The 114,594-nt window shown below is 70.8% G+C and carries 98 protein-coding genes, 2 tRNA genes, 1 pseudogene and 1 riboswitch (1 of these 102 only partly in view); of the genes and pseudogenes, 58 read left to right on the forward strand and 43 right to left on the reverse strand.

What is annotated here, in order from left to right:
* Positions 1-239 (reverse strand): helix-turn-helix domain-containing protein (locus tag ABD793_RS24035; protein WP_344863728.1); only part of this gene is annotated, 239 nt, incomplete at its 3' end.
* A gap of 277 nt (positions 240-516) precedes the next feature.
* On the reverse strand, positions 517-870 hold the full coding sequence (locus tag ABD793_RS24040) for a DUF2510 domain-containing protein (protein ID WP_344863729.1): 354 nt from the start codon (positions 868-870) through the stop codon (positions 517-519).
* A gap of 861 nt (positions 871-1,731) precedes the next feature.
* Between ABD793_RS24040 and ABD793_RS42760 the strand changes: the two genes are divergently transcribed.
* From ABD793_RS42760 to ABD793_RS24055, 3 genes are all read left to right on the forward strand, one after another.
* Complete coding sequence (locus ABD793_RS42760; RefSeq protein ID WP_425548749.1) at positions 1,732-1,848, forward strand: GH-E family nuclease; 117 nt, start codon at positions 1,732-1,734, stop codon at positions 1,846-1,848.
* Between the two features lie 51 nt (positions 1,849-1,899).
* The gene (locus ABD793_RS24050; RefSeq protein ID WP_344863733.1) at positions 1,900-2,307 is read left to right on the forward strand and encodes an ankyrin repeat domain-containing protein; all 408 of its coding nucleotides are present in this window, start codon (positions 1,900-1,902) and stop codon (positions 2,305-2,307) included.
* A 148-nt stretch (positions 2,308-2,455) separates the two neighbouring features.
* Positions 2,456-2,830, forward strand: coding sequence for a suppressor of fused domain protein (locus ABD793_RS24055; protein WP_344863735.1), 375 nt, complete (start codon positions 2,456-2,458; stop codon positions 2,828-2,830).
* Between the two features lie 102 nt (positions 2,831-2,932).
* Here the strand turns inward: ABD793_RS24055 and ABD793_RS24060 are convergent.
* Both ABD793_RS24060 and ABD793_RS24065 read right to left on the reverse strand, forming a co-directional pair.
* Positions 2,933-3,307 (reverse strand): annotated as a pseudogene (locus ABD793_RS24060) (transposase); the annotation flags it as partial.
* A gap of 977 nt (positions 3,308-4,284) precedes the next feature.
* Positions 4,285-4,358: transfer RNA gene (locus ABD793_RS24065), tRNA-Pro, on the reverse strand.
* Between the two features lie 89 nt (positions 4,359-4,447).
* On the opposite strand from ABD793_RS24065, the gene ABD793_RS24070 reads away from it, so the two are divergent.
* Positions 4,448-4,521: transfer RNA gene (locus tag ABD793_RS24070), tRNA-Gly, on the forward strand.
* Here ABD793_RS24070 and ABD793_RS24075 read toward each other — a convergent pair.
* Positions 4,473-9,134: a HAMP domain-containing protein gene (locus ABD793_RS24075; protein ID WP_425548768.1), complete on the reverse strand. Its 4,662-nt coding sequence runs from the start codon at positions 9,132-9,134 to the stop codon at positions 4,473-4,475. The two genes, ABD793_RS24070 and ABD793_RS24075, sit on opposite strands and share 49 nt — an antisense overlap.
* A 236-nt stretch (positions 9,135-9,370) precedes the next feature.
* On the opposite strand from ABD793_RS24075, the gene ABD793_RS24080 reads away from it, so the two are divergent.
* The 4 genes from ABD793_RS24080 to ABD793_RS24095 all read left to right on the forward strand — a co-directional run bounded on the left by ABD793_RS24080 (position 9,371) and on the right by ABD793_RS24095 (position 15,049).
* Positions 9,371-10,903, forward strand: a complete 1,533-nt coding sequence (locus tag ABD793_RS24080) for a PP2C family protein-serine/threonine phosphatase (protein ID WP_344863739.1) — start codon at positions 9,371-9,373, stop codon at positions 10,901-10,903.
* Between the two features lie 58 nt (positions 10,904-10,961).
* Positions 10,962-11,522, forward strand: coding sequence for a type 1 glutamine amidotransferase domain-containing protein (locus ABD793_RS24085; protein WP_344863741.1), 561 nt, complete (start codon positions 10,962-10,964; stop codon positions 11,520-11,522).
* 1,525 nt (positions 11,523-13,047) lie between these two features.
* Complete coding sequence (locus ABD793_RS24090) at positions 13,048-14,112, forward strand: WD40/YVTN/BNR-like repeat-containing protein (RefSeq protein ID WP_344863743.1); 1,065 nt, start codon at positions 13,048-13,050, stop codon at positions 14,110-14,112.
* Positions 14,113-14,218: 106 nt separating this feature from the next.
* On the forward strand, positions 14,219-15,049 hold the full coding sequence (locus ABD793_RS24095) for an SAM-dependent methyltransferase (protein WP_344863745.1): 831 nt from the start codon (positions 14,219-14,221) through the stop codon (positions 15,047-15,049).
* 22 nt (positions 15,050-15,071) lie between these two features.
* Here the strand turns inward: ABD793_RS24095 and ABD793_RS24100 are convergent, their stop codons facing one another.
* Both ABD793_RS24100 and ABD793_RS24105 read right to left on the reverse strand, forming a co-directional pair.
* The gene (locus ABD793_RS24100) at positions 15,072-15,905 is read right to left on the reverse strand and encodes an aldo/keto reductase (RefSeq protein ID WP_344863747.1); all 834 of its coding nucleotides are present in this window, start codon (positions 15,903-15,905) and stop codon (positions 15,072-15,074) included.
* Positions 15,906-15,930: 25 nt separating this feature from the next.
* The gene (locus tag ABD793_RS24105; protein WP_344863749.1) at positions 15,931-16,701 is read right to left on the reverse strand and encodes an SDR family NAD(P)-dependent oxidoreductase; all 771 of its coding nucleotides are present in this window, start codon (positions 16,699-16,701) and stop codon (positions 15,931-15,933) included.
* A 155-nt stretch (positions 16,702-16,856) separates the two neighbouring features.
* On the opposite strand from ABD793_RS24105, the gene ABD793_RS24110 reads away from it, so the two are divergent.
* Entirely contained in the window at positions 16,857-17,309 is a 453-nt protein-coding gene (locus ABD793_RS24110) for a MarR family winged helix-turn-helix transcriptional regulator (RefSeq protein ID WP_344863751.1), read from the forward strand.
* Positions 17,310-17,313: 4 nt separating this feature from the next.
* Here the strand turns inward: ABD793_RS24110 and aspS are convergent, their stop codons facing one another.
* Together aspS and xylA are read right to left on the reverse strand one after the other, a co-directional pair.
* Positions 17,314-18,558 (reverse strand): aspartate--tRNA(Asn) ligase, encoded by a 1,245-nt coding sequence (aspS, locus tag ABD793_RS24115; protein ID WP_344863753.1) that lies wholly within the window; start codon positions 18,556-18,558, stop codon positions 17,314-17,316.
* A gap of 350 nt (positions 18,559-18,908) precedes the next feature.
* Positions 18,909-20,057: a xylose isomerase gene (gene xylA, locus ABD793_RS24120; protein WP_344863755.1), complete on the reverse strand. Its 1,149-nt coding sequence runs from the start codon at positions 20,055-20,057 to the stop codon at positions 18,909-18,911.
* Positions 20,058-20,132: 75 nt separating this feature from the next.
* Here xylA and ABD793_RS24125 point away from each other — a divergent pair, with 75 nt between their 5' ends.
* Together ABD793_RS24125 and ABD793_RS24130 are read left to right on the forward strand one after the other, a co-directional pair.
* Entirely contained in the window at positions 20,133-21,284 is a 1,152-nt protein-coding gene (locus ABD793_RS24125; RefSeq protein ID WP_344863757.1) for an ROK family transcriptional regulator, read from the forward strand.
* 190 nt (positions 21,285-21,474) lie between these two features.
* The gene (locus ABD793_RS24130; protein WP_344863759.1) at positions 21,475-22,935 is read left to right on the forward strand and encodes an amidohydrolase; all 1,461 of its coding nucleotides are present in this window, start codon (positions 21,475-21,477) and stop codon (positions 22,933-22,935) included.
* A gap of 1 nt (position 22,936) precedes the next feature.
* Here the strand turns inward: ABD793_RS24130 and ABD793_RS24135 are convergent, their stop codons facing one another.
* Entirely contained in the window at positions 22,937-23,701 is a 765-nt protein-coding gene (locus tag ABD793_RS24135) for an SDR family oxidoreductase (RefSeq protein ID WP_344863761.1), read from the reverse strand.
* A 101-nt stretch (positions 23,702-23,802) separates the two neighbouring features.
* Here ABD793_RS24135 and ABD793_RS24140 point away from each other — a divergent pair, with 101 nt between their 5' ends.
* The 4 genes from ABD793_RS24140 (at position 23,803) to ABD793_RS24155 (ending at position 26,591) form a co-directional block, all read left to right on the forward strand.
* Complete coding sequence (locus ABD793_RS24140; RefSeq protein ID WP_344863763.1) at positions 23,803-24,648, forward strand: MmyB family transcriptional regulator; 846 nt, start codon at positions 23,803-23,805, stop codon at positions 24,646-24,648.
* A 515-nt stretch (positions 24,649-25,163) separates the two neighbouring features.
* The gene (locus ABD793_RS24145) at positions 25,164-25,787 is read left to right on the forward strand and encodes a maleylpyruvate isomerase family mycothiol-dependent enzyme (RefSeq protein ID WP_344863765.1); all 624 of its coding nucleotides are present in this window, start codon (positions 25,164-25,166) and stop codon (positions 25,785-25,787) included.
* Positions 25,788-25,977: 190 nt separating this feature from the next.
* The gene (locus tag ABD793_RS24150) at positions 25,978-26,172 is read left to right on the forward strand and encodes an HC3 family zinc finger protein (RefSeq protein ID WP_344863767.1); all 195 of its coding nucleotides are present in this window, start codon (positions 25,978-25,980) and stop codon (positions 26,170-26,172) included.
* Positions 26,169-26,591, forward strand: a complete 423-nt coding sequence (locus ABD793_RS24155) for a hypothetical protein (RefSeq protein ID WP_344863768.1) — start codon at positions 26,169-26,171, stop codon at positions 26,589-26,591. Before ABD793_RS24150 ends, ABD793_RS24155 begins: the two co-directional genes overlap by 4 nt.
* A gap of 182 nt (positions 26,592-26,773) precedes the next feature.
* Here ABD793_RS24155 and ABD793_RS24160 read toward each other — a convergent pair whose 3' ends face one another.
* From ABD793_RS24160 to ABD793_RS24180, 5 genes are all read right to left on the reverse strand, one after another.
* Positions 26,774-27,481: a PP2C family protein-serine/threonine phosphatase gene (locus ABD793_RS24160; RefSeq protein ID WP_344863770.1), complete on the reverse strand. Its 708-nt coding sequence runs from the start codon at positions 27,479-27,481 to the stop codon at positions 26,774-26,776.
* Between the two features lie 162 nt (positions 27,482-27,643).
* Entirely contained in the window at positions 27,644-29,506 is a 1,863-nt protein-coding gene (locus tag ABD793_RS24165; RefSeq protein ID WP_425548769.1) for an ArnT family glycosyltransferase, read from the reverse strand.
* Positions 29,503-30,786, reverse strand: coding sequence for a bifunctional glycosyltransferase family 2/GtrA family protein (locus ABD793_RS24170; protein WP_344863774.1), 1,284 nt, complete (start codon positions 30,784-30,786; stop codon positions 29,503-29,505). The genes ABD793_RS24165 and ABD793_RS24170 overlap by 4 nt, the downstream gene beginning before the upstream one ends.
* Positions 30,787-30,944: 158 nt before the next feature.
* Positions 30,945-32,873 (reverse strand): ArnT family glycosyltransferase, encoded by a 1,929-nt coding sequence (locus ABD793_RS24175; RefSeq protein ID WP_344863776.1) that lies wholly within the window; start codon positions 32,871-32,873, stop codon positions 30,945-30,947.
* Between the two features lie 71 nt (positions 32,874-32,944).
* Positions 32,945-34,453 (reverse strand): sensor histidine kinase, encoded by a 1,509-nt coding sequence (locus ABD793_RS24180; protein ID WP_344863778.1) that lies wholly within the window; start codon positions 34,451-34,453, stop codon positions 32,945-32,947.
* 178 nt (positions 34,454-34,631) lie between these two features.
* On the opposite strand from ABD793_RS24180, the gene ABD793_RS24185 reads away from it, so the two are divergent.
* Positions 34,632-35,171, forward strand: coding sequence for a hypothetical protein (locus ABD793_RS24185; RefSeq protein ID WP_344863780.1), 540 nt, complete (start codon positions 34,632-34,634; stop codon positions 35,169-35,171).
* A gap of 4 nt (positions 35,172-35,175) precedes the next feature.
* Here the strand turns inward: ABD793_RS24185 and ABD793_RS24190 are convergent, their stop codons facing one another.
* Complete coding sequence (locus tag ABD793_RS24190; RefSeq protein ID WP_344863782.1) at positions 35,176-36,039, reverse strand: fructosamine kinase family protein; 864 nt, start codon at positions 36,037-36,039, stop codon at positions 35,176-35,178.
* Between the two features lie 189 nt (positions 36,040-36,228).
* Between ABD793_RS24190 and tig the strand changes: the two genes are divergently transcribed.
* From tig to ABD793_RS24215, 5 genes are all read left to right on the forward strand, one after another.
* Positions 36,229-37,617 (forward strand): trigger factor, encoded by a 1,389-nt coding sequence (gene tig, locus ABD793_RS24195; protein WP_344863784.1) that lies wholly within the window; start codon positions 36,229-36,231, stop codon positions 37,615-37,617.
* A gap of 140 nt (positions 37,618-37,757) precedes the next feature.
* Complete coding sequence (locus ABD793_RS24200; RefSeq protein ID WP_344863786.1) at positions 37,758-38,357, forward strand: ClpP family protease; 600 nt, start codon at positions 37,758-37,760, stop codon at positions 38,355-38,357.
* A gap of 26 nt (positions 38,358-38,383) precedes the next feature.
* Positions 38,384-39,037, forward strand: coding sequence for an ATP-dependent Clp protease proteolytic subunit (locus ABD793_RS24205; RefSeq protein WP_344863788.1), 654 nt, complete (start codon positions 38,384-38,386; stop codon positions 39,035-39,037).
* Between the two features lie 223 nt (positions 39,038-39,260).
* Positions 39,261-40,556: an ATP-dependent Clp protease ATP-binding subunit ClpX gene (clpX, locus tag ABD793_RS24210; protein WP_344863790.1), complete on the forward strand. Its 1,296-nt coding sequence runs from the start codon at positions 39,261-39,263 to the stop codon at positions 40,554-40,556.
* Between the two features lie 80 nt (positions 40,557-40,636).
* Positions 40,637-41,038 carry a hypothetical protein gene (locus tag ABD793_RS24215; RefSeq protein ID WP_344863792.1) on the forward strand — a complete coding sequence of 134 codons (402 nt, stop codon included), beginning with the start codon at positions 40,637-40,639 and terminating at the stop codon, positions 41,036-41,038.
* A 106-nt stretch (positions 41,039-41,144) separates the two neighbouring features.
* Here ABD793_RS24215 and ABD793_RS24220 read toward each other — a convergent pair whose 3' ends face one another.
* Together ABD793_RS24220 and fdhD are read right to left on the reverse strand one after the other, a co-directional pair.
* Positions 41,145-42,068, reverse strand: a complete 924-nt coding sequence (locus ABD793_RS24220) for an alpha/beta hydrolase (protein WP_344863793.1) — start codon at positions 42,066-42,068, stop codon at positions 41,145-41,147.
* A 167-nt stretch (positions 42,069-42,235) separates the two neighbouring features.
* Positions 42,236-43,060 carry a formate dehydrogenase accessory sulfurtransferase FdhD gene (gene fdhD, locus ABD793_RS24225; RefSeq protein WP_344863795.1) on the reverse strand — a complete coding sequence of 275 codons (825 nt, stop codon included), beginning with the start codon at positions 43,058-43,060 and terminating at the stop codon, positions 42,236-42,238.
* Positions 43,061-43,188: 128 nt separating this feature from the next.
* Here fdhD and ABD793_RS24230 point away from each other — a divergent pair, with 128 nt between their 5' ends.
* The 3 genes from ABD793_RS24230 (at position 43,189) to ABD793_RS24240 (ending at position 45,327) form a co-directional block, all read left to right on the forward strand.
* Entirely contained in the window at positions 43,189-44,544 is a 1,356-nt protein-coding gene (locus tag ABD793_RS24230) for an L-lactate MFS transporter (RefSeq protein WP_344863797.1), read from the forward strand.
* Positions 44,544-44,684, forward strand: a complete 141-nt coding sequence (locus tag ABD793_RS24235) for an MFS transporter small subunit (RefSeq protein ID WP_344863799.1) — start codon at positions 44,544-44,546, stop codon at positions 44,682-44,684. Before ABD793_RS24230 ends, ABD793_RS24235 begins: the two co-directional genes overlap by 1 nt.
* 262 nt (positions 44,685-44,946) lie before the next feature.
* Positions 44,947-45,327, forward strand: coding sequence for a hypothetical protein (locus ABD793_RS24240; protein ID WP_344863801.1), 381 nt, complete (start codon positions 44,947-44,949; stop codon positions 45,325-45,327).
* A gap of 376 nt (positions 45,328-45,703) precedes the next feature.
* Here the strand turns inward: ABD793_RS24240 and ABD793_RS24245 are convergent, their stop codons facing one another.
* The 3 genes from ABD793_RS24245 to ABD793_RS24255 all read right to left on the reverse strand — a co-directional run bounded on the left by ABD793_RS24245 (position 45,704) and on the right by ABD793_RS24255 (position 48,417).
* Positions 45,704-46,546: a TetR/AcrR family transcriptional regulator gene (locus ABD793_RS24245; RefSeq protein ID WP_344863803.1), complete on the reverse strand. Its 843-nt coding sequence runs from the start codon at positions 46,544-46,546 to the stop codon at positions 45,704-45,706.
* A 43-nt stretch (positions 46,547-46,589) separates the two neighbouring features.
* On the reverse strand, positions 46,590-47,624 hold the full coding sequence (locus ABD793_RS24250; protein ID WP_344863805.1) for an LLM class flavin-dependent oxidoreductase: 1,035 nt from the start codon (positions 47,622-47,624) through the stop codon (positions 46,590-46,592).
* A 109-nt stretch (positions 47,625-47,733) separates the two neighbouring features.
* The gene (locus ABD793_RS24255) at positions 47,734-48,417 is read right to left on the reverse strand and encodes a GntR family transcriptional regulator (protein ID WP_344863807.1); all 684 of its coding nucleotides are present in this window, start codon (positions 48,415-48,417) and stop codon (positions 47,734-47,736) included.
* Positions 48,418-48,488: 71 nt separating this feature from the next.
* Here ABD793_RS24255 and ABD793_RS24260 point away from each other — a divergent pair, with 71 nt between their 5' ends.
* Genes ABD793_RS24260 through ABD793_RS24270 form a run of 3 tightly spaced genes read left to right on the forward strand, consistent with a single transcriptional unit; the run spans position 48,489 to position 51,149 of the window.
* Complete coding sequence (locus ABD793_RS24260; RefSeq protein ID WP_344863809.1) at positions 48,489-48,911, forward strand: VOC family protein; 423 nt, start codon at positions 48,489-48,491, stop codon at positions 48,909-48,911.
* Positions 48,908-49,651: an SDR family NAD(P)-dependent oxidoreductase gene (locus ABD793_RS24265; RefSeq protein WP_344863811.1), complete on the forward strand. Its 744-nt coding sequence runs from the start codon at positions 48,908-48,910 to the stop codon at positions 49,649-49,651. The genes ABD793_RS24260 and ABD793_RS24265 overlap by 4 nt, the downstream gene beginning before the upstream one ends.
* A gap of 19 nt (positions 49,652-49,670) precedes the next feature.
* Complete coding sequence (locus ABD793_RS24270) at positions 49,671-51,149, forward strand: LCP family protein (RefSeq protein WP_425548750.1); 1,479 nt, start codon at positions 49,671-49,673, stop codon at positions 51,147-51,149.
* Between the two features lie 4 nt (positions 51,150-51,153).
* On the opposite strand, the gene ABD793_RS24275 is transcribed toward ABD793_RS24270, so the two are convergent.
* The 4 genes from ABD793_RS24275 to ABD793_RS24290 form a co-directional block, all read right to left on the reverse strand.
* Complete coding sequence (locus ABD793_RS24275) at positions 51,154-53,466, reverse strand: FdhF/YdeP family oxidoreductase (protein ID WP_344863813.1); 2,313 nt, start codon at positions 53,464-53,466, stop codon at positions 51,154-51,156.
* A gap of 27 nt (positions 53,467-53,493) precedes the next feature.
* Positions 53,494-54,837 carry an MFS transporter gene (locus ABD793_RS24280; protein WP_344864241.1) on the reverse strand — a complete coding sequence of 448 codons (1,344 nt, stop codon included), beginning with the start codon at positions 54,835-54,837 and terminating at the stop codon, positions 53,494-53,496.
* A gap of 71 nt (positions 54,838-54,908) precedes the next feature.
* Positions 54,909-55,346 (reverse strand): MarR family winged helix-turn-helix transcriptional regulator, encoded by a 438-nt coding sequence (locus ABD793_RS24285; protein ID WP_344863815.1) that lies wholly within the window; start codon positions 55,344-55,346, stop codon positions 54,909-54,911.
* Positions 55,347-55,463: 117 nt separating this feature from the next.
* Entirely contained in the window at positions 55,464-55,814 is a 351-nt protein-coding gene (locus ABD793_RS24290) for a hypothetical protein (RefSeq protein ID WP_344863817.1), read from the reverse strand.
* Positions 55,815-55,875: 61 nt separating this feature from the next.
* Here ABD793_RS24290 and ABD793_RS24295 point away from each other — a divergent pair, with 61 nt between their 5' ends.
* Positions 55,876-58,506, forward strand: coding sequence for a valine--tRNA ligase (locus ABD793_RS24295; protein ID WP_344863819.1), 2,631 nt, complete (start codon positions 55,876-55,878; stop codon positions 58,504-58,506).
* Positions 58,507-58,624: 118 nt separating this feature from the next.
* Here ABD793_RS24295 and ABD793_RS24300 read toward each other — a convergent pair whose 3' ends face one another.
* Together ABD793_RS24300 and ABD793_RS24305 are read right to left on the reverse strand one after the other, a co-directional pair.
* Positions 58,625-59,512 (reverse strand): SGNH/GDSL hydrolase family protein, encoded by an 888-nt coding sequence (locus ABD793_RS24300; protein ID WP_344863821.1) that lies wholly within the window; start codon positions 59,510-59,512, stop codon positions 58,625-58,627.
* A gap of 130 nt (positions 59,513-59,642) precedes the next feature.
* Complete coding sequence (locus ABD793_RS24305; RefSeq protein ID WP_344863823.1) at positions 59,643-60,260, reverse strand: class I SAM-dependent methyltransferase; 618 nt, start codon at positions 60,258-60,260, stop codon at positions 59,643-59,645.
* Between the two features lie 142 nt (positions 60,261-60,402).
* On the opposite strand from ABD793_RS24305, the gene folC reads away from it, so the two are divergent.
* Positions 60,403-62,115: a bifunctional tetrahydrofolate synthase/dihydrofolate synthase gene (gene folC, locus ABD793_RS24310; RefSeq protein WP_425548751.1), complete on the forward strand. Its 1,713-nt coding sequence runs from the start codon at positions 60,403-60,405 to the stop codon at positions 62,113-62,115.
* Entirely contained in the window at positions 62,112-62,525 is a 414-nt protein-coding gene (locus tag ABD793_RS24315) for a DUF4233 domain-containing protein (protein ID WP_344863825.1), read from the forward strand. Before folC ends, ABD793_RS24315 begins: the two co-directional genes overlap by 4 nt.
* Positions 62,526-62,544: 19 nt before the next feature.
* On the opposite strand, the gene ABD793_RS24320 is transcribed toward ABD793_RS24315, so the two are convergent.
* Positions 62,545-63,222 (reverse strand): GNAT family N-acetyltransferase, encoded by a 678-nt coding sequence (locus ABD793_RS24320; RefSeq protein ID WP_425548752.1) that lies wholly within the window; start codon positions 63,220-63,222, stop codon positions 62,545-62,547.
* Positions 63,223-63,352: 130 nt separating this feature from the next.
* Here ABD793_RS24320 and ABD793_RS24325 point away from each other — a divergent pair, with 130 nt between their 5' ends.
* The 9 genes from ABD793_RS24325 to ABD793_RS24365 all read left to right on the forward strand — a co-directional run bounded on the left by ABD793_RS24325 (position 63,353) and on the right by ABD793_RS24365 (position 73,872).
* Positions 63,353-64,210: a helix-turn-helix domain-containing protein gene (locus tag ABD793_RS24325; RefSeq protein WP_344863827.1), complete on the forward strand. Its 858-nt coding sequence runs from the start codon at positions 63,353-63,355 to the stop codon at positions 64,208-64,210.
* Positions 64,211-64,267: 57 nt separating this feature from the next.
* Complete coding sequence (locus ABD793_RS24330; protein ID WP_344863829.1) at positions 64,268-64,510, forward strand: hypothetical protein; 243 nt, start codon at positions 64,268-64,270, stop codon at positions 64,508-64,510.
* A gap of 290 nt (positions 64,511-64,800) precedes the next feature.
* Positions 64,801-66,360 (forward strand): alkaline phosphatase D family protein, encoded by a 1,560-nt coding sequence (locus ABD793_RS24335; RefSeq protein WP_344863831.1) that lies wholly within the window; start codon positions 64,801-64,803, stop codon positions 66,358-66,360.
* A gap of 80 nt (positions 66,361-66,440) precedes the next feature.
* On the forward strand, positions 66,441-66,851 hold the full coding sequence (gene ndk / locus ABD793_RS24340; RefSeq protein ID WP_344863833.1) for a nucleoside-diphosphate kinase: 411 nt from the start codon (positions 66,441-66,443) through the stop codon (positions 66,849-66,851).
* Between the two features lie 134 nt (positions 66,852-66,985).
* Complete coding sequence (locus ABD793_RS24345; RefSeq protein ID WP_344863835.1) at positions 66,986-67,717, forward strand: maleylpyruvate isomerase family mycothiol-dependent enzyme; 732 nt, start codon at positions 66,986-66,988, stop codon at positions 67,715-67,717.
* A gap of 102 nt (positions 67,718-67,819) precedes the next feature.
* Complete coding sequence (locus ABD793_RS24350) at positions 67,820-71,173, forward strand: phosphodiester glycosidase family protein (protein WP_425548753.1); 3,354 nt, start codon at positions 67,820-67,822, stop codon at positions 71,171-71,173.
* A 157-nt stretch (positions 71,174-71,330) separates the two neighbouring features.
* The gene (locus ABD793_RS24355) at positions 71,331-72,260 is read left to right on the forward strand and encodes an ABC transporter ATP-binding protein (protein WP_344864249.1); all 930 of its coding nucleotides are present in this window, start codon (positions 71,331-71,333) and stop codon (positions 72,258-72,260) included.
* A complete protein-coding gene (locus tag ABD793_RS24360; protein WP_344863837.1) occupies positions 72,260-73,063 on the forward strand; it encodes an ABC transporter permease in 804 nt (267 codons plus the stop codon). Before ABD793_RS24355 ends, ABD793_RS24360 begins: the two co-directional genes overlap by 1 nt.
* A complete protein-coding gene (locus ABD793_RS24365) occupies positions 73,060-73,872 on the forward strand; it encodes an ABC transporter permease (RefSeq protein ID WP_344863839.1) in 813 nt (270 codons plus the stop codon). The genes ABD793_RS24360 and ABD793_RS24365 overlap by 4 nt, the downstream gene beginning before the upstream one ends.
* An 84-nt stretch (positions 73,873-73,956) precedes the next feature.
* Here the strand turns inward: ABD793_RS24365 and ABD793_RS24370 are convergent, their stop codons facing one another.
* Positions 73,957-75,393, reverse strand: coding sequence for a S8 family peptidase (locus ABD793_RS24370; RefSeq protein ID WP_344863841.1), 1,437 nt, complete (start codon positions 75,391-75,393; stop codon positions 73,957-73,959).
* Between the two features lie 496 nt (positions 75,394-75,889).
* Between ABD793_RS24370 and ABD793_RS24375 the strand changes: the two genes are divergently transcribed.
* The 5 genes from ABD793_RS24375 to proB all read left to right on the forward strand — a co-directional run bounded on the left by ABD793_RS24375 (position 75,890) and on the right by proB (position 82,930).
* Positions 75,890-79,390: a translation initiation factor IF-2 N-terminal domain-containing protein gene (locus ABD793_RS24375; RefSeq protein WP_344863843.1), complete on the forward strand. Its 3,501-nt coding sequence runs from the start codon at positions 75,890-75,892 to the stop codon at positions 79,388-79,390.
* 163 nt (positions 79,391-79,553) lie between these two features.
* Complete coding sequence (gene rplU, locus ABD793_RS24380; protein ID WP_344864251.1) at positions 79,554-79,868, forward strand: 50S ribosomal protein L21; 315 nt, start codon at positions 79,554-79,556, stop codon at positions 79,866-79,868.
* 43 nt (positions 79,869-79,911) lie between these two features.
* Positions 79,912-80,169: a 50S ribosomal protein L27 gene (rpmA, locus tag ABD793_RS24385; RefSeq protein ID WP_344863845.1), complete on the forward strand. Its 258-nt coding sequence runs from the start codon at positions 79,912-79,914 to the stop codon at positions 80,167-80,169.
* Positions 80,170-80,285: 116 nt separating this feature from the next.
* A complete protein-coding gene (gene obgE / locus ABD793_RS24390) occupies positions 80,286-81,827 on the forward strand; it encodes a GTPase ObgE (RefSeq protein WP_344863848.1) in 1,542 nt (513 codons plus the stop codon).
* A complete protein-coding gene (proB, locus tag ABD793_RS24395) occupies positions 81,824-82,930 on the forward strand; it encodes a glutamate 5-kinase (RefSeq protein ID WP_344863850.1) in 1,107 nt (368 codons plus the stop codon). Before obgE ends, proB begins: the two co-directional genes overlap by 4 nt.
* 345 nt (positions 82,931-83,275) lie before the next feature.
* On the opposite strand, the gene ABD793_RS24400 is transcribed toward proB, so the two are convergent.
* Positions 83,276-83,899 (reverse strand): TetR/AcrR family transcriptional regulator, encoded by a 624-nt coding sequence (locus ABD793_RS24400; RefSeq protein WP_344863852.1) that lies wholly within the window; start codon positions 83,897-83,899, stop codon positions 83,276-83,278.
* Positions 83,900-83,993: 94 nt separating this feature from the next.
* Between ABD793_RS24400 and ABD793_RS24405 the strand changes: the two genes are divergently transcribed.
* Entirely contained in the window at positions 83,994-85,250 is a 1,257-nt protein-coding gene (locus ABD793_RS24405; RefSeq protein ID WP_344863854.1) for an FAD-dependent oxidoreductase, read from the forward strand.
* Here the strand turns inward: ABD793_RS24405 and ABD793_RS24410 are convergent.
* The 5 genes from ABD793_RS24410 to ABD793_RS24430 all read right to left on the reverse strand — a co-directional run bounded on the left by ABD793_RS24410 (position 85,231) and on the right by ABD793_RS24430 (position 90,222).
* A complete protein-coding gene (locus ABD793_RS24410; RefSeq protein WP_344863856.1) occupies positions 85,231-85,740 on the reverse strand; it encodes a VanZ family protein in 510 nt (169 codons plus the stop codon). The two genes, ABD793_RS24405 and ABD793_RS24410, sit on opposite strands and share 20 nt — an antisense overlap.
* Positions 85,741-85,813: 73 nt before the next feature.
* Positions 85,814-87,460, reverse strand: coding sequence for an AMP-binding protein (locus ABD793_RS24415; RefSeq protein WP_344863858.1), 1,647 nt, complete (start codon positions 87,458-87,460; stop codon positions 85,814-85,816).
* Between the two features lie 10 nt (positions 87,461-87,470).
* Positions 87,471-88,217, reverse strand: a complete 747-nt coding sequence (locus ABD793_RS24420; RefSeq protein WP_344863859.1) for an SDR family NAD(P)-dependent oxidoreductase — start codon at positions 88,215-88,217, stop codon at positions 87,471-87,473.
* Positions 88,218-88,270: 53 nt separating this feature from the next.
* The gene (locus tag ABD793_RS24425) at positions 88,271-89,416 is read right to left on the reverse strand and encodes an acyl-CoA dehydrogenase family protein (RefSeq protein WP_344863861.1); all 1,146 of its coding nucleotides are present in this window, start codon (positions 89,414-89,416) and stop codon (positions 88,271-88,273) included.
* Between the two features lie 2 nt (positions 89,417-89,418).
* Positions 89,419-90,222: an enoyl-CoA hydratase-related protein gene (locus tag ABD793_RS24430; RefSeq protein WP_344863863.1), complete on the reverse strand. Its 804-nt coding sequence runs from the start codon at positions 90,220-90,222 to the stop codon at positions 89,419-89,421.
* Between the two features lie 110 nt (positions 90,223-90,332).
* Between ABD793_RS24430 and ABD793_RS24435 the strand changes: the two genes are divergently transcribed.
* Positions 90,333-90,968 (forward strand): TetR/AcrR family transcriptional regulator, encoded by a 636-nt coding sequence (locus ABD793_RS24435; protein ID WP_344863865.1) that lies wholly within the window; start codon positions 90,333-90,335, stop codon positions 90,966-90,968.
* A gap of 100 nt (positions 90,969-91,068) precedes the next feature.
* Here the strand turns inward: ABD793_RS24435 and argS are convergent, their stop codons facing one another.
* The 3 genes from argS to ABD793_RS24450 all read right to left on the reverse strand — a co-directional run bounded on the left by argS (position 91,069) and on the right by ABD793_RS24450 (position 97,234).
* Positions 91,069-92,796 carry an arginine--tRNA ligase gene (gene argS / locus ABD793_RS24440; RefSeq protein WP_344863867.1) on the reverse strand — a complete coding sequence of 576 codons (1,728 nt, stop codon included), beginning with the start codon at positions 92,794-92,796 and terminating at the stop codon, positions 91,069-91,071.
* Between the two features lie 67 nt (positions 92,797-92,863).
* The gene (locus tag ABD793_RS24445; protein ID WP_344863869.1) at positions 92,864-94,156 is read right to left on the reverse strand and encodes an MFS transporter; all 1,293 of its coding nucleotides are present in this window, start codon (positions 94,154-94,156) and stop codon (positions 92,864-92,866) included.
* A gap of 903 nt (positions 94,157-95,059) precedes the next feature.
* Entirely contained in the window at positions 95,060-97,234 is a 2,175-nt protein-coding gene (locus ABD793_RS24450) for a RecQ family ATP-dependent DNA helicase (RefSeq protein WP_425548754.1), read from the reverse strand.
* 111 nt (positions 97,235-97,345) lie between these two features.
* Here ABD793_RS24450 and nadD point away from each other — a divergent pair, with 111 nt between their 5' ends.
* The 7 genes from nadD to ABD793_RS24485 all read left to right on the forward strand — a co-directional run bounded on the left by nadD (position 97,346) and on the right by ABD793_RS24485 (position 104,075).
* Positions 97,346-97,945, forward strand: a complete 600-nt coding sequence (gene nadD / locus ABD793_RS24455) for a nicotinate-nucleotide adenylyltransferase (protein WP_344863873.1) — start codon at positions 97,346-97,348, stop codon at positions 97,943-97,945.
* Between the two features lie 44 nt (positions 97,946-97,989).
* Positions 97,990-98,400 carry a ribosome silencing factor gene (gene rsfS, locus ABD793_RS24460; RefSeq protein WP_344863875.1) on the forward strand — a complete coding sequence of 137 codons (411 nt, stop codon included), beginning with the start codon at positions 97,990-97,992 and terminating at the stop codon, positions 98,398-98,400.
* Positions 98,397-99,011, forward strand: coding sequence for a histidine phosphatase family protein (locus tag ABD793_RS24465; RefSeq protein ID WP_344863877.1), 615 nt, complete (start codon positions 98,397-98,399; stop codon positions 99,009-99,011). Before rsfS ends, ABD793_RS24465 begins: the two co-directional genes overlap by 4 nt.
* 4 nt (positions 99,012-99,015) lie before the next feature.
* Positions 99,016-99,744: a diglucosylglycerate octanoyltransferase gene (gene octT, locus ABD793_RS24470; RefSeq protein WP_344863879.1), complete on the forward strand. Its 729-nt coding sequence runs from the start codon at positions 99,016-99,018 to the stop codon at positions 99,742-99,744.
* A 4-nt stretch (positions 99,745-99,748) separates the two neighbouring features.
* Positions 99,749-100,600 (forward strand): DegV family protein, encoded by an 852-nt coding sequence (locus ABD793_RS24475; RefSeq protein WP_344863881.1) that lies wholly within the window; start codon positions 99,749-99,751, stop codon positions 100,598-100,600.
* Between the two features lie 344 nt (positions 100,601-100,944).
* On the forward strand, positions 100,945-101,688 hold the full coding sequence (locus tag ABD793_RS24480; protein WP_344863883.1) for a ComEA family DNA-binding protein: 744 nt from the start codon (positions 100,945-100,947) through the stop codon (positions 101,686-101,688).
* Positions 101,685-104,075 carry a ComEC/Rec2 family competence protein gene (locus ABD793_RS24485; protein ID WP_344863885.1) on the forward strand — a complete coding sequence of 797 codons (2,391 nt, stop codon included), beginning with the start codon at positions 101,685-101,687 and terminating at the stop codon, positions 104,073-104,075. Before ABD793_RS24480 ends, ABD793_RS24485 begins: the two co-directional genes overlap by 4 nt.
* 845 nt (positions 104,076-104,920) lie before the next feature.
* On the opposite strand, the gene thrC is transcribed toward ABD793_RS24485, so the two are convergent.
* Positions 104,921-106,186 carry a threonine synthase gene (gene thrC, locus ABD793_RS24490; protein WP_344863887.1) on the reverse strand — a complete coding sequence of 422 codons (1,266 nt, stop codon included), beginning with the start codon at positions 106,184-106,186 and terminating at the stop codon, positions 104,921-104,923.
* Between the two features lie 13 nt (positions 106,187-106,199).
* A riboswitch (SAM riboswitch) is annotated at positions 106,200-106,333 on the reverse strand.
* 133 nt (positions 106,334-106,466) lie between these two features.
* Between thrC and holA the strand changes: the two genes are divergently transcribed.
* On the forward strand, positions 106,467-107,438 hold the full coding sequence (gene holA / locus ABD793_RS24495) for a DNA polymerase III subunit delta (RefSeq protein ID WP_344863889.1): 972 nt from the start codon (positions 106,467-106,469) through the stop codon (positions 107,436-107,438).
* A gap of 999 nt (positions 107,439-108,437) precedes the next feature.
* Here holA and rpsT read toward each other — a convergent pair.
* On the reverse strand, positions 108,438-108,698 hold the full coding sequence (gene rpsT / locus ABD793_RS24500) for a 30S ribosomal protein S20 (RefSeq protein WP_344863891.1): 261 nt from the start codon (positions 108,696-108,698) through the stop codon (positions 108,438-108,440).
* A 968-nt stretch (positions 108,699-109,666) separates the two neighbouring features.
* On the opposite strand from rpsT, the gene ABD793_RS24505 reads away from it, so the two are divergent.
* Positions 109,667-110,530, forward strand: a complete 864-nt coding sequence (locus tag ABD793_RS24505; protein ID WP_344863893.1) for an EamA family transporter — start codon at positions 109,667-109,669, stop codon at positions 110,528-110,530.
* 23 nt (positions 110,531-110,553) lie between these two features.
* Entirely contained in the window at positions 110,554-110,928 is a 375-nt protein-coding gene (locus tag ABD793_RS24510) for a VOC family protein (protein ID WP_344863895.1), read from the forward strand.
* Here the strand turns inward: ABD793_RS24510 and ABD793_RS24515 are convergent.
* A complete protein-coding gene (locus ABD793_RS24515; RefSeq protein WP_344863897.1) occupies positions 110,925-111,536 on the reverse strand; it encodes a class I SAM-dependent methyltransferase in 612 nt (203 codons plus the stop codon). The two genes, ABD793_RS24510 and ABD793_RS24515, sit on opposite strands and share 4 nt — an antisense overlap.
* Positions 111,537-111,611: 75 nt before the next feature.
* Here ABD793_RS24515 and lepA point away from each other — a divergent pair, with 75 nt between their 5' ends.
* Positions 111,612-113,504 carry a translation elongation factor 4 gene (gene lepA, locus ABD793_RS24520; protein WP_425548755.1) on the forward strand — a complete coding sequence of 631 codons (1,893 nt, stop codon included), beginning with the start codon at positions 111,612-111,614 and terminating at the stop codon, positions 113,502-113,504.
* A 100-nt stretch (positions 113,505-113,604) separates the two neighbouring features.
* Here lepA and ABD793_RS24525 read toward each other — a convergent pair whose 3' ends face one another.
* Together ABD793_RS24525 and ABD793_RS24530 are read right to left on the reverse strand one after the other, a co-directional pair.
* On the reverse strand, positions 113,605-113,808 hold the full coding sequence (locus tag ABD793_RS24525; RefSeq protein ID WP_344863901.1) for a hypothetical protein: 204 nt from the start codon (positions 113,806-113,808) through the stop codon (positions 113,605-113,607).
* 179 nt (positions 113,809-113,987) lie between these two features.
* Entirely contained in the window at positions 113,988-114,434 is a 447-nt protein-coding gene (locus tag ABD793_RS24530) for a pyridoxamine 5'-phosphate oxidase family protein (protein ID WP_344863903.1), read from the reverse strand.
* A gap of 52 nt (positions 114,435-114,486) precedes the next feature.
* On the opposite strand from ABD793_RS24530, the gene ABD793_RS24535 reads away from it, so the two are divergent.
* Positions 114,487-114,594: the start of an NAD(P)H-dependent flavin oxidoreductase gene (locus tag ABD793_RS24535; RefSeq protein ID WP_344863905.1), read on the forward strand. It continues 942 nt past the right edge of the window; the window shows 108 of its 1,050 coding nt (coding positions 1-108); it begins with the start codon at positions 114,487-114,489; the stop codon falls past the right edge of the window.

Consider the following 114,594-nt stretch of genomic DNA (forward strand, 5'->3'; position numbering starts at 1 on the left):
CGGGCGAGTTGCAGGATGCGTCGTTTGTCGTCGCCGGTGACGCCGAGGGCGCCGAGGATGCCGGCGACGTCGACCACGTAGGGGGTGCGTTGGCCGAGTTCCCAGTTGGAGATCAGGGCGGGGTTGGCCCGGACCCGGCGGGCCAGTTCCCGGAGTCCGAAGTGGGCGCGTCCCCGTGCTGCGCGGAGCGCGACGCCCAGCAGCACGTTGCGGGATGGTCCTGGTTTCTGATCGCTCACGTATCGCGCCAGCTCGGGTGAGCTACCCGCGTCCGCTTACTGGTACGTGCCGTCGTTCTTCCACGGGCAACGCGCGTTCGTGTTGCACCCACTCGGTGACGACAAGGAAGCTGCACGGGTCGCCCGGGAGGCTCTGGCCGAGATGCCCTCGGCGTGGCGCGAGGCTGCGTGGGCAGGTCGACGGGCAAAACTGACCTTGCTTGACGCGTAAAGAACCCCGGTCACCTTTCGTGGTGACCGGGGTTCTACGGCAAGCGGCTAGTTGGGGGAAGCCTCCCTACGTCGCGGGCGCGAACGACGGCGTCCACTGTGCGCCGTCCCACCACTGCATCTGTCCGGTCTGTTGAGGTGATGGGTACCAGCCCGGCGCGGGCGCCTCGGGCGGTGCGGCAGGGAGCTGTGCGGGCTGCTCGACTGATTTGGTGCCCAAGCCTGCGCGCAGTCCTTCACGGAAGGTGCTTGGCCTTGGTGCGGCCGGAGTCTGAGAGACCTGGGCTTGAGCCTGTGCTTGGACGATCGCTGTCTGCTTGCGCAGCTCCTTCAGCTGCGCTTTGGCAACGCGCTGCTTCTTCGAAGAGCCTCTGACCAGGCCGAGGCTTCCGAACATGAGGGACTTGCGGATGACGCCCATGAGCTTGGGCCCTTCTCTTCAGTGCGGTTGTTTCAGAGGTCGTGCGGGATGCGCTGGTTGTTACGAGGATCCGGTGGTGGTCACCGCGACAACAGCCGTACCGCCGTCCCACTCGAACTCCAACGTATAAGTGGCTACCTCCGCACCTCCACCACAACCACGCCGTTCTCAACGCGACCGTGCCGCAGGCACACCGAGTTTGGGTTGACAGTGGCCACCCACGCGTACGCCAGGTATCCGGCACCGATAGCCCAGAGCACGGCCCACCCGAAGGCCCGACCGACGGCAGTCACCGGAGCACTCGCCAGGCTGCGAGATAGCCCGCGAACACCGCGAGGATGAGGAGGCCGCGAGCGGCAAGCCGGGCCATCACTTGGAGGCCTCGTGAGCGCCGACGCGAGCCACTATGCGCGTGATCGAGGCGGCGTTCATCCCGAAGTGGGCGCCGACCACAGCCGCCGCGCCATGGGGGTCAAGCCAGGTCAAATAGTCGGTGTAGAGGTTGCGGATGTCGCGCTGGATCGGGGTGAGGTGTGCGGGGATGTCGATGGGTTCTGCCTCTGCGTCCAGGCTCCCTGTTTTGGAAGCTCGGCGAACTCACCCGCAACGGCGTCAAACTCCGCGAGTCCGCGAAGCGCGTGATCTACCGGGACGCAGAAGGAGAGCTGGATGGGTCTGGGCGATTTCGTATGTCAGGCGAATCGAGAGCGTATCCCCGCTGCGCGCAACCCGGACGGAAGTCTCGTCAAGGCCAATCCCGACACTGGAAAACCAGGCCAAAATGGCATTTCAGTGCGGACCCCGGGGAAAGCCCAGTTCGGTCGCCAGCTGGGTGAAGAATGGTGGCGGTACAAGCAATAAGTGGAAGCAGGCGGTGACGATCGGCAGCGGCTCATTGAGGATCAGAATGACCCGAGTCGTTACCGGTTGGAAACGCCCGAAGCCAATCAAAGTCATCGATACGAATTGCCTCCGTGATGACGGTGGTGTGTGCGCTAGGGTGGATGACGAATAGGAACGAGGTGAAGAATGTCTGAGCTGGACCGTGACGGCCGCGACCCGCTGCACTACGCCGCCAAGAACGACGACGTCGCCGGCGTGCGAGTACGGCTGGACGCAGGTGTCGATGTGAACCTTGCTGACCGGCGTATCCGTTACACGCCGTTGCACTTCGCGGTGCAGGACGGCGCGGTCGAGGCAGCTTGCGTACTCCTGGACGCCGGAGCCGACGTGCAGGCCGTGTACGACCCGGGCGCCACGCCGCTTCACCTCGCGGTGATCCGCTGGCGCAAGTCACCTGACGGCGCCATGATCAAACTTCTGCTCGACCACGGGGCAGACAAGACCGCGACGGAAAAAAACGGCCATACGCCGGCTGAGATCACCAAAGGACAGTTCGGCTTCCCGGATGAGCTCGCGGAGCTGTTGCAGCCATGACCGACCCCCGCGTTGACGAACACCTCACCGGGCACCTCGGCGCAGGTGTGCTGGATATTCGCGTGGGGAGGTGTAGATCTGGCGGCACGAACGGCCCGAGTTCGTCAGCTTCGCCACCCACGGCCTCGCGAGTTTGCCCATCGCGGCCGTGTACCCCCAGGAGCTCGTGGCCTCCGTCCGCGCCGGACAAGATGGGGCTGCTCAGCATCTCGTCCGTCTGACCCTCGAACTCGTACTGAGCCAGCGACGCGGCGTGGTGAACAACCAAGTCATCCCCAACGGACAGCCGCTGCTTGCGCGCACCGCGATCAGTGGCATCCTCGTGGGCGCTCATCCTTACCTCGAAGACTCGTTCACCGCGGTCTTTGACGACCACCACCGCGTCATTGCCGAGATGATGGCCCTCATCCCGCTCGCCGACTCCGAGATCGCGCAAGCCGACAGCCGCGGCATCGAGGCACTCATCGACCTGCTCGAAGAGACCAACCCGCCCTTGCTCGACGTCACCCGCAGGCCAAACTAGCGTGCCCGACGCTCTGCGGGTGATCGTGGAACGCGAGCAACGCTTCACGACGTCCTCTGATCTTGCCGACCGGTGGCATCGAAGCTCTCTGCCTCGGCCAGGTCATTGCGTTCGACGCGGGTGCGCCGGCGGCGGTAACCGGCAATCGCTGTCGCTTGGGTGGTGTGGCTGGGGTAGTTGCTGCCGTCGAGGGTGAAGTAGCGGACCGTGGTGAACTCGTACTCGATCCAGTTCAGCCAGAAGGTGTGGGTGTGTGTAGACCAGCTCGATGTCGTTGGCCGCGCACCACGTGGTGACCTCGGCCTTGCCGTGGGAGCGCCAGTTGTCGCAGATCAGGTAGAGCTTCCCGGTGGGGAAGCGGCGGCGGAGTTGCTTGCAGAAGTCGAGGAATAGCAGCCATCGTTTGCGGTCACGGACCCGGTAGAAACATCTGCCCGTTGCCAGATCGAGCGCAGCGAACATGTGCAGGACTCCGTCGGTTCGCGTGTAGGTGGCGGGCCGGGCGGCCGTGGTGCAACCAGCACGGCCGGGTCAGGGCTGCAGGTTCAGTGGCCCGAACTCGTCGACGTAGATCACTCGTTCGTCGGTGTGGCGGGTAGCCGGGCTGCTATCCGCCACACCGTGATCATGTGCTGCCTTGCGGTTGACCAACTGTTGAGCAGCATGAGGTCGCGCTTGCTGGCGCCGGCCTTCATGAAGTGGTGTGGTGAGAAGTGTCGGCCGGGGTGGGCGTGTAGATTTCTGCCTAATTCTTCGGCCGAGTCGGAGAGTTAAAGACGGTTGGTGAGTTCGGCGGCTGGGTGTCGGCTGCGTACGCGGAGATGGCGGCAGGTCGCTTTGCCGGTGGCGGGGCTGGACGGGAGGCTTCGCCATTTGTTGCCCGTGGCGAGGACGTCGATGGTGTGGCGGGTGGGGTCGAGGTGCTTGAAGTCGAGATTGGCGATTTCCGAAAGGTGGCCGGCTGGGTTGGAATGTGCGGGGGCTTCATTCGCGTCATCGGATTGGCGGCGATCTCGTCTTCCTGGAGGAGTCAGGTGTGCAGGGCTCGGTAGTTGTGGTTGGCGTTACCCGGGCTGGTCGTAGCCGGCTGGTGGGCGATCCAGCATTTGACGTGCCGTGGCTGGTGGTGGGACGGCTCGTTCGGCGCGGGTGGAACGTCCGTCAGCCACTCGGCCGCGTCGGCGTCCGGCGGGGCCACGGGCCCCGCGCGCCAGAGGTGGAAGAAGCGCACGGCGTCGGTGTAGCCGCGGATCGTCCGGGGGGCTCTTGTTCTCGGATTCGAGGGGATGGTCCGCTCGGTGATGAGTGCCTGCCGCTCCGGCGGAGCGAGGGGCACGGCTCGGTTGCGTACGGGCAAACCTTCACAGCGGAGTGGCACTGCGCGTTGTGTCCGCCGGCCTGCCGCGTCCGGCGGCACGAAAAGGGGCTGAACCCGCAGGTCCAGCCCCAGTACGTCGGGATGACAGGATTTGAACCTGCGACCCTCCGCTCCCAAAGCGGATGCGCTACCAAGCTGCGCCACATCCCGGTGCCCCCGTCGGTGTACCCGGGGGGTGTGTGGCTCAGCTTAGCGTGCACGCTAAGCTGAGCGTGTTCCCGGGTCGAGTCGGGGGCGCTGCGGGTGTAGCTCAATGGTAGAGCCCTAGTCTTCCAAACTAGCTACGCGGGTTCGATTCCCGTCACCCGCTCCATTTTCGCCCGGGTTGCCGGGTTGCGGGGACGAGGTGGCGTCCGCTTCGAGGCGGGTGGCGATCACGTCCAGGAGCCGGTCGGTGTCCACCGGTTTCGTCAGGTAGTCGTCGGCGCCCGAGGCCAGGGTGCGTTCCCGGTCCTCTTCGGTGGCCTTGGCGGTCACCGCGATCACCGGCAGGTCCTCGTGTGCCGCCTCGGCGCGGATGGCGGCGATCGTGGCGTTGCCGTCGAGTTCCGGCATCATCACGTCCATCAGCACCAGCGCGGTGTCCTCGTGCCGTTCCAGCGCACGGATCCCGGCCACGCCGGTGTCCGCGTAGATCACTTCCAGCCCGGCCTGCTCCAGCACCGCGGCAAGGGCGAAGACGTTGCGCAGATCGTCGTCCACGATCAGCACCTTCTCGCCGTCGAAGCGCTTCGGGGCGCTGTTCGGCTCGGAGACGGTGATCGTGCTCGGCAGCACCGGCAGCTTCGGCGTCGGGCGCACCGGTGTGGTGGGCGCGATCAGGTTCGCCGCACCGACCGGCAGGTACAGCGTGAACGTGCTGCCCCGGCCGGGAACGCTGGCCACCCGCAGTTCGCCGCCGAGCAGTTCGGTCAGCTCCTGGCTGATGGAAAGGCCGAGGCCGGTGCCGCCGTACTTGCGGCTGGTGGTGCCGTCCGCCTGGCGGAAGGCGTCGAAGATGATCGCCAGCTTCTCCTCCGGGATGCCGATCCCGGTGTCCTCCACGGCGAACGCGATGATGCCTGCCGCCGACTGCAGCGTCTGCTGCTCGACCTCGTCCGGTGCGGCCATCCGGATGTGCAGCCGCACGCCGCCCTCGTCGGTGAACTTCGCCGCGTTGGACAGCAGGTTCCGCAGCACCTGCTGCAGCCGGTGCTCGTCGGTGTGCACGCTGCCCGGCACCGGCGGGTCGATCATGACCGCGAACTCCAGGCCCTTGTCCGCGGTGAGCGGACGGCACAGCGATTCCACGTAGTTCACCAGTTCCGGCAGCGTCACATCGGACATCTGCAGGTCCAGCCTGCCTGCCTCGACCTTGGCCAGGTCGAGGATGTCGTTGATCAGCTGCTGCAGGTCGCTGCCCGCGGCGTAGATCGTCCTGGCGAACTGGATCTGTTTCTCGGTGAGGTTGCCCTCCGGGTTCTCCGACAGCAGTTTCGCCAGGATCAGCGCACTGTTGAGCGGAGTGCGCAGTTCGTGCGACATGTTCGCCATGAACTCGGTCTTGTACTGCGAGGCCACGGTGAGCTGCCCGGCGCGTTCCTCCAGCTCCTGGCGCGCCTGTTCGATCTCGATGTTCTTGACCTCGATGTCGCGGTTCTGCTGGGCCAGCAGTGCCGCCTTCTCCGCCAGTTCGGTGTTCGACCGGCGCAGTTCGCCCTGCTGGGCCTGCAGCTGCTCGGAGCGCGCCCGCAGCTCCTGCGCCAGCCGCTGGGATTCGGTGAGCAGCGCCTCGGTGCGGGAGTTGGACAGGATCGTGTTCACGTTCACGCCGATCGTGTGCCGCAGCTGCTCCAGCAGGTCCAGATGCACCGGGGAGAATCCGGTCACCGACGCCAGTTCCAGCACGCCGAGCACCTCGCCCTGGAACAGCACCGGCAGCACGATCACGTTCACCGGCGGCGCCGAGCCGAGCCCGGAGGACACCAGGGTGTACTCCGGCGGCGCCGCGTTCACCAGTATCGTCCGGTGGTCCACCGCGGCCTGGCCGATCAGCGATTCGCCGAGCCGGAACCGCAGGCTCGTGCGGGACTGCGCGAGCCCGTAGGTCGCGATGCAGTCCAGCGACCGGCCCGCCGGGTCCGAACCGTCCTCGTGCGCGATGAAGAACGCACCCTGTTGCGCGCTCACCAGCGGCGCCAGCTCGGACAGGATGAGCGTGGCCACCGAAGCGAGATCGCGGTGCCCCTGCATCCGCCCGGACAGCTGGGCCAGGTTCGTCTTCAGCCAGTCCTGCTCGCGGTTGGCGGAGGTGGTCTCCTTCAGGTTCGCGATCATCTGGTTGATGTTGTCCTTGAGCTCGGCCAGCTCACCGGAGGCATCCACCGCGATGTGCCGGGTGAGATCGCCCGCGGTCACCGCCGTGGCGACCTGGCCGATCGCGCGCACCTGCGTGGTCAGGTTGCCGGCCAGCTGGTTCACGCTCTCGGTGAGCCGCTTCCAGGTGCCGGACACGCCCTCGACCTCGGCCTGCCCGCCCAGCTTCCCCTCGGTGCCGACCTCGCGCGCCACCCGGGTGACCTCCGCGGCGAACGCGGAGAGCTGGTCGACCATGGTGTTCATGGTGGTCTTGAGCTCGAGGATCTCGCCACGGGCGTCCACGTCGATCTTGCGGGACAGGTCGCCGCGCGCGACCGCCGTGGTGACCTGGGAAATGTTGCGCACCTGGCTGGTCAGGTTGTGCGCCATGAAGTTGACGTTCTCGGTCAGGTCCTTCCAGGTGCCCGCGACGCCGGGGACCCGGGCCTGCCCGCCGAGGATGCCCTCGGTGCCGACCTCGCGCGAGACCCGGGTGACCTCGTCGGCGAACGCGCGCAGCGTCTCGACCATGCCGTTGAGCGTTTCGGCCAGCGCCGCGACCTCACCCTGTGCGTCGATCGCGATCTTCTTCGACAGATCCCCGTTGGCCACCGCGCTCGCCATGGTGGCGATGCTGCGCACCTGCACGGTGAGGTTGTCGGCCATGACGTTGACGTTGTCGGTGAGGTCCTTCCAGGTGCCCGCGACGCCCGGGACCCGCGCCTGTCCGCCGAGCCGCCCTTCGGTGCCCACCTGACGCGCGACGCGGGTGACTTCGTCGGCGAACGCGGAGAGCTGGTCGACCATCGTGTTCAGGGTGTTCTTGAGTTCGAGGATCTCGCCGCGCGCGTCGACGGTGATCTTCTGCGTCAGATCGCCCTGCGCCACCGCGGCGGTCACCTGGGAGATGTTGCGCACCTGGTCGGTCAGGTTGTTCGCCATGAAGTTGACGTTGTCGGTGAGGTCCTTCCAGGTCCCCGCCACGCCGGGCACGGTGGCCTGCCCGCCCAGCTTCCCCTCGGTGCCCACTTCGCGCGCGACGCGGGTGACTTCGTCGGCGAACGCGGAGAGCTGGTCGACCATCGTGTTCAGCGTCGTCTTCAGCTCGAGGATCTCGCCACGGGCGTCGACCGCGATCTTCTTCGTCAGGTCGCCGCGGGCCACCGCGGTGGCGACCTGGGCGATGTTGCGGACCTGCGCGGTGAGGTTGTTGGCCATGAAGTTCACCGAACCGGTCAGATCCCGCCAGATCCCCGCCACGCCGGGCACGGTGGCCTGCCCGCCCAGCTGACCCTCGGTACCGACTTCGCGGGCGACGCGGGTGACTTCGTCGGCGAACGAGGACAGCTGGTCCACCATGGTGTTCATCGTGGTCTTGAGTTCGAGGATCTCGCCGCGCGCGTCGACGGTGATCTTCTGCGTGAGATCGCCCTTCGCCACCGCCGTGGTCACGTGCGAGATGTTGCGGACCTGGTCGGTGAGGTTGTCGGCCATCTGGTTCACCGAGTCGGTCAGGCCGCGCCAGGTGCCTGCCGCGCCGGGCACCTCGGCCTGGCCGCCCAGCCTGCCGTCGCTGCCGACTTCGCGGGCGACGCGGGTGACTTCGTCGGCGAACGAGGACAGCTGGTCCACCATGGTGTTCAGGGTGGTTTTCAGCTGCAGGATCTCGCCGCGCGCATCGACGTCGATCTTCTTCGTCAGGTCGCCCGCGGCGACCGCGGTGGCCACCTGGGAGATGTTGCGGACCTGGTCGGTGAGGTTGTCCGCCATCAGGTTCACCGAGTCGGTCAGGTCCCGCCAGGTGCCCGCGACGCCGGGGACGCGGGCCTGCCCGCCCAGCCGTCCCTCGCTGCCGACCTCGCGCGAGACCCGGGTGACCTCGTCGGCGAATGCGGAGAGCTGGTCGACCATCGTGTTGATGGTGTTCTTGAGCTCGAGGATCTCGCCGCGCGCGTCCACGTTGATCTTCTGCGTGAGGTCGCCACGGGCCACCGCGGTGGTGACCTGCGCGATGTTGCGCACCTGTTCGGTGAGGTTGTCGGCGAGGAAGTTGACCGAGTCGGTCAGATCGCGCCAGGTACCGGTGACGCCGGGCACCTCGGCCTGTCCGCCCAGGCGGCCCTCGCCGGCGATCTCGCGGGAGAGCCGGATGACCTCCGCGGCGAACCGGGACAGCTGCGCGAGCAGGCCGTTCACCGTCTTCGCCAGCTCCGCGTACTGCCCGCGCAGCGGACGGCCCTCCAGCTGCAGCGCCATCGGCTGGGACAGATCGCCCTCGGCCACCGCGCCGAGCACCCGGTCCAGCTCCACCACCGGACGGCTGACGTCCTCGATCAGCCCGTTGACCGTGTCGACCGCGGTGGACCAGCCGCCGGGGCCGACCTCCGCCCGGACCCGCTCGGTGAGCCTGCCCTCCTGGCCGACCGCGCCGCGTACCCGCATCAGCTCGGTGACCAGCCGCTGGTTGCGCTCGGCGATGTCGTTGAACGCCGCCGCGAGCTGCGCGGTGACCCCGTCGCCGTGCGCCACGAAACGCCGCCGGAAATTGCCGTCGGCGAGGTCGTGTGCCGCGGCCAGTAGCCGCTCCAGCGCGGCTTCCTCGCCCGCCGGTACGCCGTCCGGTCCCGCGGCGCCGGCTCGTCCGGAAGCCTGCTCGGAACTGGTTGTCATGTCTGCCGACCTTCCCACCACGCGTGTGCCAGCCATGGTCGTCGACCCAGCGTGCCATGGTTCGCCCTACACTTCGAGCCAGTCCGCCCGCGCACGCTGTGCCAACCTTGAAGGACCAGGACCGGTTGGTCGACCCGGAGGCAGGAGGTTCGTGCATGGTGTCACGGCCCGCTCCGGCGTCGGCCCTGCCACCCGGCGCCGAGCTGCCCGAGCACGCCGGATTCTGGCGTGCGGTGCTCGACGACGTCCGCGACCCGGTGTTCGTGCGCGATCCCGACGGCGCGTTGCGCTGGGCCAACGCCGCGGCCGAACGGCTGGCCGCCGACGACGCTCCCGAGTTCGTCGACGTGACCGAGACCACCGGCAAGGTCGGCGCCTCGGGCGTGCTCCGCCCGGCCCGGATCCGGGCACTGCCCGGTGGCTGGCGGGCCTGGACGGTGCCGGACGAGGGCCGTCGCCGTCCCGAAGAGTTCCTCGCGGAGGCCGGTCCGAAACTGGCCGCGGCCCGCGGCAGGCACGGCACCGCGCGGGTGATCGCCGAACTCGCCGCTTCCGCACTCGGCGACTGCGCGTTCGTGCTGCTGCCCACGACCCGTGGCCGGTGGGAGTGGTGGAGCAGCGGCGGCACCGGCGCGCCCGCGCACGGCCGGATCCGGCGAGTGCCCCCGCAGCTGGCACCGGTGGTGGCCGACGCGTTCACCGCGGTCGGCCGTCCGGAGGCGCGTTCGGTGCCCGGCGGTGAGGTCGCCGCGCTGCCCTCGGTGGTCGCGGAGCAGTTCCAGGCGCACAGCGACGTGTCGGTCACCTCGCTCGGCGAGGGCGTGCCGGGGGCGGTACTCGTCGGCAGGCGGGGCGAGCCTGCGTTCGGCTCCGCGCAGCCGCGCGCGATCGGGGCGTTCGCCGCCGCGGCGGGCACGGCACTGGCCAACGCGCACCGGTTCGCGCTGCAGGAGGAGGCCACCCGCGGACTGGAATCCACTCTGCGGCCGCAGCCGCCCGCGCGGGTCGAGGGCGCGAATTTCGAGCTCTGGTACGAACCGGCGGTCGGTGTGCTCGGCGTCGGCGGCGACTTCTACGACGTGCTCGGCCGCGACGACGGAAGTGCCTTCGTGGTCGTCGGCGACATCTGCGGCAAGGGCGCGGAGGCGGCCGCGCTGACCGGCCGGGTCCGGCATTCGCTGGCCGCGCTGCACCTCGTCGAACGCGACGGGCGCACCTTGCTGCGGCTGCTGAACGAACTGCTCATCGCCGGGGGCAGCAACCGGTTCGCGACGTTGGTGCTCGGATCCGTCGCTCCGGCCGACGGCGGGCTCGAGCTCACGCTCGCCTCCGGTGGGCACCCGGCTCCGCTGGTGCTGCGCCGCGGTGGCGGCGTGGAGGAGATCAGCGTGCCCGGCACCCTCGTGGGCATCTCCCCGCAGGCGCGCTTCGCCGAGGCGACCACGCACCTCGCCGAGGGCGACGTCTGCCTGCTCTACACCGACGGCGTGACCGAAGCCCGCAACCGCACCGAATCCGCAGAACTCTTCGGCGACGAGCGGCTGTACACCGTGCTCGAGGACTGCGTGGGGCTGCCCGCGCAGGAGGTCGTGGGACGGTTGCGTGAGGCGGTCCGGGAATGGCTCGGCAATTCCGGGCACGACGACATCGCCGTGCTGGCGATCGAGGCCGCTTCGCCTGTGGAGTAAGCCGCCGCGTGGGCGGGTAATCCTCCGGCCGGAAGTGATCCATCCGGACGGAGGACCGATGACCGACACCTTGCAGGGCAGGCGCGTGGCCGTGCTGGCCGCGGACGGCGTGGAACAGGTCGAACTGGAGCAACCCCGCGACGCCGTGCGGCGGGCCGGCGGCGAGGTCGAGCTGGTTTCGCCGAGCGGGGGCGAAATCCAGGCCATGAACGGCGACATCGACAAGGGCGACCGGTTCCCGGTGGACCGTCTGGTGGCCGACGTCAGCGCGAGCGACTACGACGCGCTGCTGCTGCCCGGCGGCACGATGAACCCGGACAACCTGCGCCGTGATCCCGCGGCGGTGAAGTTCGCGGGCGATTTCGTGCGCGCGGGCAAACCGGTCGGCGTCATCTGCCACGGCCCGTGGACGCTGGTGGAGGCGGACGTCGTGCGCGGCCGCACGCTCACGTCGTTCCCGAGTGTGCGCACCGACATCCGCAATGCCGGCGGCACCGTCGTGGACGAGGAAGTGGTGCTGGACAACGGAATCGTGTCCAGCCGCAATCCGGACGACCTGCCCGCGTTCTGCGCGAAGATCGTCGAGGTGTTCGCCGGCAGTCACCACCCGGTCGGCTGAGGCCGGGCAATCCGCTGGCGTCCCTTGCCGATGCGCGAGACCCTGGCAGGGTCAGGAGCAACGGGGAGGGGAGGACGCGATGACCGTGCACGCGCGCCGATACGGCCGCTCGTGCCGGGAACGGTTCGACGGCTCCGCCCGAGCCGAGCCGGTGCCGGAGGAACCCGCGGAGCCCGGCCGGGCAGCCGAACCGCCACCGGCGGCTGCGAAGCCCACCCCGCCCCGGGAGCCTGCGCCGGTTACGGAAACCGTGCCGGCAGGGGAAACCGGGGCGGGCGGGGAGGCCGGGTTGGCTGGGTCGGTTGAGCCGGTGGGGGAGGCTGGGTCGGCTGGGGAAGTTGGGCCGGGCGGGGAAGCTGGGCTAGTTGAGCCGGTCGGGTTGGCCGAGGAGGCTGGGTTGGCTGGGCCGGTTGGGTTTGCGGGGGAAGGTGGGTCCCGTGGGATAGCTGGGCCGGTCGGGTCAGCCGGAGCAGCAGGGCCGGCTGATCCGGCCGGGGAACTGCGGACACCGGGAGCGCCGGCGGCGGAGGTTTCTGCGGCGGAGGTCTCGGACACGCAGCTGCGCCGGGACCAGTGAGGTGACTTCCTGTCGAAAGGCGGGAAGCCGGTCCCCGGCGGTCCTGTGTGGACAGTGAGGTCGGCTCCGGTAAGCTGCGACCGAACGGCCCGGCGAGTCCGCGACGAGCACCGGCCCCGCAAGCAACCATGCCCCGGTAACCTGCGGCCCATAACCTGCGGCCCACACGTGCAACTCGTGCCCGGCGAGTTCCCGACCGGACAAGCGCCCACCACCCGGCACCCCGCGGGTTCCGGTGCTTACAGGGCCTGCCATCGCCCGATCCTGCGAGCAACCACAGCCCGGCGGGCAACCATCGGAGCGGACGCGACCGCTCCCGGGCAAGTTCCGGAGCGCACGAACGGCCGCCGCCCCGGCAACCACGACCCAGACCACCTGCCCGCGTGCAACCACGACCCGGGCCATCGGGCCCGCGGGCGATGATCGGACCCCGCGAGGAACGGCGGGCCGGCGACTGTCGGTCCCTCAAGTGACTGCGGGTGGCGGCTGCGGGATCCGGCGTGCGAACCCGGACCCGGCGACTGCAGGACCCGGCGAGTGCAGGACCCGGCGACTGCAGGACCCGGCGGGTAACCATCAGCCCGGCGTGACCGGTGGGCCGCAAGCAACCGCGGTCGAGTGAATGCGGAGGGTCCGAACGATGACCGTCCGCGAGTTCCGGGCTACGCAGGCGCGGCGAGTTCCGGGTGTGAACATCGTTCTCTGCCACGGGTACTCGGGCGCCCGCCCGGTGGCGGGCGTCTTTCGGTGATTGCAGTTTCCGAACCCCGCTCGCTGGCCGGCTCCGGTGGTTGCCGGGCCGGTGCGGGTCGGGAAGTGCCGGTGGTTTGCCGGGAGACGGTGGCGGCCGTTCGGGTGGTTGGGGGCCGGGGCCGTGGCTGCGGGGCAACCTCGGTGCCGGTCGGGCGTCCATGCGGCATGAGGCTCATCCGGTGTGCCGTCGTGGTCGTGGCTGTCGTTGCCCTGTTCTCGTCCGTTGCCCAGGTCGCCTCCGGATCGTCGGTGCCGGGGTTCGCGCCGGCTTCGACCAGCTGGACCAGTCCGCAGCGGGGGTTCGTGCTCGGTTACAGCCGCTGCGCCGGCTCCGGCTGGTGTCCGCGGCTGCTCGGGACCGACGACGCCGGCGTGCACTGGCGAGCACTCGGGGCGCCGCCGATGTCGTTGCCCGACAACCACAATCACGTCCGGCTCGTTGCGGCAGGCGGCACCGATCTGTACGTCACCGACGGCACCGACATCGTGGCGACCCGCGACGGTGGCCGGCGCTGGTTCCCGGTGCAGCTGCCCGGTGCGGCCGCACAACGCTACGTCGCCAAGATCGTCGAGCACGGCGGGCGGAGTTTCGTGCTGGTCACCGGGCACTCCGGCGACACCGAGACCACCACCGTCCACTCCGGTCCGGCCGGTTCGCCGGTCCTGCAGCCGTTGCCGGGGTTCAGCGTGCAGGGCGGGATCACCTACGGCGATCTGGCCGTGCGCGGCGGGCTGCAGATCGTCCTCGACGCGGATTACCGCACCGAGTTCTACTGGACTTCCCACGACGGAGTCCGGTTCACCACCGCGCCCGCGCCCTGTCCGGAAGGCAGCACCGCGTCGCTCGGCGGGGTACGGGACGGGCAGGTGCTCGCGTTGTGCAGCAGCAGTCCCGGCTCACCACAGCCGGGCAGCTCGCAGCGCAAGCTGTACCGCGCGCCCCGGCTCGGTGAGACGTTCCGTGCCACCGCGGAGGCGCCGACCGTCGGCATCACCCAGGCGTTCGACGCCGCCACGGCGGACTCCGCGACGGTGGCCGCCGAGGGCGGTGGCGACGGATTCCTGCACCGCACCACGGACGGCGGCCGCACCTGGCGGACCACCGTGCTGAGCGAACGCGGGGTCGGGCTGTGGGACCTCGACTTCCCGGACGGTGCGACCGGGGTGGTCGTCGACGGCCTGCCGGACGCCGAGTCCGGATCCGCGGTCTACCGGACCACCGACGGCGGCCGCACCTGGGCACCGCTGGCCCTCGCCTGACCCACGCGGGGGACTCGCTTCTCCTGGATCACCGCGTGTCGTAATCTGGGCACTGTCCGTCGCCGGGTGCGGTGCCGGAAGCCGCCGAGAGAGGGGCGCAACCGGCATGATCCGGGGGAATCTGATGTCCGGTCCGGCGTTGTCCTGGGAACAGGACCGGCCGAGTTCCGCCCGGCTGACCGATGCGTTGCTCGGCGGGCAGGACCACTACGAATGCGATCGCGCGCTGCGGCGCCGGCTGCTCGCGGTCGCCCCGGACGCCGGTGCGGTGGCAGGCGAGCGGCGGCAGTGGCTGCTGCGCGCTCTGCGGCACCTGGCCGTGGGCCGGGGCATCGGCCAGTTCCTCGACCTCGGCTGTGGTCTGCCCACTGTGGACAACACCCACCAGATCGTGCAGCGGCTCCGGCCCGGCGCACAGGTGGTCTACGTGGACCACGATCCGCTCGTGCAGGTGCACGGCCGGGTCATGCTGGAGGAGAACGACCACGTGCACATCAGCGGTGCCGACCTGACCGATCCCGGTGCCGTACTGGGCGATCCGGTCGTCTACCGGCACCTCGACTTCGAACGTCCGGTCGCGGTACTGCTGTGCGACGTGCTGCACCACGTGGAAAGCCTCGACCGCGCGCAGGCCATCGTGCTCGGTTACGCCGAGCAGCTGGCCCCCGGTTCGTACCTGCTGCTGACCCACGATCACCTGCCGGCAGGCGATCCGCCGCGCGCGGAGCTGGTGCGCCGTATCGACGCGGTACTCGCGGACGCCGGGCTGGCCTCCGTGCACCGGGGCCTGGCCGAGATCGTCTCCCTCTTCGCCGGGCTCGATCTGGTCGAACCCGGTGTGGTCCCGTTGCACGAGTGGTGGCCCTCCGGCCCGCGTCTGCTCCCGCTCGGCGACCAGCACTTCCTGAGCCTCGGCGGGGTGGCGCGCAAGCGCTGAACGAGCGCGCCACCCGGCCGGATCAGGCCGCGTCGAAGGTGTCCGGGTCCGGGCCGGTGCGCAGCCCGCGATCCAGCGCGGACAGTTCGGCCACCTCGGCGTCGGTCAGCGTGAAACCGAAGACGTCCAGGTTCTCCGCGATCCGCGAGGGCGTCACGGACTTCGGGATCACCACGTTGCCGAGCTGCAGGTGCCAGCGGAGCACGATCTGCGCCGGGGTCCGGCCGTGCGTGCCGGCCAGCCGTGTCACGACCTCGTCCGCGAGCAGTTCGCCGCCCTTGGCCAGCGGGCTCCACGCCTCGGTGACGATGGCGTGCTCGGCGTGGAAGGCCCGCAGCTCTTGCTGGTTCAGATACGGGTGCAGCTCGATCTGGTTCACCGCCGGCGCCACGGTGCCCTCGTCGAGCACCCGGCGCAGGTGCGCGGGCTGGAAGTTGGACACGCCGATGGCGCGCACCCGGCCGTCGGCGTACAGCTTCTCCAGTGCCTTCCAGGTGGCCACGTAGTTGTCACGCCGGGCCAGCGGCCAGTGGATCAGGTACAGGTCGAGCTGCTCCAGGCCGAGCCTCGTCAGGCTGGCGTCGAACGCACGCAACGCTTCGTCGTAGCCCTGGTCGGTGTTCCACAGTTTGGTGGTGACGAACAGATCGTCGCGGGCGATGCCGGATTCGGCGATCGCCTGGCCGACACCTTCCTCGTTGCCGTACACCTTGGCGGTGTCGATGCTGCGATAGCCGGCCTCGAGCGCGGCCTTCACCGCGGCCTTGGTCTCGTCGTTCGGCACCTGGAACACGCCGTAGCCGAGCTGCGGCATCTCGACGCCGTTGGCGAGCTTCGTGAGCGGAATGCTGGTCACGGAAAACCTTTCTGGGTAACGGGAATCAGGGCAGGATGGTAGGCACGACCCCGCCGTCGGCGCGCAGTGCGCCGCCGGTGGTGGCCGCGGCCTGCTCGGAGGCGACGTAGGTGATCAGGTTCGCCACCTCCTCGGGGCGGATCAGCCGGCGCAGCAGCGACGTCGGCCGGTCGTTGCCCAGGAAGCGCCGTTCCGCCTCGGCGAACTCGACGTCCGGGTAGCGCCCGGTGACGAACTCGCGGACGCCTTCGGTGAGCGTCGGGCCGGGGAGCACACTGTTCACCGTGACCCCGGTGCCCGCCAGTTCCTGGGCCAGGCCACGGGAAAGTGCGAGCTGTGCGGTCTTGGTGAGTCCGTAGTGGACCATCTCGGTCGGGATCAGCACCGCCGAATCGCTGGCGACGAAGACCACCCTGCCCCAGCCGCGGCTCGCCATCCGCGGTGCGTAGTGCCTGCTCAGCCGGATCCCGGAGAGCACATTGACCTCGTAGAACCGCTGCCATTCGGAGTCCGGGATCTCGAACACCGGCTGCGGGGCGAAGATCCCCGCGTTGTTCACCAGCACGTCGACCTCGGGCAGCCGGTCCACCAGCTCGGCGACGCCCTCGGCGGTGCCGACGTCCGCCGCGATCCCGCGCACGCCGAGCCGCTGTGCCACCTCCTCGACCCGTTCCGGGGTGCGTCCGTTGACCACCACGTCCGCGCCCGCGGCGGCCAGCGCCGTCGCGGTGGCCTCGCCGATTCCCGCAGTGGAACCGGTGACCAGTGCGGTCCGGCCGGTCAGATCGATGTTCATCGGATGGAGACTCCTCCGGGCCTTCGCGGGTATAGTGCCTAACGACAACTAGAGGCGTTGGCAATACTTGCACGCGCGTTTATTTGCAGACGCGTCAATGGTGCCTCGCGGCGGCGGGCCACGCAACCGCGGGTGGCCCGGAGGAGGAGTGAACCGTGTCACTGGCCGATGACGCCGTCGAGGCCCGCGCGCAGGGCTGGCGCACGCTGGCCGCGCTGCACGCGCGGATCGAGGACCGGTTGCAGCGCACGCTGGAACGCGACCACGAGCTGTCGGTGAGCGAGTACACGGTGCTCGACGTGCTCGCCCGCCAGGACGGCTTCCACCTGCGGATGAACCAGCTGGCCAACGCGGTGGTGCTGAGCCAGTCGGCGACCACGCGGCTGGTCACCCGGCTGGAGGACCGCGGCCTGCTCGCCCGCTATCTGTGCCCGACCGACCGGCGCGGTATCTACACCGAGGTCACCGAGGCCGGACAGCAGCTGCTCGCCGCCGCCCGGCCGACCCACGACGAGGTGCTTGCCGATGCGCTCGCGGAGTCGGGGCAGCTGCCGGAGCTTGCCCCCTTGGTCTCCGCGCTGAACTCGCTGACCTTCGCGGCGAAGTGAAGCGTCAGGGCCGCAGCCGGTGCAGGTCGCGCGGGAAGAGCGTGGTCCCGCGGATGTTCGTCACCCCGAGCACCTGGGCGACCCAGCGTTCGAGGCCGATGGCGAAACCACCGTGCGGTGGCATGCCGTGCGCGAACGCGGTGAGGTAGTCGGCGTACTGCCCGGCCGAGTCACCGAGCACGGCAAGGTAGTCGGAGTACCGGTGCCTGCGCTGGCCGCCGGTCACCAGCTCCAGACCGCGGAAGAGCAGGTCGAAACTGTTCGAGCGGGCCGGATCCGCCGGGTCCGGCTCGGTGTAGAACGGCCGCTTCGCCATCGGGTATCCGGTCACGAACAGGTAAGCCGAGCCGTGTTCGCGTTCGGCCCATGCGCCGAGCCACCGTTCGTGCGCCGGGGAGAGATCCGGTTCGCCGCGCGGGTCCTCGCCGGTGTGCCGGGCGAGAAGTTCTTGCGCCGCACCGAAGTCCACTGCGGGAATCGGGCTGGGCACGGCCGGTGCGGCCGGTCCGGCCGCCTCCGCCATCGCGGCCACGACGTCGCGCAGCACGGCCATCACATCGCGGTGGTCGGTGATGAAACCGAATTCGGCGTCCAGGCTGGTGTACTGCGCGAGATGCCTGGCGGTGTCGTGTGGTTCGGCGCGGAAGACCGGCCCCACCTCGTACACCCGCTCGAACACGCCGACCATGGCCTGCTTGAACAACTGCGGTGACTGTGCGAGGTAGGCGGGCCTGCCGAAGTAGTCCAGCCGGAACAGGTTCGCGCCGGACTCGGTGGCGGTCGCAACGATCTTCGGGGTGTGGATCTCGGTGAACGCGCGGTCGTCCAGTGCCGCCCGGAACGCCGCGACGCTCGCCGCGGCGAGCTCGAAACGCTTGCGCAGCAACGGATGCCGCAAGGCGAACGCGGCGTGGTCCAGTACCGTCGGCAGTGTCGCAGGCACTTCGGGGCGGTAGAGGTCGAACGGCGGCCGTCGCGCGGGCGTGCACAGGATCTCCAGCTCCGGGTCGGTCAGCTCCACCCCGTGCGGGGCCCGCGGGTTGTCCGTGACCCGGCCGGTCAGCCGGACCACGGTCTCTTCGGTGACCTCCGGCGGCTCGCCGAACACCGCCTGCGCGGTGCCGGACCGGTCCCGGACGACCAGGAACGTCACGGATTTCAGTACTCGACGGCGGTGTACCCAGCCGGCGATCGTCACGGTGGCGCCCACGTGTGCACGCAGGCGGGCCACCGGGGTGCGGGTACTCATGGTTCTCCTGAGCGCACTCGGCGACCCCTTGGGAGTGCGGGCGAGAAGGGAACTCGCGGTACCACCGCACCTTCGCCGCCGGGCGTGCCGGCAGCCTCGTTCGGGCCCGATCACGGTGGCCGGCCGGCGGGGCATTTCCTCCCCGCACTCGGGAGTGTCTTCACGCGGGGCCGCGGTGCTGCCTTCTCAGCGGCGGCAGCTCTCTGTCCTCCGCACCCGCCTCGCGCTACTCGTCTCCGTCGACGTGTTGCGGGTGAAGCTAACCCACCGGACGTGCCGGTGTCGCGGGGTTTTCCCGGCGGCCCCGGTTTCCGCGGTGGCGCACGGAAACCGGGGCCGGGCAGCGCGGATCAGCGGACGCCGAGCAGATGCTCCAGCGCCAGCTGGTTGAGCCGGGTGAAGTGGTAGCCGCGTTTGCCCGCGGCCTCCACGTCGAAGTCCTCCGCCGCCAGATCGTCGAGCGTCTCGCCCTCGGCCAGCGTCGGCGTCGCCAGCTCCGGTACCCGCGAGGCGGCCAGCGCTTCGGACACCTCCGGATCGGCGCGGAACGCCGTTGCCTTCTCCTTGAGGATCAGGTAGGTCCGCATGTTCGCCGCCGCGGACACCCAGACGTCCGCGGGATCCTCGGTGCGCAGCGGCTTGTAGTCGAAGTGCCGCGGTCCTTCGTAGCCACCGTGCTCCAGCAGGTCCACGAGGAAGAACGCACTGGTGAGGTCGCCGTGGCCGAAGATGAGGTCCTGGTCGTACTTCGGGCCGTGCTGGCCGTTGAGGTCGAGGTGGAAGAGCTTGCCCTGCCACAGTGCCTGTGCGATGCCGTGCACGAAGTTCAGCCCGGCCATCTGCTCGTGGCCGACCTCCGGGTTGAGCCCGAACAGTTCGGGGCGCGCCAGCTGCGAGATGAACCCGAGCGCGTGGCCGATCGTGGGCAGCAGGATGTCGCCGCGTGGTTCGTTGGGCTTGGGCTCCAGTGCGAACCGGATGTCGTAGCCCTGCGCGACCACGTACTCGGCGAGGAGGTCGAGGCCCTCCTTGTAGCGGGCGAGCGCGGCGCGCACGTCCTTCGCCGCATCCGATTCGGCGCCCTCGCGCCCGCCCCATACGACGTAGGTCTGCGCGCCCAGTTCCGCGGCGAGGTCGAGGTTGCGCCGCACCTTGGTCAGCGCGTACCGGCGGATGTCCCGGTCGTTGCTGGTCAGTCCGCCGTCCTTGAAGACCGGGTGGCTGAACAGGTTCGTGGTCGCCATCGGCACCCGCATACCGGTTTCGTCGAGTGCGCGGCGGAATCTGGCCACCGCGGTGTCGCGGTCCGGCTCGGTGGCGAGCAGGTCGTCGTCGTGGAACGTGACCCCGTACGCGCCCAGCTCGGCCAGCCGGTGCACGCTCTCCACCGGGTCCAGTGCCGGGCGGGTGGCCACGCCGAACGGATCGGCGGCAGGCCAGCCCACGGTCCACAGGCCGAACGAGAAACGGTCGGCCGGGGTGGGGGCGTAGTCGTCCATGACTGTCCCTTCATTTAGTTCACGTTGTAGACTAAATATCCGGTGAGCGGGCCGGTCCGTCAAGAGGAGGGTGCGATGACGCAGCCGGTGCGGCACGACGCGATGCGGGCGCGCAACCTCGGGCTGGTGCTGGGCGAGGTGCACCGGGCAGCTCCGCTGACCAGGGCCGCGCTCGCGGAGCTGACCGGGCTCACCAAGTCCACGGTGTCCAAACTGGTCGGTGATCTGGTGGACGCCGGGTTCCTGGCGGAGACCGGACCGGCGCGCGTGGGGGAGCGTGGCAGACCGGGGGTTTCGGTGGTGCTCAGCGGGGCGCGGGTGGCCTCGCTCGGACTCGAGGTCAATGTGGACTACCTCGCCGGGTGCGTACTCGATCTGTCCGGCACGGTCCGGTTTTCCCGCCGGATCGAGCGGGACAACCGCGGTCGCCGCCCCGCGCGGGTGCTGCGGTCGCTGCAGAAACTGGCCGACGGCCTGCTCGCCGAGGCGGAGGCGGCCGGGCTGAGTCTCGCCGGGGCGGTGCTCGCGGTGTCCGGGCCGGTGGCCGACGGGGTGCTGGCCAGCGCCCCCAACCTCGGCTGGCGCGACGTGCGCGCGGCCGACCTGCTCCGGCTGCCGGTACCGGTGTCGCTGGAGAACGAGGCGAACCTCGGCGCGCTCGGCGAACTGTGGTTCGGCGCCGGATCACCGGAATTCCTCTACGTGTCCGGGGAAATCGGCATCGGCGCCGGCCTGGTGGTCGGCTCGGAGCTGTTCCGCGGCGCCCGCGGCCTTGCCGGCGAACTGGGGCACGTGGTGGTCTCGTCGAGCGGTCCCGGATGCCGCTGCGGCGCCAGGGGCTGCCTGGAAACCTATGCCGGACAGGAGGCAGTGCTCACCGCGGCGGGAGTGCGCACGGTCGAGGCCCTCGTACGGCAGCTGGCGGCCGACGACCCGAGGGCGGTGCGTGCGGTCGCCGCGGCGGCGGAAGCCCTCGGTCTGGCGCTGACGTCCGCGGTCAACCTGCTCGATCTGGACCGGATCGTGCTCGGCGGGATCTTCGGGCCATTGTTCCGCTGGCTGGCCCCGGCCGCGGAATCCGTGCTCGCGGACCGGCTCGGCCCGCTGCGCGGTTCGGTGCCGGTGCTGGCCCCGTCCACCCTGGGTGCCACCGCCGCCACTCTCGGCGCGGCGGGCACCACGATCCACCGTGTGCTCGCCGATCCGGCCTCGTTCCCGGTCCGGTGACCGGTTTTCCGGTGGCAACCGAGGGAGTCGAACCCTGCGCGGCTGATGAAGGCGGCGCTCGTAACCGGCCCTGACCCTTCGGCGGGCGACGGCTGCCAGATGCGTTCATGCCAACATCGGCCGGATACCCGGGAATTCCGCCGGATCCACCTGATTCACCCGAACGGGCCCGAGCTGGCAGGCTGGGCGGATGGATGATCTTCTCCTCCGCCGGGTGCGGGTCGGATTGCGCGGGCAGCTCGCCGACGTACGGGTGAGCGACGGGCTGGTGGCGGCGATCGAGGAGCCCGGCACCGGATCCGGGTTCGCCGCGCGAGTCCTCGACGGGCACGGCGGCACGCTGCTGCCGGGGCTCGTCGACGCGCATGCTCATCTGGTGCAGTGGGCCGGTTTCCGGCGCCGGATCGCGCTGGACGCGGCTCGCTCGGCGGCAGGGGCGGTGGAGCTGCTGATGGAAAGGCTGCTCGCCACGCCGGGGCGGCCGGGGGAGCTGGTGGTGGGCGCCGGTTTCCGCGACGGGCTGTGGCCGGACCGTCCGCACAAGGACCTGCTCGAGCGTGCGTTGCCGGGCAGGGCGGTCGCGCTGTTCAGCGCCGATCTGCACACGCTGTGGCTGAGTCCTGCGGCGTTGCGGCTGATCGGCCGCGACCACCCGAGCGGGGTGCTGCTGGAGAACGACTGCATGAGCGCCACCGCGGCGCTGCCGTCCGCACCGGTGGAGGTCGAGGACCGCTGGGTCGCCGAGGCGCTGGCCGCGGCCGCCGCACGGGGCGTGACCCGCGTCGTCGACTACGAATACGCGGACACGGTCGCGGACTGGACCCGCCGCGCCGGCGAGCAGCCACCGCCGATCCGGGTTTCCTGCGTGATCGCCCGGTACCTGCTGGACCGGACGATCGAACGCGGGCACCGCACCGGCGACGTCCTCGAAACCGGGAACGGATTGCTGACGGTGGGCCCGTTCAAGCTGTTCGTCGACGGTTCGCTCAACACCCGCACCGCCTACTGTCACGATCCCTACCCGGGCTCCGGCGACGCCGGTCTGCTGGAGCTGCCGCCGGAGGAGCTCGTGCCGCTGCTGCGCCGGGCCGCTGCACACGGGCTCAGCCCGGCGGTGCACGCGATCGGCGACCGGGCGAACACCATCGCGCTCGACGCGTTCGCGGAAGTCGGCTGTGGCGGCCGGATCGAGCACGCCCAGCTGCTCCGGCCCGAGGACGTGCCGCGGTTCGCCGCGCTGGGCCTGGTGGCGAGTGTGCAACCGGCACACCAGCCCGACGACCGGGACGTGGCCGACCGGCACTGGCCGGGCCGCACCGCGCGGGCCTATCCCTACCGCGCGTTGCTGGAGTCCGGTGCCCGGCTGGAAATCGGGTCGGACGCGCCGGTCGCGCCGCTGGACCCGTGGGACGGTATCGCCGCGGCCGTCGGGCGCACCGACGACGACCGGCCGCCGTGGCATCCGGAACAGGCCATCCCGCTCGCCGAAGCGCTGGCCGCGGCCTCGGGCGGCCGCCGTGCGGTCGCGGTCGGCGAGGTGGCCGACCTGGTGCTCGCGGCGGCCGATCCGAGCGGGCTCTCCCCTGCGGAACTGCGCGGCCTGCCGGTGTCCGCGACGATCGTCGGCGGGAAACCGGTGTACCTCGCGTGAGTCAGTTCCCGTGCGGGTCGGCCGAGTTCAGCGTCGCCACGACCTGGTCGTAGTCGCCACGGGCCTCGCCGTAACGCAGGAACTTCACGCGCTCGACCTGGATCTCGCGGGCGTCCGGCTGGGTCTCCAGCAGCGTGACGACCTCGGAGACGAACTCGTCCAGCGGCATCGCGAAGTCGCTCTCCTGCTGGCCGGGCAGCAGTGAGGTGCGCACCGACGGCGGCTCCAGCTCGACGATCTTCACCGAGGTGTCGGCCAGCTGCAGCCGCACCGATTCGCTGAGCATGTGGATGGCCGCCTTGGAGGCGTTGTAGCTCGGGGTCACCTTCAGCGGGGTGAACGCGAGCCCGGAGGACACCGTGACGATGGTGGCGTCCGGCCGGGTCTGCAGGTGCTGCACGAACGCGGCGATCAGCCGGATCGGGCCGAGCACGTTGGTGGTGACGACTGCTTCGGCGTTCTCCAGGAACGACTCCGGCCGGTGCCAGTCCTCGATCCGCATGATGCCCGCCATCGCGACGAGCACGTTCAGATCGGGGTAGGTCGCCAGCACCTCCTTGGCCGCCGACTGGATACTGGCCGGATCGGTGCTGTCGATCTCGACGGTGCCGAGGCCGGGGTGCTCGGCGGCGAGCTGCGCGAGCCGGTCGGTACGCCGTCCGCCGATGATCACGGTGTTGCCCTTGGCCTGCAGTTCGAGTGCGAGCGCGAGGCCGATCCCGCTGGTCGAACCGGGGATGAAGACGGTGTTTCCGGTGATGTTCATGTCCGTGAGTTTCGGCGGCGCGCGGCGAGCTCGCCAGAGAGCGCTCATCGGGGGACGCGCGATCCCTGGCTCGGACCGCGGCCGGGCCGGATACTGGTGGGATGGATCGAGCGGAGCTGGCGGCGTTCCTGCGCCGTCGCAGGGAGCAGCTGCGGCCGGCCGACGTCGGGCTGCCCGCCGGGGCGCGCCGTCGGGCCCGCGGCCTGCGGCGCGAGGAAGTCGCGGCGCTCACCGCGATGTCGACCGACTACTACACGCGGCTGGAACAGCAGCGCGGACCGCAGCCGAGTGAGCAGATGCTGGCCGCACTGGCCCGTGCGCTGCGGCTGAGTGACGACGAACGGGACTACCTGTTCCGCGTCGCGGGCCGCAACGCGCCGACGCCGATGGTCGCGGCCACGCACGTCGCGCCTGCTTTGCTGCGGGTGCTCGACCGGCTGTCGGACACGCCCGCGCTGATCCTGTCCAACCTCGGCGAGACGCTTGTGCAGAACCGGCTGGCGGAAGCGCTCTACGGGGATCGGCTGCGCTACACCGGCCTTGCCCGCAGCGAGATCTACCGCTGGTTCACCGACCCGGAAGAACGGCGCGTCTACCCGGAACACGACCGGGCCCGGCAGAGCCGTGCGCTCGTGGCGAACCTGCGGGTCGCGCACGGTTCGATGGGACCGCAGTCGCGGGCGGGGGAGCTGGTGCGCGCGTTGTGCCGGGAGAGCACGGAGTTCGCGGAACTGTGGGAACGGCACGAGGTCGCGAAGCGGTTCCAGGACCACAAGGTGCTCGTCCACCCGCAGCTGGGCGACATCGAGGTCGACTGCCAGGTGCTGTTCACCGAGGACCAGTCCCAGGCCCTGCTGGTGCTCACCGCGCCGCCGCGCACCGAGGCGTTCGAGAAAATCCAGCTGCTGGGTGTGCTGGGGCAGCAGCAGTTCGAGGACGTGCGCTAGCGATCTCGCGCGCAGTGCGGCGTGCCGGCGATCCGGCACCTGCGGTGCGGTGGCGATCCCGGACGTGCGGCCGCGGCTCGAGCCCCGGTCCCGGCCGTGGATCGACCCCGGTCATCGGCCGGGCAACCTCGATCGACAGGGCTCGCTCAACCGGGTCGTCGAGCAACGGAGGTCATTCGACCGGCGAAGTGGCACGCGCCGTGGATGTACGCGTGGACCGCACGCCGTGGAAGACGTTCGCGGTGCTGCGCCTGGGTCGGGGCGGTACCTGATCAGCGCGCCGATGTTCGAGAAGTCGAGATCCGGCCGTCCGGTGACCATCGAGGCATTCGGCGCGAGCGCGGCGAAGTTCCAATAACTGTCCGAAGTGGACGCCGGTCGCGGGTCACTGCGGACGAGCTGGCTCTCGCATCGTGACCTGCCGCGTGCCGCGCCGGCTGCGCCCACGAGTTCCCGACGGTTGCCGCCGGCGGGTCGTACCATCGATCCGCCACCGACAACGAGGGAGCGGCGGAATGGACCTGCGCCGGTTCGCCCGCGAGGAACGCGCCGAGCTCGCGGAATTCCTGGGTACCTTGACACCGCAGCAGTGGGCGGCGCCGACGTTGTGCACCGGGTGGACGGTGCACGAGGTCGTGGCGCACCTGGTGAGCTACGACGAGATCGGCGCCCGCGGACTGGCCCGGCGGCTGGTGCGGGCGAGGTTCTCGCCGGATCGCGCGAACGCACTCGGTCTCGAGGAGTACCGTGCACTTGCCCCGGGCGACCTGATCGCCGTACTGCGGCGCAACCCCCGGCCTCGCGGCCTGCCTGCCGCGTTCGGCGGCATGATCGGATTCCTCGACGGGCTGATCCACCAGCAGGACATCCGGCGTCCGCTGGGCCTGCCGCGCACCATCCCGCCGGAACGCCTCGCCGGTGCGCTGCGGGTCCTGCTGTTCGCCTTGCCGGTCGGGGCCGCCCGCCGGCTCCCCGGCCTGCACGCGGTCGCCACCGACCTGGACTGGTCCGCCGGGAAGGGGGCCGAGGTCCGCGGTCCCGCGGAGGCTCTGCTGCTGGCACTGGCCGGTCGCCGCGCGGCGACCGCGGACCTTCGCGGGCCGGGGGTGGACCTGCTGGTCTCCCGGACCGAACCGTAGCGCCCGCCTTCGCGCGTCGACATCCGGTGACGCCCGGTTCGCCGGGAAAGGTGACGCGCCGGGTGTTGCCCGGCCGGAACCGCAGTGGCGTGGCCGGAATCCCACCGCGCCGGAATTCATCCGGACCGGGGCTTGCGTCGGCATTCGATGACACCCGGAATAGCCCTCACACCACAGGGGAGGGAATCCGGTGTACAGATGGCAGCAGGCGGAGGGAAAACGGCACGCCCTGGAGGGCCCGTTCCCGCCGCGACCCGAGGAGACCTTCGTCGCCTTGTGCGGGGCGGAGGTCACCGTGGCGCCGAGCGATGTGCCGCAGCTCGGCGGGCACTGGTTCGATCCGACGTGTGCCGAGTGCAATTCGGTGTGGTTGAGCCGGTTATGACCACCCTCCGGTTGCTGGCGCGGATCCGGGATCTGCAGGCGGCACTCGCCACGGACCTGGAGTTCCTGGCCCGCGCACTCGATGTGCAGGCACCCCGCCCGGACGTGGTGCGCGACCTCGGCGAGCGGCTGCTCGACCTGGGTGGCGCACTGGTCGAACGGGCCGACGAACTGAACGCCGAGGTACTCGCCACGCTGCCCGCGCACGGGTGGCTCCCGGAGGCGGGGGCCCGGCGGCGGGCACTCGGTGTCGCGCACCAGGTCGGTCCGCAGCCGTTGCGGTGCGGTCCGGTGTTCCTCGCATTGTGCGGTGCCGCGTGCTTCCCGTTCTACGGGCGAGATCCGCTGGACCGCACGGTGCGGCACGAACGCTGCGAATCCTGCCGCGAACGGCAGGACTCCACCGGGCGGCGAGAATGACCGGCGGGCTCCGGATGTGCGGTGGTGCTACGCGAGAGACCTGCCCGGCGTTCTCGCGGCCGGGCGTTCCGCCGGGAGCGGGTCCTCTACGCGCTGATCATCGTGCTGGTGGGCCGCGTCGCTCCCGGGCTCCGGGACCCGGGCGGCCGTCGGCCGGGCCTGCGCCGGCCCGCGCACCGGGATCAGGCGGCAGTCGGAAACGGTTCGGTGACCACGGCCGCCACGTCCACCTCCGGGGGTTCCACGAACAGCGCCGTTGCGTTGTCGCGGCCGCCGACGGCGATCGCGGTGGCCACGAGGCCGGACGCACCACGGGCCGGGTCGGCCAGTATCTCGTCGATCGTGGCCGGGGTGAGGACCTTGTGCACCCCGTCGCTGGTCAGCAGGAGACCGCCGCCCACCACCTCGGTGGTGCCGATCTCGTGCGGACGGGTGGTGCGCACGCTCGTGGTCACCACGTGCTCCATCCGCGGCGGGTACGGCTGACGGCGTGCCCGGAAGTACTCGGCCATGGTGTGGTCCTCGGTGAGCTTGCGGACCATGCTGCCGTTCCACGAGTACGCGCGTGCGTCGCCGACCCAGGCAATCCGGTAGCCGCCGGGGAACGGCATCGCGACCACCAGCACGGCGTCGCCGGTGCCACCCAGCTCCCGCAGCGCCTGCTGGGCGGTGCGGACCGCGGCGGCCGGGCCTTCGGACACCGGGGTGCGCGCCGCCGCGGACGCGGCCACCCGAGCGGCGCGGCCCGCGGACGGATCGCTTCCGACCCCGTCGGCGAGCGCGAACGTGATCCCGGGCGCGCCCGCCGCGGCGTAGGCGCTCACCGCGTCGGCATTGCGCTCGCGCGGACCCTGCTCGCTCGCGGTGTGCCAGCGTGGATATCCGGTCATGGCGACCTCCCCGGACTCGGACGGGTAACTCTCCGTGTTTCCAGAATGCGCGTCGTTCCTGGGAGCAGGCTGAGGATTTCCGATGGCCGCCCTGTCGATCCGGTCGGGCCGGACACACCGGAAGGCCGGTCCCCTCGGGGGACCGGCCTTCCGCAGCAGTGCTCAGGGGACGAGCCGGTAGACGGTCTGGCTGCCCACGGCCGTCGCGGTGAAGTTCGCCGCGACCCATTCGGCGATCTCGTCCGACCCGCCGCCGGGACCGCCGCCGCGGCCACCGTCCACGTAGTAGGAGACCTCTCCGGCAGCCACGTACTGCCGGAACTCCTGCAGGGTCGGCGCCGGATCGGTGCCCGACCAGCCGCCGATGCCGATCACGCCCTTGCCACTGGCCAGTTCGAGACTCGCCGCCGACTGGGAGCTGCCGGTCGCGGCGGCCCATGTGGTCGTGGTCCGCGCGAGCAGCTGCCCGACGGCGCTGTCGCTCTGCTCCATCCCGGGACCGCCCATCATCCCGCCGGAAGCACTGCTCGCCGGACCGGAGGTGGGGATCGAACCGCTGTGCGGCACGGCGACCGTCTCCACGCCGTAGGCGGCGGTGCCGAGGCCGAGGGTGAGTGCCGTGGCCACGGCCAAGCCCGTGATCAGCGTGCGGATCCGCGGCAGTCCCACCACCACGAACGTCGCGACGACGAGCCCGAGTGCCACGATCACCCAGCGCAGCGCCGGGAACCAGTCCGGTGTGCGGTCGAGCAGGATGAAGTCCCACACCGCGGTCACCGCGATCATCGCGCCCAGCATCACGCGCGGAGCGAGGTGGGCACGGCCGCGCCACAGTGCATGTCCGGCGATCGCGACCACCGCGGCGATCGCCGGGGCGAGCTGCACCGAGTAGTACGGGTGGATGGTGCCGCCCATGAAGCTGAACACCAGCCCGGTCACCAGCAGCCAGCCGCCCCAGACCAGCAGCGCCGCGCGGGTGCGGTCGGTGCGCGCGGCCCGGCGGGTGAACCACAGCCCGGCGGCAAGGCCGATCAGCGCGGCAGGCAGCAGCCAGGAGACCTCGGTGCCGAAGCTCGCGCCGAACATCCGGTCCAGCCCGGAGGCGCCGCCGAACATCGTGTTCCCGCTGCCGCCGGGGCCGCCCCCGCCGAAACCGCCGCCTCCGCCGCCGTTGCCCTCCCCGCCGAAGATCCGGCCGAGACCGTTGTAGCCCAGCGCCAGTTCGAGCAGGCTGTCCCCGGTCGAACCGCCGATGTAGGGCCGCGAAGCGGTGGGCCACAGCTCCACCAGCGCCACGAACCAGCCCGCCGACACGACGACCGCGACGCCTGCGGAAAGCAGGTGCAGCAGGCGTTTGCCCAGCGAGGTCGGCGCGGCCACGAGGTAAGCCACCGCGAACGCGGGCAGTACCAGGAACGCCTGCATCATCTTGGTCAGGAAGCCGAAACCGATCGCGACCCCGGCGAACACCAGCCATTTCGGGCTCGCCTTTTCGATCGCGCGGACCGTGCCGTAGGCGGCAGCGATCAGCAGCAGCACGAGCAGCGCGTCCGGGTTGTTGAACCGGAACATCAGCGCGGCCACCGGGGTCAGCGCGAGCACCGCGCCGGCCAGCAACCCCGGTACCGGACCGGAAACCCGGCGCACGGTCAGGTACAGCAGGCCCACCGAGGCGACGCCCATGAGTGCCTGCGGGGCCAGCACGGTGAAGCTGGAGAACCCGAAGATCCGCGCGAAGGCGGTGCCGACCCAGAGCGCAGCAGGCGGTTTGTCGACAGTGAGCACGTTGCCCGGGTCCAGCGAGCCGAACAGCCACGCCTCCAGGTTCTGCGTGCCACTCTGCACGGCGGCCGCGTAGAACGAGTTGCCGTAATCCGAAGCGGCGAGGTCCCAGAAGTACAGCACCGCGGTGAGCACCAGCAGCCCGAGTGCCGCCGGGCGTACCCACGGCGGGGCTTTGTCCTTGTGGTGCCGGGGATCCCGCGTCTGCGGGGCCGGGGGACGAGCGGACAGGACGGTCATCAGGACTCCTCAGTGGCGGTACGCCGGCGGCGGGGGTTGAAGACCCAGCCGCGCAGCAGCAGGAAGCGGAGCACCGTGGCGGCGAGGTTGGCCAGCACGAGCACGGTGGTCTCCAGTACGACTCCGGGATGCGTGGTGTGGTTGAGCAGCGCGAGCGAGCCACTGGTCAGCACGAGTCCGAGGCCGAACACGAGCAGGCCTTCGAACTGGTGCCGCCCGGCGTTCGCGCGTCCGCGGACCCCGAACGTCACACGCCGGTTGACCGCGGTGTTCGCGATCGCGGTGACCAGCAGCGCGAGGAAGTTCGCCGGCTGAGCGCCGATCCCGGTCCGCAACAGCAGGAACAGCAGCAGGTACGCGGCGGTGCTGGCGACGCCGACCGCGGCGAACCGGACCAGCTGCTTGACCAGGCTGGGGGACACGCCGGGGGCCTGCACGCCGATCGGTTCCCTGCCCAGCTGTTCGCGCAGCCGGTGGATCGGGATCTCGCCGGTGAAGGTGGCCCGGGTGATGCGTGCGATGCCCTTGAGGTCCGCGGTGGCGGTGGCGATCAGGTTGACCGACGAGTTCGGGTCGTCGACCCAGTCCACCGGAACCTCGTGGATCCGCAGCCCGGCGCGCTGGGCGAGCACGAGCAGTTCGGTGTCGAAGAACCACCCGGTGTCCTGTACGTGCGGGAGCAGCCGTTTCGCGACATCCGCGCGGATGGCCTTGAAACCGCACTGCGCGTCGGAAAACCGCGCAGCGAGCGTGCTGCGCAGGATCAGGTTGTAGCAGCGGGAGATGAACTCGCGCTTGGGTCCGCGCACGACGCGGGCGCCGCGCGCGAGGCGGCTGCCGATCGCGACGTCCGAATGCCCGGACAGCAGCGGCGCGACGAGCGGGCCGAAGGCGGCGAGATCGGTGGACAGGTCCACGTCCATGTAAGCCAGCACCGCGGCGTCCGACGCGGACCAAACCGTGCGAAGCGCCCGGCCGCGGCCCTTCTCGTCGAGGTGCTGCACTTCGACCTCGGGGAACTCGCGGGCGAGCCGTTCGGCGACCGGCAGCGTCGCGTCGGTGCTCGCGTTGTCCGCGATGGTGATCCGGTACGGGTAGCCGACGCGTTCGCCGAGGTAGCCGTGCAGGCGGCGGATGCACGGTTCGAGGTCGGCCTGTTCGTTGTAGACCGGGATGACGATGTCGAGGACGGGTTGCGGTCCGCGGAGGCCGACCGGGGTGGTCCCGGGCCGCGGTGCGGGCACGGCGCCGTCGCTGCTGCGGGAGGGGGCGGTGGCGTTCATGCTGTTCACCGTCGTCGGCGGTGCTTTGGTGACCTTGTGGTGTTCCTGTGCGGGGGCTGTGGGTCTTGCAACCGCTCAGGTGATCTTGACCGCGGTGGCCCGGCACGCCGAAAACCCCCGGACGCAGCGGCCGTCCAGGGGTCTTCGCGGTGCCGGGGTCAGCCGGTCAGGTCGTACACCACCACACTGTCCACTGTGGTCGGTTGGTACTGCTCTGCCACCCACGCGGCGATCTGCTCGGCCTCGTCGCTGCCGCTGCTGTCGCCACCGCGCATGGACATGCCCTCGCCGAGGAAGTAGTGGATTTTCCCGTCGTGGACCCATTGCCGGAACTGCTCGAGTGTCGGATACGGGTCGGTGCCGTTGAACCCGCCCACCGCGAGCACCGGTTGCCCGCTGCCGAGCTGGTAGCCGGCCGCGTTGTTGGAGCCGACGGTGGCTGCGACCCAGGTGTAGCGGCTCGGGTCCGCGGTCAGCAGCGCGGTCAGTTCCGGTCCAGGCAGCGACGTGCCGAGCAGTCCGCCTGCCGGTCCTCCGCCGCCTCGTCCACCACCCGGGCCGCCGTTCGATCCGCTTGGTCCACCGCCGAAGTTCCCCGTGCCGCCACCGGGAGGACCGCCGAATCCACGGCCGGTACTCGGGCCCGCAGAAGGAATCGCGCCGCTCTGCGGGGTCGCCGCGGTGGCCACGCTGTAGGCGCCGGATCCGGCGAGCAACGTCACCAGCGCCAGCACGGCCAGCGACCGGACCGCGGTGCGGCCGAGGTGATTGACGAAGAACAGCGCCACGGCCGCGGCCAGCCCCACCACGAGCACCGTCGGCGCGAGCCAGGACTGCCACGACGGTTCGCGCATCAGCAGGAGGTAGGTGGTGGCCGTGGTGAGTGCCAGCCCGCCGCTGAGCAGCCCGGCGGCGGCCGGGTCGGCGCGCAGCCGCCACAGCTGCACCACGGCAGTGCCGACGAGTCCCGCGATCGCGGGCGCGAGGGCGATGGTGTAGTAGGGATGGATGATCCCGCCCATGAAGCTGAAGACCCCGGCGGTGAGGACCAGCCAGCCACCCCAGACCAGCACCGCCGCGCGGCTTCGGTCGGTCCGCGGTGCGCGGCGGGTGAACCACAGGCCCGCGCCGAGTGCGAGCACCGCGGCGGGCAGCAGCCAGGCGATGCCGCCCGCCATTTCGCTGCCGAACAACCGGAACAGCCCGGTACTGCCCCAGCCGCCGCCGGGGCTGCCGCCGACGCTGCCCGTCTCGTCGCCGGTGATCCGGCCGAAACCGTTGTAGCCCAAGGTGAGTTCGAGCAGGCTGTTGTTCTGCGAGCCGCCGATGTACGGCCGGTCCGCGGCGGGCCACAGTCCGGCCACCGCCAGGTACCAGCCTGCCGAAACCAGTACCGCGGCGAGCCCGGCGAGCAGGTGCAGCAGGCGTTTGCCCAGCGAGGCCGGCGCGGCCACGAGATAAGCCAGCGCGAACGCGGGCAGTACCAGAAAGGCTTGCAGCATCTTGGCGAGGAAGCCGAAGCCGACCGCGACGCCGGCGAAAACCAGCCACTTCGGGCCTGCCTTTTCGAGTGCGCGCACCGTGCCGTAGGCGGCGGCGACCAGCAGCAGGACGAGCAGCGCGTCCGGGTTGTTGAAGCGGAAGATCAGTGCGGCTGCCGGGGTAAGGGTGAGGACCGCGCCCGCGATGAGCCCGGCCGCGGCGCCGGACGTACGGCGCACCGTGGCGTACATCAGCCAGGTGGAGCCGACGCCCATCAGCGCCTGCGGAACCAGCATGCTCCAGCTGTTCACTCCGAACAGCCGCGCCGAAAGGCTCATCACCCACAGGCCGGCCGGAGTCTTGTCCACGGTGATGCCGTTGGCCGCGTCGCTCGAGCCGAAGAACAACGCCTTCCAGCTTTGCGAGCCGGCCTGCGCCGCGGCCGAATAGAAGGCGTTGGCCCATCCCGAGGCACCCAGGTCCCACAGGTAGAGCGCGGCGGTGGCGACGAGGAGGAGGACGAGCGACGGGCGAACCCACCGCGGTTCTCTCCGGGCCGGGGCGGATGCGCTCGGCGCTGCTTCGGGGGTCACGACTGCGGTCATGCGCCCAGATTCGCCTGTCGACCTTGGGCCGGGTTGTGCCCACCCTGTGTGCCTGCTGTGCGACTCGCGGGTCAGGCTTCCAGCCGCCGGATCGCGGGTTCGGCGGCCACCCGGCGCTGTGCGGGCACCGCGATCGGCAGCCGGACCGCGAACTCGGTGCGGCCGGGGCGGCTGTGCACCTCGATCGTGCCGTGGTGCGCGATCAGCACCGCGGCCGCGATCGCCATGCCGAGGCCGGTCGATCCGGCCGCGCGCGAGCGGGACGAGTCACCTCGCGCGAACCGTTCGAACACCTCCGGCAGGAGGTCGGCCGGGATACCGGGGCCGTTGTCGGTCACGGTCACCACCGCGCTGCCGTCGGCGGACTGTGCGAGCGCGGTGACCACCGTCGTGCCGGGCGGGGTGTGCACGCGGGCGTTCGCCAGCAGGTTGGCCAGTACCTGGTGCAGCCGCTGGACATCACCGAGCACGAGCACCGGCGCGCCCGGCAGGGACAGCTGCCAGTGGTGGCCGGGGCCCGCCACCTGCGCGTCGCTCACCGCGTCCGCCACCAGCCGGGACAGATCGACTTCGGCGACGTCGAGCGGGCGTCCCGCGTCGAGCCGCGCGAGCAGCAGCAGGTCTTCGACCAGTGCGGTCATCCGGTCCGCCTCGGACTCGATGCGGCTCATGGACCGCGCGACGTCCGGCGGCACCAGCGCCCGGCCGCGTCCGGCCAGTTCGGCGTACCCGCGGATCGCGGCGAGTGGGGTGCGCAGCTCGTGGCTGGCATCCGCGACGAACTGGCGGGCGCGCAGTTCGCTCGCGTGCCGTGATTCCAGTGCCGCGGAGATGTGCCCGAGCATCAGGTTGAGCGCCGCACCGACCTGGCCCACCTCGGTCCGCGGATCGGTGTCCGGATCGGGTACCCGCACGGAAAGGTCCACGTACCCGCGGTCCAGCGGCAGTTCCGACACCCGCGAGGCGGTCTCGGCCACCCGGTCCAGCGGGCGCAGTGTCCGGCGCACTGCGAACGCCCCGACGAACGCGGCACCGGTCACCCCGGCAGCTGCCACGCCGAAGAGGATCAGCCCCACGGTCAGGAGGGTCTGCTGCATCTGGTCCAGTGGCACCCCGGTCACCACCACCCCGTCCGGGATCCGCATCGCGGTGAGCCGGTAGTCGCCGAGGTCGTCGAGGTCGCGGGTGTAGGCGTGGCTGTCCGGCGGGAGGTCCTGCAGCATCGCCAGCTCGTCCGGGGTGAGCGTGACGCGTTCGCCGTCCGGGGACAGCGCGCCGCCGTTGACCAGCCTGCCGCCGGAGAAGTGCGCGTTGACCGTGCCCGCGCCCTGGCCCGGTGCGTCCAGCGGGTTGTGCCCGCCCTGCGGGCCGTCGTGGGTGGCGAAATCCGCCGCGCGGCCCGCCGCGGCGTACAGCTGGTTGTCTGCCTGCGAGATCAGGAACGCGCGCAGCGCGAACTCGCTCACGACGCCGATGATCAGGCACACGAACGAGAGCAGCAGCACGATCGACACAGTCAGTTTCGCGCGCAACGAAAGCCGCCCGAACCGGGCGGCGCCGGGTCTTGCGCGAGATCTCATACCCCGAGCGTGCGAGGAGTGGGTGTGGGCGCGATGTGTGCTGCCTGTGAGTCCGCTGTGCGGTGGCCGGACTTGCCCGGAAAGCCGGTCACAGCCCCGGCTGACCGGTTCCACAGCGCGGGCACAGGCTGCGTCACCACCGTGGAACCCGAACCGTCCACCGACCGCAGGAGCCTTCATGACCACCCCGCATCCCAGCACTGCCACTCCGGACCACCCGCCGGCCTGGGGTGACCTGCAACCGCCTGCGGAACGTCCGGCCCGTGCGAAGTGGATCGCAGGCGGGATCGCCGCGGTGATCGTGTTCGGTGGCGGCGGTGCGGTGTGGGCCGCGACGTCCTCTTCCTCCTCCACTGCCGACAGCGCTCAGTCCGGGCCGGGCGGGCAGGCCGGCGGCCCTGGGGGAGGAGGCGGGGCCGAGCTCGGATCCGCCCTGCACGGCGAGTTCGTCTCCGCCGGCGACAGCGGTACGTACGTGACGAAGTTCCTGCAGACCGGGCAGGTGACCGCATTGAGCAGCACTTCGTTGACCGCGAAGAGCACCGACGGGTTCACCAAGACCTACACGATCGACGCCTCGACGGCCACCGGCATCAAACAAGGCGAAGACGTGACTGTCGTGGCGACGGAGAACGGCAGCAAAGCGACCGTGACCTCAGCGACGGAGGCGCGCACGGCCGGGGGCATGAACGGTGCCCCGCCGGCGAACGGCGGCTGACGCCTCAGCCAAGGGCGCGTGCCGCGGCCACCGCCTGCCCGGCGTATGACCGTCCGAACAGGACGGTGTGCACCAGCAGCGGGAACAGTTGGTGCATCGGGATCCGTTCGCGGTATCCGTCGGCCAGCGGCGCGGCCTCGTGGTACGCCGCGACGATCCGGTCCAGGTGCGGGCAGCCGAACAGGTGCAGCATCGCCAAATCCGATTCACGGTGGCCGCCATGTGCTGCCGGATCGATGAGGACCACCCCGGCGTCGCTCCACAGCACGTTGCCGTTCCACAGGTCACCGTGCAGGCGCGCCGGGGCTTCGGTCGTCTCGGGGAACCGCGCGCAGGCCCGTTCGATCACGCGGGCCTCCGCGGTGCTCACCGTGCCGTCGTCGACCGCCATACCCACGTATGGCAGCACGCGGTGTTCGGCGTACCACTGCGGCCAGCTGTCCCCTGGCACGTTGCGCATCGGCGCGAGCCCGATCCAGGCGTCCGCCGGACCGTCCGGGGGAGCGGCGCCGAACGACGGCGCGCCGGCGGCGTGCAGAGCGGCGAGCTCGCGGCCGAACGCCTCCGCCGCGGCGGAGGTGGGCGAGGCCTGCTCCACCAGGTCCAGCACGAGCCAGCCGGTGTCCGCCCCGTGCACCCGCGGCAGGGCCACGGTCCCGGCGGCGGCCAGCCAGCGCAGCCCGGCGGCCTCCGCGATGGCGGCTCCTGGCGGATGCCCCCGCTTGACCACCACGGCCTCGTCGCCGTCGAGGCCACCGTCGAGCGTGACCTCGCTGAGCGCGCCGGTCCGCCCGGAGCCGGTCACCGTCCGTCCGGTGAGCCGAGCGGCCGCTTCTGCCGCCGTGTCCGCGTGCTGCCGGGGTGCCACGTCCGGCAGATTACCCGCGCCGAAGCCCCGCGGACTCGTCCGGCCGCAGATCGGAAGGGGTGCGCCAATGGCCCCCGGGCCCGTCTCGTCCCGCCTCTGGCCTAGACTCGGACGTCCCGGTCAGCAGGTGACCGGGGCCGTCCTGAAGGACGTTGGAACCCGCATCGTTTACCGCTCGAGGAGAAGATCTTGAAGAGCACCGTCGAGCAGCTCAGCCCGACGCGAGTGAAGATCAATGTCGAGGTGCCGTTCGACGAGCTCAAGCCGAACTTCGACGCCGCGTACCGCAAGATCGCGCAGCAGGTGCGCATCCCCGGTTTCCGGCCCGGCAAGGCACCCGCTCGCGTCCTGGAAAGCAGGATCGGCCGCGCGCCGGTGCTCGACGAGGTCGTGAACGAGGTGATTCCGGCCAAGTACGTCGAGGCGGTCCGCGTCGGCGAGGTCCGCACGCTGGGTCAGCCCGAGTTCGAGGTGACCAAGCTCGAGGACCGCGAGGTGCTCGAGTTCAGCGCCGAGGTCGACGTCCGGCCGGAGATCGAGCTGCCCGCGCTGGACGGCCTCGAGATCAGCGTCGACGACGTCGAGACCACCGACGAGGAGGTCGCCGAGCAGCTCGACGAGCTGCGCGCCCGCTTCGGCACCCTGACCGGGGTCGAGCGGCCCGCGGAGAACGGCGACTTCGTGTCGGTCGACCTCTCCGCCACGGTCGGCGGCGAGGTGGTCGAGGAGGCCTCGACCACCGGCCTGTCCTACGAGATCGGCTCCGGCCAGCTCGTGGACGGCATCGACGACGCGATCATCGGCGCGAACGCAGGCGAGACGAAGACCTTCACCACGAAGCTGGTGGCGGGCGAGCACGCCGGGCAGGACGCCGACGTCACGGTCACCGTGCAGTCGGTCAAACAGCGCGAGCTGCCCGAGCCCGACGACGAGTTCGCCCAGCTGGCCAGCGAGTTCGACACCATCGACGAGCTGCGCGGCGACCTGCGCGAACGGCTCGGCCGGGTGAAGAAGATGCAGCAGGGCGTGCAGGCCCGCGACAAGGTGCTGGACATCCTGCTGGAGCGCACCGAGGTGCCGATCCCGGAGAAGGTGCTCGAGGCCGAGGTCGAGAACCGCAAGCACGACGCGGTGCACCCGTTCGACCACGACGAGGCGAAGTTCGCCGAGGCGCTCGAGGCCGAGGGCCGCACGCTGGACGAGTTCACCACCGAGGTCCAGGAGGAGTCGGAGAAGGCCGTCCGCACGCAGCTGCTGCTGGACACCATCGCCGACAAGGAGCAGACCACCGTCGACGACGGCGAGCTCACCGAGCGGATCATCTACCAGGCCCAGCGCTTCGGCGTCAGCCCGGACGAGTACGTGCAGCGGGCCCAGCAGTCCGGCCAGCTCACCGCGATCTACGCCGACGTGCGCCGCGGCAAGGCGCTCGCGTCGGTGGTGCGCGGCATCACGGTGAAGGACGGCTCGGGCACCGAGGTCGACCTTTCGGAGCTGTTCGGCACCGACGAGGACGCGCAGGCCGAGACCGAGGAGAGCCAGGCCACCGAGGAAGCCGCGACGACCCCTGCGGAGTAACGCTGTAAGCGAACTTGGGCGGTGTCAGGCATTCTGCGCCGCCCGACTTCGTTAGGGTCGGAGACAAGATTCCAGCACGGACGAACGACAGCGGCGGCCGGGACGCAGCAGGGCCGCCGCGGGCGAAAAGGCAGGCAGACGTGAAGCAGCACATGCCCGAGGGGCGGACCGGCACCGCGGGGCTCACCCTCACCGACTCGGTGTTCGAGCGGTTGCTCCAGGAGCGCATCGTCGTGCTCGGCTCCGAGGTCAACGACGAGGTCGCCAACCGGATCACCGCGCAGCTGTTGCTGCTCGATGCGGACGACTCCGAGTCCGACATCCGGTTCTACATCAACTCGCCGGGAGGCTCGGTCACCGCCGGGTTCGCCATCTACGACACCATGCAGCTCATCCGGCCGGACGTGGCCACCTACGCGATGGGCATGGCCGCCTCGATGGGGCAGTTCCTGCTCTCGTCGGGCACGCCCGGCAAGCGCTACGCGCTTCCGCATGCGCGCATCCTGATGCACCAGCCGTCCGCGGGGGTGGGTGGCACCGCGTCCGACATCGCGATCCAGGCCGACCTGTTCAACAAGTGGAAGCAGGAGCTGGCCAAGATCACCGCCGAGCAGACCGGCCAGACCACCGAGCAGATCATCAAGGACGGCGACCGCGACCGCTGGTTCACCGCGCAGGAAGCGCAGGACTACGGCTTCGTCGACCACGTGCTGTCCGCAGGCATCACCTCGAACAACTGAGCGCGAAGGCACACAGGAGACCTCTCATGAGCAACTTCCGGCTCCCGGGTGACTTCCGGGCTCCGCAGACCCCGCAGTCGCGGTACATCCTGCCCTCTTACGTCGAGCGCACCAGCTACGGCGTGAAGGAGTCCAACCCGTACAACAAGCTGTACGAGGAGCGGACGATCTTCCTCGGCGTGCAGGTGGACGACGCGTCGGCCAACGACGTGATGGCCCAGCTGCTGCACCTCGAGCACGAGGACCCGGACCGCGACATCAGCATCTACATCAACTCGCCGGGTGGATCGTTCACCTCGCTGATGGCGATCTACGACACCATGCAGTACATCCGGCCGGACATCTCCACGGTGTGCCTCGGCCAGGCCGCCTCGGCCGCCGCGGTGCTGCTGGGGGCGGGCACGCCGGGCAAGCGCATGGCGCTGCCCAACGCACGCGTGCTGATCCACCAGCCGGCCACCGAGGGCAGCTACGGCCAGGTGTCCGACCTGGAGATCCAGGCCAACGAGATCCAGCGGGTGCGCCGCCAGATGGAGGTCATCCTGGCCAAGCACACGAACAAGGAACCGGACGAGATCAAGGCCGACATCGAGCGGGACAAGATCCTCACCGCCGAGGAGGCCAAGGCCTACGGCCTGATCGACGAGGTGCTTCCGTACCGGAAGGCCTCGGCCAACTGATCCGACGGGCCGGTGCGCGCCGAATCCACGGCAGGCACCGGCCCGCTGGTCTAAGGTCGGGCGTCGGCGTGCCCGGAACGGGGCTGGGGTGTTCCCGCCCAGGGCTCCGGACGGGTACCGTCGGTGGCAATGTGTGTGAACCCGGGAAATATCGGCGGAACCGGGTTCGCCGGAGAGTGCAGGTGCGCACCCCCGCGCACCGGAGGGGACGAGGTCAACGGCCATGGCACGGATCGGTGACGGCGGCGACCTGCTGAAGTGTTCTTTCTGCGGGAAGAGCCAGAAACAGGTGAAGAAGCTCATTGCCGGCCCGGGGGTGTACATCTGCGACGAGTGCATCGACCTCTGCAACGAGATCATCGAAGAGGAACTGGCCGAGGCCGGCGACGTCAAGCTCGACGAGCTGCCCAAGCCCGCGGACATCCACGAGTTCCTCGAGCAGTACATCATCGGGCAGGGCGAGGCGAAGAAGTCCCTTGCCGTCGCGGTGTACAACCACTACAAGCGGATCCAGGCCGACGACAAGACCGGGCCGAAGGACTCCAAGGACGAGCCGGTCGAGCTGGCCAAGTCCAACATCCTGATGCTCGGCCCCACCGGCTGCGGCAAGACCTACCTCGCGCAGACGCTGGCCAAGCTGCTCAACGTCCCCTTCGCGATCGCCGACGCCACCGCGCTGACCGAGGCCGGTTACGTGGGTGAGGACGTCGAGAACATCCTGCTGAAGCTGATCCAGGCGGCCGACTACGACGTCAAGCGCGCCGAGACCGGCATCATCTACATCGACGAGGTCGACAAGATCGCCCGCAAGTCGGAGAACCCGTCGATCACCCGCGATGTGTCCGGTGAGGGTGTGCAGCAGGCGCTGCTGAAGATCCTCGAGGGCACCACCGCCTCGGTACCGCCGCAGGGCGGGCGCAAGCACCCGCACCAGGAGTTCATCCAGATCGACACGACGAACGTGCTGTTCATCGTGGCCGGTGCGTTCGCCGGGCTGGAAAAGATCATCAACGAGCGGGTCGGCAAGCGCGGCCTCGGCTTCGGCGCGGAGATCCGCACGAAGGCCGAGATCGAGGGCAGCGACGTGTTCTCCGAGACGATGCCGGAGGACCTGATCAAGTTCGGCCTGATCCCGGAGTTCATCGGCCGCCTCCCGGTGGTCGCCACGGTGAACCACCTGGACAAGGAGTCGCTGGTCTCCATCCTCACCCAGCCGCGCAACGCGCTGGTGAAGCAGTACAAGAAGCTCTTCGAGCTGGACAACGTCGAGCTGGAGTTCACCAAGACGGCGCTGGAGGCGATCGCCGACCAGGCGGTGCTGCGCGGCACCGGCGCCCGCGGCCTGCGCGCGATCATGGAGGAAGTCCTCCAGCCGGTGATGTACGACATCCCGAGCCGCGACGACGTGGCCAAGGTCGTGATCACCGAGCAGACCGTGCGCGAGAACGTGAACCCGACGATCGTGGCCCGGCAGCCCTCGCGGCGGGCCAGGAGCGAACGCGGCGAGAAGTCGGCCTGATCCGCCGCCGTCCCGCGACCGGGGGAGCTTAGAAGGAGTCGGCTGCCAGGGTGTTCGCGGCAGGCGCGATAATGGACAGGATGACAACCGTGCCGCTGACCGCGCCCCCGGGGGACGACACCGCCGACCCGGCCGAAGCGGTTTCCACTGAACGTGCCGGCGAGCCGGCCGGAACCCCGGTCGGCATCGTCGAGCTGAGCGAACGGGTCGTCGCGTCGGTCCTGGCGCGGTGCCCGTGGCTGATCCGTGCCTCGGCGATCCTGCTGGCCGTGCTGACCCTGGTCTGCCTGGTCGCGATCGGCACCCGGCTGTCCCCGCTGCCGGTGATCCCGATCCCGCTCTTCGCCGCCGGGTTCTACTTCCTGCGCCGCCTGCGCGCCGCGGAAATCCGCACCCACCGCCTCCGCTGGGCGCTGCTCACCGCGGTCGCCACGATGGTCGGCTTCTGGCTGATCGCAGTGGTCGCCCGCTGGGTTTCCTGAACCGGCCTGCGTCCCCGCTCGGCGACGGCCGGCGCAACGACGGCGGGAACCGAACACCGCAGCACGACCGGCAGTATCCCCGCCCGCGATACTGCTCGGCCGCGTCCTAGGCGCCGCGGGGCAGGTGCTTGCCGACGAACTGCACCACGCTCGGCACCGTCGTGCGGAAGAACTTGTCGCTGTGCTTCCCCTTCGCCGTGTAGGCCACGGCCGGATGAGCGGTGGAGATGTACTCGCGGACTCCGGTGATGAACGCATCCTCCGTGCCGCAGTAGACGGCCGTCGGGATGCCGTTCAGCGCATCCAGGTGGCGCAGCGGATCGAGTGCCGTCCAGTCGTTGATCCCGGTGAAGATGTGCCGTTTCGCCATGGTCTGCCAGGACGTGAGGAGCGCGGGCGAGATGGCCGCGATCGCGGCAGGCGGCTGGTGACGTTCGGCGCGGAGGCGGCCGTAGAGCAGGGCGCCGAACCCGCCCATCGAAACGCCGGTGCAGGCGAACGGCTGACCGTCCTTGCCGCCGAAACCGCGTTCCCGCAGCCACTGCGGGACCTCGTCCATCAGCATCGCCATCGGGTCGTCGCCAGGGTGGACCCGGTGCCAGTAGTTGTCCCCGCCGTCAACGGCGACGTAGCCGTACGCGGGCACCGCCTTGCGCGCCACGTCGCTGCCGAGCTGCTTGAGCAATCCGGTCGGCGCGGCGCTGCGCGCGCTGCCGTGCAGGCCGTGCAGCAGCAGCGACATCGGCAGCCCGCGCGGCGGCTTCTTGCTCGGCAGCAGGAACACCAGGTTCACCTCACGCCCGCGCGCGACCGAGTACACCCGCTCCACCCGCATGCTGCCCAGCTGCGTGACCGGAGTGGACGAGGCGACGCCCAGCGCGCGCTGCAACGCCTGGTTGAACGGCACGACGCCGGTCGCCGTGCCCGCGGCGAGGCCGGCCACACCGAGCCCCGACGCGCCCGCGATGAGCAGCGAGCGGCGGCTGACCCGTCGCCCGTCACCGGTTGGTTCTTCCACCTGTCCCTCCATCCCCCGTACAGACTAGGACGTCGCAAGGGGGCCAGGAGTTGCGTTAGACGAATTTCACGCGGTCGTTGCTTTCCGCACTGCCCTGATACCGGACATTGTGGTCACTTCGGGTGGCGGCGGCCACTGTGGACGCGCCCGGCCGTCCGAAGTGGACGCAGCAGGCACGGCTAGCCGAGCACGCGCTGGTCTCCGGTGTAGAGGTTCATGCTGTCGCCGCGCAGAAAGCCGATCAACGTCATCCCGTTCTCCTCCGCCAGCTCCGCGGCCAGCGAGGACGGCGCGGACACCGCGGCGAGCAGCCCGATCCCGGCCATCGCGGCCTTCTGCACCAGTTCGAACGAAACCCGTCCGGACACCAGCAGGCCGAGTCCGGACGCCGGGATCCGGTTCGCCTGCAGTGCCCAGCCGAGGACTTTGTCCACCGCGTTGTGCCGTCCGATGTCCTCGCGCACCACGGCCAGTTCGCCTTCGGCGGTGAACAACGCGGCGGCGTGCAGCCCGCCGGTGGCGGAGAAGACTTTCTGCTGAGCCCGCAAGGCATCCGGGAGCGTCGCGAGTACCTCGGTCCGCACCGAGAACGACGCCGACGCCGGGGAGAACCGGCTGCGCAGCTTCACCGCGTCCAGCGCGGCCTTGCCGCAGACCCCGCACGAGGAGGTGGTGTAGAAGTTCCGCTCCACACCGGCGTCCGGCGGTGACACGCCTTCCGCGAGCGTCACATCGAGCACGTTGTAGGTGTTGCGCCCCCGGTCGTCGACGCCGGCGCAGTAGCGGGCGGTCAGCACGTCCTCGCGGGAACCCAGCACCCCTTCGGACAGCAGGAAACCGTGTACGAGTTCCACATCGTGGCCGGGTGTGCGCATTGTCACCGTCAGTGCCCGACCGCCCACGCGCAGCTCCAGCGGTTCCTCGGCGGCCAGCGAATCCGGCCGTCGTCGCTGGCCCGCCGCGGAGATCCGCCGCACCGGCCGCCGCACGGTGACTCTGCCCATCGCCCGTCCCTCTTCTCGGCGCCGGATTTCGTACCCGACTAACCAGACATACGACATATGGCCGGTGCACCGTGCAGCGTTTGGTAATACATTCCCTGCGTACCCCCACAGTTCGGAGGAGTCTGACGATGGCCGTCCCCGGCTTCCTCGCCCGCTCTCGTATCGTCGCATCACCCGGATGGACCCGCTGGCTGGTCCCGCCCGCCGCACTCTCCATCCACCTGTCGATCGGTCAAGCGTACGCGTGGAGCGTGTTCAAAACCCCGCTGGAGAAAACCCTCCACCTCTCCGGCACCGAATCCGGCCTGCCGTTCCAGCTCGGCATCGTGATGCTCGGCCTGTCCGCGGCCTTCGGCGGAACGCTCGTGGAGCGCAACGGCCCGCGCTGGGCGATGTTCGTGGCCACCCTGTGCTTCTCCGCCGGATTCCTGATTTCCGCGCTCGGCGTCGCCACCGGCCAGTTCTGGCTCGTGGTGCTCGGCTACGGCGGGATCGGCGGGATCGGGCTGGGCATCGGTTACATCTCACCGGTGTCGACGTTGATCAAGTGGTTCCCCGACCGGCCGGGCATGGCGACCGGGATCGCGATCATGGGCTTCGGCGGCGGTGCGCTGATCGCCTCGCCGTGGTCGTCGGCGATGCTCGGCAGCAGCCCCGGCACCGGCGACATCGCGGTGGCGTTCCTCATCCACGGTCTGGTCTACGCGGTGTTCATGGCGCTGGGGGTGCTGATCGTGCGCGTGCCCGCGGACGGCTGGCGCCCGCCGGGCCGGACGCGGGAGCCGGCCGCGGCCAGGCCGATGATCTCGGCCGCGAACGTCTCGGCGGCCAATGCGCTCAAGACGCCGCAGTTCTGGTGCCTGTGGATTGTGTTGTGCCTCAACGTGACCGCAGGCATCGGCATCCTGGAGAAGGCCGCGCCGATGATCACGGACTTCTTCAAGGGCACCTCGGCGCCGGTCGGCACGGCCGCCGCGGCCGGGTTCGTCGCGCTGCTGTCGCTGACCAACATGCTCGGCCGGTTCGTCTGGTCGTCCATTTCGGACGCGGTGGGGCGCAAGAACATCTACCGGTTCTACCTCGGTGTCGGCACGCTGCTGTACCTGGTGATCGCGCTGACCACGAACGGCTCGAAGCTGGTGTTCGTGCTGTGCGCAATGCTGATCCTGTCCTTCTACGGCGGCGGGTTCGCCACGCTCCCGGCCTACCTCAAGGACCTGTTCGGCACCTACCAGGTCGGCGCGATCCACGGCAGGCTGCTCACCGCGTGGTCGGTCGCGGGCGTGCTCGGCCCGCTGATCGTGGACGGCATCGCGGACAGCGAGAAGTCGGCGGGCAAGACCGGTCCCGACCTCTATTCGACGTCCTTCTACATCATGATCGGCCTGCTCGTGGTCGGCTTCGTGGCCAACGAATGCGTGCGCCCGGTCAAGGAGAAGTACCACGAGCCGGTGGACCACAACCAGGTGGGGAGTGAGGCCTGATGAGCACAGCGACCGAAACCGGTGCCCGCTCCGGCGGCCGCACGGCACTGCTCGTGATCGCCTGGGTGTGGGTGCTCGCACCGTTCGTCTACGGCGTGATCGAGCTGATCACCAAGGTCGTCGACCTGTTCGGCGGCTGACCCGGCCCGCGCAGGAGAAAGCCCCCGGACGGATCCGTCCGGGGGCTTTCTCCTGCGGGCATCCGGTGGCCGAGCGTGCGCGGGCCGGTCACCACGGGCATCGGATCGCGCTGCCCGGTGTCCTTTGTGGCCGGTGCCGGGGACGAGCGCCGGGTGGAGGGATCGTCCACCCGCGGTCGGTCGCCGACGATTCGTGCCGGTCTGCGCACTAGCGTCCGCCGGGACGGGCATCCCGGCCCGTGCGGACGTCCGGCGGACTTCGATGACCGATGCTCTGGTGATGGGCGGGATCCTGCTCGCCCTGATGCGGCTGACCCAGGTGGGCCGGCACCGGCACACGCTCTTCCTGGGGATCATGCCGTTCGTCTCGTGCGCCACGATCGGCCTGCGGTACTTCGTCGGCGGGATCGCGGTGACCGGGCACAACCTGGTGCCCGGGGTGGCCGGGATGGTCCTCGGCGCGGCGGCATGCGGGTCGAGCGGGCTTCCGCGAAGGGACGCCGACGATGAGGCTGCCGAGGCGCCTCCCGCCGATGGTGCTGTACCGGGTGCTGGCTCCGGTCGGGTTCGCGGCCGTCCTGGCCACTGCGCAGGCCCGGCGTGGCGGTGGCGCCGGATCAGGACGTCACCGCGCCGACGCTGATGTGCTGGACCTTGTTCGTGCTGTCTTCGCTGGGCCGGGGAGATCGTTGCCGCGGACCTGGCCCCGGAGACGACCCTGACGCTGTACCGCGCGGTGCAGCAGGGCCCGCCCAACGCCCGCAAGTACGCGCCGGGGGCGAACGCCGCCGTCGCACTGTCCTATCAGGACACCTAGGTCACGGTCACCAATGGGCCCGGTACCACCGGCCCGGCGATGCCGGCGGGTGCCGGGTACGGGCTGATCGGCCTGCGGGAACGGGCGGCGCTCGACGACGTTGCGGCCGCAGTAGCCCACCGACGAGGTTCGATACGCCCGCGCGATCGTGGAATCCGCGCCGGCCACTCCGCCAGCCCGGCGAGGTTGCCGTGGTGACTGTCTACTTCGGACTCCGGGGGAGGTCGTCTTCTTCGCTGACCGCCCGCAGGAAGTTCGCGGCGAAGAACTCGTAGGCCACGTCCGGGTCGGGGAGACCGAGCACGGAAAGTGCTTCGTCGACGGGGCGGCTGAGCGCGTGCAGCAGGATCGGCCCGACGAGCTGCTGCAGCAGCAGTGGACGGGGGAGGTCGCGGATCCGGCCGCGGCGGATCTCCTCGCCGAGCCAGGTCCCGACGCCCTCGAGCAACCGGGGCAGGTACTCGCCCAGCAGGGCCTGGATGGCCGGATCGTGCGGCCGGGCGAGGATTTCCGCGAGGACGGCGGGCAGAACCCGTGGTTGCTGCCGGAAACTCTCGCCGATGAGCCGGTAGATGGTGCGCACGGTCGCCTGGAGGTCATCGCCCGCCGAACTGATGCGGTCCTCGACATCGGGAATCGGGCTGTAGCGGTCGTAGACCGCCCGCAGCAGGCCGTCGCGACCGGAGAATGCGGCGTAGAGGCTCGGAACCGAGCACTGGGCGTCGGCCGCGACGGCTTCGACGGTCAGTGCGGCAAGACCGTGCTCGCCGATGAGCCGTGCCCCCGCTTCCACGGCGCGTTCGCGGACCGGACGCTGGCCGCCGGGATCGATCCCGGCGGCCCGGACCGCTTCGTCGAGAGCATGCCGGGTGCCGCCGAGCCTGCGGAGCAAGGTGCTGCGGGAAATCCCGGCGTCCTCGGCGATGGCCTGCACGGACAGGTCGGCGATGTCCTTGCCGAGCCGGCGGGAAGCGCGCATCGCGGCGTCCACGAGGTCTTCGGGCACCTCGGCCCGGCGCCTTGGCGCACTGGCGTCGGTGGTCATCGGTTCGTCCCCTCCGGACGGGGTGGGCGCGGTGCCGGCGATTCTACCGGCGGTCCGCGCTCAGCCCGGCCGCCCGCAGCGCCGGGGCGACCTCGGTGCCGATCAGCTCGTGGGAACGCACCAGATCGGAGTGGCCGAACAGGGCGAAGTCGGTGAAAGCCACCAGCGCGCCGTAGCCACCGGCACGACACTGCTCGACGAGCCGTTCGGTGACCGTCTTCGGGGAGCCGACGGCGAAGTCGTCGGGTTCGTGGAGCATCCGGGCGATCTTGCTGTCCGCGGCCTCCAGTTCCTCGGCGGCGGGGAAGATGCTGCCCGCGGCTTCGCACTTCTCCTGCGCCTCGGCGTCGGAGTCCGCGACGAAAACCCGCCGGCGGAGGCCGAGCATGCGCGGATCCACCGCGCGCCCGGCCTCCCCCGCCGCGTCGCGGTAGTGCCGGGCCAGTGTGTTCGCGGCAGGGGTGGCCAGCCAGCCGGTGCAGATCTTGTGCCCCCGCCGGGCGCTCCACGCGGCCGATTCAGGGGATGTCACGGTCACCCAGATCTGGTCGCCGGTGCCGGGACCGATGCGCGGCGAGAGGGTGACCCGGTCGAGGTCGTAGAACCGGTCCTGGTGGGTGACGGTGGGGTTTTCCGCGGCCTTGCGCAGCAGATCGGCCCCGCTGTAGTAGCGCGGGCGAATGTCCTCGGCGGACAGTCCGGCCTTGCCTGCCTCCGCATCGCCGGCGCCGGGGGCGATCCCGGGCTCGTAGCGGCCCTGGGTGAGGTATCCGAGCATGCCCACTTCTTCGGCGAACCGACGGGCGTCGTGCAGCGGCAGGACGCTGCCGAGCGTGGTGAAGCGCAGGGTGGAGGTCCGTGCGGCCACCGCCGCCACGAGCAGATGGGTCGAGGGGCCGGGGGCGGCCGGGTTGAAGTGGTGCTCGGCGAAGGCCACGCCGTCGAATCCGAAACGCTCGCAATCGACCCACAGCTGCTGGTAGCGCGTGAAGGCGGTCTGCAGCTGTTCCGGCGTCGGCGCTTCCCCGCCAGGGGTCGTACCGGAGTTGAAGAAGGAAAAAACCCACGTCTCGATCATCGTCTGCTCCTCGACCAGGTCTGGTACTTAGCGAGAGTAAACCTCTAGTTCAGTACCAGCAAGGAGCGGCCATCACCTCCTCGTCCGGACGATCGGCTCGGGCCGGCGATCACCTCGACCCGTCGCCGAGTTCGGTGAGCAGGCTCCGCCGCGCGGTGTGCACGTGCTCCTCCGCGATCCGGGCGAGCCGGTCCGGGTCACCGGCGCGGATCAGCGTGGCCAGCTCCCGGTGCTCTGCCACCACTCGCCCGCGGTAATGCCGATGCGCTGAGGAAATCCGCTGGAGCTGGAACAGGAACACCTGTGAGCGCACCGAGTGCCACGCGTCGAGGAGGCGGCCGTTGCCCGCCGCCGCGTACACCCGGTCGTGGAAGGCGATGTCCAGCGCCAGCAGGCGCGGCCCGTCGGCCTGCTCCCGGACGGCGGTGGCCAGTTCGGTCACCAGGGCGTCCAACCCGTCCAGTTCGTCCGCCGTGGCGTGGCTGCGGGCGGTCACCGCGGCCAGGCGGTCGAGCGCCGCACGGACGGAGTAGACCTCCGCCACGTCCGCTGCCGTCACGTCGACCACGGTGGTCGGCCGATGCCAGCCACCCCGGATCAGGCCTTCCTTGGCGAGCAGGGCGAGTCCTTCCCGGACCGAGCCCCGGCTGATCTCCAGCGACGCGGCCAGTTCGACCTCGCGCAACGGCGCGCCGGGACGGAAGTGGCCGGCGAAGATGGCCTCGCGGACCCGGTCGGCGGCTTCCTCGGCGAGCCCGCGGCGTGCCGCCTTCCTCAGCGGGGTGACTTCCACCGACTAATGTTGACATTTGGACATCGGCGAGTCAACGTGAGGTTTCCGGCCCCGCACCCCGAGGAGCAGCGATGTCCGTCCGTCCCGCGTTCCACCTGGCCATTCCGGTCGACGACCTGGGGCGCGCCCGCGAGTTCTACGGGGGCGTACTGGGTCTGGCGGAGGGCCGTTCGGCGCAGGCGTGGGTCGATTGGGACTTCCGCGGGCACCAGGTGGTGACCCACGTCGTCGCCGGCGCGCGGGCGGAGGCGGGCCGCAATCCGGTCGACGGGCACGACGTGCCGGTGCCGCACTTCGGCCTGGTGCTCGATGTCGACGGGTTCCACGAGCTGGCCGCCCGGCTGCGCGGTGCGGGCACCGAGTTCGTGATCGAGCCGTACCAGCGCTTCGCGGGGGAGCCGGGGGAGCAGTGGACGATGTTCCTGCACGACCCGGCAGGCAACGCCTTGGAGTTCAAGGCGTTCCGCGACGAGACGCAGTTGTTCGCGAAATGAACGTACTGGTCACGGGCGCCTCCCGTGGGATCGGCCGCGCCATCGCCGTCGCCTTCGCCACCAGGGGCGACCGGATAGCCGTCCACTGTGGATCCAACCGGGCGGCCGCACGGGAGACGCTGGACGCGCTGCCGGGATCGGGGCACGTGCTGGTGTCCGGCGACCTCGGCAACCCGGAAGCCGCGCAGTGGATCGCCGACGTTGCGGAGAAGCAGCTCGGCGGGGTGGACGTGCTGGTCAACAACGCGGCGATCGGTACGTCGCCGGAGACCGCCACCCCGATCGCGGAGACCTCCTACGAGCAGTGGCAGGAAGTCTGGCGGCGCACGGTGGAGGTGAACCTGCTCGGCGCGGCCAACGTTTCGTTCCACGTCGCCCGGCACCTCATTGCCAGGGGTGTGCCGGGCCGGATCGTGAACGTCGGTTCGCGTGGGGCATTTCGCGGTGAGCCCGGCTACCCGGCGTACGGCGCGAGCAAGGCTGCACTGCACTCGCTCGGCCAGTCCCTCGCCGTCGCGCTGGCCCCGCACGGGATTTCGGTCACCTCGGTGGCGCCGGGATTCACCGCCACCGAACGCAAGGTGGCGCAGCTGACCGACGAAATGCGCCGGGAAAGCCCGTTCGGCCGGGTCGCCGAGCCGGAGGAGATCGCCGACGCGGTGGTGTTCCTCGCCTCGGCGGAGGCGATCTGGGCCTCCGGCGCGATCCTCGACCTGAACGGCGCCTCCCACCTGCGCTGAGCTGTGAGCTGAGTCACCCGTGCAGCAGACGCGGGTCCGGCCGCGTCGAGGGAGTGTGCGGATCGCCGGGAAAGTCATCGTGTCCGGGCTCGCGCTGGTGGTCTTCGCCGGCACGGCCTACGGGTACGCCACGCTCAGCTCGCTCGAGGACGTCACGCGCAGCAACGTGATCGACTCCGCGGGCGGAACCAGTGCCGAAGAGCGGCCCGCGGACGGGGCGGTCGACATCCTGCTCGCGGGCCGGGACTCGCGGACCGACAAATATGGCAACCCGCTTCCCCCGGAGATGCTGCGGGAACTGCGTGCGGGCCCGAGCGGGGACGACCTCACCGACACCCTGATCGTGCTGCGCATCCCGAACGGCCAGCAGACCGTGCGCGCATTCTCCATCCCGCGCGATTCCTACGTCTCACTGCCGGGCGGGAAGGGCAAGATCAACGCCGCGTTCGGCCGGGCCAAGGCCGCCGAGGCGGCGAAGCTGCGCAGCGGCGGGGAAACCGATGCCGGCCGGATCTACGAGGACTCGCTGACCGCCGGGCGCCGCGCGGCCCGGCAGGCGGTGGAGGACCTGACCGGCGTCACGATCGATCACTACGCCGAGGTCAACCTGCTCAGCTTCGCCGAGATCAGCAAGGCGGTCGGCGGCGTCGAGGTGTGCCTCAACCAGGCCACCAGCGATCCGGATTCCGGTGCGCGCTTCAGCAAGGGCCCGCAGAAGATTTCCGGTGCCGACGCGCTCGCCTTCGTCCGGCAGCGCAAGAACCTGCCACGCAGCGACCTCGACCGGGTGCGCCGCCAGCAGGTGTTCCTCGCCTCGCTCGCGCGCGAGGTGCTCTCCGCGGGCACACTGGTCGATCCGGGCAAACTGGACGGTCTGATCGACGCGGTGAAGAACTCGGTGGTCCTGGACCAATCGTGGGATCTGCTCGACTTCGTCGGCCGGATGCGCGGGCTGTCCGGCGGGGGCATCCGGTTCGCCACGGTCCCGGTGGTCGACCCGGACTACCGCTACGACCCTGCCGACCGGCGCAAGACCGCGGTGCAGGTCGATCCCGCGCAGGTCAAGGCGTTCGCGGCCGGACTGGCCGGGGTCGGCGCACCGGCACGGGCCACGGTGGACGTGTCCAACGCCGGTGATGTCACCGGCCTCGCGGCACGGGTGGCGGATGTGTTGAAGGGCAAGGGATTCGTTCCGGGCGCAACGGGTAACGCGCCGGCAAGCCGGACCTCGCTGGTGCGCTACCCGGCCGCGCTCGCCACCGAGGCGGCCTCCGTCGCGAAGGAACTGGGCGGGCTCACCACCGCGGAGTCCCCCGACGTGCCGGCCGGGCACCTCCAGGTGGTGCTCGGCTCGGTCTACTCCGGACCGGGCGCGTCCGGTGGTGGCACGCCGGGTGGTGGCACAGCGGGTGGTGGCACGTCGGGTGGTGGCGCAGCGGCGGGCGCGGTCCTGGCCGACCAGCCGATCACGTCGGCAGGCGAGAACTGCGTGGACTGACTCGTCAGCAGTGGTGGTGTGCTTCGAGCCGGACCACGATCGCCTTCGATACCGGGGTGTTCGACTTCTCCGCCACCGAATCCAGTGGTACCAAGGCGTTCGCCTCGGGGAAGTAGGCGGCCGCGCAGCCGCGGGCGGTCGGGTAGCACACCGCGCGGAACGCCGGCGCCCGGCGCTCGCCGTCGAGCCATTCCGAAACCAGGTCCACGATTTCGCCGTCCGCGATGCCCAGCCCGGCCAGGTCGTCCGGATGCACGAACACCACGCGGCGGCCGTCCTCGATGCCGCGATAGCGGTCGGACAGACCGTAGATGGTGGTGTTGTACTGGTCGTGGCTGCGCAGCGTCTGCAGCAGCAGCCTGCCCTCGGGCACCTCGGGGTACTCCAGGCCGGACACGGTGAACATGCCCTTGCCGGTGGACGTTCCGGTGAACTGACGGGAATCGCGCGGCGGATGCGGCAGCACGAAACCGTCCGGCTCGCGCACCCGCCGGTTGTAGTCCCGGCAGCCCGGGACCACGGCCGCGATGCGGTCGCGGATCAGGTCGTAGTCCCGTTCGAACGACCGCCACGGCACCGCGTGGTCCGGCCCGAGCAGCCGTTCGGCGAGCCGGCACACGATCGCCACCTCGGACAGCAGGTGCCCGCTCGCGGGCGCCAGCCTGCCGCGGGACGCATGCACCTGCGACATCGAATCCTCGACGGTCACGAACTGCCGCCCGGACTCCTGCTCGTCCCGTTCGGTGCGGCCGAGTGTGGGCAGGATCAGCGCGGTCCGACCGGGCACCACGTGCGAACGGTTGAGCTTGGTCGACACGTGCACGGTCAGTGAACAGGACCGCAGTGCTTGCGCGGTACGCTCGGAATCGGGGGTGGCGGAGGCGAAGTTGCCGCCCATCGCGAAGAACACCTTGCCGATGCCGTCCCGCATGGCACGGATCGAGTCCACGGTGTCCCAGCCGTGCCTGCGCGGCACGGTGATGCCGAACTCGCGGTCGAGGGAGTCCATGAACCGCTCCGGCATCTTCTCCCATACGCCCATGGTCCGGTCGCCTTGCACGTTGGAGTGGCCGCGCACCGGGCACAGGCCGGCGCCCGGCCTGCCGATCATGCCGCGCGCCAGCGCCAGGTTCACGATCTCGGAAATCGTGGGCACCGCGTGCTTGTGCTGGGTCAGGCCCATCGCCCAGCAGTAGATGGTGCGCTCGGAGTTCGCGATCATCCGCGCGATGCGCTCGATCTGCTCGCGCGCCAGACCGGTCGCGCGTTCGGTCTCCGGCCAGTCGGTCTCGCGCAGGTGCTTGGCCCAGTCCTCGAAGCCCTGCGTCTGCGCCGCCACGAACTCGTGGTCGACGATCGAGCCGGGCGCGGATTCCTCCCACTGCAGCAGCAGATGCCCGATTGCCTGGAAGAGCGCCAGGTCGCCGCCGACGCGGATCTGCGCGAACTCGTCGGCCAGTGGCGAGCCCTTGCCGACCACCCCGCGCACGTTCTGCGGATTCTTGAACCGCATCAGCCCGGCCTCCGGCAGCGGGTTCACCGCGACCACCTTGGCGCCGCCTGCCTTCGCCTCTTCCAGCGCGGAGAGCATCCGCGGGTGGTTGGTGCCCGGGTTCTGCCCGACCACCACGATCAGATCGGCGTGGTGCAGATCGGCCAGCGTCACCGAGCCCTTGCCGATCCCGGTGGCCGCGGACAGCGCCGCGCCGGAGGACTCGTGGCACATGTTGGAGCAGTCCGGCAGGTTGTTGGTGCCGAAGGAACGCACGAGCAGCTGGTAGGCGAACGCGGCCTCGTTGCTGGTGCGGCCGGAGGTGTAGAAGATCGCCTCGTCCGGGCTCGCCAGTCCGCGCAGCTCGCCCGCCACCAGCTCGAACGCCTCGTCCCAGGAAATCGGCTCGTAGTGCGTGCCGCCCGCGCACAGCACGAACGGCTCGGTCAGCCTGCCCTGCTGGCCGAGCCAGTAGTCCGTCCGCTCGGCCAGCTCGGACACCGGATGCGCGGCGAAGAACTCCCGTCCGGCCCGGCGCTTCGTGGCCTCCTCGGCGACCGCCTTTGCGCCGTTCTCGCAGAACTCCGCGAGCTTGCGCTTCTCGCCGTCGGCTTGCCGCGGTTCGGGCCAGGCACAGCCGGGACAGTCGAAACCGGAGCGCTGGTTCAGCAGCCGCAGGGTGCGCGCGGTCCGCCCGACGCCCATCTGCTCGACGCCTCGTGCCAGCGAAACCGCCACCCCGGGGATGCCTGCGGCCCAGGTCTTCGGCTTGCCCACCTCGAGGTCGGCCTCGTCCACGTCGTTCGCCGGAGCTTCACGGGTCATCTGTTCATCGTGCGCCACCGGGAGCGTTCAGCCAACCACGGACCTCGATTCGGCCCGCCGCAGTCCGCGGTCGGCGACGGTCACCACCAGCAGCAGTCCGCTGATCACCAAGAGCACGACGGCGAGCCGGTGCAACCCGGCGGAGTCCGCGTGCCCGCCGTAGCACTGGGCGATCACCGTGGAGGCGACGATCGCACCCAGGTACTGCGCGGTCCGGAAGAGCCCGCTCGCGGTGCCGATCGTCGCGGCCGGTGCCTCGCGGTAGAGCGTGGTCTGGTTGGCGACGCTGGTCAGCCCCTGCGCGAGGCCGAACACCGCGACCACGCCGAGCAGCCCGGCCAGCCAGGTGGAGCCGTCCACGAACAGCATCGCCACCGACCCCGCCACGAGCGCGATCGCCACCACGAGCAGCCGGGCACGCACGCCGGTCGGCCGGCCGGACAGCGCGGCCGCGACCACCGCCACCGCGGACATCGGCAGGAGCAGCATCCCGGCGACCGATTCGGAGAAGCCGCGGCCCTCTTCGAGCCACTGGACGTAGCCGAACATGATCGCGTAGATCGCCATGAAGCTCAGCGACTGGCGCAGGTAGGTGCGCAGGATCGCCCGGTTGGCCGCGAGCATCCGCAGGTCGATGAACGGATTCCGGACGTGCAGCTCGACCCGGCAGAACACCGCGCCGAGCACCAGCGCCGCGGCGAGCAGCCACAGATCGCCGGTGCCGGGCGCCATCAGGTAGCACAGCAGCACCAGCAGGGCCGCGGAGAACAACGCGATGCCGATCAGGTCGAGCCGCTCCGGCCGCGGCTGCCCCGGTGCCCGCACCGGAGCGTCCTTCGGCACCCAGAACAGCGCAAGCAGCAAGGAAATCGCCGCCAGCGGCAGGTTCACCGCGAAGATCGCCGGCCAGCCGAACGCACCGATCAGCACCCCGCCCAGCGTCGGGCCGAGCACCATGATCGTCTGCGACGACAACGAAAGCACCGAAAGCACCCGTGCCGGCACACCCTGGCCGAGCGCGTCCGCGCGGGTGCGCAAAACCGCCATCGCGGCGGGGAACCCCGCGCAGGTCCCGATGCCGAGCACCGCGCGGACACCGGTCAGCCATTCCACCGAGATCGGGATCATGCCGCCGATCCCGGCGAGGATCACCACGACCGCGCCGCTGAGCAGCACGCGCCGCGCGCCGTAACGGTCCACCAGCAGCCCGACCACCGGCTGCCCGATCGCGGTGGCCAGGTACAGCGCGGAGATCAGCCAGGCGGTGCGGCCCGGTCCTGCGCCGAACGCCTGCCCGATCGGCACCAGCGCGACCGCGATCAGGGTGGAGTTGATCGGGTTCAGCACCGCGCTGGCGACCAGCGGCGTCACCAGCTTGACGCCGAAGCGGGCGGGGGCTTTCGCGGTGGTCCGGGTGGTCGGCACAGCTCCTCGGATCGATCTCAGCGCTGGGCGACGCGCTGCAGCAGCGGCAGCGCGCGACGGACGGTTTCGAGCTCCTCGGCGGTCAGCTCCGCCACCAGCGCGCCGGTGAGCCATTCCTCCCGGTGCTGGCTGATCCCGGCAACGGTCTTGGCGCCGAGGTCGGACAGCGCGAGCACGGTGCGCCTGCCGTCCGCCGGATCCCGGGTGCGGTTGAGGTAGCCGAGTGAATCGAGCACCGCGAGCGTGGCGGCCATCGACTGCTGGCGCACGTGTTCGGCGGCGGCCAGCTCACCCTGGGTGGCCGGGCCCTCCCGCTGCAGCCGGTTCAGCACGGCGCTCTGCGACGGCGTGAGGATCCCGGCGTTGTCGACCTGGCGCAGCCTGCGGTGCAGCTGGCCGACCACGCCACGGAGCCAGCCCGCGGACTCGGCGACGTGCGGGGGAACGGAGCTCATAACCACAGTCTAAACTGTGCAGCTCGTCCTGTGTATCCACCCGGTGCGTGATCCGGCCCTCGCCGGACACGGCGAGGGCCCCTGCGCCGGTGGCGAGGGGCCCCTGGGGTGCAGCGCTCAGAACTGCTGCGGTCCGCTGTGCTCCGGGCCGGCCATACCGGACACGACCTGGTATTCGATCGTGTTCTCGTTCACGCCGGGACCCTGCACCTCGTGCACGGTGATCGCGGCGGCGAGCAGCACCACCAGCCCGGCGATCGCGGCGATCCCCGGCCAGCGGCTCGGTGCCGCGGAGCCGGGGCCGTAGCCCGCGCCGGGGCGGGTCCGGCGCTCGCGGCGGCGCCGTTTCTTCAGCTCCTTCTTCGCGCCGAGCCATGCGTCGACCTCGGCGTGCTTGCGCCACTCCGGGTCGATCAGGTCCGGATGCGTCTCGATCGAGTAGTCGTCCGGATCCTCCGGCCGGGTCATCTCCTGCACCGCCTTTCCCCCTGAGTGAACCCGCCGGGGCGGGTTCGTAGACTTGTCCATTGTGACCGAGAACGCTCCGCAGCAGAAAACCGACCTTCCGGGTGCCTGGGACCCGGCCGCCGAAGAAGCCCCGATCTACGACCGCTGGGTAGCGGCCGGGTACTTCACGGCCGATGCCACGTCGGACAAGCCGCCGTTCTCGATCGTACTGCCGCCGCCCAACGTCACCGGCAGCCTGCACATGGGCCACGCGCTCAACCACACCCTGATGGATGCGATGAGCAGGCGCCGCCGGATGCAGGGCTACGAGGTGCTGTGGCTGCCCGGCATGGACCACGCGGGTATCGCGACCCAGAACGTGGTCGAACGGCAGCTGGCAGGCGAAGGGCTTTCGCGGCACGCTCTGGGCCGCGAGAAGTTCGTCGAGCGCGTCTGGGACTGGAAGGCCGAGTACGGCGGGAAGATCCTCGGCCAGATGAAGCGGCTCGGCGACGGCGTGGACTGGTCGCGCGAGCGGTTCACCATGGACGAGAACCTGTCCAAGGCCGTGCAGACGGTGTTCAAGAACTTCTACGACGCCGGGCTGATCTACCGCGCCGAGCGGATCATCAACTGGTGCCCGCGCTGCCAGACCGCACTGTCGGACATCGAGGTCGACCACAGTGACGACGAGGGCGAACTCGTGTCGATCCGCTACGGCGACGGCGCGGACGCGATCGTGGTGGCCACCACCCGCGCGGAGACCATGCTCGGCGACACCGCCGTGGCGGTGCACCCGGACGACGAGCGGTACGCGCACCTGGTCGACACGGTGGTCGAGCTGCCGCTGACCGGCCGGAAGATCCCGGTGGTCGCGGACAAGCACGTGGACCCGGAGTTCGGCACCGGCGCGGTGAAGGTGACCCCGGCGCACGACCCGAACGACTTCGAGATCGGCCGCCGCCACGACCTGCCGATGCCGGCGATCATGAACGAGCGTGCGGAGATCACCGCGCCCGGTCCGTTCGAGGGCCTCGACCGGTTCGAGGCGCGCCCCGCGGTGGTGGCCGCGCTGCGCGAGCAGGGCCGGATCGTCGCGGAGAAGCGCCCGTACCTGCACGCGGTGGGGCACTGTTCCCGCTGCGACACGGTGGTCGAGCCGCGGCTGTCGCTGCAGTGGTGGGTCAAGGTGGCCGAACTGGCCAAGGCCGCCGGCGACGCGGTGCGCGACGGCCGTACCGAGATCCATCCGGCGGAGCTGGAGAAGCGGTACTTCGACTGGGTCGACAACATGCACGACTGGACGATTTCGCGCCAGCTGTGGTGGGGGCACCGGATCCCGGTCTGGTACGGCCCGGACGGCGAGACCGTGTGCGTCGGCCCGGACGAACAGCCACCGTCCGGGCCGGGCTGGACGCAGGATCCGGACGTGCTCGACACGTGGTTCTCCTCGGGCCTGTGGCCGATGTCCACCCTCGGCTGGCCGGACGAGACGGCCGATCTGGCGAAGTTCTATCCGACCAGTGTGCTGTCCACCGGCTACGACATCCTGTTCTTCTGGGTCGTGCGGATGATGATGTTCGGCGTCCAGCAGATGGACGGCGCGCAGCCGTTCGACCACGTCTACCTGCACGGCCTCATCCGCGACGCGAACGGCAAGAAGATGTCGAAATCGCGCGGCAACGTGATCGATCCGCTGGAGTGGATGGACGCCTACGGTGCGGACGCCACCCGGTTCACCCTGGCCCGCGGCGCGAACCCGGGCACGGACATGGCGCTGGCCGACGAATGGGCGGCCGGGTCCCGCAACTTCTGCACGAAGCTGTGGAACGCCAGCCGGTTCGCGATGCTCAACGGTGCCGACGCGAGCGGCCCGCTGCCCCCGGCGGGCGAGCTGACCGAGGCGGATCGCTGGATCCTCGGCAGGCTGGCCGCACTGGTGTCCGAAGTGGACGATCTGTTCGAGGAGTTCCAGTTCGCCAAGGTTGCGAACGCGCTCTACCAGTTCACCTGGAACGAGCTGTGCGACTGGTACCTGGAGCTGGCGAAGGTGCAGCTCTACCAGGGCGACGAGGCCCGGGTGGCGGCCACCCGGCTGGTGCTGGGGCACGTGCTGGACACCGTGCTGCGGCTGTTGCACCCGTTCGTCCCGTTCGTCACGGAGAAGCTGTGGACCGCGCTGACCGGCGGTGCGTCGCTGGTGGTCGCGGCGTGGCCGAAGCCGGCCGCGGGATACGCCGACCCGGCCGCCGACGCGCACATCGCGGACGTGCAGAAGCTGATCACCGAGATCCGCCGGTTCCGCGCGGACCAGGGGCTCAAGCCGGCGCAGAAGGTCCTCGCGCGGCTTTCCGGCGACGGCGTTCCCGCCGGGCACGAGGACGCGATCCGTTCGCTGGTCCGGCTGACCCCGCCCGGCGACGGCTTCGGCGTGAGCGCGGCACTGGAGGTCGCGCTGGCCGGTGGCATGGTCATGGTGGAGCTGGACACCTCCGCCGCGATCGACGTGGCCGCCGAGCGCAAGCGCCTGCAGAAGGACCTCGGCGCGGCGCAGAAGGAACTGGCCCAGACCGAGGGCAAGCTCGGCAACGAGTCGTTCATCGCCAAGGCGCCCGCGCCGGTGATCGAGAAGATCAAGCTGCGCAGGGAGACCGCAGCCGCGGACATCACCCGCATCGAGGCGAGGCTCAGCCTGCTGCCGCAGCTTCCCTGAGGCGGCGCGATCGCCGGGAAGCCGCCGTCTTCCTTCGCGATGCCACGCGGTCTCGGGGCCGCGTGACATCGCGCGGTCCGGACGGCGGCGCAATCCCGCGTGGTGCGCGGGTGTCCGTTCAGTCGTTGTCCAGCTGTGCCCGGATCACCCCGGCGATACCGGTCATCCCGGCCGGCAGCGGATGGTACGAGGCCGCGCTCAGCAGCTTCGTGTCCTTGCCGTTGATCCACGCCGCACCGCCGCGGGCGCAGGCGTCGTGTCCCGCCGACGGCGTGTAGGTGTCCACATAGGACGCCTCGCCGTCGGCTGTCACGGCGTCCTCGATCGCCGCGTTGAGCGCTTCCTCGACGCCGGAGAGCCAGGCGTAGTCGCCGTCGGCGAACGGGAGGACGTCCGGGCAGTATCCGGACTCCGGGGCGATCCGCGGGTAGCCGATCGCGAGCACCTCGGCCTCCGGTGAACGGGCGTGGATGCCGGCCAGCACCTGCCGCACGTTCTCTCCGGTGCCCGGCAGCAGTGCCTTGACGGTGTCCACGCCGTCCACGGTGTACTGCTGCCGGCACGGACTGCCGGTGGGGTCGCTCGCCCGCAGCCCCGGACAGGTGCCGACGAGCGTGCCGAACACCCCGGAGTCGTTGCCGCCGATGCCGACGGTGACCAGGTCGGTGTCCGGGCGCAGCGCGGAGAACTGCGCCGGGTTCACGCCCAGCGGCACGGTCTGCGCCTGCGTCATGTCCGAGGTGTCCGCGCCGGAACAGCTGATGTCGGTGTAGCCGGCCAGGTGCAGGGACGCGGCCAGCAGCGCCGGGTAGTTCGCCGTCGATTTCGCGCAGCCCAGTGGATCGAGCCGCGGCAACGGGATGAGCGGCCCGGCCGTGTAGGAATCACCGAGCGCGACGTAGTGGCGGAAGCCGGTCTGCGCGGGGACAGCGGATGCCGCGGTCGCCGAAGCACCGAGCAATGCGAGCGTGGCCAGTGCGGCGAGCACGATCCGGATGATGCGCATGGCGTCCCCTTCTCCCCGGCCGAAAGCGCGACGATGTCCACTTTCGACCGGGGATCCGACCGTTGCCTGCCGCCGATCGGGTGGTCCGGACAGTGGTTCACCCGGCAACCGGGTGAACCACGGATTCCGTTCACTCCAACGGTTTCCGATAGCTCAGCAGGTATCGCCAGAACAGCAGCGGACGGACCTCGCTGCCGGGCAGCAGCCGCTGCGCGTCGCGCCGCACGTCCGCCAGCGTGGGGAACTCCAGCTGCACCGGGGCGGTGCGCACCGGGTCGGTCCCGCCGTTGAGCCGGTCCCCGGCGGCGACCACCAGCCGGGCCGCGGCATTCGTGACGACCGCGGCGAGTTCCCGCGCGAAATCGGCGGGCGTGCTGGACCGGGCGCAGCCCAGCACCGCCAGCACCCCGCCGGGAGCGAGCGCCCGGCGGAACCCGAGCACGGTGTCGAACGGCATGTGGTGCAGCGAGGCGAGGCACGAGATGAACGTGTATGCGCCGGCTTCCGGTGCTTCCGCGGTCACGTCGGCCTGCCGGTAGGAAACCCCGCCCGGACCGGGGGATCCGGCCGCGGCCGCTCGGGCCACCAGGTCCGCGGACGTGTCGATCCCTTCCACGGTCAGGCCCTTCGCGGCGAGCCGCCGGGCGAACCGGCCGTCCCCGCATCCGACGTCGAGCGCCCGTCCCGTCCCGCGCGGCACGAGCCGCAGCAGCCGCGGGTGGTAGTGGTGGTTGTGGTCGAACGGCATGCGCCCGACCCTGCCACGGCGGGCGCCTCCGGTGCGGAAGGTACGCTTCGGGTACCGGCCGGAGCAGGGCATATCGCCTGGTTGGCCGGGCAGGAGGCGCCCCTGTGCGAGCGCCGCAGCGACGTTGTCAAGGAGCGAATGCGTGCCGCGTGGTGAGGGCGGCGGTCCGGAGGGACCGTTCGATGCCGAGGAGTTCGCCGAGCCGGAGGGCCACCTGCGGCGGCGGCCCGATCTCGCGGATCCGGACAGCTTCGCCGGTGTCGACGAACTCGGCGGCCAGGGCGAGGCGGAAGAGGACGGCACCGAACCGGACCTGGACGCGCCCGACGCCGCCTACACCGTCGGCGGCGGTGCGCGCGGCGGGATCGGCGGCATCGGCCAGCTCGGGGACAACCTCGCGCTCGGCCCGGTGCCCGATCTGGTCCCGGACGAGAGCGCCGAACTGCACGAGCTCGACGACGAGGGCAGCACCGAGGAACCCGGCGACGAGAACGGCCCGCAGGCCCGCCGGGAGCTGATGGCGGTCGAAGCCGAGCTGAACCAGCGGTGGCCGGAGACCAGGATCGAGCCGTCGCTGGCCCGGATCCAGGCACTGGTGAGCCTGCTCGGCGAACCGCAGCACGGGTACCCGGTGCTGCACGTGGCCGGCACCAACGGCAAGGGCTCGGTCACCCGGATGATCGACTCGCTGCTGACCCGCATGGGCCTGCGCGTCGGCCGGTACACCAGCCCGCACCTGCAGCTCGTCACGGAGCGGATCGCGCTCGACGGGCAGCCGGTCTCGGCCGCCCGCTACGCCGGGCTGTTCGAAGACATCGCCCCCTACGTGGCGATGGTCGACGGGGCGAGCGAGGACGGCGTGCCGATGAGCAAGTTCGAGGTGCTGACCGGTATGGCGTTCGCGGCGTTCTCCGACGCGCCGGTGGAGGCCGCGGTGGTCGAAGCGGGCATGGGTGGCGCGTGGGACGCCACGAACGTCGCCGACGGTCAGGTCGCGGTGATCACCCCGATCGGACTGGACCACGCCGAATACCTCGGCCCCACCGCGGTGGACGCGGCAGGGGAGAAGGCCGGGATCATCAAGCCCGGTGCCGTCGCGGTGCTCGCCGAACAGGACACCGACGTGCTGAACGTGCTGCTCGAGCGGGCCGTCGAGGTGGACGCCGCGGTGGCCCGCGCGGGCAGTGAGTTCGGGGTGCTGGAGCGCGAGGTCGCGGTCGGCGGGCAGCTGCTCAAACTGCAGGGCCTCGGCGGGGTGTACGACGAGATCTTCCTGCCGCTGCACGGGGCGCACCAGGCGGCGAACGCGGCGCTCGCGCTCGCCGCCGTGGAGGCGTTCTTCGGCGCGGGCAAGGACAAGCAGCTCGTGCTCGAGGCGGTGCGGGAAGGGTTCGCCGAGGTGACCAATCCCGGGCGGCTGGAGCGCGTGCGGGCCGCCCCGGCGGTGCTGGTGGACGCCGCGCACAACCCGATGGGCGCCCGCGCGCTGGCCACCACCGTCGTCGACGAGTTCGCCTTCCGCCGGCTGGTCGCGGTGGTCGGGGTGATGACCGACAAGGACGCGCGGGGCATCCTGGAGGCGCTGGAGCCGGTGGTCTCGGACGTCGTGGTCACCCGCAACTCCTCGGCGCGGTCGATGCCGGTCGAGGAGCTGGTCGAGCTGGCGTCCGCGGTCTTCGGCGAGGAACGCGTGCTGGCCGACCAGGATCTCGGCACCGCGATCGAGACCGCGATCGGCCTCGTGGAGCAGTCCGACGATCCGGAGGAACCGCTGTCCGGCGGCGGGGTACTGGTCACCGGCTCGGTGGTCACCGCGGGCGAGGCACGCACGTTGTTCGGGAAGGAGCCGGCATGAGCGAGAACGGCACTTCGGAGCCGGCCGCCGCGGTGCGGCCGGCGAAGGACCCGATGAAGGGATTCCGCGGAGTCCTCTCCGGGACGTTGATCATGGAGGCCATCACGGTCGCGCTGGCACTGCCGGTGGTGGCGAAGCTCGGCGGCGGCGTCACGAGCTTCACCGGCTGGACGGTGATCGCGATCGCGGTGGCGCTGATCGTGCTCTGCGGCATGCTCAAGCACCGGTGGGCGGTGCCGGTGGTGCTGGTGCTGCAGCTCGCGCTGATCGCGATGGCCTTCGTGCTGCCCGCGATCGCCATCCTCGGGGTGCTGTTCCTGGCCGCGTTCGTCTGGTTCCTGTGGATGCGCCGCGAGGTCGCGCGCCGGATGGCCGCGGGCACGCTGGCCAGCCAGCAGCCCCAGCCCTGAGCCACCCCGGCCGGGGGACTCAGGCGGTCGGTTTCGCCGGTGCCGGTCCGATCCGCCAGTGCCGCCCCCGCCGTCGTGTTCGCCAGTGCCGTCCGCGCCAGAGGCGTTCCGGACCACGAGCGGCAGCGAGGAACGGGTGGTGTGCGGCGAACTCGTCGGCGGTGATGCCCATCAGCACCGGATACCGGATGTGCCCGCGCCGCAGTTCGGTGTCGCGTGGCCGGCCTTCTTCCCGGAAGCCGAGTTCGCCGTGCAGCGACAGTGAGGCGAAATTGCCGCCGTTGATGCTGACCTCGCACTTGCGGTAGTGCCGCTGTTCGAACAGGAACCTGAGCAGCACGGCCACGGCGTCCGCGGCGTAACCGCAGCGGCGGTGCTGTGCCCCGATCCCGATGCCGTAGCTGAACCAGCCGGAAGACGGGTCGGTCCGGATCCAGATCGAGCCGACCAGTGTCCGGTTGTGCAGTGTCTCGATCGCGAAGTGGCAGTCGTCGCCGGAATCGGCCGTTCCCCGTCGATGCGTTGCCCAGTGCCGGTACCCGTCGACCTGCGGGTCGCGGGAGCGGTCGAACCCGGCCAGGGTGCGCCGGTCGGCGGGGCGGACCTCGCGCAACCGGACCTTCCAGCCGGTCCGGCCGGCCTCCTCGGCCGGAACACGGTCCTCCGCCGGGGCCGGGCCGGACGCATGCGTGATCATCGGCAGTGATGGTACCGGGGGCCGCGCCGTCTGCACCGGGCTGTCGCCGGTGCCCTCCGGCGGCGCGGGCCGGCGGTCCTGGGAGCGGCAGGACCAGGCAGTTCGCCTGTCTGCTGCCTACCCTGGGGCCATGTCCGACGACTCGAACGCCCTCGGCGAGTACCTGCGGGCCCGTCGCGAACTCGTCCCGCCCGACAGCGCCGGTCTGCCGCGGCTGGGGACGCGCCGCACGCCCGGTCTGCGCCGGGAGGAGGTCGCGATGCTGGCAGGCATCAGCGCGGACTACTACCTGCGTCTCGAACAGGGCCGGGATCGCAATCCGTCGGTGCAGGTGCTGGAATCGCTCGCCAGGGTGTTCGGACTGGACGAGACCGGTACCGCGCACCTGCTCGGACTGGCCGTGGAGAGAAACCGCCGCGCCCGGCGCCGCCCGCGCAGGGAGACCGTGCCCACCGGGATCGGCAAGCTGCTCGGCTCGGCCGGGTTGCCCGCGTTCGTGGAAGGCCGCTACTTCGACGTGCTGGCCGCCAATCCGCTGGCGGCCGCGATTTCGCCCCGGCTCGCGGCAGGCCGGAACCGGCTGCGGGACGTCTTCCTCGACCGGGGCGAGCAGGCGCTCTTCCCGGACTGGGACGGCGCCACCGCCGCACTGGTCGCCGGTTTCCGGCAGTCCGCGGGCACGGACACCGGCGATCCCCGGTTCATCGAGCTGGTCGGCGAGCTGTCACTGGCCAGCGACCGGTTCCGCCGGTTGTGGGCCCGCCACGACGTGAAGCTGCGCGAGGGTGCGGTGGTCCGGTTCGACCATCCCCAGGTCGGCGAGTTCCGGCTGAACCGCGAGAAGCTGGCCATCGGCGGCACCACCGGGATGCTGCTGGTGATGTACCACGCCGACCGGGGCAGCACGGATGCGGACAAGCTCGCCCTGCTCGCCGCCACCGTTGCGGAGACCCCGGCGCCGGCCGAGCGGGCCGCTGCACCCGAATAGCCCACGGGCGGCGCGAGCCGCCGGTACGATCCGGCCGACATCGCAAAGGAGCTGGCCATGAGAATCGCTCGTAAGGTCGTCGCCCCGGTCGTGCTGGCCGGTGTCGTCGCCGGTGGGTTGCTCGCCACCACCGCCGAAGCCAGTGCGGCCACCCAGATCCATGGGGTCTGGAGCACCAAGAAGGCGTGCGAGAACGCCCAGTGGAAGAGCTTGCAGAAGCACCCCGGCTGGTGGTTCAGCGGATGCTACTGGGACAACCCCAACGGGATGGTCGGGTACTGGTACACCTCGAAATCCTGACTTCCCCGGTACCCGGCCACGGCGAGCTCGTGACCGGGTACCAAGGGCATCGCCCGGACGGCATCGCCCGGACGGCATCGCCCGGACGGCATCGCCCGGACGGCATCGCCCGGACGGCATCGCCCGGACGGCATCGCCCCGGTGCGGATGAGCGGCCCGCCCGGCTGATCTTCGGCGTGTGGACACCCGGCTGTGGCCGGGTGCTGCGGCCGCGTCCGGAGAATGCCCGTTCACCGGACGGTCAGCCGGAGTTGGCCGGGCCGCCGTTGCGGCGGGATAGAACCACCGCCATGACCGAACTGACCCCCTCCCGCCGCTCCGTGCTCAAAGCCGGTCTCGCCGCGCCGGTATTGGCCACCGGCGCCGGACTGCTGCTGCCGGGCACTGTCACCGCGGCCCCGCTGGTGCGCCGCGACCGTCCGGTGCTCACCCACGGCGTCGCATCCGGCGATGTCACCACCGGATCCGGCATCGTGTGGTCGCGGGCCGACCGCCCGTCCCGGCTCGTGGTCGAGATCGCGCGCGACCCGTCGTTCCGGCTCGCCCGCCGGGTGCCCGGCCCGGTCGTCACGCCGGACACCGGCGGCACCGGCAAGGTGCGGGTGGCCGGACTGCTGCCGGGCACCGAGTACCACTACCGCGTGAGCGCGGTGGACCTCGACGGCCGCGCGACGAGCGAGCCGGTGGCGGGCCGGTTCGCCACCGCGCCGCTGGGCCGCACCGACACGCGGATCCTGTGGAGCGGCGACGTCGTGGGCCAGAACTACGGCATCAACCCCGCGCTCGGCGGCATGACCGTGTTCTCCGCGATGGCCGACCGCCGGCCGGACCTGTTCCTGCACAGCGGTGACACCGTCTACGCCGACAGCCCGCTCACCGAGACCGTCACCCTGCCCGGCGGGGGCGGCACGTGGCACAACGTCGTCACACCGGAAAAGGCAAAGGTCGCCGAAACCCTCGACGAATTCCGCGGCCAGCACGCCTACAACCGCCTCGACGAGAACTTCCTCCGGTTCGCCGCCGAGATTCCCGCCTACGTGCAGTGGGATGACCACGAGGTCACCAACAACTGGTACCCCGGCGAAATCCTCAACGACCGTCCGGAATACACCGAGAAGCGGGTCGACGTGCTCGCCCCGCGCGCGTTCCAGGCGTTCCACGAATGGCATCCGATCGATCGGCGCACGGCCGTGGACGGCAGGGTGTACCGCAATTTCCGCTACGGCAGCCGGATCGAGGTGTTCGTGCTCGACATGCGGACCTACCGCGACGCGAACACCGCGGACCAGACGCAGCCCGGCTACATCCTCGGCGACAAGCAGGCCCGCTGGCTCGCCGATGCGCTGCGGCGCAGCACCGCGACATGGAAGATCGTGCAGGCGGACATGCCGATCGGGCTGGTGGTCCCGGACGGCACCGCGATCGAGGCGGTGGCCAACGGCCTGCCGGGCGCGCCGGGCGGCCGCGAGACGGAGCTGGCCTGGGTCCTGCGGGAGATCTCGCGCCATCGGGTGCGCAACGTCGTATGGCTGACCGCGGACGTGCACTACACCGCCGCGCACCACTACTCGCCGGACCGCGCCGCAGCCGGTGATTTCGATCCGTTCTGGGAGTTCGTGTCCGGTCCGCTCAACGCGGGTGCCTTCGGCCCCAACGAGCTGGATCCCACCTTCGGCCCGGAGGCGGTGTTCGTGCACGCGCCGGAAACGCAGAATTCCTCGCCGGCACAGGGATTCCAGCACTTCGGCGAGCTGAACGTGGACGGCGCGAGCGGTGCGCTGACCGTCGATCTGCGGGACGCGAGCGGGGCGTCGCTGTGGTCGACGACCCTGCACCCGCAGGGTCGCTGAGCACGCCGGGACGGACGTTGCCGGCACGTCGGCTAGGCTCGCGCCGAATAACACGTATTCACACAAGGAGAAACACCGTCGTGACTGAACGCACGCTGGTCCTGGTCAAGCCCGATGGCGTCGCGCGCGGCCTCGTCGGCGAGGTCGTCTCGCGGATCGAGCGCAAGGGCCTGAAGCTGGCCGCGCTGGAGCTGCGCACCGTCGAGCGCTCGCTCGCCGAGGAGCACTACGCCGAGCACAAGGAACGGCCGTTCTTCGGTGATCTGCTGGAGTTCATCACCTCCGGCTCGGTGGTCGCGATCGCGGTCGAGGGTCCCCGCGCGATCGCGGCGTTCCGTCAGCTGGCCGGCGGCACCGATCCGGTCGAGAAGGCCACGCCGGGCACCCTGCGCGGCGACTACGGCCTGGAGACGCAGTACAACCTGGTGCACGGTTCGGACTCGCCGGAGTCGGCCGAGCGCGAACTGAAGCTCTGGTTCCCGGACCTGTGATCCGGCGCGGGTGCCGGGGACCACGTTCCCGGCACCCGCAGCCCGGCCGGCGGGCGCTGCTTGCCGGGCACGACCGGCCGGCCCGCCTCGCCGGGGACAGTGCTCCGTCGCCGTCGACCCGCTAGCCTCGGTGCGTGCCTACGCTTCCGCTTCCCGCGCTCGACTACCTGCCGCACCTTCGTGCGCTGACCGAGGCATTCGCCGGGGAAGTGCGGGCGGGCAGCCTCGACGCCGCGGTGCCGGTCTGTGGTGACTGGACCCGGCGTGACCTCGTCGGGCACCTCGGGAATGTGCACAGGTGGGCCGCGCACGTCGTGGCGACCGGGCAGCGGCAGCAGCTCGACGACGCGGTGGGCGCGGATCTGGCCGAGTGGTACGCGGACAGCGCGGCAGTGCTGCTCGACGCGCTCGCCGAGGTGAACCCCGGGGACAGCTGCTGGCATTTCGGCGGCACCGCGAAGACGAAGGCGTTCTGGTTCCGCCGCCAGGTGCACGAGACCGCCGTGCACCTGATCGACGCGCTCGCGGCCCGTGGCGAAGAGCCCCGGCTCGAGCCACTGGTCGCCGCGGACGGCGTCGACGAGGTGCTCGCCGGCTTCCTGCCGCGGGTGACCCGGTTCGGCGCCGTTCCACCGTTGCCGGTGCCGATCGGGTTCCGCGCCACCGACCTCGGGCATTCGTGGACGCTCGTGCCCGGCGAACCGCCCGCGCTCGGCGAGGCGGAACCCGCGGCGACGGTCGAGGCGCAGGCCCAGGACCTTCTCACGCTGCTGTGGAAGCGGAGCGATCTCTCGGCGGCCGGCCTGCGGATCACCGGCGACGAGGCGGTCGTTCGCGCCTTCCTCACGGCGCAGCTCACTCCCTGATCGTCCCTGCGCCATTCAGGCGGCGTTCACCGTCGCGCCTTCCGGCGGCCGCGCCGGTGGACTTACCTGGGCGGAGCTGCTTCCTCGATCCTGGGGTGCCTTGTGAAGAAGTCACGCTTTGTGCTGCTCAGCGTCCTGCTCACGCTGAGCCTCGCCACGCCGGCCTTCGCCGACCCGCTCGCCGCGCCGCTCGGTGCACCGCCGGTCGAAGGTGCACCCATGGCGTCCTCGGCTCGCGAAGCGCCGGTGACTGCGGCCCCTCCGTCCGCCGACGACGGTCTGCTGACCGACAGCGCGACCACGGAAGTCGCGCCTGGTCTGGACCTGACACAGTTCGACCGTTACGACCCGAAGGGCTGGATCCGCGGCGATACCTTGAGCGTCGACCTCACCAGCAAGGTGCTGAAGCCGACGTACCTCAGCCCTGGCACGGTGTCCGCGCGGACTCCGCTGTCGCAGCAGGTCGCGCGCACAGGTGCGGTCGCGGGCGTGAACGGCGACTTCTTCGACATCAGCGCGACCGGCGCCCCGATCGGCGTCGGCGTCGACGGGGGCCGGCTGCAGACTGCGCCGGCGACCGGGCACAACGTCACCGCGGCGATCACCGACGAGGGCCGGGCGAAACTCGCCGACATCTTCCTCGAAGCGTCGGTGACGATGCCGGACGGCCACGCCATGCCGGCGACCAACTTCAACAGTCCGGTGCTCGACAAGGACGCGCTGGGCGTCTACACGCCGCTGTGGGGTGCTTCGCCGCGCGCGACCTCGGTTGCCGGGGCGCAACGGGTCCGCGAGGCCGAAATCCGCAACGGCGTGGTCACGCAAGTGCGGCCGCAGCCCGTGGAAGGACCGATCCCGGCCGGAGCCCTGCTGTTGCTCGGCCGTGAGGCCGGAGCCGATGCGCTCGCGACGTTGCACGTCGGCGACCGGGTCGGCGTCTCATACGCGCCGCGCTCGGACGCGGGCAAGATCGCCGTCGCGGTGGGCGGCAACGAGGCGCTGCTGAAGGACGGGCAGCTGCAGCCGGTCGACGACACCACGCTCGCACCACGCACCGCGGTCGGGTTTTCCGCCGACGGCAAGCGGATGTGGCTCGTCACCGTCGACGGCAGGCAGGCCGACAGCCGGGGCCTGACCGAGCTGGAACTGGCGCGGCAACTGAAGAACCTCGGTGCCGACGACGCGATCAACCTCGACGGTGGTGGTTCCTCGACACTGCTCGCCCGTGGCGAGGGCGAGGCCGCGCCAAGCGTGCGCAACGCACCTTCGGATGGCGAGGAACGCTTGGTGCCCAACGGAATCGGGGTATCGACCGTGCCCGGCAGCGGACAGCTCACCGGGTTCACTCCGGCACCCGCGCAGCGCAGCGACCACGCCGACCGGGTGCTGTCCGGCCTGACCAGGGTGCTCGTACCGAACGGCCACGACGAGACCGGCGCAGCAGTGTCCGCGGATCCGCGCTGGTCCACTTCGAACCCGGTGCGGGGCACGGTGACCGGGAACGTCTTCACCGCGCACGAGGATCACGGGCGACCGGACGCACGGACGGATGTGGACGTGACCGCGCGGCGAGGCCCGGCGAGCGGACGTACGAAGCTGACCGTGCTGGGCAAGCCGGTCAGCCTCGGGACGAGCAGTGAGCAGGTCGCGTTGTCCGGCGCCGGCGCGCGCGGGACGTTCCAGGTCTACGGCTACGACGCCGACGGTTACGGCACCTGGATCGAGCCTTCGGACGTGAAGCTGGAGTACGACCCCGCCGTGGTGAAGGTCGTGCCTTCCGGCGACGGCTTCGCGGTCAGCGCGGTGGGTTCCTCCGGTGCCACCGCGATCACCGTGCACGCTGCCGGACTGACCGAGCATCTCGGTGCCTCGGTGGGGGCCGTGCCGCAGGTGGCGTCGCCTTTGGACGGTCCGGACGGCTGGTCGGCCTCGGTGTACCCGGCCGCGGTGGGTGGCGCCCTTTCCCCCGCCGAGGGACACGACAGCGGCCGCGGCCTCGCGCTGGACTACCGGCTTACCGGGACCAGTGCAACGCGCGCGGCGTATGTGAATGCGGCGAATCCGATTCCGGTTCCGGCCGGTACACAGAAGATCGGCCTGTGGGTCAACGGTGACGGAAAAGGGGCCTGGCTGCGTGCGGAACTGCGCGACGCTGCCGATGTGGCGTCCATTGTGGACCTGTCACTGAACGTGGACTGGACGGGCTGGCGGTACGTCAGCGCGGCCGTCCCCGCCGGGCTGCCGGACGGCCAGCGGCTGACCCGCTTCTACGCGGTCGAGAACGTGCCGGACCAGCAGTACGAAGGCAGGCTCGGTTTCGACGACCTCACCTTCGAGGTCGCGCCCACTGCAGAGGTTCCGGCGGATCCGGTCCACCACGACCCGGCGCTGGTCACCGACGGCACGCTCGGCAGCGGCGCACTGCGGGTCGCGGTGATCAGCGATGCCCAGTTCACCGCGGACCAGCCGGACGGCCCGCTGGTCGCGCAGGCACGCCGGGCGATGCGGGAGGCGGTCGCGGCGAAACCGGACGTCGTGCTGATCAACGGCGATCTGGTGGACCGCGGGACGGAGCCGGACTTCGCGTTGGCGCGCAAGGTGATCGGCGAAGAGCTGGACGGCAGGGTGCCCTGGTACTACGTGCCCGGCAACCACGAAGCCGGGGGTGGTGCGGGACTGGCCGCGTTCCAGGCGGTGTTCGGCGCGACCCACCGGGTGGCCGACGTGCACGGCATCCGGCTCGTGCTGCTCGACTCGTCCCGCGGCTCGCTGCGCGCGGGCGGATTCGACCAGGTGCGGATGCTGCACGACGCACTCGACGGCGCGGCAGGTGATCCCTCGGTGCGCGGGGTGGTCGTCGCCATGCACCATCCGGTGCGCGATCCGAGCCCGACCGGGAACTCCCAGCTGAGCGACCGGAAAGAGGCGACGTTGCTGCAGAGCTGGCTCACCGGATTCGAGGAGCGGTCCGGCAAACCGGCCGCCTCGATCGCCTCGCACGCCGGCGCGTTCGCCCTCTCCCGCACCGACGGCGTGCCGTACCTGGTGAACGGCAACTCCGGCAAGACCCCGGCCGCAGCACCCGGTGAAGGCGGTTTCGTGGGCTGGACGCTCGCGCGCGTCGACCCGTCCGACCGAGCCCAGCCGGTGCGCTTCGAAACCCGGCCGAACGTGGACGCGTTGACACTGACCGGCCCCGGACCGCTGACCAGCGGGGCGACCGGCAAGGTCACCGCGACCGTGACACAGGGCGCCCGTACGGTCCCGGTGGCCTACCCGGTGAGCGCCGACTGGAGCGGCCGCGGTGTGCACATCGGCTCGTGGCCGCCCGCACCGTGGGACGTGGTTTCCCTCGATCCGGTGAACGGTTCGGTGCGCGCCCTGCACCCCGGGACGGCGGAGATCTCGGTGACGGTGAACGGGATTTCCCGCACGGTGGCGGTCACCGTGCGGTGACTGCGCGGCGCAACCGGTGCGTCCGGTCGGATTTCCTTGCCCGGCAAGCGATTCGATCGCGCTGCCGGGAGCACCGGTGGCGGTTCCGCGACCGTCTCCGGCGCAAACCGGTCGAAAACTGTCGGTGCCTCGTCCTAAGGTCGTCGGCGTGCAGGAAATGGCGGAGGCGGCGCTGGTCGAGGCCAAGGCGCTGGTGAAACGGTTCGGTGATTTCGAGGCGGTGCGCGGCATCGACGTCGAGGTGCGCCAGGGTGAGGCGTTCGGCTTCCTGGGGCCCAACGGCGCCGGCAAGTCGTCGACGATGCGGATGATCGCGTGCGTGTCCCCGCGCAGCGAGGGCGGCCTGCGGGTACTCGGCATGGATCCGGACACCGACGGACCGAAGATCCGCGCCCGGCTCGGCGTGGTGCCGCAGGAGGACAACCTCGACGTCGAGCTCACCGTGCGGCAGAACCTGCAGGTCTACGGCCGGTACTTCGGGCTGTCGCGGGCGCATGTCCGGCGCCGGGCCGCGGAGCTGCTCGAGTTCGCGCAGCTCACCGACCGTGCGGAGAAGACCGTCGATTCGCTCTCCGGCGGGATGAAACGGCGGCTCACCATCGCCAGGTCGCTGGTCAACGATCCGGAGCTGCTGCTGCTCGACGAGCCGACCACCGGCCTCGACCCGCAGGCCCGGCACCTGCTGTGGGACCGGCTGTTCCGGCTCAAGGCGGCAGGCACCACGCTGATCGTCACCACCCACTACATGGACGAGGCGGAGCAGCTCTGCGACCGGCTCGTGGTCATGGACGGCGGGCGGATCGCCGCCGAAGGTTCGCCTGCCGAGCTGATCGCGCGGTATTCCACCAGGGAGGTCGTGGAGCTGCGGTTCGCGCCGGGGGAGCAGGAGCAGGCCGCGGAGCGGGTGGCCGGACTGGCCGAGCGCGTCGAGGTGCTGCCGGACCGGGTGCTGCTCTACACCATGGCGGGGGAGGCCACCCTGGAGCGCGCGCACGAACGCGGCCTGCGTCCGCGGTCCACCCTGGTGCGCCGCAGTTCGCTCGAGGACGTGTTCCTGCGGCTGACCGGCCGGAGGCTGGTGGACTGATGGCGATTCCCTCCACCGGCCGCGTGGTCGGCCCGCTGCACGGCGCGTGGCTGCGCGTCGAGGGGCACTGGACCTGGTATCGGCGGCATTGGCTCAGCACCCTGTACTCCACCGGACTGCAGCCGGTGCTGTTCCTGGCCGCGATGGGGCTCGGTTTCGGCTCGCAGGTCCAAGCCGGGCCTGCGACCGGCGGTGTGCGGTACCTGATCTACGTGGCGCCGGCGCTGCTGGTGGCAGGCGCCACGCAGCAGGCGGTCGGCGAGTCCAGCTACCCGGTGCTGTCCGGGTTCAAATGGCAGAAGGACTATCTCGCGGTCACCGCCACGCCGGTGTCGCCGGGCCAGGTTCTCGGCGGGCACCTGATCTGGACCACGCTGAGGCTCCTCCTCTCCGGCACCGTCTACGCGCTCGTCGCGCTGTGCTTCGGCGCGTGGGCCAATGCCGGTGCGCTGGTGGTCGTCCTCGTCGGTGCGCTGACCGGGCTCGCCTGCGCCGCCCCGTTCACCGCGCTGGCCGCGCGCACGTTCGACGAGGGGCAGCGATTCGGGTTGCTGTTCCGGTTCGTGCTGATTCCGATGACGTTGTTCTCCGGCACGTTCTTCCCGATCACCCAGATCCCGTTGTTGCTGCGGTGGCTCGCATGGCTGTCGCCGCTGTGGCACGGCACCGAACTGGCCCGCGCGGTCACCCTCGGCGGACCCGGCGCGCTCGCTGTGCTCGGGCACGTTGCGTACCTCGTCGCCCTCGTGCTGGGCGGCTGGGCGATCGCGCACCGCGCCTTCCGGCGAAGGCTGGCGGCGTGACGACCGCGCGGCCGTGGCCGGTACTGCGGATCCTGCCGGTCGGCCGGTATCGCGGGCGGTCGGGTGCGCTGATCGAGCGGTCGCTCATCGTCTACGGCCGTTCGTGGATCGTGCTGGTGTCGGGTGCGCTCGAACCGCTGCTGTACCTGCTCGCGTTCCAGGTCGGGTTCGGCAAGCTGGTCACCACAGTGGCAGGGCCGGACGGCAGGCCGATGAGCTACGTCGCCTTCGTTGCCCCCGCGCTGCTGGCGTCCTCGGCGATGAACGGCGCGGTGTTCGAGACCTACAACATGTTCTTCAAGCTGCGTTACGCGAAGCACTACGACGCCGTGCTCGCCACCCCGGTCGGTCCGCTGGACGTGGCACTCGGCGAGATCGGCTGGGCCGTGCTGCGCGGCGGCCTGTACACGATCGCGTTCATGCTCGTCACGGCGGCGATGGGGCTGCTCACGTCGTGGTCGGCGCTGCTGTTGCTGCCGGTCGCGCTGCTGGTGTCGTTCGCGTTCTCGGCCATCAGCATGACCTTGGTGAGCTTCCTGACGTCCACGTCGCAACTGGACTACATCCAGCTCGTGCTGATGCCGATGTTCCTGTTCTCCACCACGTTCTTCCCGATCACGGTGTACCCCGAGGCGGTGCAGTGGGTGGTCCGCTGTTTCCCGCTGTACCACGGCATCGAGCTGATGCGCGGGCTCGCGGGCGGCTTCTTCTCGTGGGGCATGGCCGGAAACCTCGGCTATCTGGTGGTGCTCGCGGCGGTCGGGGTGTGGGGCGCCACCAGGAGGATCGCGAAACTGCTGCTGCACTGACTGTGCGGAAGGCTCGGTTGCCGGTGAGGACAGCGGTGCTCAGCATGATCGCGGCCGAGCCGGAGCATCCCGGCCCGGCCCGGCTCAGCGTGCGCGGGTGGGCAGGCCGGTGCCGGGGAGCGCCACCGCGGAGCGGGCGTCCACGAGACCGTGCCCGTAGAAGCCGTTGAAGTCGTCGTAGCCGTCGCAGTAGGCGTCCTGTGTGCCGTCGCCGGTGAGGTCGTAGTCGTCCGGGCAGGGGATCGGCGTGGCGTGGGTTTCGAGGGCCTGCCGCAGTTCTGCCGCCGAGTAGCCCGGATGCGCCGACTTGAGCAACGCGAGTACCCCGGCCACGTGCGGTGTGGCCATCGACGTGCCGCACAGCGGCGCGTACCCACCCGGCACGGTCGACACGACGCAGTGGTTCTTCTCACCGCCCGGTGCGGTCACATCGACCACGCCGAGGCCGTAGGAGCTGTATCCGGCCTTCACCCGGTCGGCCCCCACCGCGGACACGGCCACCACGTCCCGCAACCCGGCCGGCAGTGCTTCGCACTTCCCTGCGCCGGACGTCGGAGAGCCCGAACCCGGCGACGGGGTGAGGTCCACCGCCTCGTTCGTCGCGGCCGCGACGTTCACGGTGCCCTGTCTGGTCGCGTACTCCACCGCGCGGGCCAGTACTTCGTGCACGACGCCCCGGTCGTTGCCGCGCACACAGGACAGTGACCACGGGTTGACGAACCAGCTGCTGTTGGTGATCGGCAGGTGCCGTTCGGCCGCCCACATCAGTCCGCAGACCGCGGCCTCCGGATCGGCATCACCACGGTCGTCGATCACCTTCACCGAAGCGATCCGGACTCCCGGTGCCACCCCGGTGATGCCCTTGCCGTCGTCGGCCGCGGCGACGAGGCCTGCCACATGCGTGCCGTGCGCCGACGTCGTCGGCTGCCAGGCGGCCGGGCTCGGGTCGGGAATCCCGGTCAGGCAACCGGCCGAATCGGCCGCGTCGAAGGCCGCCGCGAGATCGGGGTGGTCCGGGTCGACACCGGAATCGAGCACGCCGACCACCACATCGCGGCTGCCGCCGGTGATCCGGTGCGCGGCGGGGGCGTCGATCATCCGCATGTCCCACTGCTGTCCGGACAGATCCGCGGTGGGCACCCCGGAGGGGTCGCCGGGCCGCAGCCGGGTGCGGGCGGGCTGGCCGGCGCCACCGCCGGCGCGGTGCGCGGCCAGCCGGGTGGTCTGTGCGCCGAACGCCCGGTCCGGGCCCATCCGCTCGGCGAACGCCGGATCGGGGGAGGTGACGATGGCCACTGCGATCTGCGGGTAGTAGCCGGAGAGCGTGCCACAGGCCGTGCCCACCTGATCGCGGGCGGCAGGCTCGGTGGTGCCCTGGTCGAAGGCGACGACGTAACGCCGAGCCGGTCCCGCGGACCCGCAGCCGTGCGGATCCGCGGCGGCCGGTCCGGCCGCGAGGAATCCGGAGAGCGCGACAATGGCGCACACGGCCGCACGGAGCGGCCGCGCCAGCAGGGACACCGGACCTCCCACCGCACGCCGGCCAGGCTCGGGCGCCACGCGCGCGCCCGTGGCGAACGCTAGCCACCCGGGCGCGGCGGGACAAGCGCGGCCTGGTGAAGTTCGCCCGGGTGCATGAGCGCGGCACGCCCGGATGCCTGCGCGGGGGCACCGACTACCCCGGGTGCACCCCCCGGTGTGGGATACTTGCGTCGGCCGCTGCGCCGACGGGCATCCCGCTCGCGTCGTGAGCGGCCCGGAGGAGTGCCGGACCGGCACCCCGCGCCGTCGCCCCCGGGAGGCCGGGCCAAAGGTCGACGTCGTGGCGGCTGGCCCGGGACCGGCACCTCGCCGAGCAGACCAGGACGTGCGCGGCCGCCGATCCGGTGGAGCGTGCGGTAGCCAGCAGAATTCCCGCCGCTGGTCACCACGGCGGGCACGGAACGGAAAGGGCCCCTGTGCGGCCGCGTCGTGACCGGTGTGAACCGGCGGACGCGCCCGGGGGCGGAGGAGAAACATGTCGAACGCGGACACACCCGCCGAACAGACCGGCGGGAATACCGCCGCATCCACGACCAGCAGCCTGGGCGAGCTCCCGCCGCGCATCCGCGTGCACGCGCTGGCCAAGCTGCTCGGGCAGAGCAGCCGCGACCTGCTCGCCCAGCTCGCCGAACTGGGCGAGAGCCCGCGCAGCGCGGCCTCGAGCGTGACCCGCGAGGTCGCGCACCGGGTCGCCGAGGCACTGCAACCGGCCGCCGGGCAGACCCCGGAGCAGCCCACCCCCGCCGCGGACGAAGCCACCGCCCCCGGCACCCGGACCAGCACCCCGGCCACCGGAACGGACGCCGCCGCCGGATCGGACGCTCCCGCGGAAGGCCCGGGTGCCGGAACGGGCTCCGCCGACGGACCGGCGGCCCCGGCTGCCGCAGCAGACACCGCCGCGGAAGGCCCGGATGCGGCCGAACCGGCTCCCGGCCGGGCCACCTCCGGTGAGTCCGCGGCCGAGCCCGGCACCGGCCGGTCCGGCGCCTCCCGCCGGACCGCGACCGGCCGCGGCAGGGCAGCAGGCAAATCCGCGGCCACTGCGCGGGGCGCCGTAGGTCAGGACGTCGCGGACCGGGCAGTCGCAGGCGGGTCCGCCGCGGACCAGGGCACGGCAGATCAGGGCACTGCAGATCAGGCCGCCGCCACCGTGGCAGAGCAGGGCAGCGCGAGCGGTGAGCCCGGCGAGGACAGCCGGTCTGCTGCTGCGGTGAAGGACGCCGACGAGGGCAAGCGAAGCGGTTCCCGCCGTGGCCGCCGGGCCGTGGCCCCGGCTATTCCGGCCGGCCAGCAAGAAGTCGAGCAGGCCACGCCGGCTCGCGGGCCGGTGCACGTGCCGGTGTTCGCCGCACCGTCGCCGGTCTTCCTGCCGCCGGAACCGCCCGCCGCGAAACCGGCGCGTACCCGGCCGGAGTCGCAGGTCGGCACCGGCGAGGAGGCGCCCGCGCAGCGCGAGGCGACCGAGGACACCGACGCCGAGGACACCGCGGGCGAACCGCGCGACGACCGTCTGGACGAGGACGGCGAAGACGCGAACGGCCGTCGCCGCCGTCGTCGCGGCCGCCGGGGCCGGGGTCGCGGCAAGGGCGGCGACGAGGGTCTGTCCGACAACCAGGCCGACGAGGCCGACGAGACCGCCGCCGAGCAGGGCGGCCGGGACCAGTCCGGGAAGGACCAGTCCGGGAAGGACCAGGGCGGCAAGGACCAGCCGGGCAAGGACAAGGGCGGCAGGGACAAGAGCGACAAGAGCGGCAAGCGCGAGGACAAGACCGAGCAGCCCGCCGAGCCCGCCGCCGAAGGCGAGTCCGGTGACGACGCGGACTCCGACGGTGGCAGCAAGCGCCGCCGTCGCCGCCGCCGTCGCAAGGGCGGCGACGACGACGCGCCCGAGGCCACCGTCGGCGACGACCCGCCCAACACCGTCACGCACGTCCGCCAGACCAAGTCCGAACCGGACCGTCCGGCGCGCGACGAGGTGCGCAGTGTCCGCGGCTCCACCCGGCTGGAGGCCAAGCGCCAGCGCCGCCGGGACGGCCGCGAGGCAGGCCGCCGCCGTGCGCCGATCCTGTCCGAGGCCGAGTTCCTGGCCCGTCGCGAATCCGTCGAGCGCGCCATGGTCGTCGCCGAGAAGGGCGACGCGACGCAGATCGGCGTGCTCGAGGACGGGGTGCTGGTCGAGCACTTCGTCACGCAGGCGGGCACCGGTTCGATCGTCGGCAACGTCTATCTCGGCCGGGTCCAGAACGTGCTGCCGAGCATGGAGGCCGCGTTCATCGACATCGGCAGGGGCCGCAACGCCGTGCTGTACGCCGGCGAGGTCGACTGGGACGCGGCAGGCCTGGAGGGCAAGGCCCGCAAGATCGAGCAGGCGCTGTCCTCCGGCGACAGCGTGCTGGTGCAGGTCACCAAGGATCCGGTCGGGCACAAGGGTGCCCGGCTGACCACGCAGATCTCGCTGCCCGGCCGCTTCCTCGTCTACGTGCCCGCGGGCGGGGCCACCGGCATCTCCCGCAAGCTGCCGGAGAACGAGCGCCGCCGGCTCAAGGACATCCTCAAGCGGATCGTCCCCGAGGACGCGGGCGTGATCATCCGCACCGCCTCCGAGGGCATCAGCGAAGAGGAACTCGACCGCGACGTGCGCAGGCTCAAGGCGCAGTGGGACGTGATCAAGGAGAAGGCGGCCACCAGCAAGTCCGGCAAGAAGGGCAACGCGCCGGTCATGCTCTACGAGGAGCCGGACCTGCTGGTGAAGGTCGTGCGCGACCTGTTCACCGAGGACTTCGCGAAGCTCGAGGTGCAGGGCGGCAAGGCGTGGGACACCATCCACGGCTACGTCCAGCACGTCGCACCGGATCTGACCGACCGGCTCAAGCGCTACACCGGCAACGGCGACGCGTTCGCCGACCACCGGATCGACGAGCAGATCACCAAGGCGCTCGACCGCAAGGTCTGGCTGCCCTCCGGCGGTTACCTGGTCATCGACCGCACCGAGGCGATGACCGTGATCGACGTGAACACCGGCAAGTTCACCGGCTCCGGCGGCAACCTCGAGGAGACGGTGACCCGCAACAACCTGGAGTCGGCGGAGGAGATCGTCCGCCAGCTGCGGCTGCGGGACATCGGCGGCATCATCGTGATCGACTTCATCGACATGGTGCTCGAGTCCAACCGGGACCTGGTGCTGCGCAGGCTCACCGAATGCCTCGGCAGGGACCGCACACGCCACCAGGTCGCCGAGGTGACGTCGCTGGGCCTGGTGCAGATGACCCGCAAGAAGATCGGCACCGGCCTGCTGGAGGCGTTCTCCACGCCGTGTGAGCACTGCAAGGGCCGCGGCGTGCTGGTCTCGACCGAAGTGCAGCGTGGCAACGGCGGCGGCAGTGGCGGTGGCGGTGGCGGTGGCAACCAGCACAACGGCCACAATCACGGTGCGGACACCAAGTCCTCGCGCCGCTCCCGCCGGGGCAAGGGCGAGGACCAGCAGAACGAGCCGCAGGCCAAGCCCGAGCAGGTGGCGCCGGCGCCCACGCCGGAACAGCGGGAGTCCGTGGTCTCCGCGGTGCAGGCGATGGCCAACGCCTCGAAGGCCGCGTCGTCCCGTGGCGAGCACGAGCAGTCCGCCGCGGACGAGCCGGCCAGGGAGCTCGCGGGTGCGCCGGTGACCACCCCGGCCGACGAGGTGCAGGTGCGTCCGGAACAGCCTGCTTCCCGGCCGGCCAGGGAGGTGGCGGGCGAGCCGGTGACCACGCCCGCCGACGAGGTGCAGGTGCGTCAGGCCGAGCCCGCCGTCGAGCCGCCGTCGCCGGAACCGGAGCCGGCCGAGACCCCGGCCACCGACCGCGGTGCCCCGGCCGACGAGGCCGGAGAACCCGAGGTCAGCGTGCCCGCCCCGGCGGAACGCAGTGCCCGGCGCCGGCCGCGCCGGGCGGCTTCACGGCCGGCCGGTCCGCCGGTGCACGCGTCGGACCAGAGCTGAATCAGCACCAGGGGGACCCGGGTGCAACCGCACCCGGGACCTCCCGTAACCTGTACTACGGCTCACCGCCAGAGTGAGCCGTTGCGCGAGCACCTGGACCGCCCCCGGGCGGGCCGGCCGCGCAAGCCCCTTAACCCATTGTCGAGTAATGCAGGAGACTTCCGTGTCGGCGTACGCGATCGTCAAGACCGGCGGCAAGCAGTACAAGGTGGCCGTCGGCGACGTCGTCGAGGTCGAGAAGCTCGAGGGCGAGCCGGGCACCGAGCACACCTTCCCCGCCGTGCTGTTCGTGGACGGGGGCCAGGTCACCACGGACTCCGATGCGCTGGCGAAGGTCTCGGTCACCGGCAAGGTCGTCGAGCAGACCAAGGGCCCGAAGATCCGGATCCACAAGTTCAAGAACAAGACCGGCTACCACAAGCGCCAGGGTCACCGGCAGAAGCTGACCCGCGTCGAGGTCACCGGCATCTCCCAGTAAGACTTTCCGGATCTTCGCGAACTGCGCAAGAAAGGGCTGAGCAATGGCTCACAAGAAGGGTGCGTCCAGCTCCCGCAACGGTCGTGACTCGAACGCGCAGCGCCTCGGCGTGAAGCGCTTCGGTGGCCAGCAGGTCAACGCGGGCGAGATTCTCATCCGCCAGCGCGGCACCAAGTTCCACCCCGGCGTGAACGTCGGCCGTGGTGGCGACGACACGCTGTTCGCGCTGTCCGCCGGTGCGGTCCAGTTCGGCGAGAAGCGTGGCCGCAAGACGGTCAACATCCTGCCGGTCGACGCCTGAGAACCCGGGCTCGACGCGTAGTACCTCCTGACGAGGGGTGGGGCCGGAGCATCCGGCACCACCCCTCGTTTTTTGTGTGTGCAGTTCCGTTTTCGCGAGTGAAGTGAGGCAATGCCATGGCGTCCCGATTCGTGGACCGCGCGGTCATCCACCTGACCGCCGGTGACGGGGGGAACGGCTGCGCCTCGGTGCACCGCGAGAAGTTCAAGCCGCTCGGCGGTCCGGACGGCGGCAACGGCGGCAACGGCGGCGACGTCACGCTCGTCGTCGACTCGAGCGTGCACACGCTGCTCGACTTCCACTTCCGCCCGCACGCCCGCGCGGGCAGCGGCAAGATGGGCATGGGCAGCAACCGCAGCGGCGCGGCCGGCGAACCGCTCGAGATGCGCGTGCCGCCGGGCACCGTGGTGTTCACCGAGGACGGCGAACTGGTCGCCGACCTGGTGAACCCGGGTACCCGCTTCGTCGCCGCGCAGGGCGGCCGGGGCGGGCTGGGCAACGCGGCGCTCGCCTCGAAATCCCGCAAGGCGCCGGGATTCGCGCTGCTGGGTGAACCGGGAGAGAGCCGTGACCTGGTGCTGGAGCTGCGCTCGGTGGCCGACGTCGGACTGCTCGGCTTCCCGTCCGCGGGCAAGTCGTCGCTGATCTCCGTGCTGTCCGCGGCGAAGCCGAAGATCGCCGACTACCCGTTCACCACGCTGGTGCCGAACCTCGGCGTGATCACCGCCGGGTCCACTGTGTACACGATGGCGGACGTGCCCGGCCTGATCCCCGGTGCCTCCGAGGGCCGGGGGCTCGGCCTGGACTTCCTGCGGCACATCGAACGCTGCGCGGTGCTGGTGCACGTGGTCGACTGCGCCACGCTGGAGCCCGGCCGCGATCCGCTGTCCGATGTGGACGCACTGGAGGAGGAACTCGCGCGTTACACGCCGGGGCTGGGCGGCAAGCTCGAGCAGCGCCCGCGGGTGGTGGTGCTCAACAAGATCGACGTCCCGGAGGCCGCGGAGCTGGCCGAGTTCGTGCGCCCCGACTTCGAGGCCCGCGGGCTGCGGGTGTTCGAGGTGTCCACCGCGTCCCGCAAGGGCCTCCGGGAGCTGAGCTTCGCACTGGCCGAGGTCGTCGAGACCTATCGCGAGGCGCAACCGGTGCTGGAACCGGAGAAGATCGTGCTGCGCCCGCTCGCGGTCGACGACAGCGGGTTCACCGTCGAGGCCGATCCCGAGGAGGAGGGCGCCTTCATCGTCGGCGGTGCGCGGCCGCTCCGGTGGATCCGGCAGACCAACTTCGCCAACGACGAGGCCGTCGGCTACCTCGCCGACCGGCTCAACCGGCTCGGCGTCGAGGAGGCACTGGCCAAGCACGGCGCGAAACCGGGCAGCCCGGTCACGATCGGCGACGTCCAGTTCGAATGGCAGCCGTCCACGCCGGGCGTTGCGATGCACCTGTCCGGCCGGGGCACCGACGTCCGGCTGGAGCGCAACGACCGGGTCGGCGCCGCCGACCGCAAGGAGGCCCGGCGGATCCGCCGCGACGGCACCGGCGAGGCCGAGCCGGACGGTTTCGCCGGCGACGACGCCGGGCACGGCGGCTTCGCCGACGACGATCTGGACGGCGTGTGGACCGGCGACGACGCGGCCCCGGCGGAGCGGGACCGGTGACCGGTACCCGCCAGGAGATCGCCGGAGCCCGGCGGCTGGTGGTCAAGGTCGGCTCGTCCGCGCTGACCACCGCGGGCAGCGGGCTCGACGTGGCCCGGCTCGACGCGCTGGTCGACGCGATCGCCGACCGGGTACGGCGGGACACGCAGATCGTGCTCGTGTCCTCGGGCGCGATCGGCGCCGGCCTTGCTCCGTTGAAGCTGGGCAAGCGGCCACGGGACCTGGCCACGCAGCAGGCCTCCGCGAGTGTCGGCCAGCTGGCCCTCGCGCACGCGTACGCCGAATCGTTCGGCCGGTACACGCTCACCGTCGGCCAGGTCCTGCTGACCTCGGACGACGTGGTGCGGCGGGCGCACTACCGCAACGCCCAGCGCACCTTTTCCCGGTTGCTGTCCCTCGGTGCGGTACCGGTGGTGAACGAGAACGACACCGTGGCCACCCAGGAGATCCGGTTCGGCGACAACGATCGGCTGGCCGCGCTGGTGGCCCACCTGATCGGCGCCGAGGCGCTGGTTCTGCTGTCCGATGTGGATGGTCTGTACGACGGGGACCCGCGCTCCGGTGCCACCCGCCGGATCACCGAGGTGCACAGTGAGTCCGATGTGGACGGTATCGCGGTGGGTATCTCCTCGTCCGGCCTCGGCACCGGCGGGATGGTCTCGAAGCTCGCCGCCGCCCGCACCGCCGCCGGAGCCGGCATCCCGGTGCTGCTCGCGGCCGCCGCGGACGCGGCCGGCGCACTCGGCACGGCCGAGGTCGGCACCGCCTTCACCCCCGCGGACACCCGGCTGTCGGCCCGGCGCTTCTGGCTCGGCTACGCCACCGACGCCACCGGCAAGCTCCGTCTCGACGACGGTGCGGTGCAGGCGATCCTGCGTCGGCGCTCACTGCTGGCCGCCGGCATCACCGGCCTCGACGGTGATTTCCAGGCAGGCGACGTGGTCGACCTCGTCGACCGCAACGACCTCCCGATCGCCCGCGGCGTGGTCGGTTTCGACGCGGCCGAACTACCCGCGCTGATCGGCCGTTCCAGCCACGAGGTCCCGGTGGAGCACCGCCGCGAGGTCGTGCACGCCGACGACCTCGTCCCGCTCCGCCGCTAGTGTCCTGCGCCGGCAATTCGTCGGCAGAAGTCGGCGCGTGACTGGAGGGTTTCAGCGGCGGTTGTGGCCCAGGTGACAGGGGTGGCCACCCGCTGGCCGCGGCCCGGTCGCCTGACACCTGATCCGGTGCTCCGGCTCGCGAATCTCGATGGTCAGTTCGCGGATCCGGCGGGCCGTCGCCGCATAGGCGAAAGAGCGTGGGGTTGCGCCGGCCCGACAGGCGTTTCGCGGAGCGCGGGTCCGCAACGACGAGCACGGCCTTGAGCCGGTTGTTCGTCCGGGTGCGGGCTTTGCCGGCGGATGCCTTGGCCGGCTTGCACCTTCGCCGCACTTCCACCGGACCGGTCACGAGGTCCTGAGGTAACCCACCACACGGGCCAGCTGCTCGGCGTAGGACTCGGCGAACTCGGCCGAATCCGGGTCCTGCCCGGTGATCGCGCCGGCCACCCTGGGGAAGGCGAACCGGGCGCTGGCCGCCGCGATGAGCATCAGCAGCAGTGCGGCCGGATCCACGTCCGCCGGGAAGTCCCCGGCTTCCTGCCGGGCACGCAGATAGCCGAGCTGGTGTTGCATGAACTCGCGCTGCCGCTCGGCACCGGCCGCCTCCGGCCCGGTTTCGGTCAGGTTCTCGCGCAGGAAGATCCGGCTGAGGTCGGGATCGGCCGATCCCTGCCTGGCGAAGTCGGCCACCACGTCCTCGAGCGGGCGGTCCGGGCCGGCCAGCGCGCGGAATCCCTCGAACGGGGAACTGCCGACCTCGGCGTACAGGCCTTCCTTACCGCCGAAGTAGTACGAGATCAGCTGCTTGTTCACGCCCGCGCGCCGGGCGATCTCACCGACCCGCGCGGCCGCGTAGCCCTTGCCGCCGAACTCGGTCTTGGCCGCCTCCAGGATGCGCGCCTTGGTGCGTTCGGGATCCCGCCGGCGCTCGCCGTGCCGAGGGGCGCGGCGCGGGCTGCTTTCGGACACTGCGTCAGCGTAACCGATGACTTAATCATCTTGAGGGTTGACTTAATCATCCGTAAGGATGATTATCGGGCCATCCGGACGAGAGGGGAAAGCCGTGCGGGACAAGATCAGAGTGGCCGTGGTCGGCGGCGGCACCGGCGGACTGTGTCTGGCGCACGGGCTGTGCCGGGCCGGCGTCGAAGTAGCGGTGTACGAACGCAGTCGCACACGAACGGAACGTCTGCAGGGGTACCGGGTGCACATCGATCCGAACGGCTCGGCCGCGCTGCACGAGTGTCTCCCGCCGTCGGCTTGGGCCCGGTTCCTGGCCACGACCGGGACGAGTGCGGGCGGCTTCGCGTTCGTCACCGAGCAGTTGCGGGAGCTGGCCGTGCTCGAAGCGAAGCCGGACGTCGATCCGGCCGCATCGCACCACTCCGCGAGCCGCATTTCGCTGCACCAGGTGTTGTCGTCCGGTCTCGACGGGATCCTCTGGCACGACAAGCAGTTCGTGCGTTATGAGAGCGGCCCGAAGGGGGTGGGCCTGCATTTCGCGGACGGCACCACTGCGGAGGCCGACCTGGTCGTCGGCGCAGACGGGGCGAACTCGCGGGTCCGGGCGCAGCTGCTGCCGCATGCGGCCAGGGCGGACACCGGGATCGTCGGGATCGCCGGCAAGTTCCCGCTCACCGCGGGCTCCCGGCAGCTGGTGCCGGAGCGGCTGGCGATCGGGCCGAACCTGGTGCTGCCGCCTGCCGGATGCGGGATGTTCACCGCGCCGCACGAGTTCCCGGAGAGCTCGGAAAACGACGACACCTTCGCGCTCGACCCGGTGCTGTTCGACAACACCGCCGGCTACGTGATGTGGGTCTACGCCGCGCGGACCGCCCGCTTCCCGGCCGGACTGCCGGAACTGGACGGGCCCGGTCTGCGCGCCGTGGTGCTGGACCGGATCCACGGCTGGCATCCGGCGTTCTCCCGGCTGGTCGCGGATTCGCCGGACGCCACGGTGTGCGTGCTGCCGATCCGGACGTCGGTGCCGGTGGCGCCGTGGGAAACCGGACCCGTGACGCTGCTCGGAGACGCCGCGCACAGCATGACTCCGTTCCGCGGCATCGGAGCGAACGTCGCCCTCCGTGACGCACAACTGTTGTGCCGTGCCATTTCCCGCGGTGGTGACGTCCGTGCTGCCGTCGCCGGCTACGAACGGCAGATGCGCGATTACGGGTACAAGGCGGTGCGCGCATCGGCTCGCAGCGCCGACCGGTTCGTCACGGAAAGCAGGTTGCTCCGCACCTTTTCCCGCGGCGGATTCGCGGCCATGGGCCGGGCTTCCCGGCTCCGGAAGAAACTCATCGGGGCACGCGGCTGAGCACGAAGTGTCCGATCAGGACGCCGGCGAGCGCACCGGCGGTATTGGTCACGAAGTCGGCGGCACTGCAGTACCGGCCGGGAATGTGGGATTGCGCGGTCTCGATCAGCAGCGGCAGCGGAACGGTGGCGATCGCGGTCGCGAGCCAGCGCCCGGTCGTCACCACTGCCGCCGCGGTGAACGGGAGGAACAGCACCAGGTTGAGCAGAGTGCCGCTGACTCCGCCACCGGTGTGCAGGACGCTGTGCACCAGCCCGGGGAACGACCCGGGCAGGCACGCCCGCAGTCCGTCGGAGTGCGGCTCGGTGCCCGGGGTCAGGGTGAGCGCGAGGATCCCGCAGAGGAACAACAGCGTGCCGAGAAGCGGGCCCCGGCGCCACCCGGTGCGCCGGGACAACGGGCCGGCCAGCACCACGCTCGCGGTCCCGCCGACGAGGAGCGCGGCCAGCGTCCAGCCGGAGACCGGAACGTGCGCGCCGAACACCCGCATCTGCACTCCTCGGAGGGGCCTGCCCGGTGAATCGGCGGCCAGGGGCACCGCGTTTCACCCGGGCCCGGCAGCGTCACCGACCCGGTACCCGCAGCGACGACGCAGCCTCGGCCGGTCTCCGCAACCGGTCGCGGAGCTGGAACTTCTGGATCTTCCCGCTGGCCGTGCGAGGTAGTTCCGCGAGCAGTTCCACCCGCTCCGGCCAGTACTGCTTGGCCACGCCCTTCCCGGCGAGGAACGCCCGCACGTCGGCCAGTCCGAGCTCCGCGGCGCCGGGTGTGAGCACGAGGCAGGCGCACGCGCGTTCCTGCAGCCGCGGGTCGGGCACCGCGACCACGGCGACGGCTTCGACGTCCGGATGCTCGTAGAGGACGTTCTCCACGTAGGCGACCGGGATGTTCTCCCCGCCGCGGATGATCACGTCCTTGGTGCGGCCCGCGATCCGCAGGTAGCCGTCGGCGTCGACGGTGGCGAGGTCTCCGGTGTCGAACCACTCGCCGGTGAAGCCGGCACGGGCCATCTCCAGCCGCTCGGCGTAGCCGACGAACAGGAACGGCCCGGCGACCTGCAGCCGTCCTTCACCCCCGGGCGGCAGCTCGTGCCCCTCGGCGTCGACCACTCGGATCCGCATGCCCGGCCACGGGTAGCCGTCGGTGTCGATCAGCTTCTCGTCCGGGTCACCGGGGATACCGAGGGTGACCAGTGCGTCCTCGCTCTGCCCCCAGCCGCCGAGCACGACGAGGCCGGGCAGCTTCTCCCGCGCTTCCCGCACGATCGCGCGCGGGATCGGCGCGCCCATGCAGCAGAACCGGGTGAGCGACGAAAGATCGTGCGCGCCGAGGTCCGGCACGGTCAGCAGGTCGTGCAGGAACGGGGTGGCGGCCGAGGTGTAGGTGATGGCGTGCTCGGCGACGAGTTCGGCGAACCGCTGCGCGTCCCAGACGTCCTGCAGCACGCAGGTCGCGCCGTTCTGCACGGGAAGTCTTGCGCCGTAGAGGAAACCGGTGAGGTGGGCGAGTGTCGAGGCCATGTGGAACACGGTGTCCGGGGTGATCCCGAGCCGGGCGGGCAACGGGTTGTTCGCGGCGATCGCGGTGTTGTGCGTGTGCATCACGCCCTTGGGCTCGCCGGTCGTGCCCGAGGTGAAGATCAGCAGGGTGACCTCGTTCGGGTCCGGGCGCAGCGCGGCCAGATCCGCCGGATGCCGTTGTTCCCAGGCGGTGGCCGCGAACTCGTCCCACGAGGGCTCGCCGACCACCAGCACGTGTGCCAGGTCCGGCCACTGCGGACGGAGCCGTTCGATCATCGCCGGATGGTCGAAACCGCGGAATTCCCTGGGCACCACGAGCACCTTGGATCGCGCAAGCGCGACCATGAAGCCGATCTCGCGGTCGCGGTAGATCGGGATCAGCGGATTGCTGATCGCCCCGATCCGGCTCGCCGCGTAGTGCACCACGATCCACTCGATCCAGTTGGGCAGCTGGAACGAGACCACGTCGCCCGGTCGCACACCCAGCGCCAGCAGCCCCTGTGCGCAGCGGTCGACCTCGTGTTTCAGTGCGGAGTAGGTGACGCTGCGCCGGGCATCGACGAACGCGGTCTTGTCCGGGGTGGCGGCGGCCGCCTCGTCGAGGTGGTCGGTGATGGTGCGGTTCACCCAGTACCCGGCGCGGGTGTGGGCGTGGATCGTCTCGGCGTCGAGGATCGTCGCGAACGGCATGGCAGGCTCCTCAGCTCATGGTGAGGCCGCCGCTGACGCTGACGGTCTGGCCGGTGACGTAGGCGGCCTCGTCCGAGGCCAGGAAGGCGACCACGTTGGCGAGGTCGGCGGGCTGGGCCAGCCGCCGGAACGGGATGGCCTTGACGAGTGCTTCGCGCAGTCTCGGGTTGTCGCCGCCGATGGAGGCGAACAGCGCGGTGTCGGCGGGTCCCGGGCACACGGCGTTGGCGTTGACCTTGTTGCGTGCCAGCTCGCGCGCGACGGACTTGGTGAACGCGATGACGCCGCCCTTGGCCGCCGAGTACACGGCCTCGCCGGAGGATCCGACGCGTCCGGCGTCCGAGGCGATGTTCACCACCGAGCCGAAGCCCTGTTCCGCCATCACCGGCAGCACCGAGCGGCAGGTGTTGAGCACGCCGTAGAGGTTGATCTGCACGATCCGGTCCCAATCGTCGGGAGCGGACTCGGTGAACGGCCCCGCCTTGTCCCAGCCCGCGTTGTTCACGAGCACGTCGATCCGCCCGAACTGCCCGCGCACCTGTTCGACCGTCGCGGCCACCGACTCACGGGAGGTCACATCGGTGCGTACGCCGATCGCCCCGCCGCCGATCCCGGCCGCGGTCTCCTTCGCGGTGGTCTCGTTGACGTCGGCGACCACGACGGTCGCACCCTCCGCGGCGAACTTCTCCGCGATACCCCGGCCGATGCCCTGACCGGCGCCGGTGACGATGCTGATCTTCTCGCTGAGCTTGCCCATGATTCGTCCTTCAGCCTCCGTTGCGGATGGGTGGCGGGTTCGAGGCAGCGCTTTCACGGGGCGAAGGCGCGGCCGAGCAGATTGCGCGCGATGACGAGCTTCGAGACCTGCGCGGTGCCGTCGCCGATCTCCAGGCCGATGACATCACGCAGCCGCTGGCCGACCGGGCTTTCCGCGGAATAGCCGAGATGGCCCAGGGTCAGCAGGCACTGGTGGATGACCTCCGCGGCGAGCTTCGGCGCCCAGAATTTCGCCATCGCCGCCTCGGTACTGTGCTCGAGGCCGTTGTCCTTGCGCCACAACGCCTCGTAGCAGACATGACGCGCGCCGCGCAGGTACGTGGCGTATTCCGCGAGCGGGAACGCGACACCCTGGAACGTGCCGATCGGGCTGCCGAACGCTTCGCGGTCGCGGGCCCACTGCAGTGCCTCGTCGAGGGAAACCTGCGCCGCGCCGAGGCAGGCCAGCCCGATGATCGCGCGGGAGTAGTCGAAACCCTGCATGACCGAGACGAAGCCCTGCCCTTCTCCGCCGACCAGTGCAGTCCGCGGCACCGGCAATCCGTCGAAGTGCAGTGCCGCGCGGCCGATCGAGCGGCTGCCCAGATCGTCGAAGGCCGTCCGGGTCAGGTACCGGTCGTCGAGGTCCACCCAGAACGCGCTCACCCCGCGAGCTCCGGGACCGCCGGTGCGCGCGAGCACCAGCGCGACGTCCGCCGAGGCGCCGAGCGTGATCGAGGTCTTCTCCCCGGTGAGCCGCCATCCGTCGCCGTCCGGTTCGGCCTTCATGGTCAGCTTCGCCGCGTCCGTGCCGTGCCCGGGTTCGGTGATGCAGAACGCAGGCACGACCGCGCCGGACGCGATCGGCGGCAGCCAGGCGGCCTGCTGCGCATCGGTGGCGTTGCGGGTGAGGATGTCGCTGACCAGCGCGCTGACGATGATCAGGTAGGACGCGTTGAAGTCAGCGCGCGCGACCTCCTCGGCCGCCATCCCGGCGATCACCGCACCGGCCTGCTGCCCGCCGTGCCGCTCGGGGATCCGCAGTCCGGTCAACCCGATCCCCGCCATGTCCGTGACGAGCGCGGGACGCAGCTTCGCCGCCTTGTCGTCGGATTGGTAGTGCGGAGCGAGGACTTTGGCCGCGAAGCGCCGCACCTGCCGGCGGTAGGCGTCCGAGTCCTCGGAAAAGGCGAAGTCCATGGTCAGTGCCAGTTCACCCGGGAGACGAAGTCGGGCTTGCGTTTCTCGGCGAACGCGGCCGCCCCCTCCAGGCCTTCCGGCGAGGCAGTGAACAGGTCGAGCGCGGACATCGCCAGATTGGACAGTCCGGCCTGGTGGTCGGTGTCGGCGTTGAAGGACTGCTTGCAGAACCGGATCGCGGTCGGGCTCTTCTCCGCGACTTCGGCGGCCCATTCCTTCGCGGTTTTCAGCAGGTCACCGGGCGGCACCACGACGTTGACCAGTCCCATCCGCTCGGCCTCGGCGGCGTCGTACTGCCGGCACCAGAACCAGATCTCGCGGGCCTTCTTCTCCCCGACCACCCTGGCCAGGTAGGCAGTGCCGAATCCGGCGTCGAACGAGCCGACCCGCGGCCCGGCCTGGCCGAACCGTGCCGTCTCGCTCGCGATGGTGACGTCGCAGAGCACGTGCAGCACGTGCCCGCCGCCGACGGCGATCCCGTTGACCGCGGCGATCACCGGTTTCGGGAGATCGCGGATCAGCTTGTGCAGGTTGCCGATCTCGAACATACCGCTCTCGGTCGGGCCGTAGTCGCCGGTTTCGGCCCGCTGCTTGACGTCGCCACCGGTGCAGAAGGCCTTGTCGCCCTCGCCGGTGAGGATCACGGCCTGCACCTTCGGATCCGCCCAGGCGAGCCGGAAGGCCTTGATCAGCTCCTCGACGGTCTTGCCCCGGAAGGAGTTGTAGCGGTGCGGCCGGGCGATCGTGACGATCGCTGCCGGCCCGTCGACCTCGTACCGGATGTCCTCGAACTGCGCTGTGCTCACCATCGCTCCCTTCTCGCGTCTGACCACAGTGACAAAGTTTGACTCTGAGGTCAATATTTGGTTCAAAGGTCAAGACGGTAGGGTGGGCGGCGAGGACCGGAAGGAGTGGCATGGGCACGCAGCAGGCGGTGCACGATCCGCCGCCGCCGTCGGCGCGCGTGCAGCGCAAGCGGGGCAAGCGCATCCAGGAAATCCTGAACGCGGCGGCCGAGCTGTTCGGCGAACGCGGGTACGACGCGGTGAGCCTGGAGCACGTAGCCGAGCGCCTCGACGTCACGAAGGGTTCGCTGTACTACTACTTCTCCAGCAAGGACGAGCTGGGCACGGCCGCGATCGAGACCCTCGGCGACGAATGGACCGCGCGCCTGGAGCGGCTGCTCGGGCAGACCCCCGGAACCCCCGGTGCCCGGCTGCGGGCGCTGATCCACGAGCACGTCGGCATCGCGGTGCACGACCACCCGGCCGCACTGCGGCTGTTCCTGGTGCCCAGGGAGTGGCCGGCCGAGCAGCGCGAGCGCATCAAGGGCCTGCGGCGCCGGCACGACACCCTCTTCCGCACGCTGGTCGAAGAGGGCATCGCGAGCGGCGAATTCACCGTGACCAGCATCGACACCGTGCTGCAGTGCATGCACGCGGCGATGAGCCAGGCGCCGATCTGGTGCGCCGAACTCCCCGCGGCCGCCCGGAAGAAGGCAGTCGCGGAGGTCGCGGACACGCTGATGGCGCTGGTGCGCAGCGCGCCGTGACCCGGTGGTGCACAACGCATTTCCCGGACACCGAACTGCCGTGGGGCCGGCAGCGTGCCGCGTTCACCGAGTACGCGGGCGTTCTCCCACCGCGAGCGGGTCAGAGGCGGCGCGGGGCTTCGATGCCGAGCAGTCCCAGCCCGAGTACCAGGGTTCGCGAGGTCAACGCCGCCAGCTGGATTCGGGAGGCCCGCAGCTCCGTGGTTTCCGCGGCGAGCACCGGGCACTGTTCGTAGAAGCGGGAGAACGTGACGGCGGTGTCGTAGAGGTATGTACACAGCTTGTGGGGCGCGTAGGCAGACACCGCCGCTCGGACGGCTTCGCCGAAGCGCAACAAGGTGAGCGCCAGCGCGCGTTCGGCAGGTTCGGCCAGCTGCACGGGCGCTCTTTCCCCGCGGTCACTTGCCTTGGCGAGGATCGATTCGATCCGCGCGTGCGCGTACTGCAGGTACACGGACGTGTTGCCGTCCTTGGCAAGCATGCGGTCCCAGGCGAACACGTAGTCCCGTTCGCGGTCCCCGGACAGGTCGGCGTACTTCACCGCGCCGATGCCGACCGCACGCGCGACCGTCCGCTGCTCGTCCGCGCCCAGCTCACTGCGCTCGGCGACGATCCCGGCGGCCTGGGAGACCGCTTCGTCCAGCAAATCGGCAAGCTTGGTCGTCTCGCCCGCCCGCGTCCGCATCACCTTGCCGTCCTCGCCGAGCACGGAGCCGAATCCGATGTGTTCGGCGTGCACCCCGTCCAGCCAGCCGGCCGCCCGGCACACCGCGAAGAGCATCGCGAAATGCTGTGACTGCGGGGCGCCGACCACGTACAGCAGATCGGTGGCCCGGCGTTCGGCGGTCCAGTACTTCGCCGTGGCGAGATCGGTCGCCGCGTAGCCGTAGCCGCCGTCGCGTTTGCGGACGATCAACGGGAACCGGTCGCCTTCGCGGTTGTGGAAGCCTTCGGGGAACACACAAACGGCCCCGTCGCTGATTTCGGTGAGCTGCTCCGCTTCGAGCTCGTCGACCACCTTTGCCAGAGACGGGTTGTAGAAGCTCTCGCCGTAGATGTCGGCGTCGGTGAGCGTGACGCCGAGCTGCCGGTAGACCTCGTTGAAATGCCGAGTCGACTCGTCGACGAGCTCCTGCCACGTCGCAAGGGTTTCCGGGTCGCCGCCCTGCAGCTGTACCACCCGCTCGCGAGACCTCGTCGCGAACTTCTCGTCGCTGTCGAACTTCCGGCGCGCGGCTTGGTAGAACGCGTTGAGGTCGCCGATCCCGCGGTGGCCCGCGGGCGGCTCGTCGAGCAGGTGCTCGATGAGCATGCCGAAAGGCGTGCCCCAGTCGCCGAGATGGTTGTGCGGCAGCACTTCGTGCCCGGCGAACCGCAGCAGGCGCGCAATTGCGTCACCGAGCACTGTGGAGCGCAGGTGCCCGACGTGCATTTCCTTCGCGACGTTGGGACTGCTGTAGTCGAGTGCGATCCGGCGTGGTGCTTCCGCCGGGGCGACGCCCAGCCGGTCGTCACCGGCGAGGCCGGCCAGGCGCTGTTCGAGCCATTCGCGGCGCAGCACGAAGTTGAGGAAGCCGGGACCGGCGATCTCCGGCGTTTCCGCGACATCGCTGAGGTCGAGGTGTGCGGTGATCTCGGCGGCCACCTCGCGGGGCGGGCGGGCGAGCTGTTTGCCGAGACTCATCGCCAGGTTGCACTGGTAGTCGACACCGTCGCGAGTGGACACTGCGACGAGCGCGCCGGCCGGTGCCATTTCGATGCCGAACGCGCGGCGGAGCGCGGCCACCACGCGTCGGGCCAGTTCCTCGTTCACTGCGAGCTGTTGCACGGTGTCCCTCCTTCGCGTCGTCGGATCGTCGCAGCGTACCGACTCCGCGCAGGCGGGCTCGACGGGATTACCGCAGCTCACTGCCCTTGGTCTCGGGCAGCCAGAGGATGACCAGGAACGCGATCGCCGCCGCGACGGCCACGTACCAGAAGAAGGCCGTGCCGGAGCCCACGGCGGACAGCGCGTTGAGCACGAGCGGTGCGGTGCCGCCGAACACCGCGACGGTGAGGTTGTACCAGGCGCCGATGCCGAGGCCGCGCAGTTCGGTGGGGAACAGTTCGCTCATGATCGCCGGGGCCAGCGAGGTCATCGCGGTGTAGAGCCCGAGGCCCACGCAGAACACGATCAGCAGGCCGCCGAGTCCGGGCCGGACGAGGTAGGAGAGCGGCACGATCACCAGCGCGGTCGCCCCCGACCACACGAGCAGCTGCGGTTTGCGGCCTGCCCGGTCGGCGAGCGCACCCATCGGGTACTGCAGGAGCACGAACAGCGCGGTGCCGATCGACAGTGCGAGGAACGTGTCGACGTCGTCCGCGCCGCGGGTCTTGACCGCGAACGAGGTGAGCGCGCTGAAGAACGTGTAGTAGCAGAGCGTGGACAGCATCGTGAAGCCGACGAGCTGCCCGACCGCGCGGGGGTGGTGTGTGAGGGTGGTGAGCAGCGGTCGTTCGACGCGCCGGGCCTTTTCCTTCTTCTGGTGGTACAGCTCGGTTTCCGCGAGGCTGCGGCGAAGCCAGAGGCCGACGACGCCGAGCACCCCGCCGAGCAGGAAGGGGATCCGCCAGCCGAACGAGCCGAGCTGCGCCTTGTCCATCGTGCGCGCGAGCACGAACCCGAGCACGGTGGCGATCAGCACGGCGCTGCCGGTGGAGATGTAGAAGAACGAGGAGTACCGCCCCCGCCGCTGCTTCGGGGCGACTTCGCCGAGGTAAGCGGAGGCATTGGACACCTCGCCGCCGAGCGAAAGCCCTTGCGCGACCCGGGCGAGCAGGAGCAGCACCGGCGAAAACCACCCGACCTGCTCGAACGTGGGCAGCACCCCGATCGCGACGGACCCCCCGGCCATCAGCGCGATGGTGAGGATCATGGCCGGCTTGCGCCCGCGCACGTCCGCGAACCGCCCGAGCAACACCCCGCCGAGCGGCCGGAAGAAAAACGCGAGCGCGTAGGTGGCGAACGTGTTGATCAGCGCGAGTGCGTCGTTACCGGGAGGGAAGAAGGCACCGGCGAAGTAGATGCTGAACGTCGCGTAGATCGTCCAGTCGAACCACTCGAGCGCATTCCCGGCACTGGCAGCGAACAACTTCCGCACCGGCAACCGATGCCGCGCGGTGACCCCCGCCGCCGCAGACTCGACCATCGCCCCGACCTCCACCTACACCCAGCGTGGAACGGCACTTTGCCAGAAACCTCCCGAGATCGGTAGCGCCCGCCCACTCCCTGGACAAGACACCCACGTCTCTCGAGGCGACCACTGCGGTCCCAACGGTCCGCCACTATGTCTTGGTGGCTTCTTCGCCAGCTCCGCCACTGCCACTACTCCGGCTTTTCTTGTCCACAGAGCGTGCACCGCCGCGCTGCTGCGCCACTACGCCGCCACTACGCCGCTGCGCTCGCTGCACCGCCGTTACGCCCGCAGTTACGCCACCGTCGCCACGCCATCGCTACGCCGCCGCGCTGCTGCGCCGCCGTTACGCCCGCAGTTACGCCATCGCTACGCCGCCGCGGTGCCGCCGCGTCGCCGCCGTACCGCGCCACACCGATGCCACGCCGCTGCCAGGCCGCCATGCCGCTACGTCGCCACTAGGTCGCATGCCCGTCGCGCCGCCGTTACGCCCATCGCTACGGCTACCGCTGGGTCGGCTGCCGTCGCGCCGCCGCTAAGCCGCTTCACCCGTCACACCGCGGCCAAGCCACGCCGCCGTCACGTCCGCTGGCGCGCCACACCGCGGCCACGCCCGCTGGCGCGCCACGCCACCGTCACGTCCGCACGCCACGCCACACCGCGGCCACGCCCGCTGGCGTCAGCTGCCGCGACACCACCGCTTCTCCTGTTCCCTCGCAGCCGTCTCTGCCGCCATTTCCGCCTTCGCCGCCGCTGCACGCTCCGCGTACAAGAAGCACCGGCCGGCCCCAATCGCCCGGCTCCAGCCCCGCTCGGCCAATTCACCCACCGACCGCAGCCCGACCCAACCCAGTCGCTCACCCCTCCCAATCCAGCCGCTCACCAACCCGACCCGGACCTCCCCTCCCCGAACTCCGCTCAGGCAGTGCTGGCCAGCGCGAAGGGCAGCACCGCATCCGCCCCCGCCCGGCGGAGCAGCCGGGCGGCCAGCGTCATCGTCCAGCCGGTGTCGATCACGTCGTCCACGAGCAGTACCGGGCCGCGGGTCCGGGCCAGGTCCGCGGCCAGCGGCTCGGGCAGGCTCAGCCGCCGCCAGAGATCCGCCAGCCGCTGGGCGCTGTTCGCCTGCCGGGGCGGGGGACCGGCCGATTCCAGTTCACCCAGGTACGTCAACCGTCCGATGGCCGACAGGCGCAGGGCGAGGCTGTCGACGAGTTGCGGCCGGGTCGCCGACGGGATCGCCACCACTGCCGTCGGCCGCTGCGCCCACTGCCAGGACGCCAGCACCTTCACACATGCCTCGAACACCGAGTCCGGCACCTCGACGTCCGCGGAACCGGGACCGACGAGCGACCGCAGCCGTCCGCCCCAGCCCACGTCGGTGAGCCTGCCCAGCACCTGCCCCGGCTCGGCCTGTTCGGCTGCCGCGATCCGGCCGGACAACGGCACGTCGAGCCCGCTCATCCCGCTCGGCCACTGCTTGCGCGGTGCGCTCTCCACCCCCGGCCGGTCCAGCCGCTCTCGCGTGGCTCCCTCGATTTCCCGGGACACCGCGGTGTCCCAGTGCCGTCCGGTGCAGTTGTCGCACCGCCCGCACGGTGCCGCCGCCGGATCGTCCAGCTGCCTGCGCAGGTACTCCATCCGGCATCCGGTGGTCGCGATGTATCCGAGCATCGCCTCCTGCTCCGCGGCCCGCGCCGTGCCGACCCGTTCGTACCGTTCGCGGTCGTACTCCCATGGCTGCCCGGTGCTTTCCCAGCCGCCTCGCACCCGGCGCACCGCACCGTCGACGTCGAGCACCTTCAGCACCATCTCCAGCCGCGAACGCGAAAGCTCCACCGTCGGCTCCAGCGCAGCTGTCGAAAGTGGACGGTCGGCGTAGGCGAGCGCGTTCAGCACCTGCGACACCCGCAGCTCGTCCGGGAACGCCAGCGACCCGAAATACGCCCAGATCGCCTTGTCCTCACGCCCCGGCAGCAGCACCACCTCAGCCCGCTCCACGCCACGCCCGGCCCGCCCGACCTGCTGGTAATACGCGATCGGCGACGACGGCGCGCCCAGGTGCACCACGAACCCGAGGTCCGGTTTGTCGAAGCCCATGCCCAGCGCGGAGGTGGCCACGAGCGCCTTGACGCGGTTGCCGAGCAGATCGTCCTCCGCGGCCTGCCGGTCGGCCGGATCGGTCTTGCCGGTGTAGGCCGCCACCGGGTATCCGCGCTCGCTCAGCAGGGCCGCGACATCGTGCGCCGCCGCGACGGTCAGGGTGTAGACGATCCCGGATCCCGGCAGCTCCGCCAGGTGCTCGGCGAGCCACGCGAGCCGGGTTTCGTCCGTGGGCAGTTCGGCGACGGCCAGCCGCAGGCTCTCCCGATCGAGCGGGCCGCGGAGCACGAGGGTGCCGGTCTGGTCGCCGATGCCGAGCTGCTCCGCGACATCGGTGGCCACCCGGTCGTTCGCGGTTGCAGTGGTGGCCAGCACCGGCACGCCGTCGGGCAGATCCCCCAGCAGCGTGCGCAGCCGCCGGTAGTCCGGCCGGAAGTCGTGGCCCCAGTCCGAAATGCAGTGCGCCTCGTCGACGACCAGCAGCCCGGCACTCGCGGTGAGCTTGGGCAGCACGTTGTCCCGGAAGTCCGGGTTGTTCAGCCGCTCCGGACTGACCAGGAGCACATCGACCTCACCCGCCGCGATGGCCGCCTGGACCTGGTCCCACTCCTGCGCGTTGGCCGAGTTCATGGTCGCCGCGTGGATCCCGGCGCGGGCGGCCGCGGTGATCTGGTTGCGCATGAGCGCGAGCAGCGGCGAGACGATCACGGTCGGTCCCGCGCCCTGCTCCCGCAACAGTGCAGTGGCCAGGAAGTACACCGCCGACTTGCCCCATCCGGTGCGCTGCACGACGAGCGCACGCCGGTGGTGCGCGACCAGCGCCTCGATGGCGGTCCACTGGTCGTCGCGGAGGGTGGCGGTGTCGCCGGCGAGCGCACGGAGCAGGGTCTCGGCGCGGGTTCGCAGGGCCTCGGTGGTGTCCACGTCCCCACGTGTACCCCATGCCGGCGACAAAGCGGGAGCCGGAGGCGGCGCGAACGGACCGCTCATACCCGAAAACGCAGAGTTATGTGACTCATGTCACAATCGTGGCGAGGAGTTACCGACGTCGCAGCCGGAGATGGCAGCCCGCGCGCCGCCGCGCGTATAGGCTCACCGGCTATGTCACCACGCCGGATCGGGGTCATGGGCGGCACCTTCGACCCCGTGCACCACGGTCACCTCGTCGCGGCGAGCGAGGTCCAGTCGCGGTTCGCTCTCGACGAGGTCATCTTCGTGCCGACCGGCCAGCCGTGGCAGAAGACCGGCCGCCGGGTCACCCGTGCCGAGGACCGCTACCTGATGACGGTCATCGCGACCGCGTCGAACCCGGTGTTCTCGGTCAGCCGCGTGGACATCGACCGCAAGGGGCAGACCTACACCGTCGACACCCTCCGGGACCTGCACGAAGAATTCCCGGACGACGAGTTGTTCTTCATCACCGGCGCGGATGCGCTCGAGCAGATCCTCACCTGGCACAAGGCGGACGAGCTGTTCGACTTCGCGCACTTCATCGGCGTCACCCGGCCCGGTTACCGGCTCAATTCGCACCATCTGCCCAGCGGCAGGGTGAGCCTCGTGGAGGTCACCGCGATGGCGATCTCGTCCACGGCGTGCCGCGAACGCGTCGAACGCGGCGAGCCGGTTTGGTACCTGGTGCCCGACGGCGTGGTGCGCTACATCGCGAAGAAGGACCTCTACCGCAAGGACCGCGACGGCTGACCGGGTACTCTCTTGCGGGCGAACCCCGAATCCGAAGGAGCACTGTGGCAGCGACGACCGAGGCGCGGGATCTGGCGGTGGCTGCCGCGCACGCGGCAGCCGACAAACTGGCCGGCGACGTGGTCGTGCTGGACGTGTCCGACCAGCTCGTGATCACCGACGCCTTCGTGATCGCGTCCGCGCCGAACGAGCGGCAGGTCGGCGCGATCGTGGACAACGTCGAGGAGAAGCTGCGGCTCGACGGGCACAAGCCGGTCCGGCGCGAGGGAGCCAGGGAGGGTCGCTGGGTGCTGCTGGACTACGTCGACGTCGTCGTCCACGTGCAGCACGTCGACGAGCGCTCGTTCTACGGGCTCGAACGACTCTGGAAGGACTGCCCGCGGATCGAGGTCGAAGGGCTCGAGCCGGTGCCCGCCGAGGCCCCCGGCGACGACGCGGAGGGTCTGCAGGCGTGAGCCCGGGGCGGCTGCTGCTGTGGCGGCACGGCGAGACGGACTACAACGCCGCCGGCCGCATGCAGGGGCACCTGGATTCCGCGCTGACCCCGGTCGGCTGGAACCAGGCGCGGTTCGCCGTCCCCGCACTGGCCCGGTTCTCGCCGGACCTGGTGATCGCCTCGGACCTGCACCGGGCCACCGACACCGCCACCGTGCTCACCGACGCCGTCGGCGTGCCGCTGCGCATCGACAAGCGGCTGCGCGAGACGCACTTGGGTGAGTGGCAGGGCATGACCGGCCCCGAGGTCGACGCGACCTACCCGGGCGATCGTGAGCACTGGCGCACCGACGCCGCATGGGCCCCGCCTGGCGGGGAGTCGCGAGTGGACGTGGCCGAGCGGGCCGGCGAGGTGGTCAACGACCTGCTGCAGTCGAATTCCGGCGCGGGCGAGGCAGTGCTGCTGGCCACGCACGGCGGGCTGATCGTGGCGCTCACCGCGAAGCTGCTCGGCCTGCCGATCGAGGTCTGGCCGTCGCTGGGCGGGATCATGAACTGCCACTGGGTCGAACTCGGCCGCCGGGACGGAAAATGGCGGCTGCACGCGTACAACGCGGGGATCACCGGCTGAAGCGATGGCCCCGCAGCTGCTCGTATTCGGTGACTCACTGAGTTTCCACGGCCCGGAAGGCCCGTGCCCGGCCGACGAACCGCGCCTGTGGCCCAACGTGACGGCGAACGCGGTGGGCGGCCACGCAGATCTGGTCGCCGGAATCGGGTGGACCGCGCGTGATCTGTGGTGGTCCCTGACCGGCGACCCGCGGGTCTGGGCGGATCTGCACCGGGTCGACGCCGTGGTGCTCGCTGTGGGCAGCATGGACACACTGCCGTCGCCGTTGCCCACCTACCTCCGGCAAGGGTTGCGGTACCTCCGGCCTGAGCGCGTACGTCGCGTCGTACGCGGCGCATACCTGTCAGCGCAGCCACGGCTGTCTGTCGCGTTGCGAGGACGTCCGCGCGTTCTTCCCGCGCGCTTGACGGTGAGCTTCCTCGACCAGTCCGTCGAAGCGCTGCGAGTACTGCGACCTGAGTTGCCTGTGTTCGGGATGATGCCGTCGGTGCACCGCGCGGACGCGTACGGCCGCGTACACACCGGGTACGCCGAAGCGGCCGCCTCGATCGCTTCATGGGCCGAGCGGTGCGAAGTGCCGTTGCTCGACACGCCCGGCGTTGTCGGGGAACACGTGCTCAGCGGGGCAGGAAATCCCGACGGTATGCACTGGGGTTGGGCGGGTCACGAGGCGTTCGGCACTGCCATGGCGAAGGTGATCGCGCCGTACCTCGGCTCCGGAGACGTAGGCTGACGGAGTGTCGGTCGCCGTGGTCACGGACTCCACCGCCCACCTGCCCGAAGGCTTCGCCGAGCGGCACTCGGTGCGGGTGGTGCCCCTGCATGTCCTCGTCGACGGCGTGGGGTCACTTGACGGTGCCGAAATGGGCCCGGCCGCACTCGCGGAAGCGTTGGGGGAGCGCAAGGTCGTCAGCACCTCCCGGCCGACACCCGCGGAGTTCGCTGCCGAATTCCGCACCGCGCTCGACTCGGGCGCGGACGCGGTGGTCTCGGTGCACCTTTCCCGTGAGTTGTCCGGCACTTGGGAAGCCGCGGTGATCGCGGCCGAGGAAGTCGGCTCCGACCTGATCCGGGTGGTCGATTCCCGCACCACGGCAATGGGTTTGGGGTTCGCCGCACTGCATGCCGCGGCCGTCGCCGCGGACGGCGCGGACCCGGCGGAGGTCGAGGCGGCCGCGGTGGCCGCGGCCCGGCGTTCGTCGACGCTGTTCGTGGTGGAGACGCTCGAGCACTTGCGCCGCGGCGGCCGGATCGGGTCCGCGGCGGCGCTGCTGGGCACGGCGCTGGCGGTGAAACCGGTGCTGCACATGTCCGAGGGCCGGATCCTGCCGCTGGAGAAGGTCCGCACGATGAACCGGGCGATCGGCAGGCTGGTCGAGCTGTCGGTGCGAGCGGCCGGGGACGGATCGGTCGAACTGGCGGTGCACCACCTCGCGTCGCCGGAACGCGCGGTCGAGCTGGCCAACCGGCTGGAGGAGGCAGTCCCCGGCTGCGGCGGCGGATGCGTCGTTTCGGAGATCGGAGCGGTGATCGGCGCGCACACCGGCCCCGGAGTGCTCGGCGTCGTGGTGCAGCGGTCCGTTGGTTGATGGCGGCTTCGGTGGTTTCGGGCTCCTGAATCCGGCTGCGTAGCGCGGTGAAGACACGGTCGGGGTTGGCGGACAGCGGCGGCCCGGATCGTTGCGGGTCCGTCGATCCGTCAGTGAACTGCTGATGAGGCATTGCCGAAAGTTTCGGGTATCTGCGCTGGTTCCCGGGCGTTGCGATGGCCAGTGCCCGGACCCGCTGAGATGGCGGCAGATCGCCGCTCGGGGCAGCGGGATCGACGAAAATCCGGCCGTGCGAGCTCCGGGTTGTCCACAAGGGGTGGGTTGTCCACAGCCCCCGCGGAATCTGCTCGCCGCCGACCCGGCGGGTCTCTAGCGTCGATCGTGTGTTCGAGCAGTCCGCCCGGGATCCGGGCACTCCCGTCAACGCCAGGCTCGCCTGGCTGGCCGACCAGCTGGCCGCGGGCCCGCGCACGGTCGGGCCCGGTGGCAGGCTGGTCCGCCGCTGGCTGCCCGGGGGCGCCGACCCCGGCCACCCCGGCTTGCCTGCGGTACTCGGCCGTCGGAGCGTTCTCGTCGCCCTCGCGGCGGTACTGGCCGCCGCCGTGGTGGCCATCGGGTTCGCGGTGTTCGGCGGATCGCCTGCGGCCGAGGTCGCCCCACAGTTGCCGAGCGCGCGGGCCCAGGCTCCGGCAGCGACCACGTCGGCGACCTCCAAGCTGGTGGTCAGCGTCATCGGGCACGTGCGGAAACCGGGGCTGGTCACGGTTCCGGCGGGTTCGCGGGTGGCCGACGCGCTGCGGGCCGCCGGTGATGCGGAGCCGGGCACCGATCTGTCCGGCATCAACCTGGCGCGCAAGCTCACCGACGGCGAGCAGCTCGCGGTCGGCCTGCCGGTGGCCCAGACCGCTGCGGCGGGCGCCGGAGCCGCACCCGGCAAGATCGACCTGAACTCCGCGACCCCGGACCAGCTCGACACCCTCCCCGGCGTCGGTGAGGTCACTGCGCAGCGCATCGTCGAATGGCGTACCCAGCACGGCGGTTTCACGAGCGTCGAGCAGCTTCGCGACGTCGACGGCATCGGGGAGAGCAAGTTCGAGAAGCTGCGCGAGCAGGTGGCTGTCGGATGACGATCACCAGCCGGTCGGACACCGGGGCGACCTCCCGGCGTGAGCACGACTTCCGCCTCGTGCCCGCGGCGATCGCGGGATGGGCGGGCGCGCTCGCCGGGCTGCGGTTCGGCTGGTGGGCGGCCGTCGCGGTGGGGGCGTTGGCGGTGGGGGCGGCGCTGGTGCTGCTGGCCCGTGGTCGTCGGCGGTTCCTCGGAGCCAGCGGTGCCTTGCTGTTCCTGGGGCTCGTCGCTGCGATTCCCACGGCGGCGCGGATCCACGATGCGGAGCACGACGTGCTCGGCGCGGCCGCCGAGCGGGGGACGGTCGCGTCACTCCGGGTCGAGATCAGTGAGCGGCCGAGGCCGATTCATCAGGCGGGTTACGCCGATCAGCAGGCCGGAACGCGGTCGGTGGCCATACCTGCCCGGGTGGAAGCGGCCACAGTGGACGGTCGTGCGGTCGGGTCGACGGGGCGCGTTCTCCTGCTCGCGCCGGTCGCGGGATGGGGCAAACTGCTGCCAGGACAGGAGGTCGTGGCGTCCGGACGGCTCGCGCCGGCACGGGGCGGGGAGCTGACCGTAGCGGTGCTCTCGGTACGTGACGGTCCGGCAGAGGTCGGCCCGGCATCGTGGTGGCAGCGCGCGGCCGAGGCGTTGCGGAGCGGCCTTCACAGCCTCTGCTCGATCTTGCCGGAAGAACCGGCCGGGCTGCTGCCCGGATTGGTGCTCGGCGACACGAGTGCGCTGCCGCAACAGGTGGAGCAGGAGTTCACCGCGTCCGGGCTCACTCACCTCATGGCGGTGAGCGGAGGGAATGTGGCGATCGTCTGCGGCGCTGTGCTGCTGGTGTGCCGGCTGCTGCGGGCCGGTCCGAAGCTGTCTGCTTCGGCCGCCGGCGCCTGCCTGGTCGGATTCCTGGTGCTGGTCGGGCCGGAGCCCAGTGTGGTGCGGGCCGGGGTGATGGGTGCGGTCGGCCTGCTCGCGCTGGCGTTGGGGCGGCGTGGTTCCGCATTGCCCGCGCTCGCGTTCGCGGTGTGCGTGCTCGTCGCATGGGATCCGGCGATGGCGGTCGACTTCGGCTTCGCGCTGTCGGTGCTGGCGACCGCCGGCCTCGTGCTGCTCGCGCCACGATGGGCGGATTCGTTGGCGCGCCGGGGAATTCCCCCGGGTTACGCGGAGGGCCTTGCGGTTCCGCTCGCGGCGTTCGTGGTCACCGCACCGGTGATCGCCGGGATGGCGGGCACGATCAGCCTGGTCTCGGTGATCACCAACGTGCTCGCCGCGCCGGTGGTCGCCCCGGTCACCGTGCTGGGCGTGCTGGCTACCGTCGTCGGGCCGTGGTGGACCGGCGCCGGGCACGTGCTGGTCCGGCTGGCCGATCCGGAAGCGAGGTGGCTGATCACCGTGGCCCGGCATGGCGCACGGGCACCCGGTGCGGTGCTCGGCTGGCCCGGCGGCTGGCTGGGCGGTGTGTGCGCGGCCGGGATTCTGGTGCTGGTCGTGGTGGTACTGCGGTTTCGCCGGCTGCGGGTGCTCGTGGCGGTCGCCCTGGTCGTGGTGCTGCTGGCAGTGGTGCCCGTCCGGGTGCTGGCGCCCGGCTGGCCGCCGGACGGGTGGGCGGTGGTGGAATGCGACGTCGGTCAGGGCGACGCGCTCGTGCTGGCCACGGCCGATCCCGGGCGCGCGGTGGTGGTCGACACCGGACCCGAGCCGGGGCCGGTCGACGAATGCCTGCGCCGGCTGGGCGTGGACCGGGTGCCGTTGGTCGTGCTGAGCCACCTGCACGCGGATCACGTGGGCGGGCTCGCATCCGTGTTCGACGGGCGGGCGGTCGGCGCGATCGCGGTCGGGCCGGGGCGGGCACCCGCCTGGGCGTGGCAGCAGGTCTCCGGCGAGGCCGCGCGGCACCGGGTTCCCCTGGTGGAGCTGAGCCAAGGCCAACGGCTGGACTGGCCGGGGCTGTCCCTCGACGTGCTCGGACCGCGCTACGTCACCCGGCGGTCACCGGCCCTGCAGGACGGCACGATGATCAACAACAGCTCCGTGGTGCTGCGTGCGGGCACGTCCGCGGGCCGGGTGCTGCTGAGCGGTGACGTCGAGCTCGCCGCGCAGGCGGATTTGCTGGCCGATGGGGTGGATCTGCACGCGGACGTGCTGAAGGTGCCACACCACGGTTCCAAGTACTCGCTGCCTCAGTTCCTGTCCGCAGTGCGCCCACGGGCCGCGTTGATCAGCGTCGGCGAAGGCAACGTGTACGGGCATCCGAGCAAGTCCACAGTGGACGTCCTGGGGACGTTGGGTGCGCTGGTCACCCGAACCGATCTCGACGGCGACACCGCCGTGCTGCCCGGGGATGGCGGACCGGCAGTTGCGCGCCGCGGAGAACCGCGGGGGCCGCCACATTAGTGCCTGAGCCGGATGCGCTGCCCGGACTCGGCGCGCTGGATCCGAACGCGACCACCTGGCTGAGTTGCTGCACCTGGAGCGCGCGAAGAACAGGCCAGCGGCGACCGTGACCGCACAGCTGCAGCGAGGAGGTCCGTCGCCGCGGCATGGCCACGGACCGTCCCGGCGGCGAGCTGGTCTGGCTCGAGCTGGTGGATGACGTCCGCCGGTCCGAGACTGGCCCGGGTCATGCTGTGGCGCGAGATAGACGTCGCCGGGCCGGTCGGTGCATGCCGACGGACTGGGTAGTCTCCTCGCCCAAACTGACCTGGTGCTGGCGAGCGTGAGATGCACGTCGCTCCGGCTGGCCCGGTGCGTGCTGACGGGCGCGGGAGTCACGGCGCCTTGGTCGGTCTGGCGCGCTGGTGGCTGTGAGGCCGGCATCGTTCACGCCGGCCGGCTCGTGGTGGCGGACGCGGAAGCCATTCCGCCCACGTTGGCCCGGGACGCGCTGGTGGGTGCGAGTTCGGCGTCGCCCATACACCTGCCTCGGGCTGGCGGGCGCGACGTCCTCAGCGTCTGTCCGTGCCGGTGCCCGGTGAGCTAGTTGCTGACCGTCGGGATTCCCGCTTCGGCGGACAGTCGGGGGAGCTGGCTCGTGGTGTGTCGCGAGCGGTTCCGCCGGATGTGGCGCAACGCCTGGGCTGTCGTGCCTTCGACCGCGCTGCCGTGCGGGGGACGCCTCGTCGGCAACGTTCGTGGGGCCCGAATTCGGGCCCCACGAACGTCCCGGACGGTTCACGACCGTCTCGGACGGCAAGACCTTGTGTGTCCGGACATCTTGCGAAAGGGGGGCTGTCGAAGGGTCAGTAGCCGAGTGCCTTGGCCACGGCTTCGGCGGACGGTGGCACCGTCGCCTTCGGGCCGACGTGGTTCTCCACCGCGTCGAGGGTCTTGAGGCCGTCACCGGTGATGAGGAGCACGGTCTCCGCGTCCGGGTCGAGTTTGCCTGCTTCGACGAGCTTCTTCGCGGTGGCGACAGTGACGCCGCCCGCCGTTTCGGTGAAGATGCCTTCGGTGCGGGCGAGCAGCCGGATGCCCTCCACGACCTCCTCGTCGGTCACGTCCTCGATCGCACCGCCGGTGCGGTTGACCACGTCGAGCACGTAGGGGCCGTCGGCCGGGTTGCCGATCGCGAGCGAGCGGGCGATGGTGTCCGGTTTCACCGGCTGGACCACGTCGTGTCCGTTGCGGAACGCCGTCGACACCGGGGAACAGCCGGTGGCCTGTGCGCCGAACACCTTGTACGGGCTGGCGTCCACGAGGCCGAGCTGGCCGAGTTCGCGGAAACCCTTGTCCACCTTGGTCAGCTGCGAGCCGGAGGCGATCGGGACCACGATCTGTTCGGGCAGCCGCCAGCCGAGCTGCTCGGCGACCTCGAAGGCGAGGGTCTTCGAGCCCTCGGAGTAGTAGGGGCGGACGTTGACGTTCACGAACGCCCACTTCGGGTGCTCGCCAGCCAGTTCGGTGGCGAGCCGGTTCACGTCGTCGTAGTTGCCGTCGACCGCGACCAGGTCGCCGTCGTAGACCGCAGTGGTGAGGATCTTGGCACGTTCGAGGCTCTTCGGGATCAGCACGACCGACCGCCAGCCGGCGCGGGCCGCCGCGGCGGCCGTCGCGTTGGCAAGGTTGCCGGTCGAGGGACACGCGAGGACCTCGAACCCGAACTCGCGGGCGGCCGCCAGCGCCACGGCGACCACGCGGTCCTTGAACGAATGCGTGGGGTTGCCGGTGTCGTCCTTGACCCACACGCGCTTGACACCGAGAGCCTTGGCGAGCCGATCGGCGCGCACCAGCCGGGTGCCGCCGGGTTCGGTGTTCGGGGTCTGCTCGACCGTCGAGGGAACGGGAAGGAGTTTCTTGTAGCGCCAGATGTTGTTCGGGCCTGCCTCGATGTCCTCGCGGCGCACGCGGCCGAAGTCGTAGGCGACCTCGAGTGGCGACAAGTCCTCGGCGGAGACGAACTCCGGGGCGAGCGGCTGCCGGTGCCCTTCTTCCTTCGACACCAGTTCGACGGCCGGTCCGAGGTCGAGGGTCTTGCTGGTGGAGGTCGTGCCGAGGGCTGCAGTCATCGCGAGGTTCCTTTCCTCATCTGCCCCGCGGGAGCGGGCCGGAATTGGCACCGTGATCGTCAGCTACTCCGCGATCGCGGAGTGACGGGCTGTACGCCGGTTGCCGGGGCTTCGTCGGGCCGTTCCCTCTGCCCCTCTGGATGAGCGGTATTCGGTTGTCGGCGCGCCGCCGTGGGCGCTGCCTCGGCTACACCGTACGACATGGCGATCAGTTCGTGCCATGGAGGCGGGCCAGATCACCGGAGCGGGCGCTCCGGCGTCCGGGTGAGAGGATGGCCGGGTGACCACCGCACCCGCGCCGCTGCACCTCGTCACGGGCGAGGAAGAACTGCTCATCGAACGAGCTGTGCGCGGCGCACTGGACGCCGCGCGGGCCGTGGACCCGACGGCCGACCTCACCCGCGTGCGCGTGTCCGAACTCACACCGCCCGAGCTGGCCGAGATGGTGAGCCCCTCGCTGTTCGCCGAAGGACGGGTGATCGTGCTGGAGTCCGCACAGGACATCTCGCAGGATCTGTCCGACGCCGTGCTCGGTTATCTGAAGGCGCCGGCCGACGGGGTGGTGCTGGTGGTCGTGCACAGCGGCGGGGGGCGCAGCAAGGCGGCCAAGGCGTTGCCGGGCGCGCTGAAGAAAGCGGGCGCGGAGATCACCGAATGCCTCAAGCTCGGCAAACCGGCCGAGCGGGAATCGTTCGTGCGCAACGAAGTCCGCCGCGCGGGTGGCAAAATCGACGCGGCCGGGGTAGTGGCGTTGCTCGACTCCGTCGGCTCCGATCTGCGTGAACTGTCGTCGGCGGCGGCCCAGCTGGTCGCAGACACCGGCGGCGCGGTCGACGAACAGGCAGTGCGGCGTTACCACACCGGACGTGCGGATGTGACCGGATTCGCCGTGGCGGAGAAGGCGGTGGCAGGCGACCGGGCGGCGGCACTGGAATCGCTGCGCTGGGCCATGCAGCTGGGCGTTCCGCACGTGCTGGTGGCCGATGCACTGGCCGACGCGGTGCGCACCATCGCCCGGGTCTCCGCGGCCGGTCGCGGCAATCCGAACCAGATGGCAGGCGAGCTGGGCATGCCACCGTGGAAAATCCGGAAGGCACAGGGCCAGGCGCGCGGTTGGGGCCAGGACGGCCTCGCCGTCGCGATGCGCGTGGTGGCCAGGCTGAACGCCGAAGTGAAGGGCGCCGCCGCCGACGCGGACTACGCCCTGGAACGAGCCGTGTCCGAGGTGGTCACCGCCAAGGGCGACCGCTGAGCCCTGCCCCGCCACCGGCCGCACAGGGTCGCCGAGGCGGCGTGACCGGCCAACGCCGAGAGCGGCGAACGTGACGCGGCCCCGCCGGCACTGAGAGCGCGACGTATCTGGCCCGACTCGCCGACGCCGTCGCCGAACCGACCGCGAACACCCGCGCACAGGTATCGACAACGCCCGGCGAGGCATACAGTCGGCTTCGGTGCGGACGGTGATCATCGAAGCTCACACCGGGCCCGATGTGGCGAGCGCTGGTGCGGACGGTGACGGGTGTAGTGGCCACCGGTGTCGAAGGCGCCCGGTGACCGGTGTGGCGGGCGTTGATGTCGAAGGCGCCTGGCGACCGGTGTGGTGAGCGCTGGCGTCGGTGGCGCCTGGCGCGGGTGTTGGTGCCGAGGGCGGCCTGGTGACCGGTGTGGCGGGCGCTGGTGCGGAAGGCGCCTGGCGACCGGTGTGGTGAGTGCTGGCGTCGGTGGCGCCTGGCACGGGTGTTGGTGCGAAAGGGGGCCTCGTGACCGGTGTGGTGAGTGCTGGGGTGGCCGGGGTGGCAGGCGCTGGTGTGGATGGTGATGAGCGCGGTGCGCGCAGGTGCCGGAGGCACCTGGTGGCGGGTGCGGCGGGCATCGCGGAGGGGCATTGGTGGGTGGAGCGGGTTGCCGGTACCGAGGGTGATTGGCGAGTGCTCGCGTGGCGGGTGCGGGCGGTGCGTCCGGTCGTCGGTCATCGCGGAGAGTGGCGGTGATTCGCCTGAGCGATCTCGCCGGCGGCGTATCTATCGCGGACTCAGCGGACCGTTCGTGCGCCGGCTGGAGATTTGCTGGCGTCACGGAGGCGGAGGCGGAGGCGGAGGCGTCACGGAGGCGGAGGCGTCACGGAGGCGGAGGCGTCACGGAGGCGGAGACGGAGCGGGGGCACGTGCGGGGTGTGGTGCGCGGGCTGGAAGACCCGGGAGACGGCAAAGGCCCGGTGACCGAAGTCACCGGGCCTTTGCCGAGGGTGTGCTCAGAGCTGGTTCGCGCGCTTCGCGAGTGCCGACTTCTTGTTCGCGGCCTGGTTGGCGTGGATGACGCCCTTGGTCACGGCCTTGTCGAGCTTGCGGGCGGCCTCGCGCTGCAGTTCGAGGGCCTTGTCCTTGTCCCCGGACTCGGCGGCCTCGCGGAACTTGCGGATCGCGGTCTTCACCGAGGACCGGATCGACAGGTTGCGCTGGCGCGCCTTCTCGTTGGTGCTGATGCGCTTGATCTGCGACTTGATGTTGGCCATGGAGGCGCTCCTGGTTCTCTCGGTGAAGGTCGTTGCCGCGACGTGGTGGCTCCGGCCCGCCTCGGGGGCAGCCGGGTTTCCTCCCTGACGGAATGCCGCACGACAACGAGGAGAAAGCCTAACAGCCCTGCTCGCAGCCCCTTGCGGCACCCCAACGGCCAACGCCCAGTCACCCAGCGCCCAGCGCCCAGTCACCCAGCGCCAGTCACCCAGCGCCCCGGCACTTCCGGAACCCCGCCCTCGGACCCGGCACCCGGCATCCAGCGCCCGACGCCTTAGCACGTTGGGACCCTGGGGCCTTGACTCCGGCGCCCTTGAACCTGAGCCTCAGCCGACACTCCGGTCCGACACTCCGGTCCGACACTCCGGTCCGACACTCCGGTCCGACACTCCGGTCCGACACTCCGGTCCGACACTCCGGTCCGACACTCCGGTCCGACACTCCGGTCCGGAGCCCCAAAAGCCCTCGAACCCCAAGACCCTCCGCCTCGGCACCCCAGCCTCTTTCTCGCCCGGGATGCCTGGCTCGGCGGCCCCAGAACCCCGTCGCCGCCCGGGAGCCTGGCCGCCGTTCCCGTCCGGGAGCCTGGCGCCCCAGGTCAGCGTCCCAACGTCCTCGAACGCCTCGAATCCCCGAACCTCAAGCACCCCAGCCCCCGGCCCAGCCCCAGAACCCGAGCTGCTCCGGCTGCGGCAGCCGTCGCGCCGGGAGCGGAGCCGGAGCCGGATGAGGTGGAGGCCGCGCGGCGTTCTCCTGGTGTTTCGGTTACCGTGGGGGTGGTAGTGCCTAGGGTTCCGCTGCCGGGCCGGGATTCGCTTTTCGTGAGCGGGTCGCTGAGACAACGAGGGCCGGTGGGGCTGGTCCGAGCGGCACCATCGGCGGGGCCGGCGCCCTGCCGTTCATCTGACGGGACAAAAGCCTGGAGGACCCGGTCTTCGGCGCGCGCGGAAGACCAGAAGGGGTCTCCGTGAACGGCACCGCTCTCGTTATGGTTCTCATCGCCGCGGTCGTGCATGCCGGCTGGAACCTCGCGGCCAAGCGGGTTTCCTCCGGTGGCGCGCGGTTCGTCTGGCTGTACTACACCGTCTCCGCGGTCGGCATGCTGCCTGTCGTCGTGGTGGCGCTTGCCGTCGAGCCGGAGCGTCCACAGTGGACGTGGCTGGGTGCGGCACTCGTGACGGCGGTGCTGCACGTCGTGTACGGGACCGTTCTGCAGCGCGGGTACCAAGTCGGTGATCTGTCGATCGTCTACCCGCTGGCGCGCGGGACCGGACCGTTGTTGTCGGTGCTCGCGGCGGTTCTCGTGCTGCACGAGCACCCCGGCGTGCTCGGCCTCGTCGGCGCCTTTCTCGTCGTGGCGGGGGTACTGGTGATCAGCCTCGGCGGGAGCGGTGCCGACGCCGGCGCGCGGCGGGCAGGCGTGTTCTACGGCGTGCTCACCGGTGCCACCATCGCGGCCTACACGCTCTGGGACGCGCATTCGGTGACCACGCTCGGCGTGCCGCCGTTGGTGTACTTCGGCGGAGGGGCGCTGGGACAGAGCGTGCTGCTCGCGCCGACGGTCGTGCGAGGCAGGACCGCGCTCCGGCGGCTCTGGCGGGAGCACCGCCGCGAGGTGCTGATCGTCGGGCTGGCCTCACCGGTGGCGTACCTGCTGGTGCTGTACGCGCTGCAAATAGCGCCGGTCAGCCTCGTGGCACCGGCGAGGGAGCTGTCGATCGTCCTCGGCGGGATCGCCGCGTGGCTGGTGCTGGGGGAGCGCAATGCGGTGCGCCGGCTGGCCGGCTCACTGGTCGTGCTGGCCGGGATAGCCGCGATTGCGGTGGCCTGAGCCGCTCCGGTAGGCAGGACGCCATGGAAGTACTGAGCAGCCGCGTCCTGATCCACCCCCGCGACCAGCAGGTCACCACGGAGTTCTACCGGGACAAACTGGGTCTGGCGGTCGAACGCGAATTCCCCGGCGGTACCCGGTTCTTCGCCGGAGGTGGCTCGATCGAGGTGGTCGGCACCGGGGAGACGGCGCCGAGCCAGGACGTGAATCTGTTCCTGCAGGTGCGTGACCTGCCCGCGGCGCTGGCCGAACTGGCCGGGCGCGGGGTCCGGCCGGTGCGCGGGCCGCAGCGCGAGCCGTGGGGGACGGACGAGGCATGGATCACCGATCCGGACGGGCTGCGGATCGTGCTCGTCGAAGTACCCGAAGACCACCCGCTGCGCCGCGACAACCGTTAGCCCGGTTTCCGGGCCCGCAGCTGCGCGGCCAGTGCGGTGAAGCCGGGCGGGTCCCAGGTCCAGGTCTGCAGGTCGGTGAAGCCGGCCTCGGCGGCCTCGTCGGCGAGCTCGTGCCGGGTGACCGGCAGCCATTTCTCGTGCGCGGACACCAGCAGCCGTCCGCCGGGGCGCAGCACCCGGAACAGCTCGCCGAACGCGGCCGCCCGGTCTTCCCACAGCTGGACGTTGTTCACGCTCAGCACCACGTCCACGCCGGTGTCCGCGCAGCCGGTGCGAGCCGCCGTGCCCGCGCGCAGCTCGACCCGGTCACCACAGCGTTCGCGGCACAGCCCGCGCATCTCGTCCGAGGGTTCGATGCCGATCACCCTGCCTGCCAGCTCGCTCGCGGCGGCGAGGCCGACGCCGGGGCCGGGGCCGACGACGAGCACCGTCTCGTCGGGTTCGAGCCGGGCCACCTCGACGACACGCCGTTCGGTGGCGGCGTTGCCGAACGCCATCAGCGTGCCGCCGAGCCTGCCCAGCAGGCCGCTGGGGTGGCCGAAGGCCCGGTCCAGCGCGGCGTCCAGACCGCCGGCGGGATCCGGTACGGGAGAGTGCGAAGTGGTCATACTTCGAGGTCACCACGAGCTTCGCGGTCTCGCATCGGGGATGACCCCCACTGACACCCGGAGGTCCATGGGACGATGGTGGCTGGCCACCCCCGACCGTTCCCGAGGACACATCGAGTGACAGCGCCCAAGACGTTCGCCGACACCACCTTCACGCCGCCGGAGCTCATCCGCAACTTCTGCATCATCGCGCACATCGACCACGGCAAGTCGACCCTGGCCGACCGGATGCTGCAGCTCACCGGTGTCGTCGAGGAGCGGGCCATGCGCGCGCAGTACCTCGACCGGATGGACATCGAGCGGGAACGCGGCATCACCATCAAGGCCCAGAACGTGCGCCTGCCGTGGCAGGTCGACGGCCAGGACCACGTGCTGCACCTGATCGACACCCCGGGCCACGTCGACTTCACCTACGAGGTCTCCCGCGCGCTGGAGGCCTGCGAGGGTGCGATCCTGCTGGTCGACGCCGCACAGGGGATCGAGGCGCAGACTCTGGCCAACCTGTACCTCGCGCTCGAGAACGACCTGCACATCATCCCGGTGCTCAACAAGATCGACCTGCCCTCGGCCGATCCGGACAAGTACGCGGCCGAGATCGCGCACATCATCGGGTGCGAGCCCGCGGACGTGCTGCGGGTCTCGGCGAAGACCGGCCTCGGCGTGACCGAGCTGCTCGACGAGTGCGTGCGCCAGGTCCCGCCGCCGGTCGGCGATTCGGACGCGCCTGCCCGCGCGATGATCTTCGACTCGGTCTACGACACCTACCGCGGGGTGGTCACCTACATCCGCGTGGTGGACGGCAGGATCACCCCGCGCGAGAAGATCCGGATGATGTCCACCGGCGCCACGCACGAGCTGCTCGAGGTCGGCATCATCTCGCCGGAGCCGAAGCGCAGCAAGGGCCTCGGCGTCGGCGAGGTCGGCTACCTGATCACCGGGGTGAAGGACGTCCGGCAGTCGAAGGTCGGCGACACCGTGACCTCCGAGCGGGGCGGTGCGAAGGAACCGCTGGCCGGCTACCGCGAGCCGAAGCCGATGGTGTTCTCCGGGCTGTACCCGGTGGACGGATCGGACTACCCGGAACTGCGCGAGGCGCTGGAGAAGCTGCAGCTCAACGATGCGGCACTGGTCTACGAGCCGGAGACGTCGGTGGCACTGGGCTTCGGCTTCCGCTGCGGGTTCCTCGGGCTGCTGCACCTGGAGATCACCCGCGACCGGCTGGAGCGCGAGTTCGGTCTCGACCTGATCTCGACCGCGCCGAACGTGGTCTACCGGGTGCTGCTGGAGGACCGCAGCGAGGTCGTGGTCACCAACCCGTCGGACTGGCCGACCGGGCTGAAACTCGCCGAGGTGCACGAGCCGGTGTCCAAGGTGAGCATCCTGGCGCCCTCGGAGTTCGTCGGCACGATCATGGAGCTGTGCCAGTCCAAGCGCGGCACGCTGCTGGGCATGGACTACCTGTCCGAGGACCGGGTGGAGCTGCGCTACACGATCCCGCTGGCGGAGATCATCTTCGACTTCTTCGACACGCTGAAGTCCCGCACCCGCGGGTACGCCTCACTCGACTACGAGGAGTCCGGCGAGCAGATGGCCGACCTGGTGAAGGTCGACATCCTGCTGCAGGGCGAGGCGGTGGACGCGTTCTCCGCGATCGTGCACAAGGACGCGGCCTACGCCTACGGAAACCGGATGGCCACCCGGCTGCGCGAGCTGATCCCGCGTCAGCAGTTCGAGGTGCCGATCCAGGCCGCGATCGGCTCGCGGATCATCGCACGCGAGACGATCCGCGCGATCCGCAAGGACGTGCTCGCCAAGTGCTACGGCGGCGACATCTCCCGCAAGCGCAAGCTGCTGGAGAAGCAGAAGGAAGGCAAGAAGCGGATGAAGACCGTCGGCAGGGTCGAGGTCCCGCAGGAGGCCTTCGTCGCCGCACTGTCCACTGAGGACGGCGGGAAGGGCAAGAAGTAGCGCCACCCCTGCGGCTGCGGTGGTGCCTGCCGGGCTTCCGCTCGGGATCCGGCAGGCACCACCGCTCAGGCCGTCTCCGGCCGCGTGGTGCTGACCGGGATCAGCTCACGCCGAGCACTGCGGCCAGTGCGCCGACCACGGACGCCGAGGTGCTCGCGACCGTCGAATCGAGGTACTCGGCGATCGGCGTCAGCTCGGCGGCCGATGCGGAACCGCCCGCCACGGCGAGCATCGGCACGGCGAACGCGCCGGCCACGAGGGTCCGCTTCAGCCAGCGCCGGGTGGACGGGTGCTTGTCGGTCATGCTCTGGTCCTCTCGTCGGATCGGGTGTCCGGGATGGACCCTGCCCCGGGAAAAGCGGACGAACAAGACGATTTACCAGTCGTTGACGATCAGGCAACAAGGTGTCGCACGGCCGGGTGAGGCCCGGTTAACCGGATGCGCACACAGGTCGTAACAAGATCACCCCACTCGTAACAAGATCACCCCACGCCGAGGATCCGGTCCGCGGTGACGAAGACCGCGGCGCGACGTTCGGCCGCCATCACGCGGTCGTACTCGGCCCAGTCGTCGTGGGTGCCGGTCGCGGACTTGAAGACCTCGCGCAACAGTGCCGGCAGGTCGGCGGCCGGGAAGCCCGGGTCGGGGTCGTCCGGCCCGAGCAGGTGGGTGCGACCGGTCACCGATGCCCAGTGCCAGCCACGGCGGAAAGTCACCGTGGCATGGCCGCTGCGGCGCAGCAGGGCGAGCTTCCGTGCGTCACCGCGGGCGACGAAGGCGACGGAGGGCGCGCCGGTCACCGGATCGGGGTGGATGCCGGCGTTGACGACCGTGCTGTGCACGGTCCCGTCGGCGCGGGTGGTGGCGATGGTCGCGAGCCCGTTCTCCTGCAAGGAGAGGGCGCGCACGGTTTCCAGATCGGTAGTCATGTTCTTCCCAACGCCACCGGGCCGCGAAATCTGCCGGGACTAGGCTCCGGTCATGTTCGAGGATCTGGAGTTCCCCGTGATCGCCGCCCCGATGGCAGGCGGGCCGAGCACGCCGGAGCTGATCGGCGCGGTCACCGCGGCAGGCGGCCTCGGCTTCCTG

Source organism: Amycolatopsis ultiminotia, from assembly GCF_039536925.1.
Taxonomy (GTDB): domain Bacteria; phylum Actinomycetota; class Actinomycetes; order Mycobacteriales; family Pseudonocardiaceae; genus Amycolatopsis; species Amycolatopsis ultiminotia.

What these genes read in the sequence shown, in the direction of transcription:
- ABD793_RS24040 (WP_344863729.1), bottom strand. Translation starts at nt 870, where the DNA reads ATGGGCGTCATCCGCAAGTCCCTCATGTTCGGAAGCCTCGGCCTGGTC.
- ABD793_RS24050 (WP_344863733.1), top strand. Translation starts at nt 1,900, where the DNA reads ATGTCTGAGCTGGACCGTGACGGCCGCGACCCGCTGCACTACGCCGCC.
- ABD793_RS24080 (WP_344863739.1), top strand. Translation starts at nt 9,371, where the DNA reads ATGGTGTCACGGCCCGCTCCGGCGTCGGCCCTGCCACCCGGCGCCGAG.
- ABD793_RS24085 (WP_344863741.1), top strand. Translation starts at nt 10,962, where the DNA reads ATGACCGACACCTTGCAGGGCAGGCGCGTGGCCGTGCTGGCCGCGGAC.
- ABD793_RS24095 (WP_344863745.1), top strand. Translation starts at nt 14,219, where the DNA reads ATGATCCGGGGGAATCTGATGTCCGGTCCGGCGTTGTCCTGGGAACAG.
- ABD793_RS24105 (WP_344863749.1), bottom strand. Translation starts at nt 16,701, where the DNA reads ATGAACATCGATCTGACCGGCCGGACCGCACTGGTCACCGGTTCCACT.
- aspS (WP_344863753.1), bottom strand. Translation starts at nt 18,558, where the DNA reads ATGAGTACCCGCACCCCGGTGGCCCGCCTGCGTGCACACGTGGGCGCC.
- xylA (WP_344863755.1), bottom strand. Translation starts at nt 20,057, where the DNA reads ATGGACGACTACGCCCCCACCCCGGCCGACCGTTTCTCGTTCGGCCTG.
- ABD793_RS24125 (WP_344863757.1), top strand. Translation starts at nt 20,133, where the DNA reads ATGACGCAGCCGGTGCGGCACGACGCGATGCGGGCGCGCAACCTCGGG.
- ABD793_RS24130 (WP_344863759.1), top strand. Translation starts at nt 21,475, where the DNA reads ATGGATGATCTTCTCCTCCGCCGGGTGCGGGTCGGATTGCGCGGGCAG.
- ABD793_RS24135 (WP_344863761.1), bottom strand. Translation starts at nt 23,701, where the DNA reads ATGAACATCACCGGAAACACCGTCTTCATCCCCGGTTCGACCAGCGGG.
- ABD793_RS24140 (WP_344863763.1), top strand. Translation starts at nt 23,803, where the DNA reads ATGGATCGAGCGGAGCTGGCGGCGTTCCTGCGCCGTCGCAGGGAGCAG.
- ABD793_RS24145 (WP_344863765.1), top strand. Translation starts at nt 25,164, where the DNA reads ATGGACCTGCGCCGGTTCGCCCGCGAGGAACGCGCCGAGCTCGCGGAA.
- ABD793_RS24155 (WP_344863768.1), top strand. Translation starts at nt 26,169, where the DNA reads ATGACCACCCTCCGGTTGCTGGCGCGGATCCGGGATCTGCAGGCGGCA.
- ABD793_RS24160 (WP_344863770.1), bottom strand. Translation starts at nt 27,481, where the DNA reads ATGACCGGATATCCACGCTGGCACACCGCGAGCGAGCAGGGTCCGCGC.
- ABD793_RS24170 (WP_344863774.1), bottom strand. Translation starts at nt 30,786, where the DNA reads ATGAACGCCACCGCCCCCTCCCGCAGCAGCGACGGCGCCGTGCCCGCA.
- ABD793_RS24175 (WP_344863776.1), bottom strand. Translation starts at nt 32,873, where the DNA reads ATGACCGCAGTCGTGACCCCCGAAGCAGCGCCGAGCGCATCCGCCCCG.
- ABD793_RS24180 (WP_344863778.1), bottom strand. Translation starts at nt 34,453, where the DNA reads ATGAGATCTCGCGCAAGACCCGGCGCCGCCCGGTTCGGGCGGCTTTCG.
- ABD793_RS24185 (WP_344863780.1), top strand. Translation starts at nt 34,632, where the DNA reads ATGACCACCCCGCATCCCAGCACTGCCACTCCGGACCACCCGCCGGCC.
- ABD793_RS24205 (WP_344863788.1), top strand. Translation starts at nt 38,384, where the DNA reads ATGAGCAACTTCCGGCTCCCGGGTGACTTCCGGGCTCCGCAGACCCCG.
- clpX (WP_344863790.1), top strand. Translation starts at nt 39,261, where the DNA reads ATGGCACGGATCGGTGACGGCGGCGACCTGCTGAAGTGTTCTTTCTGC.
- ABD793_RS24215 (WP_344863792.1), top strand. Translation starts at nt 40,637, where the DNA reads ATGACAACCGTGCCGCTGACCGCGCCCCCGGGGGACGACACCGCCGAC.
- ABD793_RS24220 (WP_344863793.1), bottom strand. Translation starts at nt 42,068, where the DNA reads ATGGAGGGACAGGTGGAAGAACCAACCGGTGACGGGCGACGGGTCAGC.
- fdhD (WP_344863795.1), bottom strand. Translation starts at nt 43,060, where the DNA reads ATGGGCAGAGTCACCGTGCGGCGGCCGGTGCGGCGGATCTCCGCGGCG.
- ABD793_RS24230 (WP_344863797.1), top strand. Translation starts at nt 43,189, where the DNA reads ATGGCCGTCCCCGGCTTCCTCGCCCGCTCTCGTATCGTCGCATCACCC.
- ABD793_RS24235 (WP_344863799.1), top strand. Translation starts at nt 44,544, where the DNA reads ATGAGCACAGCGACCGAAACCGGTGCCCGCTCCGGCGGCCGCACGGCA.
- ABD793_RS24240 (WP_344863801.1), top strand. Translation starts at nt 44,947, where the DNA reads ATGACCGATGCTCTGGTGATGGGCGGGATCCTGCTCGCCCTGATGCGG.
- ABD793_RS24245 (WP_344863803.1), bottom strand. Translation starts at nt 46,546, where the DNA reads ATGACCACCGACGCCAGTGCGCCAAGGCGCCGGGCCGAGGTGCCCGAA.
- ABD793_RS24250 (WP_344863805.1), bottom strand. Translation starts at nt 47,624, where the DNA reads ATGATCGAGACGTGGGTTTTTTCCTTCTTCAACTCCGGTACGACCCCT.
- ABD793_RS24260 (WP_344863809.1), top strand. Translation starts at nt 48,489, where the DNA reads ATGTCCGTCCGTCCCGCGTTCCACCTGGCCATTCCGGTCGACGACCTG.
- ABD793_RS24265 (WP_344863811.1), top strand. Translation starts at nt 48,908, where the DNA reads ATGAACGTACTGGTCACGGGCGCCTCCCGTGGGATCGGCCGCGCCATC.
- ABD793_RS24275 (WP_344863813.1), bottom strand. Translation starts at nt 53,466, where the DNA reads ATGACCCGTGAAGCTCCGGCGAACGACGTGGACGAGGCCGACCTCGAG.
- ABD793_RS24285 (WP_344863815.1), bottom strand. Translation starts at nt 55,346, where the DNA reads ATGAGCTCCGTTCCCCCGCACGTCGCCGAGTCCGCGGGCTGGCTCCGT.
- ABD793_RS24290 (WP_344863817.1), bottom strand. Translation starts at nt 55,814, where the DNA reads ATGACCCGGCCGGAGGATCCGGACGACTACTCGATCGAGACGCATCCG.
- ABD793_RS24300 (WP_344863821.1), bottom strand. Translation starts at nt 59,512, where the DNA reads ATGCGCATCATCCGGATCGTGCTCGCCGCACTGGCCACGCTCGCATTG.
- ABD793_RS24305 (WP_344863823.1), bottom strand. Translation starts at nt 60,260, where the DNA reads ATGCCGTTCGACCACAACCACCACTACCACCCGCGGCTGCTGCGGCTC.
- ABD793_RS24315 (WP_344863825.1), top strand. Translation starts at nt 62,112, where the DNA reads ATGAGCGAGAACGGCACTTCGGAGCCGGCCGCCGCGGTGCGGCCGGCG.
- ABD793_RS24320 (WP_425548752.1), bottom strand. Translation starts at nt 63,222, where the DNA reads ATGATCACGCATGCGTCCGGCCCGGCCCCGGCGGAGGACCGTGTTCCG.
- ABD793_RS24325 (WP_344863827.1), top strand. Translation starts at nt 63,353, where the DNA reads ATGTCCGACGACTCGAACGCCCTCGGCGAGTACCTGCGGGCCCGTCGC.
- ABD793_RS24330 (WP_344863829.1), top strand. Translation starts at nt 64,268, where the DNA reads ATGAGAATCGCTCGTAAGGTCGTCGCCCCGGTCGTGCTGGCCGGTGTC.
- ABD793_RS24335 (WP_344863831.1), top strand. Translation starts at nt 64,801, where the DNA reads ATGACCGAACTGACCCCCTCCCGCCGCTCCGTGCTCAAAGCCGGTCTC.
- ABD793_RS24355 (WP_344864249.1), top strand. Translation starts at nt 71,331, where the DNA reads ATGGCGGAGGCGGCGCTGGTCGAGGCCAAGGCGCTGGTGAAACGGTTC.
- ABD793_RS24360 (WP_344863837.1), top strand. Translation starts at nt 72,260, where the DNA reads ATGGCGATTCCCTCCACCGGCCGCGTGGTCGGCCCGCTGCACGGCGCG.
- ABD793_RS24375 (WP_344863843.1), top strand. Translation starts at nt 75,890, where the DNA reads ATGTCGAACGCGGACACACCCGCCGAACAGACCGGCGGGAATACCGCC.
- rpmA (WP_344863845.1), top strand. Translation starts at nt 79,912, where the DNA reads ATGGCTCACAAGAAGGGTGCGTCCAGCTCCCGCAACGGTCGTGACTCG.
- obgE (WP_344863848.1), top strand. Translation starts at nt 80,286, where the DNA reads ATGGCGTCCCGATTCGTGGACCGCGCGGTCATCCACCTGACCGCCGGT.
- ABD793_RS24410 (WP_344863856.1), bottom strand. Translation starts at nt 85,740, where the DNA reads ATGCGGGTGTTCGGCGCGCACGTTCCGGTCTCCGGCTGGACGCTGGCC.
- ABD793_RS24415 (WP_344863858.1), bottom strand. Translation starts at nt 87,460, where the DNA reads ATGCCGTTCGCGACGATCCTCGACGCCGAGACGATCCACGCCCACACC.
- ABD793_RS24420 (WP_344863859.1), bottom strand. Translation starts at nt 88,217, where the DNA reads ATGGGCAAGCTCAGCGAGAAGATCAGCATCGTCACCGGCGCCGGTCAG.
- ABD793_RS24425 (WP_344863861.1), bottom strand. Translation starts at nt 89,416, where the DNA reads ATGGACTTCGCCTTTTCCGAGGACTCGGACGCCTACCGCCGGCAGGTG.
- ABD793_RS24435 (WP_344863865.1), top strand. Translation starts at nt 90,333, where the DNA reads ATGGGCACGCAGCAGGCGGTGCACGATCCGCCGCCGCCGTCGGCGCGC.
- ABD793_RS24445 (WP_344863869.1), bottom strand. Translation starts at nt 94,156, where the DNA reads ATGGTCGAGTCTGCGGCGGCGGGGGTCACCGCGCGGCATCGGTTGCCG.
- ABD793_RS24450 (WP_425548754.1), bottom strand. Translation starts at nt 97,234, where the DNA reads ATGAGCGGTCCGTTCGCGCCGCCTCCGGCTCCCGCTTTGTCGCCGGCA.
- nadD (WP_344863873.1), top strand. Translation starts at nt 97,346, where the DNA reads ATGTCACCACGCCGGATCGGGGTCATGGGCGGCACCTTCGACCCCGTG.
- octT (WP_344863879.1), top strand. Translation starts at nt 99,016, where the DNA reads ATGGCCCCGCAGCTGCTCGTATTCGGTGACTCACTGAGTTTCCACGGC.
- ABD793_RS24485 (WP_344863885.1), top strand. Translation starts at nt 101,685, where the DNA reads ATGACGATCACCAGCCGGTCGGACACCGGGGCGACCTCCCGGCGTGAG.
- thrC (WP_344863887.1), bottom strand. Translation starts at nt 106,186, where the DNA reads ATGACTGCAGCCCTCGGCACGACCTCCACCAGCAAGACCCTCGACCTC.
- rpsT (WP_344863891.1), bottom strand. Translation starts at nt 108,698, where the DNA reads ATGGCCAACATCAAGTCGCAGATCAAGCGCATCAGCACCAACGAGAAG.
- ABD793_RS24510 (WP_344863895.1), top strand. Translation starts at nt 110,554, where the DNA reads ATGGAAGTACTGAGCAGCCGCGTCCTGATCCACCCCCGCGACCAGCAG.
- ABD793_RS24515 (WP_344863897.1), bottom strand. Translation starts at nt 111,536, where the DNA reads ATGACCACTTCGCACTCTCCCGTACCGGATCCCGCCGGCGGTCTGGAC.
- lepA (WP_425548755.1), top strand. Translation starts at nt 111,612, where the DNA reads ATGGTGGCTGGCCACCCCCGACCGTTCCCGAGGACACATCGAGTGACA.
- ABD793_RS24525 (WP_344863901.1), bottom strand. Translation starts at nt 113,808, where the DNA reads ATGACCGACAAGCACCCGTCCACCCGGCGCTGGCTGAAGCGGACCCTC.
- ABD793_RS24530 (WP_344863903.1), bottom strand. Translation starts at nt 114,434, where the DNA reads ATGACTACCGATCTGGAAACCGTGCGCGCCCTCTCCTTGCAGGAGAAC.